This window comes from Brachyspira hampsonii 30446 (assembly GCF_000316195.1).
GTDB lineage: Bacteria > Spirochaetota > Brachyspiria > Brachyspirales > Brachyspiraceae > Brachyspira > Brachyspira hampsonii_C.
This window is the reverse complement of the sequence record NZ_JH994110.1, coordinates 530,438-645,780: the sequence shown is the minus strand read 5'-3', so window position 1 is coordinate 645,780 and position 115,343 is coordinate 530,438. Positions and strand designations below refer to the sequence as shown.

The 115,343-nt window shown below is 28.2% G+C and carries 100 protein-coding genes, 1 tRNA gene and 1 rRNA gene (1 of these 102 cut by a window edge); 50 read left to right on the top strand and 52 right to left on the bottom strand.

Annotated elements, in window-relative coordinates; genetic code table 11:
- Both A966_RS02885 and A966_RS02880 read right to left on the bottom strand, forming a co-directional pair.
- Positions 1 to 916, bottom strand: partial view of an N-acetylmuramoyl-L-alanine amidase family protein gene (locus A966_RS02885; RefSeq protein ID WP_008722346.1) — the 5' portion only. It extends 29 nt beyond the left edge of the window; the window shows 916 of its 945 coding nt (coding positions 1-916); its start codon is at positions 914 to 916; the stop codon falls past the left edge of the window.
- Between the two features lie 101 nt (positions 917 to 1,017).
- On the bottom strand, positions 1,018 to 1,707 hold the full coding sequence (locus tag A966_RS02880; RefSeq protein WP_008722345.1) for an ankyrin repeat domain-containing protein: 690 nt from the start codon (positions 1,705 to 1,707) through the stop codon (positions 1,018 to 1,020).
- Between the two features lie 172 nt (positions 1,708 to 1,879).
- Here A966_RS02880 and A966_RS02875 point away from each other — a divergent pair, with 172 nt between their 5' ends.
- On the top strand, positions 1,880 to 3,487 hold the full coding sequence (locus A966_RS02875; RefSeq protein ID WP_039955439.1) for a peptide ABC transporter substrate-binding protein: 1,608 nt from the start codon (positions 1,880 to 1,882) through the stop codon (positions 3,485 to 3,487).
- Between the two features lie 263 nt (positions 3,488 to 3,750).
- Here the strand turns inward: A966_RS02875 and tlyC are convergent, their stop codons facing one another.
- The 4 genes from tlyC to A966_RS02855 all read right to left on the bottom strand — a co-directional run bounded on the left by tlyC (position 3,751) and on the right by A966_RS02855 (position 8,201).
- The gene (gene tlyC, locus A966_RS02870) at positions 3,751 to 4,578 is read right to left on the bottom strand and encodes a hemolysin C (protein WP_008722341.1); all 828 of its coding nucleotides are present in this window, start codon (positions 4,576 to 4,578) and stop codon (positions 3,751 to 3,753) included.
- 21 nt (positions 4,579 to 4,599) lie between these two features.
- A complete protein-coding gene (gene ybeY, locus A966_RS02865; RefSeq protein ID WP_008722339.1) occupies positions 4,600 to 5,025 on the bottom strand; it encodes an rRNA maturation RNase YbeY in 426 nt (141 codons plus the stop codon).
- Between the two features lie 128 nt (positions 5,026 to 5,153).
- A complete protein-coding gene (locus tag A966_RS02860; protein WP_008722337.1) occupies positions 5,154 to 7,508 on the bottom strand; it encodes an HD family phosphohydrolase in 2,355 nt (784 codons plus the stop codon).
- 33 nt (positions 7,509 to 7,541) lie between these two features.
- Positions 7,542 to 8,201 carry a PhoH family protein gene (locus A966_RS02855; protein ID WP_008722335.1) on the bottom strand — a complete coding sequence of 220 codons (660 nt, stop codon included), beginning with the start codon at positions 8,199 to 8,201 and terminating at the stop codon, positions 7,542 to 7,544.
- 752 nt (positions 8,202 to 8,953) lie between these two features.
- On the opposite strand from A966_RS02855, the gene coaBC reads away from it, so the two are divergent.
- The 6 genes from coaBC to A966_RS02825 all read left to right on the top strand — a co-directional run bounded on the left by coaBC (position 8,954) and on the right by A966_RS02825 (position 15,993).
- The gene (coaBC, locus tag A966_RS02850) at positions 8,954 to 10,165 is read left to right on the top strand and encodes a bifunctional phosphopantothenoylcysteine decarboxylase/phosphopantothenate--cysteine ligase CoaBC (RefSeq protein WP_008722331.1); all 1,212 of its coding nucleotides are present in this window, start codon (positions 8,954 to 8,956) and stop codon (positions 10,163 to 10,165) included.
- On the top strand, positions 10,165 to 10,872 hold the full coding sequence (locus A966_RS02845; protein ID WP_008722329.1) for an ABC transporter ATP-binding protein: 708 nt from the start codon (positions 10,165 to 10,167) through the stop codon (positions 10,870 to 10,872). Before coaBC ends, A966_RS02845 begins: the two co-directional genes overlap by 1 nt.
- Before the next feature lie 6 nt (positions 10,873 to 10,878).
- Complete coding sequence (locus tag A966_RS02840; RefSeq protein ID WP_008722327.1) at positions 10,879 to 13,200, top strand: ABC transporter permease; 2,322 nt, start codon at positions 10,879 to 10,881, stop codon at positions 13,198 to 13,200.
- Between the two features lie 75 nt (positions 13,201 to 13,275).
- Positions 13,276 to 13,348: transfer RNA gene (locus A966_RS02835), tRNA-Thr, on the top strand.
- Between the two features lie 121 nt (positions 13,349 to 13,469).
- Positions 13,470 to 14,504, top strand: coding sequence for an N-acetylneuraminate synthase family protein (locus A966_RS02830; protein ID WP_008722326.1), 1,035 nt, complete (start codon positions 13,470 to 13,472; stop codon positions 14,502 to 14,504).
- Between the two features lie 295 nt (positions 14,505 to 14,799).
- Entirely contained in the window at positions 14,800 to 15,993 is a 1,194-nt protein-coding gene (locus A966_RS02825) for a cation:proton antiporter domain-containing protein (RefSeq protein ID WP_008722324.1), read from the top strand.
- Between the two features lie 107 nt (positions 15,994 to 16,100).
- On the opposite strand, the gene A966_RS02820 is transcribed toward A966_RS02825, so the two are convergent.
- Together A966_RS02820 and A966_RS02815 are read right to left on the bottom strand one after the other, a co-directional pair.
- The gene (locus A966_RS02820) at positions 16,101 to 19,253 is read right to left on the bottom strand and encodes an efflux RND transporter permease subunit (RefSeq protein ID WP_008722322.1); all 3,153 of its coding nucleotides are present in this window, start codon (positions 19,251 to 19,253) and stop codon (positions 16,101 to 16,103) included.
- A 113-nt stretch (positions 19,254 to 19,366) separates the two neighbouring features.
- Positions 19,367 to 20,446 carry a hypothetical protein gene (locus tag A966_RS02815; RefSeq protein WP_008722320.1) on the bottom strand — a complete coding sequence of 360 codons (1,080 nt, stop codon included), beginning with the start codon at positions 20,444 to 20,446 and terminating at the stop codon, positions 19,367 to 19,369.
- A gap of 148 nt (positions 20,447 to 20,594) precedes the next feature.
- Here A966_RS02815 and A966_RS02810 point away from each other — a divergent pair, with 148 nt between their 5' ends.
- From A966_RS02810 to A966_RS02795, 4 genes are all read left to right on the top strand, one after another.
- Positions 20,595 to 20,993 carry a hypothetical protein gene (locus A966_RS02810; protein ID WP_039955510.1) on the top strand — a complete coding sequence of 133 codons (399 nt, stop codon included), beginning with the start codon at positions 20,595 to 20,597 and terminating at the stop codon, positions 20,991 to 20,993.
- Positions 20,994 to 21,075: 82 nt separating this feature from the next.
- The gene (locus A966_RS02805; RefSeq protein WP_008722316.1) at positions 21,076 to 21,528 is read left to right on the top strand and encodes a Spy/CpxP family protein refolding chaperone; all 453 of its coding nucleotides are present in this window, start codon (positions 21,076 to 21,078) and stop codon (positions 21,526 to 21,528) included.
- A gap of 21 nt (positions 21,529 to 21,549) precedes the next feature.
- Complete coding sequence (locus A966_RS02800; RefSeq protein WP_008722314.1) at positions 21,550 to 22,095, top strand: RNA polymerase sigma factor; 546 nt, start codon at positions 21,550 to 21,552, stop codon at positions 22,093 to 22,095.
- Positions 22,092 to 22,607 carry a zf-HC2 domain-containing protein gene (locus A966_RS02795; RefSeq protein WP_008722312.1) on the top strand — a complete coding sequence of 172 codons (516 nt, stop codon included), beginning with the start codon at positions 22,092 to 22,094 and terminating at the stop codon, positions 22,605 to 22,607. Before A966_RS02800 ends, A966_RS02795 begins: the two co-directional genes overlap by 4 nt.
- Positions 22,608 to 22,824: 217 nt before the next feature.
- Here the strand turns inward: A966_RS02795 and purN are convergent, their stop codons facing one another.
- The 8 genes from purN to A966_RS02755 form a co-directional block, all read right to left on the bottom strand.
- Positions 22,825 to 23,385, bottom strand: a complete 561-nt coding sequence (purN, locus tag A966_RS02790) for a phosphoribosylglycinamide formyltransferase (RefSeq protein WP_039955436.1) — start codon at positions 23,383 to 23,385, stop codon at positions 22,825 to 22,827.
- A complete protein-coding gene (gene purM / locus A966_RS02785; RefSeq protein ID WP_008722308.1) occupies positions 23,373 to 24,386 on the bottom strand; it encodes a phosphoribosylformylglycinamidine cyclo-ligase in 1,014 nt (337 codons plus the stop codon). Before purM ends, purN begins: the two co-directional genes overlap by 13 nt.
- A gap of 108 nt (positions 24,387 to 24,494) precedes the next feature.
- Positions 24,495 to 25,160, bottom strand: a complete 666-nt coding sequence (locus A966_RS02780; protein ID WP_008722306.1) for a hypothetical protein — start codon at positions 25,158 to 25,160, stop codon at positions 24,495 to 24,497.
- Between the two features lie 13 nt (positions 25,161 to 25,173).
- Positions 25,174 to 26,085: a hypothetical protein gene (locus tag A966_RS02775; RefSeq protein ID WP_008722304.1), complete on the bottom strand. Its 912-nt coding sequence runs from the start codon at positions 26,083 to 26,085 to the stop codon at positions 25,174 to 25,176.
- A 20-nt stretch (positions 26,086 to 26,105) separates the two neighbouring features.
- Entirely contained in the window at positions 26,106 to 26,642 is a 537-nt protein-coding gene (locus A966_RS02770) for a hypothetical protein (protein WP_008722303.1), read from the bottom strand.
- 83 nt (positions 26,643 to 26,725) lie between these two features.
- Positions 26,726 to 29,041, bottom strand: coding sequence for a translation initiation factor IF-2 (infB, locus tag A966_RS02765; RefSeq protein ID WP_008722301.1), 2,316 nt, complete (start codon positions 29,039 to 29,041; stop codon positions 26,726 to 26,728).
- Between the two features lie 28 nt (positions 29,042 to 29,069).
- Positions 29,070 to 29,810, bottom strand: a complete 741-nt coding sequence (locus A966_RS02760; protein WP_008722300.1) for a hypothetical protein — start codon at positions 29,808 to 29,810, stop codon at positions 29,070 to 29,072.
- Between the two features lie 139 nt (positions 29,811 to 29,949).
- On the bottom strand, positions 29,950 to 31,443 hold the full coding sequence (locus A966_RS02755) for a hypothetical protein (RefSeq protein ID WP_008722297.1): 1,494 nt from the start codon (positions 31,441 to 31,443) through the stop codon (positions 29,950 to 29,952).
- Positions 31,444 to 31,595: 152 nt separating this feature from the next.
- Between A966_RS02755 and A966_RS02750 the strand changes: the two genes are divergently transcribed.
- Positions 31,596 to 32,090: a tRNA (cytidine(34)-2'-O)-methyltransferase gene (locus tag A966_RS02750; RefSeq protein WP_008722295.1), complete on the top strand. Its 495-nt coding sequence runs from the start codon at positions 31,596 to 31,598 to the stop codon at positions 32,088 to 32,090.
- Positions 32,091 to 32,538: 448 nt separating this feature from the next.
- Here the strand turns inward: A966_RS02750 and A966_RS02745 are convergent, their stop codons facing one another.
- Complete coding sequence (locus A966_RS02745; RefSeq protein WP_008722293.1) at positions 32,539 to 33,375, bottom strand: flagellin N-terminal helical domain-containing protein; 837 nt, start codon at positions 33,373 to 33,375, stop codon at positions 32,539 to 32,541.
- Between the two features lie 291 nt (positions 33,376 to 33,666).
- Here A966_RS02745 and A966_RS02740 point away from each other — a divergent pair, with 291 nt between their 5' ends.
- The 4 genes from A966_RS02740 to A966_RS02725 all read left to right on the top strand — a co-directional run bounded on the left by A966_RS02740 (position 33,667) and on the right by A966_RS02725 (position 38,307).
- On the top strand, positions 33,667 to 34,641 hold the full coding sequence (locus A966_RS02740; protein WP_008722291.1) for a M28 family peptidase: 975 nt from the start codon (positions 33,667 to 33,669) through the stop codon (positions 34,639 to 34,641).
- A 196-nt stretch (positions 34,642 to 34,837) separates the two neighbouring features.
- Complete coding sequence (locus A966_RS02735) at positions 34,838 to 35,548, top strand: zinc metallopeptidase (protein ID WP_008722289.1); 711 nt, start codon at positions 34,838 to 34,840, stop codon at positions 35,546 to 35,548.
- A gap of 411 nt (positions 35,549 to 35,959) precedes the next feature.
- Positions 35,960 to 37,375, top strand: a complete 1,416-nt coding sequence (locus tag A966_RS02730) for an AAA family ATPase (RefSeq protein ID WP_008722287.1) — start codon at positions 35,960 to 35,962, stop codon at positions 37,373 to 37,375.
- A 35-nt stretch (positions 37,376 to 37,410) separates the two neighbouring features.
- Positions 37,411 to 38,307 (top strand): hypothetical protein, encoded by an 897-nt coding sequence (locus A966_RS02725; RefSeq protein WP_008722285.1) that lies wholly within the window; start codon positions 37,411 to 37,413, stop codon positions 38,305 to 38,307.
- A gap of 86 nt (positions 38,308 to 38,393) precedes the next feature.
- On the opposite strand, the gene A966_RS13360 is transcribed toward A966_RS02725, so the two are convergent.
- The 4 genes from A966_RS13360 to A966_RS02710 form a co-directional block, all read right to left on the bottom strand.
- The gene (locus tag A966_RS13360; RefSeq protein WP_008722283.1) at positions 38,394 to 38,489 is read right to left on the bottom strand and encodes a MetS family NSS transporter small subunit; all 96 of its coding nucleotides are present in this window, start codon (positions 38,487 to 38,489) and stop codon (positions 38,394 to 38,396) included.
- Positions 38,490 to 38,514: 25 nt separating this feature from the next.
- Positions 38,515 to 40,011, bottom strand: a complete 1,497-nt coding sequence (locus tag A966_RS02720; protein WP_008722280.1) for a sodium-dependent transporter — start codon at positions 40,009 to 40,011, stop codon at positions 38,515 to 38,517.
- Between the two features lie 217 nt (positions 40,012 to 40,228).
- Positions 40,229 to 41,365, bottom strand: coding sequence for a CdaR family transcriptional regulator (locus A966_RS02715; protein ID WP_008722277.1), 1,137 nt, complete (start codon positions 41,363 to 41,365; stop codon positions 40,229 to 40,231).
- A gap of 252 nt (positions 41,366 to 41,617) precedes the next feature.
- Positions 41,618 to 42,985, bottom strand: a complete 1,368-nt coding sequence (locus A966_RS02710; protein ID WP_008722276.1) for a GntP family permease — start codon at positions 42,983 to 42,985, stop codon at positions 41,618 to 41,620.
- A 192-nt stretch (positions 42,986 to 43,177) separates the two neighbouring features.
- Here A966_RS02710 and A966_RS02705 point away from each other — a divergent pair, with 192 nt between their 5' ends.
- Positions 43,178 to 44,305 carry a glycerate kinase family protein gene (locus tag A966_RS02705; RefSeq protein ID WP_039955507.1) on the top strand — a complete coding sequence of 376 codons (1,128 nt, stop codon included), beginning with the start codon at positions 43,178 to 43,180 and terminating at the stop codon, positions 44,303 to 44,305.
- 74 nt (positions 44,306 to 44,379) lie between these two features.
- Here the strand turns inward: A966_RS02705 and A966_RS02700 are convergent, their stop codons facing one another.
- On the bottom strand, positions 44,380 to 44,832 hold the full coding sequence (locus A966_RS02700; protein WP_008722272.1) for a hypothetical protein: 453 nt from the start codon (positions 44,830 to 44,832) through the stop codon (positions 44,380 to 44,382).
- A 109-nt stretch (positions 44,833 to 44,941) separates the two neighbouring features.
- Here A966_RS02700 and hisB point away from each other — a divergent pair, with 109 nt between their 5' ends.
- A complete protein-coding gene (gene hisB, locus A966_RS02695) occupies positions 44,942 to 45,547 on the top strand; it encodes an imidazoleglycerol-phosphate dehydratase HisB (RefSeq protein ID WP_008722270.1) in 606 nt (201 codons plus the stop codon).
- An 80-nt stretch (positions 45,548 to 45,627) separates the two neighbouring features.
- Positions 45,628 to 46,257: an imidazole glycerol phosphate synthase subunit HisH gene (gene hisH / locus A966_RS02690; protein WP_008722268.1), complete on the top strand. Its 630-nt coding sequence runs from the start codon at positions 45,628 to 45,630 to the stop codon at positions 46,255 to 46,257.
- Between the two features lies 1 nt (position 46,258).
- Here hisH and A966_RS02685 read toward each other — a convergent pair whose 3' ends face one another.
- From A966_RS02685 to A966_RS02665, 5 genes are all read right to left on the bottom strand, one after another.
- A complete protein-coding gene (locus A966_RS02685; RefSeq protein WP_008722266.1) occupies positions 46,259 to 47,812 on the bottom strand; it encodes an FAD-dependent oxidoreductase in 1,554 nt (517 codons plus the stop codon).
- A 106-nt stretch (positions 47,813 to 47,918) separates the two neighbouring features.
- On the bottom strand, positions 47,919 to 49,325 hold the full coding sequence (locus A966_RS02680) for a 2Fe-2S iron-sulfur cluster-binding protein (protein WP_008722264.1): 1,407 nt from the start codon (positions 49,323 to 49,325) through the stop codon (positions 47,919 to 47,921).
- 35 nt (positions 49,326 to 49,360) lie between these two features.
- On the bottom strand, positions 49,361 to 50,524 hold the full coding sequence (locus A966_RS02675; protein ID WP_008722262.1) for an NADH-ubiquinone oxidoreductase-F iron-sulfur binding region domain-containing protein: 1,164 nt from the start codon (positions 50,522 to 50,524) through the stop codon (positions 49,361 to 49,363).
- Positions 50,521 to 50,790 (bottom strand): NAD(P)H-dependent oxidoreductase subunit E, encoded by a 270-nt coding sequence (locus tag A966_RS02670; RefSeq protein ID WP_008722260.1) that lies wholly within the window; start codon positions 50,788 to 50,790, stop codon positions 50,521 to 50,523. The genes A966_RS02675 and A966_RS02670 overlap by 4 nt, the downstream gene beginning before the upstream one ends.
- A gap of 386 nt (positions 50,791 to 51,176) precedes the next feature.
- Positions 51,177 to 52,652 carry a leucyl aminopeptidase family protein gene (locus A966_RS02665; protein ID WP_008722255.1) on the bottom strand — a complete coding sequence of 492 codons (1,476 nt, stop codon included), beginning with the start codon at positions 52,650 to 52,652 and terminating at the stop codon, positions 51,177 to 51,179.
- Between the two features lie 171 nt (positions 52,653 to 52,823).
- On the opposite strand from A966_RS02665, the gene A966_RS02660 reads away from it, so the two are divergent.
- The 10 genes from A966_RS02660 (at position 52,824) to A966_RS02615 (ending at position 64,239) form a co-directional block, all read left to right on the top strand.
- Positions 52,824 to 53,321, top strand: a complete 498-nt coding sequence (locus A966_RS02660; protein WP_008722254.1) for a hypothetical protein — start codon at positions 52,824 to 52,826, stop codon at positions 53,319 to 53,321.
- Between the two features lie 198 nt (positions 53,322 to 53,519).
- Complete coding sequence (locus tag A966_RS02655; protein ID WP_008722252.1) at positions 53,520 to 54,020, top strand: hypothetical protein; 501 nt, start codon at positions 53,520 to 53,522, stop codon at positions 54,018 to 54,020.
- Positions 54,021 to 54,092: 72 nt separating this feature from the next.
- Positions 54,093 to 54,872: an SDR family NAD(P)-dependent oxidoreductase gene (locus tag A966_RS02650; RefSeq protein ID WP_008722250.1), complete on the top strand. Its 780-nt coding sequence runs from the start codon at positions 54,093 to 54,095 to the stop codon at positions 54,870 to 54,872.
- Positions 54,873 to 54,906: 34 nt separating this feature from the next.
- Positions 54,907 to 56,922 (top strand): hypothetical protein, encoded by a 2,016-nt coding sequence (locus A966_RS02645; protein WP_008722247.1) that lies wholly within the window; start codon positions 54,907 to 54,909, stop codon positions 56,920 to 56,922.
- 24 nt (positions 56,923 to 56,946) lie between these two features.
- The gene (locus A966_RS02640; RefSeq protein ID WP_008722244.1) at positions 56,947 to 57,879 is read left to right on the top strand and encodes a lysophospholipid acyltransferase family protein; all 933 of its coding nucleotides are present in this window, start codon (positions 56,947 to 56,949) and stop codon (positions 57,877 to 57,879) included.
- A gap of 254 nt (positions 57,880 to 58,133) precedes the next feature.
- On the top strand, positions 58,134 to 59,645 hold the full coding sequence (locus tag A966_RS02635) for a Do family serine endopeptidase (protein WP_008722242.1): 1,512 nt from the start codon (positions 58,134 to 58,136) through the stop codon (positions 59,643 to 59,645).
- Positions 59,646 to 59,861: 216 nt separating this feature from the next.
- Positions 59,862 to 62,465, top strand: coding sequence for an alanine--tRNA ligase (alaS, locus tag A966_RS02630; protein ID WP_008722239.1), 2,604 nt, complete (start codon positions 59,862 to 59,864; stop codon positions 62,463 to 62,465).
- An 8-nt stretch (positions 62,466 to 62,473) separates the two neighbouring features.
- Entirely contained in the window at positions 62,474 to 63,139 is a 666-nt protein-coding gene (locus A966_RS02625; RefSeq protein WP_039955504.1) for a HEAT repeat domain-containing protein, read from the top strand.
- Positions 63,140 to 63,166: 27 nt separating this feature from the next.
- Entirely contained in the window at positions 63,167 to 63,949 is a 783-nt protein-coding gene (locus A966_RS02620) for a hypothetical protein (RefSeq protein ID WP_008722235.1), read from the top strand.
- On the top strand, positions 63,949 to 64,239 hold the full coding sequence (locus tag A966_RS02615; RefSeq protein ID WP_008722233.1) for a hypothetical protein: 291 nt from the start codon (positions 63,949 to 63,951) through the stop codon (positions 64,237 to 64,239). The genes A966_RS02620 and A966_RS02615 overlap by 1 nt, the downstream gene beginning before the upstream one ends.
- A gap of 62 nt (positions 64,240 to 64,301) precedes the next feature.
- On the opposite strand, the gene A966_RS02610 is transcribed toward A966_RS02615, so the two are convergent.
- Genes A966_RS02610 through A966_RS02600 form a run of 3 tightly spaced genes read right to left on the bottom strand, consistent with a single transcriptional unit; the run spans position 64,302 to position 66,383 of the window.
- Positions 64,302 to 64,721, bottom strand: a complete 420-nt coding sequence (locus A966_RS02610; protein ID WP_008722227.1) for a C-GCAxxG-C-C family (seleno)protein — start codon at positions 64,719 to 64,721, stop codon at positions 64,302 to 64,304.
- A 14-nt stretch (positions 64,722 to 64,735) separates the two neighbouring features.
- Positions 64,736 to 65,713 (bottom strand): beta-ketoacyl-ACP synthase III, encoded by a 978-nt coding sequence (locus tag A966_RS02605; protein ID WP_008722225.1) that lies wholly within the window; start codon positions 65,711 to 65,713, stop codon positions 64,736 to 64,738.
- A 40-nt stretch (positions 65,714 to 65,753) separates the two neighbouring features.
- On the bottom strand, positions 65,754 to 66,383 hold the full coding sequence (locus A966_RS02600) for a queuosine precursor transporter (protein WP_008722223.1): 630 nt from the start codon (positions 66,381 to 66,383) through the stop codon (positions 65,754 to 65,756).
- A gap of 319 nt (positions 66,384 to 66,702) precedes the next feature.
- Here A966_RS02600 and A966_RS02595 point away from each other — a divergent pair, with 319 nt between their 5' ends.
- Positions 66,703 to 68,337, top strand: a complete 1,635-nt coding sequence (locus tag A966_RS02595) for a restriction endonuclease (protein WP_008722221.1) — start codon at positions 66,703 to 66,705, stop codon at positions 68,335 to 68,337.
- Between the two features lie 67 nt (positions 68,338 to 68,404).
- Here the strand turns inward: A966_RS02595 and A966_RS02590 are convergent, their stop codons facing one another.
- From A966_RS02590 to A966_RS02580, 3 genes are all read right to left on the bottom strand, one after another.
- Complete coding sequence (locus A966_RS02590; RefSeq protein WP_008722219.1) at positions 68,405 to 69,337, bottom strand: tetratricopeptide repeat protein; 933 nt, start codon at positions 69,335 to 69,337, stop codon at positions 68,405 to 68,407.
- Between the two features lie 79 nt (positions 69,338 to 69,416).
- Positions 69,417 to 70,364: an EFR1 family ferrodoxin gene (locus A966_RS02585; RefSeq protein ID WP_008722217.1), complete on the bottom strand. Its 948-nt coding sequence runs from the start codon at positions 70,362 to 70,364 to the stop codon at positions 69,417 to 69,419.
- Positions 70,365 to 70,519: 155 nt separating this feature from the next.
- On the bottom strand, positions 70,520 to 72,079 hold the full coding sequence (locus A966_RS02580) for an NAD-dependent epimerase/dehydratase family protein (RefSeq protein WP_008722215.1): 1,560 nt from the start codon (positions 72,077 to 72,079) through the stop codon (positions 70,520 to 70,522).
- A 199-nt stretch (positions 72,080 to 72,278) separates the two neighbouring features.
- On the opposite strand from A966_RS02580, the gene A966_RS02575 reads away from it, so the two are divergent.
- The 3 genes from A966_RS02575 to A966_RS13705 all read left to right on the top strand — a co-directional run bounded on the left by A966_RS02575 (position 72,279) and on the right by A966_RS13705 (position 74,439).
- The gene (locus tag A966_RS02575; protein ID WP_008722212.1) at positions 72,279 to 73,106 is read left to right on the top strand and encodes a CAP domain-containing protein; all 828 of its coding nucleotides are present in this window, start codon (positions 72,279 to 72,281) and stop codon (positions 73,104 to 73,106) included.
- A gap of 436 nt (positions 73,107 to 73,542) precedes the next feature.
- Positions 73,543 to 73,770, top strand: a complete 228-nt coding sequence (locus tag A966_RS13710; protein WP_232817732.1) for a winged helix-turn-helix domain-containing protein — start codon at positions 73,543 to 73,545, stop codon at positions 73,768 to 73,770.
- A 93-nt stretch (positions 73,771 to 73,863) separates the two neighbouring features.
- Positions 73,864 to 74,439 (top strand): restriction endonuclease, encoded by a 576-nt coding sequence (locus tag A966_RS13705; protein ID WP_232817731.1) that lies wholly within the window; start codon positions 73,864 to 73,866, stop codon positions 74,437 to 74,439.
- Positions 74,440 to 74,795: 356 nt separating this feature from the next.
- Here the strand turns inward: A966_RS13705 and A966_RS02565 are convergent, their stop codons facing one another.
- From A966_RS02565 to A966_RS02550, 4 genes are all read right to left on the bottom strand, one after another.
- On the bottom strand, positions 74,796 to 75,470 hold the full coding sequence (locus tag A966_RS02565; RefSeq protein WP_008722211.1) for an SAM-dependent methyltransferase: 675 nt from the start codon (positions 75,468 to 75,470) through the stop codon (positions 74,796 to 74,798).
- A gap of 10 nt (positions 75,471 to 75,480) precedes the next feature.
- The gene (locus tag A966_RS02560; protein WP_008722208.1) at positions 75,481 to 76,509 is read right to left on the bottom strand and encodes an N-acetylmuramoyl-L-alanine amidase; all 1,029 of its coding nucleotides are present in this window, start codon (positions 76,507 to 76,509) and stop codon (positions 75,481 to 75,483) included.
- Positions 76,502 to 77,827, bottom strand: a complete 1,326-nt coding sequence (locus A966_RS02555; RefSeq protein WP_008722206.1) for a CHAT domain-containing protein — start codon at positions 77,825 to 77,827, stop codon at positions 76,502 to 76,504. Before A966_RS02555 ends, A966_RS02560 begins: the two co-directional genes overlap by 8 nt.
- Before the next feature lie 128 nt (positions 77,828 to 77,955).
- Positions 77,956 to 78,552: a hypothetical protein gene (locus A966_RS02550; protein WP_039955432.1), complete on the bottom strand. Its 597-nt coding sequence runs from the start codon at positions 78,550 to 78,552 to the stop codon at positions 77,956 to 77,958.
- A gap of 200 nt (positions 78,553 to 78,752) precedes the next feature.
- On the opposite strand from A966_RS02550, the gene rseP reads away from it, so the two are divergent.
- From rseP to A966_RS02510, 8 genes are all read left to right on the top strand, one after another.
- The gene (rseP, locus tag A966_RS02545; RefSeq protein WP_008722202.1) at positions 78,753 to 80,117 is read left to right on the top strand and encodes an RIP metalloprotease RseP; all 1,365 of its coding nucleotides are present in this window, start codon (positions 78,753 to 78,755) and stop codon (positions 80,115 to 80,117) included.
- Between the two features lie 170 nt (positions 80,118 to 80,287).
- Complete coding sequence (locus A966_RS02540) at positions 80,288 to 81,592, top strand: AAA family ATPase (RefSeq protein ID WP_008722200.1); 1,305 nt, start codon at positions 80,288 to 80,290, stop codon at positions 81,590 to 81,592.
- Entirely contained in the window at positions 81,589 to 81,885 is a 297-nt protein-coding gene (locus tag A966_RS02535) for a hypothetical protein (protein WP_008722199.1), read from the top strand. Before A966_RS02540 ends, A966_RS02535 begins: the two co-directional genes overlap by 4 nt.
- Positions 81,882 to 82,196 (top strand): hypothetical protein, encoded by a 315-nt coding sequence (locus A966_RS02530; protein ID WP_008722197.1) that lies wholly within the window; start codon positions 81,882 to 81,884, stop codon positions 82,194 to 82,196. Before A966_RS02535 ends, A966_RS02530 begins: the two co-directional genes overlap by 4 nt.
- A 74-nt stretch (positions 82,197 to 82,270) precedes the next feature.
- Positions 82,271 to 84,682: a TIGR03960 family B12-binding radical SAM protein gene (locus A966_RS02525; RefSeq protein ID WP_008722195.1), complete on the top strand. Its 2,412-nt coding sequence runs from the start codon at positions 82,271 to 82,273 to the stop codon at positions 84,680 to 84,682.
- A 560-nt stretch (positions 84,683 to 85,242) separates the two neighbouring features.
- Positions 85,243 to 85,659, top strand: a complete 417-nt coding sequence (locus A966_RS02520) for a secondary thiamine-phosphate synthase enzyme YjbQ (protein WP_008722193.1) — start codon at positions 85,243 to 85,245, stop codon at positions 85,657 to 85,659.
- Between the two features lie 9 nt (positions 85,660 to 85,668).
- Positions 85,669 to 86,625, top strand: coding sequence for a S66 peptidase family protein (locus tag A966_RS02515; RefSeq protein ID WP_008722191.1), 957 nt, complete (start codon positions 85,669 to 85,671; stop codon positions 86,623 to 86,625).
- A 41-nt stretch (positions 86,626 to 86,666) separates the two neighbouring features.
- Entirely contained in the window at positions 86,667 to 87,431 is a 765-nt protein-coding gene (locus A966_RS02510; RefSeq protein WP_008722188.1) for an HAD family hydrolase, read from the top strand.
- A gap of 197 nt (positions 87,432 to 87,628) precedes the next feature.
- Here A966_RS02510 and A966_RS02505 read toward each other — a convergent pair whose 3' ends face one another.
- The 3 genes from A966_RS02505 to prmC form a co-directional block, all read right to left on the bottom strand.
- Entirely contained in the window at positions 87,629 to 89,344 is a 1,716-nt protein-coding gene (locus A966_RS02505; RefSeq protein ID WP_008722186.1) for an amidohydrolase, read from the bottom strand.
- A 202-nt stretch (positions 89,345 to 89,546) separates the two neighbouring features.
- A complete protein-coding gene (locus A966_RS02500) occupies positions 89,547 to 89,957 on the bottom strand; it encodes a hypothetical protein (RefSeq protein ID WP_008722183.1) in 411 nt (136 codons plus the stop codon).
- 25 nt (positions 89,958 to 89,982) lie between these two features.
- On the bottom strand, positions 89,983 to 90,855 hold the full coding sequence (gene prmC / locus A966_RS02495; protein ID WP_039955503.1) for a peptide chain release factor N(5)-glutamine methyltransferase: 873 nt from the start codon (positions 90,853 to 90,855) through the stop codon (positions 89,983 to 89,985).
- Positions 90,856 to 91,177: 322 nt separating this feature from the next.
- On the opposite strand from prmC, the gene A966_RS02490 reads away from it, so the two are divergent.
- Positions 91,178 to 92,704: a YifB family Mg chelatase-like AAA ATPase gene (locus A966_RS02490; RefSeq protein WP_008722179.1), complete on the top strand. Its 1,527-nt coding sequence runs from the start codon at positions 91,178 to 91,180 to the stop codon at positions 92,702 to 92,704.
- 90 nt (positions 92,705 to 92,794) lie between these two features.
- Here A966_RS02490 and trxB read toward each other — a convergent pair whose 3' ends face one another.
- From trxB to A966_RS02470, 4 genes are all read right to left on the bottom strand, one after another.
- Entirely contained in the window at positions 92,795 to 93,727 is a 933-nt protein-coding gene (trxB, locus tag A966_RS02485; RefSeq protein WP_008722177.1) for a thioredoxin-disulfide reductase, read from the bottom strand.
- Between the two features lie 171 nt (positions 93,728 to 93,898).
- Positions 93,899 to 95,362 (bottom strand): AlbA family DNA-binding domain-containing protein, encoded by a 1,464-nt coding sequence (locus tag A966_RS02480; protein WP_008722175.1) that lies wholly within the window; start codon positions 95,360 to 95,362, stop codon positions 93,899 to 93,901.
- A gap of 123 nt (positions 95,363 to 95,485) precedes the next feature.
- Positions 95,486 to 96,466 carry an acetylxylan esterase gene (locus A966_RS02475; protein WP_008722174.1) on the bottom strand — a complete coding sequence of 327 codons (981 nt, stop codon included), beginning with the start codon at positions 96,464 to 96,466 and terminating at the stop codon, positions 95,486 to 95,488.
- A 76-nt stretch (positions 96,467 to 96,542) separates the two neighbouring features.
- Positions 96,543 to 97,544, bottom strand: a complete 1,002-nt coding sequence (locus tag A966_RS02470; protein WP_008722172.1) for an FAD:protein FMN transferase — start codon at positions 97,542 to 97,544, stop codon at positions 96,543 to 96,545.
- A 289-nt stretch (positions 97,545 to 97,833) separates the two neighbouring features.
- Between A966_RS02470 and A966_RS02465 the strand changes: the two genes are divergently transcribed.
- A complete protein-coding gene (locus A966_RS02465) occupies positions 97,834 to 98,265 on the top strand; it encodes a PepSY-like domain-containing protein (RefSeq protein ID WP_008722170.1) in 432 nt (143 codons plus the stop codon).
- Positions 98,266 to 98,338: 73 nt separating this feature from the next.
- Here the strand turns inward: A966_RS02465 and rsmD are convergent, their stop codons facing one another.
- From rsmD to A966_RS02450, 3 genes are all read right to left on the bottom strand, one after another.
- Positions 98,339 to 98,902 (bottom strand): 16S rRNA (guanine(966)-N(2))-methyltransferase RsmD, encoded by a 564-nt coding sequence (gene rsmD / locus A966_RS02460; RefSeq protein ID WP_008722168.1) that lies wholly within the window; start codon positions 98,900 to 98,902, stop codon positions 98,339 to 98,341.
- Positions 98,903 to 98,931: 29 nt separating this feature from the next.
- Entirely contained in the window at positions 98,932 to 99,606 is a 675-nt protein-coding gene (locus A966_RS02455; RefSeq protein WP_008722166.1) for a hypothetical protein, read from the bottom strand.
- 374 nt (positions 99,607 to 99,980) lie between these two features.
- Positions 99,981 to 101,495: ribosomal RNA gene (locus A966_RS02450) — 16S ribosomal RNA — on the bottom strand.
- Between the two features lie 917 nt (positions 101,496 to 102,412).
- Between A966_RS02450 and A966_RS02445 the strand changes: the two genes are divergently transcribed.
- Together A966_RS02445 and A966_RS02440 are read left to right on the top strand one after the other, a co-directional pair.
- Positions 102,413 to 103,153: a hypothetical protein gene (locus A966_RS02445; protein WP_008722164.1), complete on the top strand. Its 741-nt coding sequence runs from the start codon at positions 102,413 to 102,415 to the stop codon at positions 103,151 to 103,153.
- 4 nt (positions 103,154 to 103,157) lie between these two features.
- Complete coding sequence (locus tag A966_RS02440) at positions 103,158 to 103,460, top strand: hypothetical protein (protein ID WP_008722162.1); 303 nt, start codon at positions 103,158 to 103,160, stop codon at positions 103,458 to 103,460.
- Here A966_RS02440 and A966_RS02435 read toward each other — a convergent pair.
- Complete coding sequence (locus A966_RS02435) at positions 103,444 to 103,797, bottom strand: hypothetical protein (RefSeq protein ID WP_008722160.1); 354 nt, start codon at positions 103,795 to 103,797, stop codon at positions 103,444 to 103,446. The genes A966_RS02440 and A966_RS02435 overlap by 17 nt on opposite strands.
- A 1,528-nt stretch (positions 103,798 to 105,325) precedes the next feature.
- Here A966_RS02435 and A966_RS13700 point away from each other — a divergent pair.
- The 3 genes from A966_RS13700 (at position 105,326) to A966_RS02420 (ending at position 107,495) form a co-directional block, all read left to right on the top strand.
- Entirely contained in the window at positions 105,326 to 105,547 is a 222-nt protein-coding gene (locus tag A966_RS13700) for a hypothetical protein (RefSeq protein ID WP_008722158.1), read from the top strand.
- A gap of 23 nt (positions 105,548 to 105,570) precedes the next feature.
- Positions 105,571 to 105,957 (top strand): YkgJ family cysteine cluster protein, encoded by a 387-nt coding sequence (locus A966_RS02425; protein ID WP_008722156.1) that lies wholly within the window; start codon positions 105,571 to 105,573, stop codon positions 105,955 to 105,957.
- A gap of 86 nt (positions 105,958 to 106,043) precedes the next feature.
- On the top strand, positions 106,044 to 107,495 hold the full coding sequence (locus A966_RS02420) for an HD-GYP domain-containing protein (RefSeq protein WP_008722154.1): 1,452 nt from the start codon (positions 106,044 to 106,046) through the stop codon (positions 107,493 to 107,495).
- 40 nt (positions 107,496 to 107,535) lie between these two features.
- Here the strand turns inward: A966_RS02420 and A966_RS02415 are convergent, their stop codons facing one another.
- On the bottom strand, positions 107,536 to 108,150 hold the full coding sequence (locus A966_RS02415; RefSeq protein ID WP_008722152.1) for a hypothetical protein: 615 nt from the start codon (positions 108,148 to 108,150) through the stop codon (positions 107,536 to 107,538).
- Positions 108,151 to 108,310: 160 nt separating this feature from the next.
- On the opposite strand from A966_RS02415, the gene A966_RS02410 reads away from it, so the two are divergent.
- The gene (locus tag A966_RS02410) at positions 108,311 to 108,679 is read left to right on the top strand and encodes a heavy-metal-associated domain-containing protein (protein ID WP_008722150.1); all 369 of its coding nucleotides are present in this window, start codon (positions 108,311 to 108,313) and stop codon (positions 108,677 to 108,679) included.
- Between the two features lie 262 nt (positions 108,680 to 108,941).
- Here A966_RS02410 and A966_RS02405 read toward each other — a convergent pair whose 3' ends face one another.
- Both A966_RS02405 and xerD read right to left on the bottom strand, forming a co-directional pair.
- The gene (locus A966_RS02405; protein ID WP_008722148.1) at positions 108,942 to 111,215 is read right to left on the bottom strand and encodes a hypothetical protein; all 2,274 of its coding nucleotides are present in this window, start codon (positions 111,213 to 111,215) and stop codon (positions 108,942 to 108,944) included.
- 28 nt (positions 111,216 to 111,243) lie between these two features.
- Positions 111,244 to 112,176 carry a site-specific tyrosine recombinase XerD gene (xerD, locus tag A966_RS02400; protein WP_008722146.1) on the bottom strand — a complete coding sequence of 311 codons (933 nt, stop codon included), beginning with the start codon at positions 112,174 to 112,176 and terminating at the stop codon, positions 111,244 to 111,246.
- Between the two features lie 655 nt (positions 112,177 to 112,831).
- Here xerD and A966_RS02395 point away from each other — a divergent pair.
- Positions 112,832 to 113,818, top strand: coding sequence for an aminotransferase class I/II-fold pyridoxal phosphate-dependent enzyme (locus A966_RS02395; protein WP_008722144.1), 987 nt, complete (start codon positions 112,832 to 112,834; stop codon positions 113,816 to 113,818).
- Between the two features lie 6 nt (positions 113,819 to 113,824).
- Here A966_RS02395 and A966_RS02390 read toward each other — a convergent pair whose 3' ends face one another.
- Positions 113,825 to 114,781: a D-2-hydroxyacid dehydrogenase gene (locus tag A966_RS02390; protein WP_008722142.1), complete on the bottom strand. Its 957-nt coding sequence runs from the start codon at positions 114,779 to 114,781 to the stop codon at positions 113,825 to 113,827.
- Positions 114,782 to 115,343: the final 562 nt, after the last annotated feature.

Sequence of the window (115,343 nt, the reverse complement as noted above, 5' to 3'; positions counted from 1 at the left end):
CTAAGTACATTTGATTAGCTAATTCTTTTACAGCTTTGTTGCTTCCAAATTGCCATTCATGTATAAAAGCAGATTCTATGAGTACAGAAGGAACATCTTTTTTTATTTCCTGTTTATTATAAGCATTTTCAAAAGCATCTCCTATAACTACTAACCCTCTTAATGATATGGCATTATTTATAAGCTCTTCTTTATCATAAAATTTCCATACAGTATTAGGAAGCACTCTGTCATGTCCTATTATAGGGGAAATTTTGTATTTCTCCTGCATTCTCTCAGACAATTTATAAGCCACCTGCATAGAAGCTGGGAATTCTCTATTGTAAGGACTAACTATAACATGAAAACCTGAAGTCTTAGATCTTCTGCTTATATAAGGCATATAATCAAAATGTATACTTAAAAGCAAATCAAAATTATTATCTATAGCATAGTGTCTAATAGCATATAACTCTAAAGTCTGATATCTAGTTAATCTTCCGGTTCTCTCTTCACCTTTTACTTTTGTATTATATATACCTAAAAGTTCCTGATAATTATTAGTCATATATTCTTTTATTGGTCTGCTGTAATATGCACCTTCTCTGCTTAAAAAATATTCAAATCTATTATCCTCTGAAAGTATTTTTGCTAATTCTCTAGCCACCCTTAAATTCATATAATATTCATAACCCAAATAACCCAAAGCACCTTTAGTAGCCGCATTATGTCCCGGATCTATAAGTATTCTTACTTTTCTATTTTCTATTATATCATTAAATTTTCTGCTAGGACTTTCAGCATTATTTAATTCGCTTTCTCGTACTATAGTTTCAGATACTCTCATATTTGCAGTAACTATAAGAGATGAAAAAGAAACTATTATCAGAACAATAATTACTGTAGAAAATATAATAAAACGGTTCTTGTTATCCATAATAGTATAATTATCGTAAATAATTTTATTAAATTAATATGCATATACAAAAATAGGGCTTTTATAAGCCCCATTATTTAGTAATTTCATTATTATTGCTATTATTGACAAGAAGCCTTTCCTGTTCTTACATTTATTCCGCCGGCATCTGATATCATCTTAATAATATTCTGATTTCTTGATTCGCATGCATAAGTGTATGCTGATTTATTTAACTGTTTGCTTACTATATTTACATCAACTCCTTTATCCAACAAGAATTTTACAGCATCTTCTCTTGAGTTTCCAGCAGCAACCATAAGCATTGTTTCACCGTCTCTTTTATCCTGCTCATTAAGATCTAATTTTCCATTGTATAAAGGATATAAATACTCTATAATTTTTATATTTCCGCCAAGTATAGCAGATTTAAAAGCACTTGTAACATCAGCAGTATCGCCTGCATAGAGATTAGCACCTTTAGATACTAAATACTCAACAACATCTAAATATCCTATGAAAGCAGCCCAGCCTAAAGCAGTCTGTTTCAAACTGTATGTATCCTGAACTTCTATATCCTGACCTGCCTCAACCATTTTTTTTATCTCATCAAGATTTCCTTCTTTTACCGCATCAAACCATTTGGCATTAGGCCCCTGAGAAGATTTTGTATAAAATATTCTATGTGAAAGTCTTCTAGGATTTGCAAGATTGGTTAACTGTTCTGGAGTAAGTCTTTTAAATCTTGCAGTCTGAGAATAAAGCGGAATGGATAAAATTAAAATAAATAAAATACTAACTATATTCTTCATAATATAATATCTCCAATTTAATTTTTGATTTTAAAACAAAAATTACTATATTTAGTAAAATACTTTTTAATATTTTAATCATAAATAAATTACTATTATTAGTAAAAAATAATTGCATTATATAAATTATTATAGTATTATGATAACTAATACTATATTTAAGGAAAATACTATGTTTAGAAAAATACTGATTATCTCAATCACCTTTATCATGATATTTGCACTATCATGCTCATCATCTAAAAGCAGAAACAGTAAAGAATTATTTATTAATGCAGGGGAAGAGCCTAAAACAATAGACCCTACATTATCCGGAAATGATTTCGTATATCCAAGGCATGTATTTGAAACTTTAATCACAAAAGATAAAGCAGGCAATTTACAAGCAGGAGCCTGTGAAAGCTGGAATATCTCTGATGACGGACTTGTATATACTTTTAATTTAAGAACAAATGCCAAATGGTCTGACGGTAAAAAAAATGTAGTTGCTGATGATTTTGTATATGCATTGCAAAGAGCAGCAAACCCTCTAAGTGCAGCTGAATATACTTCTTTTATAGAATATATAAAAAATGCAGTTAAAATATTATCAAGCGAACTTCCTGTTGAAGAGCTTGGCGTAAAGGCTATTGATGATTATACTTTAGAAATAACTTTAGAAGCTCCTACAGGTTATTTCTTGGATATATTAACTTATCCTATATTTGCCCCTGTAAGAAAAGATATAATAGAACAGTACGGAGATCAATGGTCATTAAATCCTGAAAGCTATATAGGAAATGGTGCTTTTGTTATGACTGAAAGAAGCCCTGATGAAAAAATAGTTGTTGTAAAAAATACCAACTATTGGAATAAAGATAATATAGTACCTGAAAAAATTACTTTTGTTATGATGAAAGATGCTACTTTAGCATTGGCCGGAATTAAAGACGGTTCATTAGATTTTTCTGTTTATATAATAGAACAAGATTTAGAAAAATTAAAATCTGAAGGAATAGTTAATATTGCTCCTTATTTTTCTACTATTGCATTCGGTATTAATGCAGCTGATGAAGTATTGAAAGATACAAGAATAAGAAAAGCATTATCATTGGCAATAGACAGAAACTATATAGTAGAAAATATTGTTCCTACAGCTAAATCTCCTACAAGTGCTTGGGTTCCTGTGGGTGCTTATGATGTTCAGGGAGATTTCAGAGAAAATGGAGGAGAATATATAGATTTATCAAAAGATGCTTACTCTAATAATGTAGAAATGGCTAAACAATTAATGGCTGAAGCAGGATACCCTAATGGAGAGGGTTTTCCTGTACTTGAGTATAAAACCACTGCAGATTTAGTATATATACAAGTTGCAGAGGCAATTCAGCAGATGTGGAAAGAAAATTTGGGTGTTGATTTGCAAATATCATCTATGGAATGGGCAGCTTATCAGCAGATGAGAAGCGAAAAAAATTATCAGCTTATAAGAACTTTATGGATTGGCGATTACAGCGATCCTATGACTTTCTTAGAAAATTATTTAAGCTACAGATCCCAAAATAGTTCAGGATACAGCAATAAACAATTTGATAATTATATTGAAGCTGCAAGAAATTCTGCTAATCAGGAAATAAGAATGAAAGCTATGCATGAAGCTGAAAGACTTCTTATAGCAGAAGATAATTTGCTAATACCTATATACAATCCATCAAATCCTACTTTAGTAAGTAAAAGATTGAAAGATTATGTATTAACACCATTAATGGAATACCAATTCCATTACGCTTATTTAGAATAAAATATAAAAATTGCGAGTGCCTGTCATTCGTAAGAATGGCAGGGATTTTTTTTACGAGCAATTTTTATTAGCAATAATAAAAATCAATTCAACTATGCTTATTTAGAATAAAATATAAAAATTGCGAGTGCCTGTCATTCGTGAGAATGGCAGGGATTTTTTTACGAGCAATTTTTATTAGAAATAAAATAAATAAAGCCTCATCTAAATAAGATGGGGCTTTTTATAATATACATTACTCTAAATATTATTAGATAACAAAATCAATCTTTATTTTCTTCCGATTTATTTTCATTCTTATCTTTATTATCTTTCTTTGATTTTTCTATTCGGATTTTAGTAACAATATTTCCGCTTTTACCTACAACAGTAAATGAATATCCATTATATTCTATATCCTCATTTCTTTTTGGAAGCCTTCCTAAATATGAAAATAAAAATCCTCCCACAGTATCTGCCTCATCATCTGGTATAGGAGGAAGTATATCATATTTATTGAAATCATCTATTCTAGTTCTTGCATCAACTAAATATGTTCCATCATCATTACTCTTTATCTCTTCATCTTCCTCATCATATTCATCTCTTATATCCCCTATAATCTGCTCAAGTACATCTTCCATAGAAACAATTCCAGAAAATCCGCCGTACTCATCAACAACCATAGCTATATGAATCTGTTTTTCTCTGAAATTTTTTAATAATTCCATTAATGAAATTGATATTGGAACAAATAGAGGCTTATGAAGAATTTTTTTAAGCGAGAAAGTTTTTTCTTCTGCATCAATCAAATCCTTAACATACAAGACTCCAACTATATCATCTATTCCGTCTTTGTATACAGGAATTCTAGAATTTCTATCCTTATTAAAAGCCTTTATCACCCTATCATAAGATGATTCTATAGGTATCATAACTACATCAACCCTAGGAACCATTATTTCTCTCACACTTTTTGTTTTTAATTCAATAGTATTTGTTATAATTTCTCTTTCTGCTTCTGTTAATGATGATAAATTTACATAATTATTTTTATCAGTATTATTATCTTTTTTCTTTAATATTTTAGATATTAATTTATGTATTGGCATTTTTATATGTATCCTTAAAATTTATGATCTATTTTCCTTTATAGTTTTAATAACCCTTTCATATAATTCTTTCATCTTCTCATTATTTTCCATCAATGATTTTCTGCTGTAATTATGATGCACTCCTTTTAAATGAAGTATTGAATGAATAATCAATTTTAATATAGTTTTTTTTATCCTTTCTTCACTGTATCTGGCCGCTACCCATTCATAAGAAATAACTATATCTCCTCCTTCATGTATATCCCCCATAGGAAATGTAAGTACATCAGTAGCTTTATCCTTATTTCTAAATTCTTTATTAAGATTTTTTATATATTCATTATCACAAAAAAGTAAATTAACCTCTCCATCAATATCAGCAGTCTTTAGAGAATAATACAAAAAATACTTATAATACTTTATATTTATATCATAATTAGTTTCATTGAAAACATTAACTTTCATAATATACTATTTTTTTACCGACTCTTTATTTTCCTTGCTCTCTTTAATTTCCTTATTATTATATTTCAATTCCTTTGCATCCTTTTCCCCTTTATGCTTTAAAGGTAATTTTTTGGCTATTTTTTCTTTTATATTTTCTTTAATATTTTCAACATTATTTTTATTTTTTTATCATTTTCTTTTGTATATTTAACTATTTGTTTTTTAGAATCTTTTTCTTCTTTTTTGTTATCATCTTCATTTTCTTTATTTTTATCATTTTTATCATTTTTATCATTTTCATCATTAAGTTCAGGATATTTAATCCTCTCATGCAATGATGCTATAATCTGCTGGAATGATATCTTTTTAATTATTTCTATATCTTTTAAAGTAAGTCCGCTGTCATTTAACTCACCAATAGACATTTTATCATTTACAATATGATCTATAAGCATTTCCAAATCCTCTCTCTTAGGAGAATCCAAAGATCTGCTTGCTGCTTCTATAGAATCTAATATCATCAATATAGCAGTAATTTTTGACTGCGGTCTAGGTCCGGGATATCTAAATAGATTTATATCCACATCAGGATTTTCTTTTAAAGCTTCGACATAGAAATATTTTATTAATGTTGTTCCATGATGTTCTTTAATTGCTGCGATAACCTCTTTAGGAAGTCTGTATTTTTTGGCCATTTCAACACCTAGTCGAATATGTGCTTTTACTATTGAAGCAGAAAGAGTAGGTTTTAATTTATTATGTCTATTTTCTGTTTTATTAGTATTTTCTATATAATAAAGCGGATTCTCCATTTTACCTATATCATGATAATATGCGGATACACATGCAAGTCTTGCATCTTCACCTATTTCCTCAGCTATAGTTTCTACTAAATTTGCCATACTTATAGAATGATGGTAAGTACCAGGAGCATTCATTTGAAGTTTTCTAAGAAGAGGATTATTTAAATCTGATAATTCCTGAAGTCTGAATATAGTAGCTGTTTCAAGTACATATTCAATAATAGGTAAAAATATCATAACAAGTATAGACTGTGCAAAACCGCTTGTAAAAGCAAATACAATAGTTAAATAATTTATTTTTATATTGTCATTTAATAATACATCTATTAAACACATTATACTTAAATATGCCCCTATAAGCAAACCTATTAAAAGAATAGAATATCTATTATGTATTTTTTTTGACAAAATGGAGGTAAATACAGATATTACAAATAATGCTGATATTTCAAATAAACTAGCCTGTGCTACATTTGCCGCAAGCAAAGTTATAGATAATGTTATTATAGAAGATATTCCTCTTTTAGCTCCAAGCAAAGAGTTTATTATGCTGAACATAGGAATGAATGTATATACATAAAAAGGAATATAAATATTTAATGAATTATAAGAAACATGATTATAAAAAAGATAAGTTACAGAAACTATTACGGTATACTCTATAGCAAACAATATGAAATTTTTGAAATTTATATAGAAAGGTATCTTATATTTAAAAATGATAAATCCAATAAATGAAAAAAGAATCAGAATAAATAAAGCCTGTCCCATAAATACAGCTACACTATATCCTCCAAAACTATTTCCGAATAAATTTCTAATCAATTCAGCTTTTTCTTCTGTTACTCTTTCTCCAACTGTTAAAATAGGGAAACCTTTTTTTATCAAATTATAAACAGGCTCCAAGCTAGATTTAACATCATTTATCTTCTCTTTTGTTTTAGAAGAATTATATATTAAGTTATCTTTCAGAAATGCATTTACAATAGCGGATATAGAATTTATATGATTAATATTAAGATTTCTATATTTTGTACCTATGATTGAAGGAAGTTCTACCCTTAAATCTTCCAAAAAGAAAACCCTATTTCTAGGAAGCAGTCTTTCCTCTATTATATAATTATCATAGCTATATACAAATATGCCATTATTTAATATCAAACTTAATGTATCAGAACTCAAATTTCCTCTTGAAAGAATTCCAACTCCAAATAACTCTTTAATTGTTTCTATTATTTTTGCCTCATAACCTATATTAAGATCGTTTAATACAGCATTAGAGAATACAGACTTGTTTATAGGCTCATCATATATAAGAAGAAATTGATTATATATTTCATCAATAGGAATATTATTATCATGAGATATTCTAATAAAAGAAAACATATTGCTTATTTTAGATAGAGCTTCATACTCTATATTTTTAGGCATGTCAAATATCGGAGCTATAGTTGCTTCTGTATAGTATGTAAGTTTTTCAGTTTCTGCTTTATTTTCGTACTTAACATTCTTTTTTACTATAAAAGGCTCTGTAACTATATCGCCTACATTAGGTATATCAACTTTTTGAATATAAGTTGGAAAAACCAAAAATAAAGTAAATAGATATAATAATACAGCTATAATTAATTGAAAAAATCTTTCTATATTCGGTGTTTTACTTAAAACAGATTTTGCTATTTTTTTATTTGTATTCATAAATAATAATACCTTCTAAAAATAAAATTTTTATTAATAATCAGCACCATCATAGGCTTCTAATATTTTAGAAACCAGATGATGCCTTATCACATCTTTTTTTTCAAAATGGTGAAAACTAATACCATTTATATTGCTTAATATCTTTAAAGCATGTTCCAAACCTGACTGAGCATTTTTCGGCAAATCGCTTTGAGATATATCACCTGTAACTACAACTTTGGACTTCTCCCCTATCCTGCTTAAAAACATTTTCATCTGAGATATTGTTGTATTCTGTGCCTCATCAAGTATAATGAAAGCTCTGCTTAAAGTTCTTCCCCTCATATAAGCAAGAGGAGCTACTTCTATTTTGCCTTCTTCTGTATATCTTGATATCATATCGGCAGATATAATGCTGTATAAAGCATCATAAACAGGACGCATATAAGGAGATATTTTTTCTTTAAAATCACCGGGCAGATAACCTAAACTCTCTCCTGCCTCTACAACAGGTCTTGTTATAATTATACGCTCTATTTTTCCATCTGAAAGTAAATTTATAGCATAAGCGACAGAAAGAAAAGTTTTTCCCGTACCAGCAGCCCCTGTAGAAAATATTATATCGCTTTTTTGCATCTTATAAAGATATTCGCCTTGAGATACAGTTTTCATTTCAATATTTCTACCCAAATAAGGCAGTTTGATTTTCATGGATATAAATTTATTATCTTTATTATTCCAAATATTGTCTGCTATATTAATTACTTTTTGTTCAGTTATTTCTGATGATGAATTATATAAATCTTTTAAAATATATAAAACCTTTACGGTATCTTCTATTCTTACCAGATCACCTTTTATTGTTAATTCATTTCCTTTCGGATATATGGAAACATTAAATTTATTTTCTAGTATTTCAAGATGCCTATCTTCTATTCCGCATATAGATATAAAAGAATCAGCATCTTTGAATTTTACCTTATTATCTAAAATTTTATTATTAATTATACAAGTCCTTTATATTTAAAATTGCTTACTTAATAATATACTAAAATCATATCTATTGTCAATATTAACTAAAAAAAATATAATTTTTTTTACAATAATTATTTACAGTATACAAGTATGATAAAGTAATTGGATTGGTTTAAATAAATTTAGAATTGATTGTAAAAAATAGATTTAGTATACTCTAATTTTTTGCAGTATTTGTTAATATTATTTCACATATATATTTATATATATCATATTATATATATAATAATATTATTTTATTCATATAATTTTATTAATAATTACTAAAAAACAAAATAATTTTAAATATATAGTATATTATTACTTAAAATAAAAATAAAAAATTAATAAAAATATATAGACTATTTTTTTTATTTATAGTAGTATATAATTGTTTAATAATATATTTTAATTATAGGGTTATAAAGTTATAATACTTTGATTTGATTATGAGAATTTTATTAGCAATAACAAGCTCAATATCCGCATACAAAACTCCATTTCTTGTAAGCCATCTAAAAAAACAAGGACATAATGTCATATGTGCCGTTACAAAAAATGCACAAAATATGGTCGGTGCTAAAGCATTGGAAACTATGAGCGGAAATAAAGTAATAACGGATCTATGGCAGGAAGATGATATACTTAGACATATTCATATAAATGAAGAAACGGATATATTATTAATAGCTCCTGCTGATGTAAACATTATAGGAAAAATAGCAAATGGTATATGCGATGATGCTATAAGTACAATAGCATGTGCATATACAAAAAAGAAATACTTTGCACCTGCTATGAATCCTAATATGTGGGCTAATAAAGCAAATCAAAGAAATGTAAAATATTTAATAGAAGAATTAAACTATGAACTGATATCACCTGAAAGCGGAGAAATGGCATGCAATGACACAGGAGTAGGAAGACTTGCAGATATAGATACTATAATACAAAAAGTAACTTCATATAATAAATCATTAAAGTATAATAACATAAGATTCACAATTACATCAGGTGCTACAATAGAATGGATAGATCCAATAAGATATATAACTAATAATTCAAGCGGTAAAATGGGAGCTTCTATATATGAGGAAATATCTTCAAATGGAGGAATATCCGCATATATAGAAGGTAAAGTTAATGAACCTTTAAGTGTAAAAAACAATGATAAGAAAATAAAAGTCAATACCACTAAAGAACTTCAGGATAATGTATTAAATGAACTTGATAATACAGATATACTTATTATGGCTGCTGCTCCTTTAGATTTCAGACCGGCACAAGTATTTGATAAAAAAGTAAAAAAACATAATATAAATACTATAGAATTAATCGAAAATGATGATATACTTCTATCTGCAAAAAATAAAAAGAAAAATCAAACAGTAATAGTGTCTTTTGCTGCGGAAACTGCTGAAAATGATGAGGAACTTAAAAATTATGCTTTAGATAAAATGAATAGAAAAGATGCTGATATGATAGTAGCTAATAAAATAAAAGATGCTATAGGAAAAGATACAAATAAAATTACAATATTTTTCAAAGACGGAAGATTTAAATCTTTTCCTGTTTTAAATAAAAAAGAATGCGCCAAAGAAATAGTTTCTGAGGCTGTTTCAGAATGGAATAAAAAAAATAATATTACGGGATTGAAATAATGAGTTATCTTTATGAAATAAAAGAAATTAGTAAGATATACGGTCATGGAGGAGGTGCCACACAGGCATTAAAGTCTGTTAACCTTACTATAGAAGAAGGAAAACTTACTGCTATATTAGGTCCTAGCGGTTCAGGAAAAAGTACATTACTTAACATATTAGGAGCTTTAGATAAGCCTACAAGCGGTCAGGTATTATTTTTAGGTGAGGATATATCTCATTACAGTAATAAAAGATTGGCAAAATTTAGAAGAGAAAATATAGGCTTTGTATTTCAAAGTTATAATTTGCTTCCTAATCTTACCGCTATAGAAAATGTTGAATTTTCTACTGAAATTACAGGTCTTTCAAGAACTAATGCAGAGGAAGCTTTAAAATTACTAGGACTTGAAAATAGAATAAAACATTATCCTACAGAATTATCAGGAGGAGAACAGCAGAGGGTAAGTATAGCCCGTGCAATAGCCAAAAAGCCTAAAGTGGTATTATGCGATGAACCTACAGGGGCATTAGATAATAAAACAGGTGTTATGGCTTTAAAAATACTTAGAGACCTCAATAGAAATTTAGGAACAAGCATCATACTTATAACTCATAGTAAGGAAATAGCTAAAATGGCTGATACTGTTGTAAAAATTTTGAGCGGCGAAGTATTAGATAAATATGATGTAGAAAATCCTTTGAATCCTGAAGATATAGAGTGGTAAAAAATAATGATAAATATAAAAACAAAACTATTATTTAGAAAAATAAATAAACAGCTTGCTATATTTATGTCTGCTGTATTCATAGTAACATTAGCTGTACTTTTTTTCGTTGCTGTAAAAACAGTATATAGAGATTTTAAACTTTCAGCAGAAAACTACTTTGAAGAAAACACATTAGATGATTTAGCATTATTCGGTATGTTTGATACCAATGATATAGAAAAACTTGAAGATATGAAAGGAGTTGACAGAGTCGTTGCTAAACATAGATTTCAAGGTAAAATAGAAAATATTGATGCTATAATTTACGGCACTGATAATTCAGAAGACAGGATAAATAAACCTTATGTATATGAAGGAAAAACAGAATTAAAAACTAATGAAATAGCAATCAATAAAAATTTTGCGAAAGCTAATTCTCTAAAATTAGGCGATACTGTAGAAGTGGTATTTAATGATAAAACTAATTCATTTGTCATAGCGGCTTTAGTATCTTATCCTAATTATGTGTTTCTTTTTAAAGACGGAGCAAGCACCGCATCAGAAGCTAAAGATTTTGCAGTTATAGAAGTTAATGAAGATCATTTTAATTATATACCTTATAACTCAATATATATAAAATATACTGATGATGCTAATAAAAAAAATGTTGAAAATCTAATAAAATTAAAATTAAAACAAAAAATATTCTTATCTACAGACAGAGAACAATCGGTAAACTATGTGAATTATGAACAAACATTACTTCAAATAGACTCTTTCTCATATATATGTCCTTCTATACTTCTTCTTATGGCAATACTTTTACTTTACATTATACAAAGAAGAAATGTAGCTGTAGAAAGAAAACAAATAGGAATAATGAAAGCTATAGGACTTACAGATTTTTCTATAATGTTTATGTATATAAAATATTCATTTTTAGTATCATTTTTCGGAATACTTTTAGCTTTTATAGCAAGCAATTTTCTTTTACCTCCTATATTCAATGCACTCGGAAATATATTCGATATGCCTAATTTCAATCATAATACTTATATAGATTTATGGGTAATATCAGCAGTAATTATATTATTTGTATGCATATTCTCAAATCTTTTAGCTGCTGTATCAATATTAAAATTAAATCCTGCTCAGTCTATGAGAGGAGAGCCTCCTAAAGGATCTGGAAAAATATTTATAGAGAAATTACCTATTTGGAATAAATTTTCTTTTAATACAAGATATGCTATAAAAAATGCCTCAAGAAGCAAAACAAGATATTTAGCTTCTCTTTGGGGAATGTTTGCTGCTATAAGTATGACTATATTTGCTCAGGGATTTAATAATTCCTTTGATTATTTCTTATATAACTTATATGAAAAATTTGCTTTATATGATGTTGTTGTTAATGTAAACTCTACAAAATGGGAAGATAATTCTGATATACTAACTAATGACGGAATTAAATATTATGACAAAGCAGCAATTTATCAGGCAAGATTATATCCGGCATTTAAAGATGATGCAGAAAGTTTATATATACCCGCTTTAATATATAAAGATAGTTTCTCATCTATGGATATACCAAATAATAATGAAAAAGAAGATTCTGTAATGATTCCTAAATATTTGGCTGAAAAACTAAATATTAAAGAAAATGATTATATAGGAATAGAATTATACAGCTTAGGAAACAGTATTTCAAGAAGAGTGAAAGTGAGTAAATTTGTTGATCAGCAAGGTATGTTTTATATCTATATAGATAAAACATTTGCTGAAGAGACATTTGAAATACAAGATGTTTATAACAGCATATTCATATCTACTAAAGATAATGTTACTAAAGAAGATATGAAAGATATATTAGATAAAAGCAAAGAAGTTTCATATTATAGTTTCAGAAATGATGAGTATGAAGCCTATAAAAATCAGATAGCTACTATATATCTTTTAGTACAAATACTTATATTCATAGCATTTTTACTAGGTGCTACTTCGCTTTATGGTGTAGGAGTTATCACTCTTGCAACTAGAAGATATGAATTTACTCTCCTAAAAGTTATGGGTTATACTACAAAAGAAATTATGATAGCGTCTTTAAAAGAAACTATTACTCAGATAATAATTGCCATACCTCTTGGAATAGCGGCAGGATATGGAATATTATATTTAGTAAAAAAACCTTTCTCAAGCAAACTATTCTCATTCGTTCCGCATGTATATGAATCAAGTTATATACTTGCCGTAGCATTGCTTGTAACTGTAATATTCCTTGTATCTATAATGAGTGCATATTATATAAACAGATTGGATATGGTTGAAGGATTGAAAGACAGAGAAGAATAATTAAATAAAAATAATATAAATTTATATAAAAATACTTGACATTTTTTTTAATTATTGTATAATGATAATCACTTCGCTGGTGTAGCTCAATTGGTAGAGCAGCTGATTTGTAATCAGCCGGTTGCGGGTTCGAGTCCCATCACCAGCTCATTTTTTACTCCCCACCCACTTATTTTTTCCAATATAACTTTCAATACTAAAAATATTTAATAATTAATCAATACTATATTTCGATAATATATTGCAAATAATATTTAGGATATGTATATATGCTGAAATTAAAAGATATTATAAATAAAAAAGGATATTTCATAATAGCTGAAGCCGGATGTAACCATGAAGGCGATTTAAATACTGCAATTAAACTCATTAAAGAAGCAGCTAAATCAGGTGCTGATGCCGTAAAATTTCAAAGCTTCACTCAAAAAACTTTGTTTGCTGCTAGAGAATATACTAAGGCACTAAAATTAAAAGATGATGCTTTAGAAGGAGTTGATAATATTATATTAAAAAAAGAATGGTATGAGCCTTTAATAAAAGAAGCTAAAAAAAACAAAATCATGTTTATAACTACTCCTTTTTCTGTGGATTCTATAAATGATATTGTTTCTTATGATATACCTATAATAAAAATAGCTTCATGCGATATAGATAATATACCTTTGCTTGAGGCCGCTGCTAAAACACAAAAACCGGTTATACTTTCAACAGGACTTGCTTTAAATAAAGATATAAAAGAAGCATTAAAAATATTGAGAAAAAATGAAGTAGCATTACTGCATTGCTCTGTAGAATACCCTACTCCTTTGCAAAATGCCAGACTCAATAGAATATCTGTTATGAAAAATCTGTTTAAAAATAATATAATAGGATATTCAGATCATACTATAGGCATTGAAGCTCCTATCATTGCTGTTTCTTTGGGTGCTAAAATAATAGAAAAACATTTCACTGTAACACCTGAAAAGGAAACGGGAGATCATATTATAAGTTTAGAAACAAATGGTATGTCTGAAATGATAAAATCTATTGATAAAACATTAACTATGCTTGGAGGGGATGCGGCAAGAAAAAAAGAGCATATATTAAGCAAGCAGGAAAAAAAAGAACTTGTATATGCTAAAAGAGGAATTTATTTAAGTCATGCTATGCTTAAAGGAGAGATGATTACAGAAAAAGATTTAATTGCTTTAAGACCATGCGTAGGAATACCTGCTAAGTATTATAAAAAAGTTTTAGGTATGAAATTAAAAGTTGATAAAAAATCTAATACTGCTTTAAGTTTTAAGGATTTAAAAAAATAACTTGAAATAAAAAATGTTTTATGATAAAGTTTAATAAATAAGGAATGAGGTCTCCTTAAATTATTTAATTAATATATATTTTTATTAAATAATTAAACCGCTTATATTTATTTTTTATATAAAAGCTGATGACTTCTGCAAATTTTAATGATTTTTTATGATTATTAAAGAATAAATAAAATCTTTAATAATTAATATATGAATTTGCAGATTCAGTTTTTATATCTTTTTAGATAATCTAATAATTCACATACTCATAAAAAATCAAATACTAATAAAAAAGGATTATATATTTATGCTTCTCAGTTTAGCTTTGATATTTTTATGCGGAATGATGCTTGGAAAAATATTCTCACTTTTAAAACTTCCTTCTCTTTTGGGGCTTATAATCACAGGAATAATATTAGGTCCATACTGCTTTAATTTGCTTGATAATTCAATACTTTCAATATCAGCAGATTTGAGAGAACTAGCACTCATTATAATATTGACAAGAGCAGGGCTTAATCTTGATATAGAAGATTTAAAAAAGGTAGGAAGACCTGCTGTTCTTATGTGCTTTGTACCTGCATCTTTTGAAATAATAGGAATGATTATAATAGCTCCTAAACTTTTTGATATTAGCTTATTAGATGCTGCTTTAATGGGGGCTGTTGTTGCTGCTGTTTCTCCGGCGGTGCTTGTTCCTAAAATGCTTAAACTTATAGATGAAAGATACGGCACTAATAAAAGCATACCACAATTATTAATGGCAGGTGCTTCTGTTGATGATATATTTGTAATAGTATTATTTACATCCTTCACTTCGCTTGTAAAAGGAGGAAGTATATCTTATCTTGATTTTATAAAAATACCTACTTCAATAATATTCGGACTTTTATTAGGTGTTATTATAGGTTTTATACTATCAAAATTCTTTACTAGATTTCATATAAGAGACAGTGCTAAAGTAATTATCATACTAAGTATATCTTTTATACTTGTGAGCATAGAAAATTCTATATCAAATTTATTAGGAGGTATAGCAGGAATATCTGGGCTTTTGGCAGTTATGAGTATCGGAGCATATATAAAAAAATCAAAAGAAGAATTGTCAAAAAGGCTTTCATTAAAATACTCTAAACTTTGGGTAGCTGCTGAAATTATGCTTTTCGTACTTGTAGGTGCTGCTGTCAATATTAATTATGCTTTTAAAACAGGTTTTTTAGGAATTATATTAATATTTGCAGCTTTGATATTTAGAATGTTCGGAGTGCTTGTATCATTAATAAAAACTAAACTAAATAAAAAAGAGAGAATATTTAGTATGATTGCATACTGTCCTAAAGCAACTGTTCAGGCTGCAATAGGTTCAATTCCTTTATCATTAGGTTTTGCATCAGGAGAGATCATACTTGTTATAGCGGTTCTTGCCATATTAATAACCGCACCATTAGGAGCTTTTGCTATAGATGCTTCTTACAAAAGATTATTAGAGCATGACAAATAGTTTTTAATTTGTTTACAATAATTGAAAATAATATTAGATGATTAAGGATTTGTTTTTTATATAAACAAAGCCTTAATCATAAAAAATAAAGAAAATATATGAAAAAATTATTTACCTGTAACATTTATAGTATCATAACTATTGAAATCATTTTTACTCTCTAAATCTTTTTTCTCATAATCTTTAAGAGGTATTTTATTTCTTATAGCAGCATAAACTGTAGGCACTATAACAAGTGTAAATGCTGTTGATAATAAAAGACCTCCGAGTATAGCTAGAGATAAAGGCTGATACATTTCATTTCCGCTTCCGCCTGATAATGCCATAGGTAAAAGCCCAAGTATAGTAGTGAGTGTTGTCATAAGTACAGGTCTTAATCTTCTAGGACCTGATTCTAATGCTGCTTCATCACCATTTATATGTTTTTCATGCATAAGCTGATTCATATAGTCTATAAGTACAATACCATTATTTACTACAATACCAATGAGTACAATAAATCCTATACCGCTATATACGCTTAAAGTTTGACGGCCTATAAATAATGCTATTAAAGAACCTGCAAATCCAAAAGGAATTGCAAGTGCTATAACAAATGGTGCTATAAAAGATTCAAACTGACTAGCCATTATGGCATAAACCAATACCAATGCCAATACCAATGCCTGAAGAAGCTGCAAAAAAGCATCATTCATATCTTCAAAATCACCTGTATAATTTATGCTAAAACCAGAAGGAATAAATACTTCCTGTTTTATTTTTTCCTGTACATCTGCCATTATTTCACTTAAAGCTCTATTATATCCTGATGCTTTTACAGTGGTTATTCTGGTGCTGTCTTTTCGCTCTATCTCCGTAGGTCCGTAGCTTTTTTCAACAGTAGCTATAGAAGATATAGGTACTATTCCTGAAGTTGTAGGTATCATAAGTCTTGATATATCATCTATATTTAATCTGTCTGGCTCTCCTAACTGAACATTAACATCTATATCTGTAACATCAGAATTGGCAGGAGTCATAGTTGTAGCTGTAGTACCTGCAAAACTTGTTTTAACAATATTTGCTATAGTGTTTACATTAAGCCCCATTTTAGCCGCTATTTCTCTATTAACATATATTTTAAGTTCTGGATTTGAGTCATCTCTGCTTAATCTCGGCTCTCTTATACCTTCTATATCTGATATTGCACTTATTATATTATTAGCTATTTCAGTAGCTTTATCTAAATCATCGCCTACAAGTTCTATTTCTATCTCCTGTCCTCCTGTTCCGCCATTTCTTCCGCCGCCTCCTATAGCTGAAGTTGTTATAGCTGCTATATTAATCTGAGCAGGATAAGAAACCAATGCATTTCTAGTAAGCTCTATATATTCATCTACAGATTTTTTTCTTCCTTCGCTTTTATCCCTTAACTGTACTCTTATTTCTGCTTTATTTTCATCAGAACCAGATTGTACTCTTGACTGCATTCTGTCAAAATCTTCGCCTATAAGATTTTCTATATCGCTTTCCATTCTAGTTACAAAACTTTGAGTCTGCTCTGATTTTGTTCCTACAGGCATTTCTACATCTATCTTAAACTGACCTTCATCTGAAGTAGGAAATCCCTCTTTGCCTATAAAAGTTACTCCTAATGCTATTACTGCAAGTACAACAGACAATGAAGAAATTAATACTTTCTTTTTATTTTTTATAGAATAGTGAAGCACTTTAGAATATAAATTATTAACCCTGTCATGAAAGTTTTTATTAACAAAATTTTCTATAGGTATTAAGAACTTAGTTTTTTTATTCGTTACAAGTCTGGCACCAAGCATAGGAACTATTGTAAGAGCTACAAATAATGAGCCTATCATAGAAACTGTAACTGTAATACATAAATCTCTGAATAATTGTCCAGTCTGACCTTCAACAAAAAGGAAAGGCAAAAATACCGCTATTGTTGTAAGCGTAGAAGCGGATATTGCTAATGCCACAGAAGAAGTACCATTTATAGCTGAAGAATATTTTCCGTATCCGTTATTCCTATAAAAAAATATATTCTCTAAAACTACAATGGAGTTATCTACCATCATACCTATACCTAAAACAAGTCCTGATAATGAAATAATATTTAAAGTAATACCCATAAAATACATTAATGTAAAAGTGATTATTATTGATATAGGAATAGAAATAGCTATTATAGAAACTGTTTTTATATTCCATAAATAAAGCATTAATATAATAACGGCAAATAATCCGCCCTGCCAAGCTGTATCAAGAACTCCGTTTATAGATTCATTTACATTGTCTGCATTATTAAAAAGTATCTCATATTCTACGCCTTCTGGAAGAGTAAGATTTGCAAGCTGTTTTTGAACGGCTTTAGATACATTAACAGTATTACCACCAGACTCTTTATTAACAGATACGGATATTGCAGGCATACCGTTAATCTTTACTATCTCAGAATCATCACTGTATCCCTGATAAACTCTTCCTAGATCTTTTAATTTTATGGGTGTATCATTTGTTTTTAATGCTACAACTGTATTTTCAATATCTTCTACTGTGGTAAACTCTCCCATAGTTCTTAAAGTGTATTTATAAACGCCTTCATAAGTATCTCCTCCTGATAGGTTTTGATTCTCACTTGAAAGAAGAGAGACTATTGTATTGATATCTATACCATAAGCATGAAGCCTATTTAAGACCAAGTCTACTTTCATTTCAGTTTGAAGTCCGCCTCTAATCTCTGCCCTTGCTACTCCTGAAGCCTGCTCTATTTTATTTAATATTTGATTATCTATTAAAGTATACAATGCCCCCAAATTGTCAGTTCCAAAAAAAGCTATTTCCATAACGGGCATCATATCGGTAGAGAATTTCAATACTGTAGGACTATCAGCATCATCAGGAAGAGAGTTTTTTACTCCATCTATCGCCTCTCTTACATCTGCTGTGGCAACTGCTAAATCAGTACCCCAATTAAATTCTATAAATACGCTTGACTCCCCCTCTTGCGAAGTAGAAGTTATTGTATTAATATCGCTTACTGTGGCAACCGCATTTTCAACTACTCTTGTAACTGATTTTTCTACCTCTTCAGGTCCTGCATTCTCATATTCTGTTCTTACTGTAATATATGGAAGCTCCATATCCGGCAAAAAGTCTACTGCCAATTTACTTAAACTTACAAAACCTAATATTAATACTGCTATCATACACATAAAAACCGCTACTGGTCTTTTTACTACTAATTCTATAAAATTCTTCATTCGCTTCAACCCGCCTTTTATATAGCATACTATATAGTTTAAATTCTCTATTTTAGACGAATAACTATAAAAAAAGTTTCAATACAAAATATTTTTTTAACAAAATAATTACTCTATTTTTCAAAAGATTCTAATTCATCGCATAATTTCATAAAGTCTTCATAATTTTTTATAGACTGCAAATATCTTAAATCAATCATATATCCAGAATCAATATGTTTAAAAAACTCAGCATCCCAAAGTTCTGTTTCTATAAATCCTTTCCTATAATCATATTTATAAGGCTCAAACTTAAATATATAAGTTCTAAAATATTTAACTTTAGCAAAACATAATTTATATATTCTAAATAATATTCCTATAGTATCATTTCTGCTTAAAAACTTATCCGTAAATATTAATGTTTTATGCGAGTTTTCTTTTTCCTGATACCAAGATCCACCCTCTTTTATTAGATCATATTTCTTTATGATGTTTTCTTTATCCGAACTATAAAGAGATGTAAAATCATAATCATATATCACCTCTTTATAAATAAACTCTATTCCATCGCATGCTATATAAAAATAACTATTCATATCATCAGCTTTAATTTTTATCATAATAGAATATTTACCATTGATTACATTTTTATATTTTTTAATAATATCTTCAATCTCATCATTAGAGCATAAATAAAATACATCATACTCATTAGGGCATGCATTAAAATATTTTGAGCATTGCACAAAAGAGGCATTCTTAAAAATTATCTCTGCAATATGACCTAAACTTAAATCATTTCCGCCTACTATATGAAGATTGTCTTCATAACTAGAAATCATAAAATCAATCCACATATTATTCTTTATTGAATTATTTATATTTTCTATCTTTTCTTTTGCAAGCGATGTATTAATTTCATCTATATAACTTTTAAACTCTCTTTCCATATATTTAAAATTTGTGAAAGCAACTTTATCATTATGCATAATCACTTTTATACATATAGCATCATTATTTGATATATAAAATAAATATTTTTTTTCATCATTGTATAATAAAAAACCTTCCTCTGTTTCCTCTATCTCTGCATTTATTTTAGACTTTATATATTTCATAAGTGAAAACATAGCATTTATATCATTGCTTTTATTATCATAAAGAAGTTTTATTATTTTTAATTTTTCATCTAAAAAAATTATTTTATACATTAGCTATCCAAATTACATAAAAATATATTAATTTTATTATAATATAAATACTTTATTTTTTAAAGTGTAAAATCATTTTTAGGAACTTTTTAATAAATTGGTTCGTCTAAAAGATAAAGCAATTAATTTAAGAGGTTTAGAGGTTTATATGAAAAAAATAATAATTATTGCTTTATTAATTTTTAATATATATAATTTATATGCCGAAGAAAATTTTATAATAGATGATACTTCTATTAAAGTATTAACTGATGCTGGAATATATATAAGCAAAGAAAAAAAATATACTATAAATTCAATCATAAAAAGCTACTTGAAAGATGTAAGAAAGATTTTAAATGAATTAAATGAAATTAATATAAAAATAAATAATGAATTAAAAAAAGAAGATATAAATTTAGATAATATAAAAAAATTAATATTTGAGAAAAAAGAAAAAGAAGCCGATTTTGATTATACTATAATGTCATGCGACTTGGATATATTGTCATTATTTACAGATAATGAGATAAAGAAAATAAAATATTATATTATTTTTAGAAAATAGCGGGAACTTTTTATATAATAATTTCGTCTAATAAGGAAAAGATAATATAATATTAAAAGTTATGGAAAGATAAGGAGAGTTTATGAGTAAAATATTTTATACTATATCTTTGATATTGTTGTTATCTTTATCAATTTTTGCACAGCCCGGTCCTAAAGGTCCTCATGGTCCAGGATATGGAAGAAATAGAAGAGGCGGAGAGTTTGATAAAAGATTAGGACATGATCCTTTACAATTTTTTAGAAAAATAGGCATCATTCTAACTGAAGAACAAGCTGATAGAATGTATGATATAGCCATTAAATTCATCACAGAAGAGGAGCCTATCAGATTAGAAATAGAAAGAATTGATAACAGTATAAGATTAGAATTAATGAAAGATAATACTGACAGAGAAGCAATTAAAAATCTGATAAGAGAGAAAAAAGAGCAGGAAGCTTTAAGAGATTATTTAAAAATAGTAAGAGATTTAGATATTATAGATGTTCTTACTCCAGAGCAGAAAGCTCAGCTAAACAGCCGTATGATGAGATAGGAAATTTTTATAAGGATAAGTATGAGCAGTGTTATGGCCTATGAAGATAATATAGATGCATTCAAAACAGGTAATGAGGAAGCTTACAAAGAGCTTATAGAAATGTATAAAAAACCATTATTCAATTTGGTTTATTCTATCATTTCTAATAAAGATGAGGCAGAAGAAATTGTGCAGGATGTTTTTGTAAGTTTTTATATAAAAAGAGAAAGCTTTGAGGGCAGAAGTAAAATATACACTTGGCTTTATAGAGTTTCCTTTAACAGAGCGGTTGATCATATAAGAAAAAAAGAAAGAGAAAAAAAATACCGCTTGAAAGAATATAGAAATTCTGAAGTACAGGAATCTGGAAATGATGACAGCATACATAGAATCATATTGGCTGAGGCATTGGAAAAATTGGAAGATGATTTTAGAATTCCGCTTATGATGGCTGAATATGAAAATTATTCTTACAATGAAATATCTGAAAAATTGGATCTGCCGGTTAATACTGTCAGAACCAGAATATTCAGAGCTAGAAAAAAACTTTTGGCTATTATGAAAAAAATGGGGGTGAGCTTATGAAAAATAACCATGAATATTATGAAATGCTTATTAGCAGATATAAGGACAATGATTTAGATGCTAATGAAATCTTTGAAATGGAGAAACATTTAGCCTCTTGTAAATCTTGTCAGAAATTCAAAGATGAAGTAAATTCTATGTCATCTATACTTTTAGGAAAATCGAATATAAAAATTGATAAAAAGCCTGTAAGTATATTTAATAAGAAGAGAGTAATAGCATCTATAAGTTCAATAGCTGCTGCTTTACTCGTATTTGGAGCTGTTAGTATAATATATAACAAGAATAATATTACAAGCAGCCCAAATGATAATTCAAAATTAATAGCTGCTGATCTCAATAATAACTCTATAACAACAACTAGTTCAGATGATTATAATACACAAGAAGATTATGCACCTCTATCAAGCTATTTTACATATAGTGATATTGATGCTGAAAATGATTCATTGGATAATAATGATTCAGAAATATCTATAATGTCTGCATACATTTATTATATGGGTAAATAACGCATGTTCAATAGACAAAAAAATATAAAAAATTTGTAATTAATAATAGCACAATATTATTAAAAACAATTATACATGCGTTTAATATAGCTTTCAATCTAATCAAAACTTGGGCGGGCATTGCTTTTTCTTAGAGAAACAAAAAAACAGTAATAACTATATTTATTATAATAGCAATAAATATAAAGGGTGGGGAATTAGAATAAATTCTAACATATCATATTTTAGAAAGTTTTTTCACAGTAGCAGGAAGCAATTTATGTTCTTCTACTAATATTCTTTTTTGTAAAATATCAGCAGTATCATCTTCTTTTACAGGTACTTTAGCCTGCATTATAATATCCCCTCCGTCTATAGTATCAGTAACATAATGAACAGTACATCCTGATTCCTTTTCATCATTTGCAATTACTGCCTCATGCACATGAATACCATACATTCCCTTTCCTCCATATTTAGGAAGAAGAGATGGGTGAATATTAATAATTTTTCCTTCCCATTTTTTTATAAAATCACTATCTACTATTGATAAAAATCCAGCTAATACAACTAAATCTATATTAGAAATCTCTTCATCTATTTTTTTAAATAAATCTTTTTTGTATATTTTTCTATCTAATAATAAAGCTTTTATTCCAGCATTTTCAGCAATATTTAATCCACCGCAATCCCTATCAGCAATAACTATATCTATTTTATAATAATCATTATCCTGAGAATCTATCAAAGATTTTAAATTACTTCCTCCGCCCGAAATTAAAACAGCTACTCTAAGCATATATCACTCTTATCCTCATTATCATTTTTAGCAATATACCCAATTTCATAAGCAGATTCATTTTGCTCTTTCAAATCATTTATAATATTATCTTTATCCTCTTTAGAAGCTATTATAACAAATCCAATCCCCATATTAAAAGTATTATACATCTCTTCTTCTTTTATATTACCTAAATACTGAATATAATTAAATATATTAGGAGTATTAAAACTATCCTTTTTAATTACAGCTTTGTATCCCTTAGCAACAGAACGAGGAACATTTTCTATTAAACCTCCCCCTGTAATATGTGCCATACCTTTAATATTATATTTTTCTAATAAAGGCAAAACTTTTTTCACATATATTTTAGTAGGAGTTAAAAGAGTTTCACCTATTTTCTCACCTTCATATACGGCATTGTAATCTCGTACAAGTTTTCTTATCAAAGAAAATCCATTACTATGAAATCCTGAAGATGCAATACCTATGATAGAATCGCCCTCGATGACTTTAGAGCCGTCAATAATTTTATCTTTCTCTACAACACCAACACAAAAACCAGCTATATCATAATCTCCGTCTTTATAAAAACCCGGCATCTCAGCAGTTTCTCCGCCTATTAAAGCAGCCCCAGCTTCATAACATCCGTCTGCTATACCTTTTACTATTAAAGCAGCTGTCTCTCCATTTAATCTTCCGCAAGCAAGATAATCTAAAAAGAAAATCGGCTTAGCACCATGACAAAGCACATCATTAACGCACATAGCAACAGCATCTATTCCAACAGTATCATACTTCTTCATAGAAAATGCTACCTCTAATTTAGTTCCCACTCCATCAGTTCCTGATACAAGTACAGGATTATTATATTTACCAAGTTCATACAAAGCACCGAAACTTCCTATATTATTAAGTACATTTGAATGCATAGTTTTGGATACAACTTCTTTCATCAGAGCTACAGCTTTATAGCCTTCTTCTCTGCTGACTCCGCTGTCTTTATAAGAAACTCCCATAAATAATTCCCTTATTTTAGAATTTAAAAATAGAAAAAATGTCTACTAAGTATACCAATATTTTATATATTTACAAGAAAATTTTTTTTATTTGCTTAAAAATCACTATTAGAATGTTATACCAATAGCCAATCTAGGAAGCGGTACAAATCTTATACCATGAGTAAATGAATACCCCAAATCTAATAAGGATATATCAATAAAAGGACGGACAGGCCAATTTGCCCCCATTTTTGTGAACATATCTATCTTAAATCCCATCTCACCGGATATATAAAAATTTACTATGGCACTTAAAGTTTCCTTATTTGCCGCATAATCTTTCCCTTTAACAGCAAATATATTCATACCAATCTTAGGAAGAAGGAAAAAACCATTATCCCTATTGCTTTTATTAAAATAAAATCTTACCCCTATAGATGCCGGTATAACAACAACATCAGCATTATATATTTTTTGATAGCTGCTTGCCCCATTAACAGTCATAGTGCCGTTATAATGGGCATTAAAACTATATATGCCTAGAAAAGCATCTATAGCCTGTTTTGGCAAATATGCATAGTTATATGTAAATGCTATACCAAATCCTCCTTTAAACAAAGGTTCAGTTGCTCCATTTTGATGCTTGAATATTAAATTTGCTATACCAGGCAAAGTAGCAGCAGAAAATATTGTAGTACCAAAATCTATACCTACAGCATGCTTAGCATTTTCATAACTTGCTGCATAAATTAAAGAATTAAATAATAATATAAATATTATAACCTTTTTCATAATCAAATATCCGTTAAAACCTTATGCTAAAACCTATTCTTGGAAATAAAGCTATTCTGAAATTAAGTAACATTTTAGACGAATCAGCCATATTAGAAACGTTTAAATCACCTGAAATTCCTCCGGCAAAAAAATACAGCAAATTTCCTGCTAAAGCATTAGCCATATTCTCTCCCCAAGGTCTTACATAATATCCTATCTCCAATAATCCTATATCAATAGTAGGCTTAACTCTCCATTCTCTTGTAGGAAATAATTCTATATTCCATCCAATTTCATAAGAAATATAAACAGCTGCATCTGCTACTGACTGCCTTGTCCTAACACCAGTGATACCATTTTCTGTTTGAATATCATAAAAAAATGCATCTATAGCTAAACGAAAATGATTGTAAAACTGCCTTTTCTTACCATAGAATTTCACTCCGAATGTAACAGGCATGATGATAAAAGAAGCATTAAATTTAGTATCACTTACAACAATACTAGATAAATCAAAATCTAATCCTTTAATATCTCGCAGTAATTTGATCGCATTATCTTTGCTAATATTAAAAGAGTATTCACTTCCGTATAATCCAATACCGGCACTAACAGATATTTGATTATGTACAAACAATGAATATTCAATAGAAGGTATATACCAGCCAAAAGCATCAAGACCAACATACTGTAAATATTCTCCGGCATTTCCTAGATCTGCTCCAAACATACCTACTGTATGCCTTCCATGTTTAAAAATTGTGTCCAAAATCATAGGAGCAAATACAGTAATACCGGGATTGAGATTGAAACTTATCATCTGTCTTCCCTTTATCCAACTGTAATCTTCCCCTGTAACTTCTGTAGATAAAGGAAGCCCCTTAGAAAATACAGTATTAATTGAACAAATAAAAATAAAAAATATTATTAAAAACTTTTTCATATTGATTATACTTTAAAAAATTATATTATAGACTCATAGTTAATAAAATCATCCTTAGATTTCGCTAACAAATCCTCTAATTTATTACGTTCAGCTTCAGATAAATTAACATCTTTAAATATTTCATCAGTTTTAGTCGTATCTATTTTACCATCATTTTGCATAGCCTGTTGTAATAAATTGCCAAAAACTTTTTTATATTCAGGGTTATCCGAATTAATAAGAAGCTGCAATAGCTCTAATCCTTCCTGTTTAACCTTAACTATATTAACTTTTCCATCTAATGGAACTACTAATAAGGTATTTCCGTTTCCATCTTTAAACATGGAAACTAAAGACAAAAAGTAATCATAAAATTGATATGTTCCATTATTATTATTTTGACTTCCTGTTATAGTTAATGTATTACCATTTAAACTTACCCCTTTAAAATTACCATATCTAATTTTATCCAAAACCAAATTAGAATCGGGATTAGTTACAACGACTCCTGTACTTTTTGTACATGAAACAATTAACATAATTAACAGCGAAAAAAGAACTGCATACAATTTCATATATGCTCCTAACATAAACTATTATTTTATATAATAAATAATAAAATATATTTCAACAATATAAAGTATACTTTAATAATATTTTATAAATCCTGAGCTATTTCTTCTATCTTGAATATCTCAAGCAAATCTCCTTTCTTAATATCATTAAAGTTTTCTATAGAGGCACCGCATTCATAACCGCTAGCAACTTCTTTAACATCATCTTTAATTCTTCTTAAGCTAGAAATTTTGCTTGTATAAATAAGTACATTATCTCTCATGACTCTTACACCAGCATTTCTTTCTATTTTTCCGCTAGTTACATAACATCCGGCAATAGTACCAACTTTAGGTACATGGAATACATCTCTCACCTCAACAGTACCAATATCAACTTCTTTTTTAATTCTTTCAAGAGAGCCTTTCATAGCATTCTGAATAGCCTCTATTGCTTCATAGATTATATCATATCTTTCTATAGGTATGCCGAGTTTTTCAGCTAACTCTTTTGCCTTTCCTGAAGGACGAACTCTGTAAGCTATAATAATAGCATTGGATGCATGGGCTAAGTTTACATCGCTTTCGGTAACGGCACCTGATGCACTATATATTGAAACGAATCTTATTTTATCACTTTGTATTTTATTTAAAGCATCTCTCAAAGCCTCAGCACTTCCCTGAACATCAGCTTTTATTATAACTTTAAACTCTTTCATAGCATCAGAAGCTATTTTCTCATAAAGGTTTTCCAAAGTAACTTTAACATTAGCCTTCAAAGCCTCTTGCTGTTTTAACTGAACCCTTTTATCGGCTATAGCCTTAGCTTCTTTTTCATCAAGCATAACATTAAATGACTCTCCAGCCTCAGGAGTCTTTTCAAATCCTAAAACCTCAACAGGAGTAGAAGGCAAAGCCTTTGTAACTCTCTGACCCAAATCATTAACCATAGCCCTAACTTTACCTACAGAAAGTCCGCATACAAAATAGTCTCCAATTTTCAAAGTACCATTTTGAACAAGTACAGTACCCACAGGTCCTCTTCCTTGGTCAAGAGATGCTTCTAAAACTATACCTATAGCCTCTCTGTTAGGATTAGCCTTTAATTCAAGCATTTCCGCCTGAAGTATAATAGCTTCTAATAATTCATTAATACCCTGTTTAGTTAAAGCACTGACACCTATATACTGAGTATCTCCTCCCCATTCTTCTGGGGTAAGTCCGTATTCAGATAATGCTGCTTTTACTTTATCCATAGTAGCATTAGGTAAATCCATTTTATTAACCGCAACTATTATAGGTACATTAGCTTCTTTAGCATGATTTAGGGCTTCTATTGTCTGCGGCATAACTCCGTCATCAGAAGCAACAACAAGTATTACTATATCTGTACTTTTTGCTCCTCTAGCTCTCATCATAGTAAATGCTGCGTGTCCGGGAGTATCAATAAACGCTATTTCACCGCTAGGTATTTTTACCTTGTAAGCACCTATATTTTGAGTTATTCCGCCGCTTTCTTTTGATGTAATATTACTATGTCTTATGGCATCAAGAAGAGAAGTTTTACCATGGTCAACATGCCCCATTATTGTAACTACTGGAGGACGAGGTTTTAAATCTTCTTCTCTATCTTCTTTTACTTCTATAGTAGCCTCTTCCTGCAAAGATATAACATTAACTTTACATCCGAAATCATCTGCTATAATTGTAGCAGTATCAGAATCAATTATATCATTAACTCTAGCCATAGTACCCATACCCATAAGTTTGGATATTATGTCTGAAGCTCTTAAATTCATCTTTTTAGCCAAATCGCCTACAGTAATTGTTTCCATTATGCTGATTTCTTTTTCAACACTTGCAAGTCTTTGTTCCTGCTGACGTTTCTTTGCCTGAAGTTTATTAAATATTTTATTTTCCTGTCTTTGAACTGCTTCTGCTTTAGAATCTTTTTGAGATGATTTCTTATCGTATTCTTTATCTTTTTTATCGTAATCTCTTTTCTTATTATCTTTTTTATTATCTTTCTTGAATGATGATACATCTTCTACAGGAACTTCTATAGCAGAAGAATCTTTATATGATTTACTTTCTTTAAAATCTTTATTATCCCTATTATGAGAATAATGTTTACCTTTTGATTCTTTATTATCTCTATTTTCTTTTGCTATATTATTTTTTTCAGGAGTATTATTATTATTATCCTGTTTCTGAGCATAAGGCTTATCAGATTTATTATGTATTATTATTTTCTTTTTTACTATAACTTTTTTTACTTTCTTAACAGCTGCTGCAGCTTGATTATCATCATTATTGTTATTAGATGCATTATTTTTTTTTATAATAACTTTAGGTTTATTATCAGCTGCAGAACTTTCCTGATTTAAATTTTTTTCATTATTCTCATTTTTTTGAGACATTCTTTTCCTTTCCCATTAATATTAAATTTTAATTATTTGTTCTTGGTAATAAATTATTAGTTTGCTGAGGCAATGCTGCTGTATTAGTATCTCCTATTTGAGGAGGAAGTATACTTGCTTCTCCTAAAACGGCAGTATTTCTTTCTATTACTGCTTTATCTTTTAGATCTTGTATATCTCTTTCTACTAATTGCTGTGCATAAGCATTTTTGTATAATTGAGCAATATAAGGAGCTGTTTCTGTATTATATGCTGTAATGCCGTACATTTGAGTTAATTGATCTTTAGCCTGTTCAAAAAAAGCCTGAGCCTGTTCAGGTGTAGGATCTGGTATATTTTTAGAAGCATCTGCCATGAGTTTTGTTACATAATATTGAAATTTTATATTTCTGATTGAAAGATTAATAAAATCTTTAGCTTCTTCTGTTTCAAAGAATTTTTCTTCTTCTGCTTTATTTAATAATAAAATAGAATTTATCAGCTGATCTGCATATAATTGTTTAGTATTAGCATCATTAGCATACATAGCTATTTGTTCAGCTGTAGCACCTTGAAGTACTAAAGAAGCTTCTAAATCTTTAGTAAAATTAGTTTGATTAACAGTAAAATCATCTACTTTTAAAACCCAATCACCTGCTCCGCCATTTAAATAAGACAAAGAATCTGATGAAGTTTTTGAACCGCTTCCTCCGCCTTGATTCTGGGAGCAAGCTATTATAGCAAATGATGATATTATCAATATTAATTTCTTCAAGTTTTTCAAACTCATAAATACTCCTTAAAATAAAAAAAACAATTTAATAATAGTATAGTGTATCATATATAAATATTTCTGCAAGTGAAAAATATATAAAATTTACATATATAAACTAATAAAAAATAATTAATTATAAAAAAATAAATAAATACTATTTTTTTCCGGAATACATATTAATTACTAAATTAGGAAGTTCTTTTTCTAATATTCCGTACCATATAGATTTTCTTCTCTTTAAAGTTTTACTGCTCATAGCAATATTCATTAATTTATTATATGTTTCATTAGCCTTCTGAACATTCTGAAATATTGATATATGATTAGCAGGGAAAATTTCAGATATATTAGCCTCTATATCTTTCTTTATAACAACATCATATATAGGCAAAACCTTTTCATATCCTGCACAAATACTCTCAGCATATTCCAAAACCATCTTATCAAAATCCGGAATAGTTTTAAGCAGCTTGATAATCAAAGCAAAAGTATCTATAGCCTCTTTATAATTTTCTTTAACTACATAAGCTCCGTTAGCTTTATCGCATAAATCGCATATAGTACCATTAGTATAACTAGATATATAATCATTAACTTTTTCATCTATCTGGAAAGGAGGCATTGATTTAGCAACTTTTGATATCAAATCTAAAATAGCTGTAAACATTCTCTGCTTCCATAAATTACCCTTAACACTTTTTACAAGTTCTTCCATTTCATTAAAAAACTTTTCTTTATATTTCTCATCAGGATTAAATATAGCTTCAACTATAGGAATATCAGTACCTTTAAATGATATCATACCATTATCATAAAATGAGATAATATTTTTTTCAAATATTTCACTTTTTACTTTGCTGTTTTCTTTTAAAAAGTTAAACTGTAAATTTTTAGTTACTATTACTTTATTTTCTTTTGGTGCTAAAGTATTTGCCCTAGCCTGCATTCTAGCAGCATTATTGATTAAAAAACCAGATAAATCTCCATCCTCTGTGATAATCAAAGAACTATTAGTATTACCGCCGGATATTCCAGCACTTATTTTAAACTCTGGAAGTCCGCTGGTATCTACACCCGGATATTCAGTCAATAATCTTTTTTTACTTAAAACACCGATTGTAGCTATAGTGGCACTTAAAGCATCTGTAGCTGTAGGGCATACCATAATTATTTCATCGCCCTGCTTCCTATGTGATATAACATTATAGAATCTTGTTACTTCACTTACCTTATTTTGCATTAAGTCATCTAAGGCATGCATTTTGGAAAGATTATTCTTATTTTCTTCGCAGAATTTAGTATATCCATGTATATCAAGCATTGCTATATAAATATCAGCTATTGAAAGACTTAATTTTAAATCGCCCGCAAAATTATATTTTTGATTTTCTGTAACGAACTGAGACCATAATTTAGGGTAAAGCTCCTTATCCAAATTATTAAAGAATCCCCAATAAATCTTTCGTATAAGATCAAATAAACCTTTTAAAATCTTCTTACAGTCATGTATTTTTTCAAAGTTAATATTTTTAGCATAAGTAAATATTTCGGAAAATGTTTTTATTTCACCTGATACTATTTTTTCACTTAAATGAGTATATAATTCATATTTAGAAGTGGATTGGTTAAATTCTTCTATTTTGTTCACTTTCTTCCCTTAATTTAATTTTATATAAATAACCATTTTATTACTTTAACTTATAAACAAAAAAAATCAATAGATGTTATAAAACATATTGAAAAAAATATAATCTATACTAGAATAAAACAAAAATAAATTTACAAATTTAATATTAAATTATGGCTCAAAAAAAAATAAATGATAATTTTAATATAATTATAGCATTATATCGTCCGGAAATACCCGCAAACACAGGAAACATCGGAAGATTATGCGTTGGACTTAATATAGCTTTGCATATAGTCTCAAAACCTTCTTTTATAATAAGCTCAAAAGAAGTTAAAAGAGCTGGGCTTGATTATTGGCAGCATTTAAATTTAATAAAACATGAAAATGAAAATACATTTTTAGATTACTGTAATACCAATAATAAAAGAATAGTTCCAATTACAAAGTTCGGAAAAAACAGATACGATGACTTTGAATATCAGAATAATGATATACTTCTATTCGGCAGAGAATCAACAGGACTTAGAGAATCATTATGGGAAAATGATTTAGAAAACTCTGTATATATACCAATGAGTGATAATATTCGTTCTATAAATGTATCGAATACTGCTGCTATAGTTGCTTATGAAGCATATAGGCATATTGTTTTAAGTAATAATTAATTTAACGCACGGTTAATAATTTTTTTTATATAGTCAATATTATTTTATTAATCAATTCAAAATATAAAATTTTATTCTGCGTGCGGTAATAATATTTTCATTCTAATTAAATTTAGGGTGGGTTTTGTAATTTCAGAAAAAAATTAAAAAAAATAAATTAATTATAGATACTAAAATAAGCAATAAGTATATAGGGCGGGATTGTAAATAAAACAAAAAATCAAATATTAATAAAATTCACTTTTGTATTTTATTAAATTGTTTTTTTAATTTTTCTATATAGATATTAATAAATTTAATATTATAAAGCTATCATAAAATGTGCTATACAGTCTACGCAAAGAACTTTAAAATCATGTAGTTTTTTAAAATTATTATAATAAAAGCCCATCAGTATTTCTACCAATGGGCTTTATATCTACATTTGTAATAAGTCGCTTAAATCAAATTATCCGATAATTCTCATTATAGATTGGTTTTTCATATTAGCATTAGCTAACATAGCAGCACCTGTTTGCTGTAAGATTTGTTCACGAGTATAAGCAACCATAGCTTGAGCCATATCAGCATCTCTGATAACACTTTCAGAAGCGATAGTGTTTTCAGTAGCTATCATTAAGCTTTTTACCATAGATTCCATTCTGTTTTGAACAGCACCTAATTCAGCTCTTTGAGCTACTACCATTTGTATACCTTCATCTATTCTTCCTAAAGCTTGGTTAGCAGTTTCTACAGAAGAAATAGAAATAGGAGTATCTCCTCCAACTTGTAAGTTAGCAGCAGTCATAGCACCTATATTAACAGATACTCTTTGATCCATATTAGCACCGATGTGGAAAGTCATAGGAGTTTGAGCATCAGCAGCGAAACGGCCTGTTAACATGTTCATTTTGTTGAATTCAGCTTGAGAAGCGATTCTGTCAACTTCAGCTACTAATTGGTTAACTTCTACTTGAATCAAAGCTCTGTCGCTGTCAGAATAAATACCGTTAGCAGATTGAATAGCTAATTCTCTCATTCTTTGCATAATGTTAGTAGTTTCATTTAAATAACCTTCAGTTGTTTGAATGAAAGAAATACCATTTTGAGCGTTTCTAGTAGCTTGTTGTAAACCACGGTATTGTGAACGCATTTTTTCAGATACAGCTAATCCAGAAGCGTCATCTCCTGCAGTATTGATTCTCATACCGCTAGAAAGCTGTGCTATTGTTTTAGTCATTGAATTTCCTGTTAAATTCAATTGTCTGTTTGCATTTAATGCAGAAATATTATTGTTGATAATCATAACTACCCTCCATGAATAGTGCTTAAAATATTTTTGTAATTTTTATTTTCTAAAGCTTTAAAATATTATGCCTTTATTTGCTGTTTAGTCATCCCCTACAAAACAGCAGCATAATATTAACTTCATAGTATAATATTATTATAATATCTTTTTAAAAAAAAGTAAAGACTAATTTTTTATAAAAAAATACCGATACGGCAATTTACTGCATATTAATATAATAACATTGACTTTTTAACACTATTATTTTAAAATCTAATAGCATAACATCATTTTTTGGAATGAAAAACTATGAAATTTATAACAACAGCTATCATTATAATGTTTTTTATGCTTAATTCATGCAGCAGTGCAAATGCAAATACGGATAATAAAATAAATACTAATTTCTATTTTAATGTTGAAAACGCATACAATTATATAAAAGCTCAGACTGATTTGGGTCCTAGAAACTACGGAAGCGAAGCTCATAAAAAAGTAAGAGAGTTTTTTAAACAAGAAATTTCTAATATGGGTTATGAAGTCTTTAGTCATAATTTTCAAGCTCCATATATTAAAGAAAGAAACGGAGAAAATATATACGCATTCCTTAAAGGAAAAACTGATAATTATGTAATTATAACAAGCCATTTCGACAGCCGTTCTGTTGCAGAAAAAGACCCTGTACAATTCAATAGAAAGAAGCCTATAAGCGGTGCTAATGACGGTGCAAGCAGCAGCGGAGTATTATTAGAACTTATGAAGGCTTTAAAAAATTATAATGATTTGCCTTACAGCGTATGCTTTGTACTATTTGACTTAGAAGATGATGGAAATTTATTTGATATTGAAGGAAATTCTCTAATAGAAACTGATTGGATTCAGGGAAGTATTGCATTCGTAAATGAAGTTATAGCAAGAGATAAAATAATCGATAAACAAAAAATAAAATTTGGAATTCTTCTTGATATGGTTGGAAGCAAAACAGCAAAATTCAAATATGAAAGTTTTGCTCATACATATTATTCTCCAATATATAATAAAGTTTGGCAGTATGCAAACGATTTAGGATACGGAGAATATTTTATTGATGAACACTATGGAACTATAGTAGATGATCATACACCGTTTCTAATTGATAAAATACCTTTTATTGATGTTATAGATATGGGATATCCTTTTCATCATACATCGCAGGATACTATAGATAAATTAGATAAAAAAACCTTAGAAGCAGTAGGAAAAACTATAGAATACTCTATAAAGAACGCCGATAAAATTTATTAATTTTAGCTTTTATTATTAGGTATATTATAACGATAATTAAAAGAGATTATCAAATATCTAAAATATAGTTTTGATATAAATTTATTTTACATTAAAACTATTAACATTGTTATAGAAAAATGTTATAATATATTGAAATTAATCATATATTTAAAATGAAAAATACTAATTATCAATTTTAAGGAGGTTTTTTAATATGTTTGGCGGATATTTTGAATATTATTTCGGATATATATGGATACTAATTCCAGGTATACTTTTAGGGTTCTGGGCACAGATGAAGGTAAAAAGCACTTATGCTAAATACAGCAGAATGGAAAATAAAAGAGGAATTACAGGTGCTCAAACTGCAAGATACATATTAGAAGGATATGGAATAGATATTCCTGTAGAAAGAATAGGAGGAACTTTAACAGATCATTATGATCCTTCTTCAAAAGTATTAAGACTTTCTGCTGGAGTTTATGACGGTACTGATGTTGCCGCTTTAGGAGTTGCAGCTCATGAGGTAGGACATGCTATACAGCATGATAGAGGGTATGCACCTCTTTCTATAAGAAACGGCTTCTATCCTTTATGTGCTATAGGAGATCAATTCGGTCCTTATCTAGTGCTTATAGGTATTATGATAGGAGGGGCTGGAAGTTTTTCATACTACATAATGATGGCGGGCATTGTGCTTTTTGCTTTTGCTGTATTCTTCTCACTTGTTACATTACCTGTAGAATTTGATGCTTCAAACAGAGCTATAAAAATCTTGGATAAAGGTGGATTTTTAGACCAAGAAGAACTATATGGTGCTAAGAAAGTATTATCTGCTGCTGCTTTAACTTATGTTGCTGCTGCTGTTACTGCTATACTTACACTTTTAAGACTTTTAATGTTAGCACAAAGAAGAAGAGATTAATAAGTATTAACTGATAAAAAATAAAAGGGGATTATTTCTTAATAATGCCCTTTTTTATATTTAAATATTATTTTTTATAACGCATGGTAAAATTATTCTTATAAACTATTTTATTTATATTTACGATTAATCATATATTTAAAACATCATTCTTCGTGCGGTGATTGTATAATAATATTTCTAAACAAATTCTGGGCGGGGGTTATAATTTCAAAATAAAAACAAAAAGAAAAATAATGTAAAAATAACAAATAAAAACAAAAAGCCTAAAGGGCGGGGTAAAAAATAGATAAAAAACTTATATGAAAGAATTAATAAATTACAATGATGTGTATATTTTTTTTAATAATATTTCGATATTATTATTTTTTATGATATAATTAATTAACATTATTTAAGGATAAAATATAAATGGAATTAAATATAAAAAATTTCTCAAAAATAAAAAAAGCTAATATAATAATAGAAGGTATTACTGTAATAGCTGGAGAAAATAATACAGGAAAAAGTACAATAGGAAAAATTTTATTTTCATGCTTTAACAGCACTCAAAATATATTTGATGAAATATACGAATCAAAATTTCAACCTATTATAAAAAACTTACAAGATTTTATGAAAGAATTATCTGAAAATAATGAATCAATAAAAAAATTGATGCCAAACTTTATTAATTATAATAACAAAGAAATTGGTGGTTTTGGATTATTAGCAGCTATAGCATTAACAGTCATAGGAGGTTTGCCTCTTGCTACTGCATTACTTAGCGGATTAGGCTCATTTAATTCAGGCTACAACATAAAAAATGTAAAAAAAGAAAAAACAGATGTTAAAAATATAAATGATTTAATTGTTAATATTATAATTGATTTGACAAATGAAAATGATAAAAAAAATGCATACAATGCTTTGAAAGATAATCTTAAAGAATATATAAATATAGAAGATGAAAAAAATAATAAAATTATAAACAAATATGCATCTAAAATTGATGAATATATAAATATTCCAAATGAAAAAATAGCATATAAAAAGATTGATGAATATTTTAAAGCAATTTTTAATAATCAAATAAACAGCAGAATAGATAAAGAAACTATATCAGAAATAAGTATAATGGATTTAGTATTTAAATTTCAAAATGATAAATGTATAGAATCGAAATATGATAATGACTATGATAAAAATGTTTATTTTATAGATAACCCTTTTGTATTGGATAAAAAATATGATAAAAAATACATGACTAAGTATGAATATAATTTAATAAAAAAAATATTATACAATACAGAAGAAGTTAATACAACAGAGCAAATATTAGCAGAAGAAAAACTTGAAAAAATATATAATAAATTATCAGAAGCTGTAAATGGTAAAATCATAAATAAAGACAATGACTTTTATTTAGAAGAAGAAAACTTTACAGAGCCTATATCAATACATAGCTTATCAGCAGGGTTAAAATCATTTGCTGTAATAAAGATGCTGATAGAAAAAAATGCATTGAAAGAAGAAGATATTTTAATTTTAGATGAACCTGAAATACATCTTCATCCTAAATGGCAGCTGCTATATGCTGAAATAATAGTATTATTACAAAAGATATTCAATGTTTATGTTATAGTAACAACACATAGTCCTTATTTTTTAGAGGCTATAGAAATGTACTCTAAAAAACATAATTTAAATGAAAAAACAAATTATTATCTATCAGATATAGAAAATAATTATTCTGTTTTTAATTTAGTTAATAATCATATAGAAAAAATATATTCCAAAATGGTACAGCCTATAGATGAACTTGAAGATTTAGCAAACATGTTTTAATTATGTATTAAAAATATAAAGCGGAGTATAAATATATGGATCCTAATATAATAAATAAATTACCTGATATATTAAAAAAGAATATTGAGACATTCAAAAAAACATCTGAAGATTCTTCTAATAAAGATAATATAGAATATATGACTGATTGTGAATATTCTGTTATTAACTTTGATAAAGTTACTGAAGAATATAAAAAAAATAATAAAATAAATATGGATCCAAAATCTAATGATGCACTTTATATTGATAATGAAAATTTATATTTTATAGAGTTTAAAAACGGATATTTTAGTGTTAATTTTAATGTAAACCATATAAACGGATATATTTCTAATGCAATTATAAATGTTGAAGATGATAAAACAAAAAAAAGAATAATTTGTGATGATTTTAACGAAAAAATTAAAGGAGATTTCAAAGGATATTGTAAAGGTACTATTAATACTGACATGGATAACGATATAAATTATAATTTTAATGGTTTTATCAAAGGATATTGCCGTAAATTAAACATAGAAAATGAAGATGCAAAAATAAAATATTCTATTAAAGGAAAAATTAAAGGAGATATTGAAGGTAATTTTAAAGGCTTTGTAAATGGAAATACTATATTAGACGATTTAAAAACAAAAATATATGACAGTTTATTTGTGCTATCTAATATAAAATATAGTAATGGTGATTATTATATAGAAAATATACTTGAATATTCTAGAAAAAATATAATATATATAGCAGTATATAATAGAGATAATATTCCTAAAGCCAAATCGAGTTTACATTGGAACGAAAAGGCTGGTAATGGAGAATCAACAAAAAGATACAATTTAAATAAAATATTATTATTAAAAAATTTCATATTTAAAGATGTGCATTTATACAGCAAAGAACAATTTAGAATGAATTTTATTGATAAAATTAAAATTTAATAATACATAAAATATTATTTGATAATGAAAAGGCATAGACTTAAAAAATAAGCCTATGCCATAATATTTTTAATCTAATTATAAATTTACATTTTTCTTAAAGCTATGCTAAGAAAGAAAGCAAAACCTCCCCATATAACAAGCAGGCTAAGTCCCATAAATATAGCAGAATCTAATCCCATAATTAATTCCTCCCTTTTATTTTATTTAATGAGGTATATTAGGCTGTCTGTCTTTAAATTTGGCAAATAATATACCAACTATAAATGCTATAATAGGCATAGACCAGCCCAAAGCAATTAAAGCCCAAGTAGGATAACCGCCGTAAGGTTTTTTGAAATCATTTATTAATTTCAATGATAACATCACAGCTAAGAATATAGGTGTTAAGAATTTCAAACAGAAATCCCACCAAATACCTACTCTGAATTCACTCACAGTATTGATAGTTTCTTTAAATGATCCAAGTTTATATACCCAAGCAACTAATATAATCTCTATAAGTCCGCTTACTACAATATTATAATTGTTAACAAAAGCGTCCACTATATCAAGTATAGAAAGTCCGCTTCCTGTAGCATATACCATAGATATAGCACCTTGTATTACTATAATAATAATACTTACTTTTTTTCTGTTGAAATGGAATTTATCTATAAATGAAGATATAACAACCTCAGCAAGAGATATAGCAGAAGTAAGACCTGCAAATGAAAGCACCAAGAAGAATACTAATCCGAATATTCCATTCAAACCAGGCAAAGAGTTGATAGCTTCAGGAAATACCATAAATGCTAAACCTATACCGCCGCTTCCAGCTACTTCAGCAACTTCTTTTCCTTGAGAATGAGCCATATATCCTATTATACTAAATACTGTTATACCAGCAAATAAACTAAAGCTAGTATCAGCAAAACCTGTCATAAATGCATTGTTTGCTATATCAGAATCATCAGGAAGATAGCTTGAATATGTAATCATTATACCAAAAGCAACAGACATACTATAAAATACCTGTCCGTAAGCATCTATCCAAATTTTAGGATTAGTAAGTTTAGAAAAATCAGGTTTGAACATATAATCAAGTCCTGCCAAAGCACCAGGTAAAGTTACACCCCTAACAAGAATAATTACTACTAATATGGCTAATAAAGGCATAAATATTTTATTAGCTTTTTCTATACCGTCTTTAACTCCGCCTATAACAGAAATTAATATTATCACCCAAACAATAATTAAAGGAATAGCAACACCAATATTGAAATTACCAAGTGAAAAACCATCTTGAAGTTTTAAATATTCATTAGTAAAAAATGAAGCTGTATCAGTTCCCCATTTTAAGCCCTGAATAGAAAAAAGTCCGTAAGATAATGACCAAGCAATAATAACAGAATAATAAATAACTATTGCAAAACATGTAAATACCTGTAACCAACCCAACCATTCCCAAGAAGGGTTTAATGCCTTCAAAGCACCGGGTGCACTTTTATGAGTTTTATGCCCTATAGAAAATTCTAGTATCATTATAGGTATACCAGCTGTAAGCATAGCTATAAGAAAAACTATCATAAAAGCACCGCCGCCATTGGAGGCAACCATATATGGGAAACGCCATATATTACCTAAACCAACAGCAGAACCTATAGCAGCCAATATGAAACCTGCTCTAGTTCCCCATTGTCCTCTGTGATGATGATGACTCATCTTTCTCTCCTTATTTTTATTTTTTTCATTATAAATTTTTTATAATATATGTAAAATAATAAAATATCAATACTTTGTATAGAAATTTTTAATTTATTTTTTCACATAAAATTATTTTTAAATAAGATATTTTATTTCTAATACAAATATTTTCTATAATTAATATAACAACTAAAAGAACTTAAAATATTAATCATTTCACAATATTGTATATTTATTATTTTTCTAATAAAGTTGCTACAATATAAAATTTTATTCTATCATTATGATTTTTAATAGGATCAATACATAAAATTTCCTTAATTTTTTTCATTCTATGCAAAACTGTATTTCTATGTATGCCCAATTCTTCGCAGGTTTTATTAATATTCAAATCATTTTTGCTGATAGTTATTATAGTTTCTTTAAAGATTGAATTTTTATTAATAAAATTTAATATGTTTTTTAATATCATAGAAGAAGAAAAATAACCTTCATTTAAGATAATGTATTCTAATATATAATCTTCAATAAAATAAATATCATTATTTGTACACTCTATATAATTAAATAAAAAATTAGCCTGTTCAAAACTATTATACATATCCTCTAAATTATTAACTATGCAGCCGCACATAACAGAAAACTTTATATCAATCTTTATTTCTTTTCTAAGATATTTAAAAAATAATGATATCATTTTATTTTTATCTTTACTATTATCTAAACTTTTTATTATAATAAATTGTCTGTTTCCAATATGAGAGATTATATCCTGCTTGCTGAAATATTTTATTAATTTTATTTTCTGCATTATATATTCAGATATCTTTTTTATATCATATTCATCATTTTGTTCTAATTTGATTAAGCATACCATTCTATCTATATCAAAAGAATAACCATTATTTTCAGCCCATATATTAATAGAAGGCAGATATTTATAATTTTCTTTAGATATAATTTTATATATATAATTATTCAAATTTGTCTGCTTCAATATTTTTTTATCAATATCTATTTCTCTTTCTATGAGCATTTCTGTAGTCATCTTAATAATATTTGCTATTAATTTTATTTCATTGGGATCTCCTGTAACTCCTACAACCCCTATAAGTTCATTACTCAGCATAAGAGGCATATTAACACCAGGTCTGCTGCTTTCTTTATCATTATCTATAGAATTGAAATAATCAATACTTTTAACATTTTTAATAACATCTAAAGCCCCTAAATGTATTTTTCCTATTCTGTTTTTGTCTCCGCTTGCTATAATCTCACCATATTCATTCATAATGTTAATATTTACTTCATAATCTATAACCTTCATTATTTTATCTAATAATCTTTGAGCAATTTCATTATCTATATACATAATAACCTTAAAACTTTTTAATATTTTACCTAGATTTGCTGCAAAGCATCTGTTTTAGAATTGAAAATATAAATGATATTTAGTTTATAACAGAGCTTTAACTACAAAAAGTCTGGTACAATATTATTATACTTTATATATACAAAAAAACAAAAAAATATTTATAATTTAAAATATGATATATACCTAGCCAATACTATATAAAGTAGAAGCTAGGTATATATTTATAGAAGTATAGAAAATATAAATTTATTAAAAAAACAATGAAACTATAAACACATTAATTATTCCCGCAATACCTATTACTAAAGTCATTAAAGTTTGCGTTTTATAACCATCCTCTGCTTTTATAGAACTGAAATTAGTAACAACCCAATAATAACTATCATTAGCATGGGAAACTGTCATAGCTCCGGCACCTATAGCCATAACTGTTAATGCTGATAAAATAGGCGTATCTAAACCCAATGCCCCCATTAAAGGTGCTAATATTCCAGCTGTAGTAGTTAAAGCAACTGTAGAAGAACCTTGAGCTGTTTTTAATATAGCAGATAATATAAAAGGAAAGAAAATACCTACACTTTCAAATAAAGCTGCATTATCTGTAATAAACTTAACTAAACTAGAAGAAGAGATAACTTTACCTAAAACACCGCCTGCAGCTGTTACAAAAAGTATAGGACCTACAACTTTTAAAGTATCATTTGTAATATCATAAAAACTTTCTAAATCTTTCATATTCTTCTTTTGAGAAAAATATGTAATAATAGAAAATATAAGACCCACAGCCAAAGCTATTATAGGAGTACCTAAAAATTGTATAAATATTGAAATACTGCCTTCTATTTTTGCCATAGTAAATACTGAAGATAAAGCCATTAATATAATAGGTATTAAAATAGGAGATACAGCTAAAAAACCATTCGGCAATTTACCATAGCTTGCCACAAGCTCCTCATAGCTTTTAACATTTTCATCATTTGATATTTCATCTGTTGATTTTACTTTCTTACCTATATATTTAGAAAAGAAGTATCCGGATACTAGAGGTAATATAGAACATACAACCCCCATACCTATAACCATAAGCAAATGATTTCCTATACCCAAAGAATTAGCCGCTGCTATAGGTCCCGGAGTAGGCGGTATAAATACATGCGAAATATATAAACCTGCTGAAAGTGCTATACTCATAGAAACAGAAGATGCCATTGTTCTTTTAGCCAATGCTTTTTTTATTGGGTTTAAAATAACAAATCCAGAATCGCAAAAAACAGGTATCGAAACTATCCAGCCCATGATAATCATTGCAAGTTCAGGTCTTTTTTTACCAACTACTTTGATTACCATATCTGAAAGTTTTAATGCTCCTCCTGTTTTTTCAAGCACAGTTCCTATTAAAGCCCCCAAAATAATTACTATACCTATACTAGTAAAAGTACCGCTAAAACCGCTTCCAATTATACTAGGTATTTCTTTTAATGATATCCCAGAAATAAAAGCAAAAAGAATAGATACACCCATAATTGATAAAAATGGATGTATTTTTAATTTTGATATTGCAAATATCATTAAAATTATACATACAATAAAAAATATTATTAGTAAACCGCCTTGCATAATGCCTCCTTTTATTTATATATCAAGTATATAAAAATAATATGTGTTTACATTGTATGATAAACACAATTTTTTCAATATTTATTGTATATAATAAACAAGGAAAAAGAAAATTAAAATTAATATATTATATTTAAAACATAATTTAAAACATATATTTAATATTCTGTATTTAAGGAAAAGTCTATGAATATAAAAAAAATAATAATAATACCTGATTCTTTTAAAGGAAGTGCAAGCAGTTTAGAAGTTTGCAATTACATAGAAAAGGGGGTATTAAAAGTTATTAAAGATGCTGATATAAAGAAAATACCTGTTGCAGACGGAGGAGAAGGAACTGTACAATCAATACTATATGCTGCTGGAGGACATACCAAAAAAATAAATGTTAGAAATCCCAAAGGGGAAATTATAGAAGCTCAATACGGAATAATAAATAAAGATAAAGCAGTTATAGAAATGGCTGAAGCGTCAGGACTTACTCTAATAAACGATAAAAAAAGAGAGCCTTTAAAATATTCTACTTATGGTACGGGAGAACTTATTAAAGATGCTATTAATAATAATATTAAAGAAATACTAATAGGCATAGGCGGAAGTGCTACTAATGACTGCGGAATTGGAATGGCTAATGCTTTGGGATATAGGTTCTTTGATAAAAATAATAATGAGCTTGAAGCCGTAGCTCAAAATATGATAAAAACTGCATATATAGACAACAGCAATGTTGATAAGAGAATATTTGATATAAAAATAACTGCGGCATGCGATGTAAAAAATCCTCTTTACGGAGAAAATGGGGCTACAGCAGTATATGGAAAACAAAAAGGTGTTACTAATGAAAGTTTTGATATACTAGATAATGGTCTTAAAAATATAGCAAAAATTGTAAAAGAACAATTTGGCAAAGAAATAGACTATATAGAAGGAGCAGGAGCTGCCGGAGGACTTGGAGGAGGGCTTATTGCCTTTTGTAATGCTCAGTTAAAAAGCGGTATAGATGCGGTGCTTGATATAATAGACTTTGAAAATAAAATAAAAGATGCTTCTCTTATCATAACAGGAGAAGGTGCTATTGACGGACAGACTAAAGAAGGAAAAGTTCCTGTAGGTGTGGCCAAAAGAGCCTGCAATATACCTGTAATAGCAATAGTTGGCGAAATAAGAGAGGGTGCAGAAATAGTATATGATTTGGGTATTAAATCCATAATGCCTTTATGTACAAAAGCTATGACGCTTGAGGAATCTATTGCAAATACAAGTTCTTTAGTAGAAAATGCTGCAGAAAGAGCATTAAGATTTATTAATATAGAATTTTAAATTAGTATAAAACTTTAAAATAGAGTTTATTTAGAAAATAAATAATAAAAATAATAAATAAAATATATTTATTATTAGTTTTCAAGATTGTCTCTAACTCCGTAAATATTAAAATATCTCACTTCAATATCTTCTATATCTTCATCTATATTTTTTAAGAAGAATTTAAGATTAAGTCCCATAAGATATGTTTTATTTAAAGCAATATACCTCTCTTTTTTATTATCATCTCTATTCATATAATCATATACTATCATAGTAACATCTATATGAATATCTGAAATAACATATCCTTCTTTAAATATTTCTGTAGTTATAATAGTATAATTATTTGTATATTCATAATCACAAGAAGCATTATTAGAATACATTTTTAAAATGGTAAAATCCAAATAATTTTCTACTCCATCTTTTATAGCCAATTCTATATTTTTATCTTTATAAACCTTATCTCTTACCTCTTCCTTACTCATTTTTGAAACATAATTATTAAAATCATTAATATCAAGATTCTCTAAAGTACCCATATATCATATCTCCAAAAAATTATATTAAAGAATTATATAAATATTGCAAAAAAATGAAAGTATAATTATATTATTATCAAAATAAATTTTTATTTTAGGAGATTATAAGATGAGAACATCAGAAATAGAAAGAAATACTAACGAAACAAAAATAAAAATTAAATTAAATATAGACGGCACAGGAAAATATAAAAACAATACAAAAGTAGGATTTTTGGATCATATGCTTGATCTGTTTGCAAGACATGGAAGATTCGATTTAGAAACCGTATGCGATGGAGACATTCATATTGATTATCATCATTCAGTTGAAGATGTTGGAATCGTTTTGGGAAAATGTTTTGCTAATGCACTTGGAGACATGAAAGGAATAAAAAGATACGGTAATTTCAGCATGCCTATGTGCGAGGCTTTAACTTTAACTGCTGTTGATATATGCGGAAGAAGTCATTTAATTTTTAATAGTGATTTAAAACATGAAAAAGTTGGAGATTTCGATACTGAACTAGTTAAAGAATTTTTTACTGCATTTACTAATTCTATGAATATTACTTTGCATATAAATACTTTATATGGAGAAAATACTCATCATATAATAGAATCTATTTTTAAAGGTGCAGCAAGAGCCATAGCTCAGGCCTGTGAAATAGACGAGAAATACAAAAATGAAGTTTTATCTACAAAGGGAATGCTTGAAAATAATAATAATAATTAAAGTTCAAATAATACTTTGACTTTTATATTTTATTTTAGTATAATGCTTCAAGGTATAAAAAATTTTATTAGGATATAAATATGACAGCTATAATAGATTATGAAGTTGGAAATTTATTTTCTCTTATGTCATCTCTCAAATATGTAGGAATAGATGCCAAACTTACAGATGATGAGAAAATAATAAAAAATGCTGATGCTGTAATACTTCCTGGAGTAGGAGCTTTTAGAGATGCTTTGGCAAAACTTGAAAAAAGAAATGGAGGCACTCTAAAAAAAACGATCATAGAAGAAGCCAAAAAAGGAAAATTAATTTTAGGAATATGCTTAGGAATGCAGATGCTTTTTGATAAGAGCTATGAATACGGCGAATATAATGGGCTTGGACTTATAAAAGGAAGTATATGCCCTATAGAGAAAGATTTGCAGAATAAAAATTTAAAAGTACCTCATATGGGCTGGAATAATCTTAATATAAAAAAAGAGGATAAAATATTTAAATATATTAATAATATGGAATATGTATACTTTGTGCATTCATATTACGGCAAATACTGTGATGATAGTATAATAGCCGACAGTGAATATGATGTGCAAATACCAGCCATTGTAAAAAATGACAATGTATACGGCATACAATTTCACCCTGAAAAAAGCGGAAATACAGGTCTTAATATATTAAGAGGATTTAAAGATTTGATACAAAGCTAAATTAAAATAGCCCTACTCTCGTTCTTTTAATCTCTGTTCTGTATCTTTTTATTTCCCATTCAGTTCTGATTTTATCCCATTTAAGTATATTAGCCATTTCTTCAGCTATATGCTCGGAAATTAAAGTGCCGCAGTCATTTTCTGTCAATATGAACCTAAGTCTCCTCATCATAATATCGTCTAAATGAATAGCATGTTCTATTTCTATAAAATATTTTATAAGTCCTCTATTAATTCTATAATCAAGTCCCACTTCTACTAAAAGAGATGAATCATTCTTACAAAGCTCATTTAATTTTAAAATTAGATTAACAGATCCGAAATAATCTATAAGGAATTTAACCAAATTTTCATTCAAAACTAATTCAGTATTTTTTTCAAATTTATTATTAATAACCTTCTGAGTGCTGAACCATTTATAAGGCTTGCCATACATTTTTACTAATGCTTTCATAGAAACAGAGGAAGAAGTTGTAAAATTTCCTCCTTCAACTAAAAATAATCTATACTGCGGATGAACATGTATTTTCACCTGCGAAGAATTAAGAGGCATCATTCCAGACTGCGTAGTTATTATATGATTTTTATTGACAATAGAGCTGAAGTAAGTATTATATATATCAAGCAAATATTCAGCTTCATCGCTTGTAGTATATATACAATCTAAATCATGAGTATTTTTTTTGATTGTAGGTCCTATGATCGTATTATTTTTCCAACGCATTAAAAATACATTAGGTCTTGATTTTATTTTAGGAAGAATCACCGATTTATTTATATGAATCAAATCATTGTCTATAATTAAATGACTTCCCTTAACATAAACCAGCTTATCTTCAAAATTTCCATTAGGAAGCATAGAACTTATACTATGACCCCAAGCCCCCGCAGCCACTAATATAGTTTTAGCACTTGCCGTATGAACTCTTCCTGTAACTCTATCGGTAAAAACTACATTTTCTATTTCTTTCTGATTATATTCAAAAGCCTTAACTTCAGAATAGTTTAATATATCAGCCCCAAATTCCTCTGCCTTCAAAAGAAGCTCTATGACATATCTTGAGTCATCTAACGAACCCTCATAATATTCTATAGATGCTATAACATCATTATTTATTAAATCAGGCAAGTCCTCCAAAGTTTCATTTCTGCTGAGAGATTTATGCTTTTTAGTTTTTCCAAACAAAGAAAATGCATCATATAATATTGTCTTTAGCTCTTCTCTAAAAAGACCCGTTCTGCTATGTTCATATATAGGATTTATAATACCAAAATTTGAAGCTGAAGCCTTATACATAAGGTTATTTCTTTCTCTCACCCTATGAATTGTATACATTAAATTCTTACTGCTCATATCATTATATCCGCCCGAAAGCATTTTAGAAGTTCTGGAAGAAGAACCAAAAGCAAAATCATGCTTTTCAAGCAATAAAACGGCAAGCCCTACCCTGGAAGCCTTTAATGCTATAGTAGCCCCCATAACTCCGCCGCCTACAATGATAATATCATATTTTTTATTACTATTTTGGAGTATCTCATCTCTTGTTTTTGCCATAAATACCTCTCCTTTTTTATACATAGGAAATAATAACTTTTATTAGCAATAATAAAAAATAATAATTAATATATAAACTCTATATATTTTAGTATATACAAAATCATTATAAATACAAATATTTTAACAAATCTCTTAAACTCATACGATTTTTATTCTTTTCTAAAAATGAATTCATCTCTTTTACCTTACCATGATTATCTATATAATGCCCTTCAAACTCTCCAAGATAGGATATAGGAAAACTTAAATAAGCATTGTAAGCCAAAACAGAAAAATTCGGGCTGAATACTATATAATTTCCCTTATTCTTCTTAGAAAAATCAATCATATTATCATTGTCATCTAATGAATCGCCTACTATAATAAATTTTTTAAATTTGCCATTATATATAATATTATCGTCAAATATAGAATGCTTTAAATTTACATTTAAAGCTCTAATCTCTTTTATGGAAAAATCATTAATATTTGTATAATTATCCCTTATATTTTTTGAATTTGTAGCCATTATATTCTTTTTAAAGACTAGATTTTCTATTCCCAAAGAATCAATAAATTCATTAAAAGCCCTAATGTCTTCAATAGGATACATACTTGAATTTACAGCCAATACATCTTCTGCTTCAATATCATTAATAAATTTATGATAAAGCTCCTTAGCCTCATTGAATTCGCATTGCATTCCATTATAAAAAGGCTTTTCTAATGTATTATTTGAATAATAATCCAATTTCCTGCCGTAATCACATAATCCGTATTTTTTACCCTTAGGGGATGATATATCTTTTATGCTGTGTCTTATATAGCTGTACTTGGCATCGCATAGATAATTGCATCCTATACAAAAACTCTCTATAGTTTTTACTGTACTTATATCATCATCGATTTTATTATCTATATTCCTCTGAACATCAAATACATGAGTAGGACATAAATCTGTTATCATAGAATTATATCCGTCTATAACTTTATAATCCTCGCATATACCGCAGTTAATACATCTTTCAAAATTTGCTTTTATAAAATCTGGAAGATTCATTTTTTCTACGATATTCTTTAATTCTATTAGATTAATATCATTTTTATTAAAAGCATTTGGAGAAGCCTCTATAGAAACATTATAAATATCTAAATACTTTTTTAAATTGCAAACATAATCAGCTTTACAGCTTTCACATACAGGCTCATGCATATAAAGTATAGCCTTTAATAAAGAAGTTCTATAATTTATAATATCATCATCTTTTTCATTTAAAACACTCATTCCGTTTTCCACTATTTCATCGCAGGCATATCTATAAGAATAATTATTTTCATTTTTCTTCTTTACTTTAACCAAGCATAATTTACATCTTAGAATATTATTTTTCTTGCCAAAAGTATTTGTAGTATTTATTTTATAAGAGCATAAATGAGGTATATCTATATTGATGTAGGACAGTGCCTGAAGTATGGTATATCCTTTCTGAGATGATACAGTCTTTCCATCAACATTAAATTTTATTATCATTCAATAAAACCTCTAATATAAAATTATAAAAATCTTTAACTTTTTACAAAACTATATAATGTTATTTTATTTTCTATCAAATAAATAAACTCATCTTTAAACATTTCCATAACAGCTAATATACAGTCAGCTATACTTCTTATATATAAACATGAAGCCCCTATTTTAATCATTTCAGCAGCCGATTTTAGATTGGAATAATCATCAAAACTAGAATATCCCAAAAGCATTCTATTAATATAATACTCGCATAAATCAAATCCGTAATGACAAGGAGAACATTTTCGGCATGATACACTTTTAGCAAACTGAATTATTTTTACAGCAACCCTTATCATACATCTGTCCTCTTGTATAAAACATAATCCCCCATTTCCAAGCTTCATATTATAACTTCCGAAACATTCATAATCTAAAGTCATTTTCTGAAAAGTATCAAAATCTATAGGAGGATTCAAAAAACCATTTGTAAATACACATTTTATACTATACTCCTTAACTGTTCCACCTGATGCTTTGAGAATATTTTTTAAAGGAGTATGCATTTCAAATTCATACAAATTCGGACTTATAATATCACCTGTAACTGAAACTATAAAACTACCCTTATAATCTCCGTTTCCATAATTTTTAAAAGTAAATCCTCCGATATGTGCCAAGTATGCAATTTGAGATACAGTTTCTAAATCAAATACATATTTTTTATTTTCTAAAAAAGAAGGTGTAAGTCTGATATTATATTTATTATAATAAGCATATTCATCGTATATATTTATTTCTATATCATTGACAAAATTAGAATCCTCTGCCTCTACTATAGCTTTTAATATAATATCTCTCTCTTCCAAATAATAATCTTTTAATATTATATCTATTCTTTTAATATTTAAAATATTAGCTATAAGAACAGAACCATCTAATATGAGATGCGGATTATTTTTTAATAGAAATTTATCTTTAAAAACTAAATAGTCAAATGAAGCAGCATTGATTAGTATAAAATCTTCTTTAATATTTCCGTCGGTTAATAATTGATATATAGAGCTTTGAGTAATATCTCTTTTAAATATAGTATATTCTTTTAAATCTTCAAAAAAAGAATTAGCTATTTTTTGAAGATTTAAATAATCTCCGAAATGATCTTTATATGACTGGATATCTGTTATATTATTTTCACTATGCAGTACAAACTTTTTCATCTTTTTCTTACATGTATAGCTTCTATATACTTAATAATACTTTTAAAAGACGATTTTGTACATTCCATACCATTAATAAGGACAGGTACGGCATTATGGCAATTATGCATACACTCCATCTCTTTAAGGAGCATACCATCAGAAGACGGCACTCCTATTTTTAAATCATAATGAGAACGAATAGCTTCCAAAAGGGCATAAGCACCTTTCATAGAGCAATGAAGTCCTACACATACTTCTATGACAGTTTTAACATTGCTTGCCATACTATTATTCCAATTAAAAACATAAATATTAAGAGATGAAAAACATTAATATGTATAATGTTATTTTATATTATTTTTTCTTATGCCTATTTTTGCGTAAACGTTTTTTGCGTTTATGCGTAGCCATCTTTTGACGAAGTCTTTTTCTTCCTGAAGGCATATACACTCCCATTTTTATCTAATTTGAATATTCATTATAACATTTTACACAAATAATTTCAAGTAGAAACTAAAAACTAATTTGATTTTTTTATATTTATTTTATAATTAATTATCATATATAATACATTGAACATAATAACAATATTATAAAAAAATAATCATAGCATTTTATAAAAACACTATGATTATTTTATAAACAACTAATAAAAATTAATATTTAATAATTAAAACTTATCTATATCAACAAGTTTTTCTACTGTTTTAGCGAGAAGATATACACCTACTCCTGTAGCACCTTTAGATATATATTTCACATTTACATCACTCATATCAGTACCTGCTATATCTAAATGTGCCCATCTTGCTCCTTCTGTAAAATAGGATAAAAACTGTCCGGCGGTTATAGCTCCGGCATATCTTCCGCCTGAATTTTTTATATCAGCAACATCAGATTTTATATCTTCTTTATATTCTTCAAACATAGGAAATTCCCATACTCTCTCATAAGTATCGTCCCCAGCATCTTTTAAAGCAGTTGATAAAGCAGCATCATTAGACATAAGTCCTGAAGCATGTTTTCCTAAAGCTATTGAGCAGGCCCCTGTTAAAGTGGCAATATCTATCACAAAATCTGGATTATATTTTTTTATTCCATAAGCCAAAGCATCGGCAAGTATAAGTCTTCCTTCAGCATCTGTATTAACTACCTCTACAGTAACACCATTATACATTTTTAATATATCGCCTGGGTTTATAGCAGCACTTCCTGTTTTATTATCTGTTAAAGGGCATATTACTGTAACATTTGCCTCTAAATTCATATCAGATATTAAAAATAAAGCCCCGCAAACAGCAGCAGCACCAGCCATATCATCTTTCATACCAAGCATACTAGTACTAGGTTTTAAAATCATTCCGCCTGTATCAAAAGTAATACCTTTTCCTACCAATAATATATGTTTTTTGGCCTTAGCTTTTTTGTACTGGGCAACAAATACTCTAGGAGGATTTTTACTTCCGGCATTAACCCCTAATATTCCATTCATACCAAGATTTTTCAATTCTTTTTCAGTAAGAACTGAAGTACTTATTTTTCTGCTTTCAGCCTGTTTTTTAGCTCTATCTACAAATGTCAAAGAATTTATAACATTGCTAGGCTCATTAACCATATCTCTTGCCCAAAATACGCTGTTTGCTATTTGTTCAGCTTTAGATATAGCATTTTCAGTATCTTTTTTATGCTCAGAAACTAAAAGTATATTTTTAATATTGGCTAGTTCTTTTAATCTTTTATCACCTAAATAATTATCAAAACTATAAGAGGAAAGAAGTATACCCAAACAAAACTGAACATATGATTCTTCAGAAGCTATTTCAGCAAATAATTCAGCCATATCCACTTCTATATCATCTATATGCAAATCTTTCATTATCTTAACTAATGAAGCACCGGCATTCTTCCAAGTTTCATACATATAATTTTTTACTTCTTTATATGTTATATAAATTACTCTGGTATTGCTGGCAAAAGCAAAAGCAAAAGGAGTAGAAGTATTATAATATTTATCTTTTACCAAATCATTAAATAACTTTATATACTCTTCATTAAATGAACATACTTTAAGCTGCTCTTTCTCTACTTTTACAAATACAGCTACAGTATGTTTTTTAATGAAATTGATGGTATGTTTTAATTTCATTTTTTGTTCCTCTATGATTTTAAAATAACTTTCGATTAATAATTATATATAATGTTTATTTTATGTCAATTATAATATAAAAAAATATTATAAAAGATATTGCAATATACTTCTAAAGGTATATAATCGCATATAAATTTGAATATCATTACTTTAGGAGGTTTATAATATATGATAAGAAAAATATTTAGCTTTATTATTTCTATTTCTCTAGTATTATTTATAATATCATGCGGAAGCGGTGTAAGCAAAAGCCACCCAGAAGGCTGGATTAACGATGACACATTTAGAGTGATGGGTATGGGATCTCCATCAGATGATATAGATGATAAATTCAGAAGAGAAGTAGTAGCAAAACAAGCAGCTGAATTGGATGCTAAAAATAAAATCGCTGCTAAAATTGTAGGTTCTTATATAGAATCTTTAAGCTCTACTGAAAAAGGCATGATAGATGAGTATGTTATACAGGAAAGAGTTGCAGGAAGAATAAGAGGTACTTCTGTTGTAGAAACTCAATGGGATTCTAAGCAAAATTGTACTGTGGTTATGGAATTATATTCAAAAAATCTAAAAAAACAAATGGATAATTTAGTAACTCAATACCTTAATGAAGTAGGAATGCAATATACAGCTCAGGATGTTGCTGGAATGGTAAGAACTTATGAATAATAATAATAAATAAGATACAGTGAGGGCTCCTTAATGGGAGCCTTTATTATTTTTTTAGTTAAAAATGTTGATAGATAATTATTAAAACAGCTATTTTTATTATATTTATATTGCATGGTAATAAAAATTATTTTTTATGCTATTGCAATATAGTATTCAAAATATATAATACTAAAATAAAATTAGGAAGGATTAAATATGAAATTTATAAAATTATTTATTATTGTATTAATGTTTTCACTGCTAGTTATTTCATGCGGAAGCGGTGTAAGCAAGACAAGACCGGAAGGTTGGATTAATGACGATACATTCAGGGTAATGGGAATGGGTTCTCCTGCAAAAGATATAGATTCAGATGATAAATTCAGGAGAGAACTTACTTCCAAACAAGCAGCTGAATTGGATGCTAAAAATAAAATTGTATCAAGAATTGTTGGTTCTTATATAGAATCTTTAAGCTCTACTGAAAAAGGCATGATAGATGAGTATGTTATACAAGAAAGAGTTGCCGGAAGAATAAGAGGAGCTTCTGTTGTAGAAACTCAATGGGATTCTCAGCAAAATTGTACTGTGGTTATGGAGCTTTATTCTAAAGGTTTAAAAAAACAGGTAGATGCCTTAATCACAAAATATCTTAATGAGGTTGGTATGCAGTATACTGCCCAAGATGTTGCCGGAATGGTAGAAACTCATAATTAATAATGATTTTACATATAATTGCAGACATAATCTGCAAATAATTTTTATTATCAATGACAAAAGGAATGAATTATGTATATAGAAAATATTAAAGGAAGAATTGCATTTGTATCAGGTGCAAGTGCAGGTATTGGGGAAGCTGTAGCTAAAATGCTTGCTTCTAATGGGGTTAATCTTATATTGGCTGCAAGAAGAATAGAAAAACTTGAGGCTTTAAAAAATGAATTAGAAAAAAATCATAATGTAAAAGTAAAAGTAATAAAATTAGATTTCTCCAAACCTGAAGATATAGTAAAAGCTGTAGATTCTCTTAAAGATGAAGAGAAAAAAATAGATATACTTATAAATAATGCTGGTTTAGCTCTAGGTAAAGACTTATATTATAATAATCCCATAGAAGATTCGCTTCAAATGATTAGAGTTAATTGCGAGGGCTTAATAGTATTAACAAGACTTTTGCTTCCATACATATTAGAAAGTAAACATGGCCATATAGTAAATCTTTCATCTACTGCTGCTGATGAGGCTTATAGCGGAGGTGCTATATACTGTGCAACTAAATCTTTCGTTGAAATGTTCGGAGATAGCTTGAGAGTAGAATTAATTGACAAGCCTGTGAAAATAACAAATATAAAGCCTGGTGCCGTTAATACAGAGTTTTCTACTGTAAGATTTAAAGGCGATAAAGAAAAAGCGGATAATGTATACAAAGGATTTAATCCTTTATATGCTGAAGATATAGCCGATAATATAGAGTATGTATTAACTAGAAAAAGTCATGTACAAATTTCAAGCATGACTATAATGGCAGAAAATCAAGGAAGTGCTACTATAATACATAAAAGCAAATAATATACTTATAATATATACTTAGGGAGTTTTATTTATGGGCGATATAGATAACACTAGAGACAGACTAAAGTTAGATGAACTTAATAAAGATGCCAGAAAAGATTTATTTAATAAATTTGTAGATGCAGGCGGTGAGGTAGTAGCAGATAAAAAAAGAGATAATATACTTGTCGGATCATCAAAAAAAAGCCAAAATACATTGGTAGGAGGAAATAATAATAAAAATTCCAAAGGTTCAAACAATTATAGTACCAAAAGCGACAGTAAAGATAAAAATTCTAAAACTTCTTCTGCTGTAGGAACTGCTCAAAATAAAAAAAATAACGGATTATTTTTTAATATTAAATTATGGTTTAATGCCTTAAGTTCCGGTGTAATCACATTAATGGGCGGAAATGTTAATCCTAAATTCTTAAACTTCATAGATAAAAATGTTATATCTGCACTTTTAGAAATGGATACTTTAATATTTAATGCTTTAAACCCTAGTGAAGCTTCTGATATAGATGCTAAAGCTAAACATGAAAAAGTAATCTCTCAATTTGCTAAAACTTTAGATGATTTGGAATTACTAGAAAGAATAAAAGATCAGTATAATGAAAATGTATATAAAAACTTTTTAAGACCATATAAAGAATTAAACAGCACTGTTATAGCTGAAAGTTATGTAAAAGAAATAAAAGCTATGTTCAGACCGCTTTATATACTTCATACTTATTCTTCAAGAATAAAATTAGCCGGAGAAAAAGCTATGTTTGCTTATGCTATGGTTGATAATATAAGCAAAGGAATTGTAAACTCAAGAATATCCGCTTTTAAAAGAGCAGTAGATTTGATATATAGTAAATATTATCCTAAACTATTGTCCCTTTTACAGTATGCTTCTAAAGAATCATTAGAAAATATAAATGATTTTAATCGTTATCTAAATATTACAGAGGAAGATATATTAGGATATTATACAAAATTAAGAAAAGAAAAAGAGAAACTGCAGGCTACTAAAATTGAAGAAGCTAAAGAAAATATTGGAAAGAAAAAAGATAATGAAGAAGAAAAATTGGGTAAAGTAGAGGCTATAGGAGTAAAACTAATAGAAAAATGCGTATCATTCAAAAAATCTGACAACAATATAGAATATGAAGCAGATCCGTTTTTCGTTGTACCTGTAAAAGATAAAATATATAGAATAAAAGTATTAATAGACTTTTTAGACAGGGAATATTCTGCCGTTTTTGTTTCTAATAAGGTTAAATACAATTTAGTTTATGATAATCAGGTAAGAACAGATTATAAAAATGATTTTAATAATATATTTTTATCATTATCAGATACAAATTCAAGATTAAATGAATACAGCGAACTTTGCAGAACAATAAATAAAGTAGAAGAAGATAAAACTATGCGTTTTGAACAGAGAGTTTCAATGCTTTCAGATAAAAACGGTCAGCGTTCTTATTTAGCTAAAAACTTGAGAAACACATTTATATCAATAATATCACCTTTCAAAAAGAAGTTAGATAAATTATTATTAGATAAAGAAGAGAGAGAAAGAATAATAGAAAACCCTAATGATATACTAACCTTCTCTGCAGAAATTGGAAAGTCCAAAAAAAGAATACAGGGATATAATGTAATGAAAGCATTGACAGAAGCATATTATTTTATATCCGGATTTAATTACTTAATAACACAGGGAGAATTATCAGGATCAGGTATTCTAATAGAAGGCGATGATGATGAATCAGATACAATCAATGCAGAAAAACAGGTAAATACTGAATCTGCAAAAGACACTAATGATAAAGCAGAGAGTGTTAATAATGTTGAAGCTGCTGTATCTAGTGCAGAAAATGACAATAATGAAAATAATAGTATAGAAAATAATGATGAAAATCAGGCTTCTGAAGATGAAAAGTCAAATTCTAATACTGAAAATGAGTCTGAAAATGTATCAGAATCAAATGAAATAAAATTAGAAAATGACGAATTTGATGAATCTTTAGAAGATGAAGATTTGTTTGAAGATAAAGAAAAAGAAAATAAAGATTAAAAATATTAAATATAAGAGGTTATTTTGGCTTATAAATCCCCAAAAGTTGTAATGCTTGAATATATTCCACTTCGTATATTGATGGAAATAATAGCATTTACACCGTACATTATAGTAATATTATTTGCTAAGGTTATAGGAAGTTTAATGTACTATTTTGCACCAGGTGTGAGAAAAACTGCCTTAATTAATTTAAAACAGGCATTTCCAAATAAAAGTTTTCATGAAAGAAAAATAATTGCAAAACGTTCTATGAAATCTATGATAATGACTTTTGCCGAGTTTATTAAATCATCAAGAATGTCAGATGAGCAAATATTAAAAAGAATAAAAATAGAAGGTCAGGACAAATTTGATGAAGCTATGAATGAGAAAAAAAGAGGTATTGTAGCTATTACAGGACATATAGGAAATTGGGAGTATATAGCTTTTTATTTTGCTATCAAAGGATATAATCCCGGAGTAATATTCCGTCCTCTTGATAATCCGAAATTAGATGCTTATATGCGTTCTTGGAGAGAGAAAAGAGGTATGAAATGTATATCAAGATGGGGCGATTTGAGGGAAATATTTCATGTATTAAATAATAATTCGCCTGTTGCTTTTTTATGCGATCAAAATTATTTAGACGGTATTTTTGTAGATTTCTTTGGATATCCGGCTGCCACAGCAGTAGGTCCTGTTGCTATAGCTATGAAAACAGGTTCGCCAATGGCTATACTTTATAGTTTGCCTGACAGATATGGTCATCATAAAATAATAGTTTATGACATAATGTACATAGAACAAAAAGAAACTAAAGAAGAAACTATAAAACATAATGTTCAAAGATACACAAAAAAATTGGAGGAAATAATCTCAAAACACCCTGAAAATTGGCTTTGGGTTCATCCAAGATGGAATACAAGACCTAATGGAGAGCCTGAAATTTTTTATAAAAACAATAATTATAAATAGTTTTTTACTTTGTTTTTTTTCATAGGTTTATATTATATATTAAATGTACTAAAACGATAATAATTGTCAGAATAAAATTATATAAGTTTCTTAATTTTACAAATAATGAGGTAATAATCTTCATATAAAATTTTCGATTTTATTTTTTTAAGTTTTTTATTTAAAAATTAATATTTTTTTACTATAATAAAGTTGTGGCAAATTATTGAAATTTTAGTCTATAAAAAATACATTAAATCGGAGGTTATGAGTACATGGAGCAAAAAAAACGTTCATTTATGTTCTTTTTAAATCTTGGGCTTACATTTACTTTAGTTGGCATAATTATTTCTTTTTTCATATTTTCTTATGAGAAAAATTATAAAAAAGATGAGTTTTTAGTTCATGCTCAGGCAGCACCTGAAAAGACAGACTTTGAAGATTCATTAGACGGAGCCTTAGCTGTAGAAAATGCTATAAGAGATGTAGTTGATAAGAACATGCCTGCTGTAGTTAATATATCTACAGAAATAGAAGCAGGTAATACTCAAGAAGACAGATATGCAGATGAATTCTTTAGATTTTTCTTCGGTGATCAAGTACCTAGACAAAGAAGAAGCCAAAAATCTTTAGGAAGCGGTTTTATAATTAATGAAGAAGGATATGTACTTTCTAATTACCATGTTGTAAAAGGTGCTACTAAAATTATGATTACTCTATATGGAGAGGATGGAGAACTTCCTGCCAAGTTAATAGGTTATGATGAGGCTTATGATTTAGCATTATTAAAAATAGAAGATGAAAACAGAACTTTCCCTTATGTTGCTTTAGGCGATAGTGATGCTATAGAGCCGGGTGAGTTTGCCATTGCTATAGGAAACCCTTACGGACTTAATAATACTGTTACTTTTGGTATAGTAAGTGCTAAAGGAAGAAGCGATGTCGGTGCTAATAAGTATCAAAGATATATACAAACTGATGTTGCTATAAATCCGGGTAACTCAGGCGGTCCTTTATTTAATATCCATGGTCAGGTTATAGGAATAAACACATTAATATACTCTACTTCAGGCGGAAGCATTGGTATAGGATTTGCTACTCCTATTAATCTTGCTACTTCAGTAATGACTGACTTAAAAGAAAATGGCAGAGTTACAAGAGGATATTTAGGTATATATTTACAAGATATTGATGAAAATCTTTCAAGAGGTTTGAATGTTAAGCAAAACAGCGGTGTTTATGTAAGCGAAGTTATACCTGATTCACCTGCTGCAAAAGGAGGCTTGCAGGACGGCGATATTATAATAGAGTACGATGGTGAAAGAATGACTAAATCAGGAGATTTATTCAATAAAGTAGCTACTACTAAGGTAGGAAAAGAGGTTAATGTTAAATATTTAAGAAATGGAAGAGAAAGAAGCACTAAAATTACTATAGAAGCTAGAGTTGAAGATGATGAAGTTGTACCTACAAGACAGTCTCAGAATAATTCGCAAGGCAGCACTCGTTCTTGGATGGGTTTAGATGTTTCTAATATCACTCCTGAAATATCTCAAAGACTTCAGATAAGAAGCAATGAGAGAGGGGTTGTAGTTCTTAATATGACTCAGAACTCTAAAGCCTATCAATACGGACTTAGACCGGGAGATGTTATCAAAGCTATTAATGGTATAACAATATCAAATACTGATGATTACGATAACTTCGTAAAATCTTATGGTAATGATAAGTCCTTTACAATAACTATAAAACGAGCTAGAATGACTTATGTTATAATTATAGAATAGTGCTTTAATAAAAGTTAATAAAAAGGAATTGCAGGTAAATATCTGCAATTCTTTTTTTTTATGTTAAATACATTATATTAATTATGTTAACTATTTTTGTATTTTGTACTTGCATTCATAATTGATTTAATATATTATTAATGGAATATATTATTTGACAATAAAAATTTAAATTTTCATATATATAAATGTTCTTAAAAATAGGAGTAGCTAATCATGACACATTTAGAATTGAGAGAAAAATTTAAAGAGTTTTTTAAAAGCAAAAAGCATGCTATAGAGAAATCATCATCTCTTATACCAATAGACGATCCCAGCCTATTATTTACAACAGCCGGAATGCTTCAATTTAAACCTTATTATGCCGGAATAAAAAAAGCCCCATATTCAAGAGTGGCAACTATACAAAAATGCTTCAGACTTTCTGATTTAGAAAATATAGGAAAAACAGCAAGACACCATACATTTTTTGAGATGTTTGGTAATTTCTGCTTTATGGGCGATTATTTCAAAAAAGAGGCTATTGAATTTGCTTGGGAATTTTCTACTCAGGTTATTAAACTTCCTATTGAAAGAATATATGTTTCTATTTATGAAAAAGATGACGATGCTTTTAAAATTTGGAATGAGCATATAGGGGTACCTAAAGAAAAAATTGTAAGACTTGGAAAAAAAGACAATTTCTGGGGACCTGCTGGAGATTCCGGAGCTTGCGGACCTTGCAGTGAGCTTTATATTGATATGGGAGAAGAAAAGGGATGCGATAATCCTAATTGTTTTGTGGGATGCGATTGCGAGAGATATTTAGAGTTCTGGAACTTAGTATTCAATGAGTTTTTTCAGGATACTGACGGCAACTTATCTCCTCTTCCGAATGTAGGTATAGATACAGGAATGGGACTTGAAAGACTTTGCTATATTACTCAGGGAGTAGAAAGCAATTATCAAACTGATGTAATGAAGCCAATAGTTGATGCAATAGCTAAAAAACTAAATGTTAAATATGATGATAAGAATAAAACCAAAATAAATCTTATAGCAGATCATTTAAGAGCATTGGTATTTGTAATATCCGAAGGCTGTACTCCTTCTAATGAAGGCAGGGGGTATGTACTTAGGAGACTTTTAAGAAGGGCTTTGAAAACTGCAAGCGATTTAGGTCATAAGGGAGCTTTCCTAAATGAGATTACATCTTCAGTGGTTAATGTATATAAAGAAATATATGATTATCTTCCTAAAGAAGAAGAAAATGTAAAAAGAATATTAAAGGAAGAAGAAAATAAATTCATAAATACAATATCAGCCGGTATGAATAAGCTTTATGCTGTAATGGAAGAAAATAAAGATAGTAAAGTAATATCAGGCAAAGATGCATTTATGCTATTTGATACTTACGGACTTCCTATAGATATAACAGAAGAAGAAGCATCAGATCATGGATTTACAGTTGATAAGGCTGGATTTGAAGAAGCTATGGAAGAGCAGAAGAAAAGGAGCAGAGGTACTGGAGAAGATAAAAGGTCTAAATTCGGATATGTTGAAAATTATGAAACTAAATATGTCGGAGAGGAAACTGATAATCTTATAAACGGAGTAAATGCAAAAATAGTTGCTGTATATGAAGATAATACCAAAAAAGATAAAACATCATCTTCAAATGCTGTCATTATTACAGATGTTTCGCCTTTCTATGGAGAGATGGGAGGACAGATTGGAGATAACGGATATATAGAAAACGGCAAAAAAGAAATAATAAAGATAATAGATACTCAAAAGAAAGAAAATACTATAATACATATAGCAGACTGCAGCGGTAATTCTTTAAGTGTAGGAGAAGAAATAAAGTTATTTGTTAATTTTGACAGAAGAAGTGCTATAAGAAAAAATCATACCGCTACACATATACTTCAAAAAGTATTAGAACTTACACTTGGAAATCATGTTAATCAGGCTGGAAGTTTTGTAAGCGATGAATACTTGAGATTCGATTTTACACACCCAGATTCAATTTCAGAAGATACATTAATAAGTATAGAAAATCAGGTTAATGAAGTAGTATTTAAATCAATGCCCGCGGTTATAAAATATATGCCTAAAGAAGAGGCTATTTCCTGCGGTGCTAAGGCTTTATTTGGAGAAAAATATCCTGATACTGTAAGAATACTCGATATAGGAAATGGTTTTTCTGTAGAGCTTTGCGGAGGAAGCCATTTGACAAATACATCTGAAGTTGGTTATTTCCATATAGTTAGTGAAGGTTCTGTGGCTAGCGGAGTTAGAAGAATAGAGGCTATCACAGGATTAAAGGCTGCTAATGAAGCTAGTAAATTATTCAGCAAAGTAAAGAATTTAGCTCATATACTTAATGCTTCAAAAACTGATGAGCTTACTGTAAGAGCAGAAAGTTTGCAAAATGAAGTAAAAAAACTGCAAAAAGAAATTAAGCAGCTTAAAACTTCAGGTGCTTCTGCTGTTTCATTTATGGATAATTTTGAAGATTTAAAAGGTATTAGATTCTATAATTTGGAGTTTAATGAAGATATAAAAGAAGTAAGGCTTTATGCTGATACTATAAAAGAAAGAGTAAAAGATAGTATTTCTGTGATGATAAGTAAAACCGATTCTTCCAACTCTATACTTGTTCAGATTACAGGAAATGCTTTAAAAGACAAAAAATTATCAGCAAATAATATTATAAAAGATATTATTGCTGCTGCAGGAGGACGCGGAGGCGGAAAAGATACTTTCGCTCAAGGTTCTATAGAAAATATAGAAAAAGCTAAAGAAGAAATTAACAAATTAAAAAGTAAATGGTTGTAAATCTTAATATGAAGAAAAATATTGCTGTTTTTATATTTGCGGTAAGTTCTATGCTTATTCTTTCATGCTCTGCTAAAGATGTTACTTTGAGAAGAATTGAAGATGTACATAAAGCAGAACAAAAACTTGCTAAGAATCCTGATGATGAAGAAACTGTATTAGAAGTTCTTAATGCAGCTCAAAACGGCGGAAGAGAAGTTCGTGCTGAAGCTATATGGGTGCTTGGAAAAATAGAAGCCGATATTGCTTACAGTGATTTTCTCCGTGCTAGTGTTGAAGACCCTGATTTTAATGTGAGATGTTTGGCTGTTTTAGGACTTGGAAGATTAGATGCTAATAATCCTGAAGCTATTGACAGAATAAAAAGAGCAATATCAGATACAGATTTACAGGTTCAAATAGAAGGACTAAAAGTAGCGGGTAGAATGAATGCTAAAGAGCTTTTAAATTCTATACTAGATAGTTTATCAAGTAAAAATAAATGGGTTAGAATGGCTGCTGTAGAAGCTTTAAAAGATTATGATGATGCTAGAGTTGACAGATCTTTAAATTTGCTGGTTTCTACAGATAAAGATTATGCTGTGAGATCTACTATCAATCAGGTAATAGAATACAGAAAAAATAAAAAAACTGAAGTTAAAGAAGAAATAGAAGAAACAGCATCAGCAAAATAATAATATAATAGAGGAAAATATATTATAATGAACAATAAAATTAATTTTCTTTTTATATTGATAATATTATCTTTTATTATTGTGTCATGTGCATCAAAATACTCTTATGTAAGAGTAGATGATATAATAGATAAAAATAGAACTATTGCAGTTGCTTCTTTTACTTTTCCAAAAAGTATGACCAATGAATATTGGGACAGATTAAAATATTTAAATACAGAAATATACACTGATTTTGTATTAAATAGCTTCATTAGTAATTTTAATTCACAAAATGAAATGGTTAAGCTAGTAACTTTGCAGGAGGCTTTAGGAAATAAAGAATTTGCTGAATTACCAAATCATTCTATATTAGGAGCTAACTATGTTGCTGCTACAGGCACTCTTGCCACTAATAGACTTTCTGAAGAAACATTAGCTTTACTTGCTGATAAAGTAGACGGAGTAATGTATGCTGAATCTGCTATGTCTTTTTGGTCTCAAAAGGTGAAAATAGATTTTGAGATTTATGATATAGAAGGAAACTATTTATGGATAGATACTTTAAATGGAGCTTCTTATTATATAATAGGAGATACAGGAGCACCTACAAGACAAACTGCTTATGAAATAGTTATAGCTGATGTTATGAAATATCAAAAAAGGCATGCTGAAGAATTATATATAGTTATAGATCAGGCTATATCAAATGGGGTAAGCGGTTTGAAAGGTAAAGTACCTTATGCATTCAATACCAATGATATTATATTCACACAAAAAACATTTAGTTTAACTAATGAAGATTATGCAAAAAAGGCGGGTATATATTAATGGCACAAAAACAAAAAATAGAATTAAACTTTAATGATGTAGATGATTTCCATTTCAAAAAAACATTAAAAGGTTATATGATAAAAATAGCAGAGGATCATTATGTTATAGGCAATGAAGATTTAGCTATTAGAGCAACAGGAAAAACACCTAAAGAGGCAGCTGAAATGCTTAAAGAACAATTTATAGTTCTTGCTAATGATATAATGTACAAATCCAAATATGCACCTTTAAGCGAAAGAGAAAGAAAAAAAGTAAATATTATCAATTCTATATGTGATATTATTTAAAATATTAATTAAAGTCTTAAATAGTGAGTATTATTATGTACTCACTATTTAAAACTTAAAAATTAATTCTTTCTATAATCTTTATATTTTTCCATTAATTCATCAAATATTTTAGCTGCTTCAAATATTAAATAATCGCATCCGTTTTCAGGGTGTCTATAATTTTCAACTAAATAATCGCAATTAATGCTATTCATTTTATCATTAAATTTATTTATATATTCTGCTTCTATTTCTTTTAAAAGAGTACCTTCATGTCCTCTATCTGCTATAAAAGCCTTAGCAAAAGCCATTATTCCGCCTGTTAATATACCGCAGGTTATACCAACAGCCATACCACCTCCGAAACCAGCCGCCAATTTTAAATCATCTCTATTTATGCCAAGCTCATAAACTTTATCAGCTCCGTAAAGCATTTTCTCAGCACAATTCAAATCTTCTGCCTTACCAAATCCTGAAGATAAATATTCATATAATGTCATAAAAAACCTCTTAATTAAAATTTAATTAAAGTAGAGCCCCAAGTAAGCCCTGCCCCAAAAGCAGTAAGAAGAACATAATCGCCCTCCTTTATAGCACCAGATTCAAAAGCCTCTGTAAAAGCTATACCAACACTAGCGGCAGATGTATTTCCATATTTCTGTATATTAATATAAAATTTATCATCGCCTAAACCTAAAGTTTTTGCAACCGCATTCATTATTCTAGTATTAGCCTGATGAGTTATTATAAGAGACAGATCTTTTAAATCTAAATCAGCATTTTTTACCGTTTTATTGATAGTTTCATCAAAAGTTGTAACAGCCTTTTTAAATACTTCAGTACCCGCCATAGTTATAGTATTTGTATTATCTTCAACATTATTCTCTGTAATAGGATTAACACTTCCGCCGCCTTTTACTATAAGTATTTCATCATTAGGCTCAGAGCCTATATCCGTTGATATAATGCCTTTAGAATCATCTTCAGAAGCCTCAAGCAAAGCACTGCTTACACCATCTCCGAATAATATAGCAGTAGATCGGTCCTCCCAATTAAGTATATCCGAACATTTTTCAGCAGCAACTATTAAAACCTTTTTACATTCTCCGCTTTCTATAAGCGAAGCAGCAGTATTTAAAGCATATATATATCCTGAGCAGGCAGCAGATATATCAAAAGCAAGACATGAATTCTTTATATTAAATGCCTTTTGAATAAGTCCCGCAGTAGATGGAAAAGTATATGATTTTGTAGAAGTAGCAACTATTACAGCATCAGCATCTTCTATTACAGCTCCCTTATCTTTTAATTTTGTCAAAGACTTTATTGCCATATCTCCTGTACTTTCTTTTTTATCTGCTATTCTTCTTTCTTCTATTCCTGTCCTTGAAACTATCCAATCATTATTAGTATCCAATTTTTTCTCTAAATCATAATTAGTTATTACATTTTCAGGTAAATATGAGGATAAATATTTAATAATAGCTTTCATAAATTTAAACTCCTCTTTTTATTTTATTAATTTTCTTAAATCAATTCTTCTCTTTTACTAAATATATCATAGGAACACTTATAACTGTAACTGCATATTTTACTATAAAATTAAATATAAATATGCCTACCAAAGCATCGAAAGGTAATGCCCCCCAGAATGCTATAACAACAAATACTAAATTATCCACAGGTATGCTGAAAGCATTGCTTATTAATACCCTAAGCCATTGATATTTCTTTGTTATCTTAGTTACAAAAAGATGATATATTTCTGTATCAACAAGCTCAGACAAAGTGGAACCTAGTATAGATGCAATAGATATTCTTAGAACAGGGCTTAAAGTCAGCTGAAAAGCCTCATTAAACTCCCAGCTTGCATCTGCAGGTATTTGAGATATTATATAAAAATAAATAGGTGAGAAAATATTGATAATTGCTGAAATTATTATAAGTTTCTGAGTATTTTTCTTTCCTATAGTTTTATGTGCCATATCTCTTATTGTAAAAGCTAAAGGATATAAAAATGTTCCTCCGTCAACAGCTAAAGTTAAAACATTAGCTATCTTTACACTTGCTATATTTGATATCATTTGACAGGCTATATAAGAACAAATAACAAGTATAGCAACAAATGAAATTTTATATTCTTCCTCTCTAATATTATCCATATTCTTAATCCATTAAAATAAGATGATATATGATATATTAAAAAAAGATTTTAGTCTATAGTTTTTTAATAATAAAAAAATCAATTTTATGTAAAAAAATTATATATTATTTGTATATTTTTATTATATTTGTTATATCAGACTTGTTTTAAAATACTTGATAAGGTTAAATGTAAAAATATTTAATCTCAAAAATTATAAAACACAATGTTTTATATGCTGCATAGCTTATTATTTTGGTATACAAACACATTGATATATGTTTACACAATTAATAAATATACAAGTCTAATGATAAGTTGTTAGGAAGGTTTTTTAAATGGTTTATATTATATTATCAGCAATAGTATTATTAGTTTTAATTATCTTAATAATAAGAAAAATTATTAGTAAGAAAAAATCACCTTCTCTTAAATATATAAAAAAACAAATAGAAGAATTAACTAATAAAATTAATGAAGATGAAAAAGATTATGTGTCGCTATATCAATTAGCAAAACTTAAAGAGCAAATAGAAGAAACAGAATCAGCTTTAAAAATGTATGAAAAATTGATGCAGGTTTCTTTCTTTAAAGAAAAAGAAGAATTGGAAATATGTAAAAAATTTGAATTGTACTATGAGAATCTGGGTAAAAATCAGGAGGCTTTTAAATATACTTTAAAAATTGCCAAATTAGATCCAAATAATATGTCTTATAATATCAAAACAGGAACCATTCTTTGTAATGAAGGATATTATATACTTGCATGCGATTACTTTAATAAGGCTATATTAAATAAAAATGAATTTAATACTGATAATCTTAAAGCTGCTGCTTTTAGTTTTTTTAAGAATAAGGACTATAAAAAATGTATTGTCTTTTTAGAAGAACTGCAAAAAATATTAATAAAAGAAAAGGATAAAGATATAGATACTGTTAATAAAACTTTAATATCAATGTATATGCTTTCTGATGAATTAAATATAGCTAGAAATTTTATAGAACAGATTATAGCTAATAAACACATTAATAATCAAGAGTATATTGATAGGATCTATTTACATGTATTATATAAAGTTCTTGATAATGAAAAGTTTGAAGAATTGTATAAAAATTTATATAAAAAATATAATATAGCAAATCCGGATAAAAAAACACATGATCTAATATTAGACTATTCATTCTATTCATATTTTTTAAGGGATATAGCTTTATCTAAAAGATTATTTGAAATTATAAAGAATTTAAATTTACCTGAATTAAATATTTATAATTTTGATATCATAATAAAATATTTATCAGATATAAATAAAGCTACAGAACAGCTTAATAAATTAAGAAATATGATGAAATTAGATAATTCTAAAAATGATAATTATGAAAAGTATGTAGCGAAAGAAGATATTGAAAATTGGGAGAGAGCTGTTGATTTATGGGAAGGTTCTTTTATAGATATAGATTATTTAAGTTCTCTTATAGAAATACAAAATAATATCAATGTAAAAAAAATATTAGATGAATTAAAAATAGATGATGATAACAATAATAATGAAGTGAGCTTGAAAATAGTTCAGAAAGTAGATAAAATTTACAATATGAATATTATAGATTTCAAAAAATTATGTCAAAATCTAATTCGTACAAAATTATCGCATTCTATAATACAGGAATATACTGACAATACTTCTAATAATGATTATGGAGATGAGGTTAATTACATAACATATAATATCAAAGGAAATAAAAAAGATACTACATTAATATCTTTCAAAAGATGGAAAAAAATCGAAGTCGGAGAATTGATTATAAGAGATTTTTTAATGATGGTTGCTGAATCCGGAGCTAAAAATGGTATATTAATACTTCCTGTGAAATTAAGCAATAGTGCTAAAAGCTATGCTTCTCATAATGATAAAGTTACCGTATATTCAAGAAATCAATTTAACAATCTTCTTAAAGAAGAAAAACTATAAAAATAAAAAAGTGATAGTCTATTTTTATAGAAACTATCACTTTTTAAAAATTAAAACTAAGTGAAATTTATTTTAACATTTCTCTGTCTACCAAATCATTAGCAGGTACATAATCATTTACTACTTGTGAGAAAACTAAAGTATCAACGAAACCTCCTCTTTTTATAGAAAGGAAAAGATCATTATATTCATTTTCAGGCATTCCTAATTTTTTCATAGTTACCGCCTTATAGAATACAGCATCATTAGCAAATCTAGTTCTAGGATATTCAGTAATTACTCTGTCAAACAAAGCTATAGCTTCCTCAAGTTCATTTTTATCATTTGAGTAAGTCTGATAAAGCATACCATTCCATAATAATGAAAGAGGCTTAAATTTTTCTATTTTTGTAAGTCCTTCTACTTTCTTAAAACATTCATCAGCTAAATCAATATTACCTCTAGCTACAATATTATTTGATTTAGAACCGCCTTTAGAAAGGAAATAATAAACTATACCTTTAAACTGATATAGCTGACCAACATCCACATCAGCAGGTAAATTATTAAAATCTAATTTATTTATATAGTTTAGAGCCTGAGTATATTCTTTATTTGCTATCATAACTCTTATCTCTCTAATTATCAAAGGATCATTTTGAGAAGTCCAAGGACTATAAAAGTTATATATAGTAGCTTTTAAAGGTCTTTTTTTGGCAGGTGCTGCAGATGCTACTGCTGTATTATCTGTCATATTAACATTTTGATTAGAATTATTATTTACAGCCTGATTATAATCAATATTATTATCCATTGCAGATGACATATCATTCGATGTATTTCCTATATCATCGGAAACTCCGCTATTAGTTTCTGCAACAACATCATTGCTTGATGAATTTTGATATTCCTTTTCTATTTCATTGATATAATCATCTTCTATATTACCTTCAGGTTTTTTACATGATATTGTAAAAACTAACAATAAACCTATTAATATTGCTAAATACTTCTTTATCATTTTCCGCTCCAAACTTATTTTTATATTGTTTTTTACATTTTCGGAAATTATAAAAAAAGCGTTAGAACAATATTTATTGTTATGATATATAATTTTCTATATTCTTATAGTATGTTTTTTGTTTATATTCTTCTTTTGAATTAAGCGAATAATCATGTATCTTTTTATCAGCATCGGCAAAATATCTATCATAAGCCTTTTTGCAGTAATTATCATGTTTAGTTTTTATACCTGTAGGCGGATTTTCAAATTTATAAACTCCATTAACTCTCCAGCCATTAAGTATGCCTATAGTTATAGCATCAACAGGACATCTGAAAGCACAGCTTGTGCACATTACACATTTATTTTTAAACTTTATATCGCCCTTTTCATCATTATAAATATTATTAACAGGACATTTCTTAACGCATAAATTACAATGAGTGCAAATCTTTTTAACTTTAAATAAATGCCCATTAACTTTCATGGCAGGGTGTTCTATCCTAAATAAAAATGCTATAAATCTGCCGAAAGGAAATTTCTTTAAAAAACTTTCTCTGCCGTCCAAAACTTCATTAGCCTCTATTACGCATAAAGCCTTAGCAGTCTTCCACATCTTAGCAGCAAACTCATCAGTATGCCTGAACATTATATTATAAGGCATTATATAATGATACTCATTAGTAAGTATATAGCCTTTATTTTTAAGCCTTGCCATCAAAGGCTCTGAAGATATATTATTAATAGTGAGAGGCTCTCCGGAAGTTTTTATAATAAATATTTTTTTCTTTTCATTATCAAATTTAGGAAAGAGTTTTATCAAATCAAAAATAGGATAAGGAGCATTGAATCCATGTATAGGATAGGCAATACCTGCATAATCATAATCTTTAATATTAGGTATATTATCAAAATTATCGCTTACACTATAAAGCAAAGTTTCAACTCCGTTTTCTTCAAATATTTTTTTATACTCTCTTGCAACCTTTTCTGTATTTCCAGTACCAGAAAAACAATATATTACAGCCTTTTTATTTTCAGACATATTTACAACCTTTTTTATATAAATTATTATTTTTTATTATTGCTAATAAAAATTGTTCGCTAAAATGTATAGCAAATTACGCTGTCCGCCTTTGGCGAATTTGCTATATGCTAACAATTTTTATATTTAGCTTTCTAATATTTAAAAAATTATTATTAATCAATTTTTTTGTAATGAGCCTTAAAATCCTCGTCAAAATAATAAAGCATATTCTCATCTTTTTCATGAGAATCATACCAAACCTGAGCAAAGAAAGGATTTTTCTTAGATAAAATATCAAAGTTCCAAGTATAGTCCGGCATGCATTCCATACACCAATGCCCTGCTTTTATAATAGTAAATGGAGAAGCCTCAAATTCATGCCCTTCAGCACAAGCCCATCTTAATTTTGTATGCAAATCTCCTTTGGTCATACTAGTGCTTAAAAGTTTACCCCCTCTAAACTCTGCAGCTTTTTTCAAATCTTCCAAATCTATTTCACTGTCTTTTTTATTTTCATCATAACCATGATTAAGAAGTTCGGCATTTTTTATATTGAGTAAAGCCTTATAGTCTATATAATTGCCTTTAGAATCTTTATTTTCAAAAAGCAGATTAAAATCCTCCCATTTTTTAGGCAAATTATCAAAAGCTTCTTCACTTCCGAATGTTGCTATAACCTTACCTTTTTCTCCGTTTTTTCTCCAATATGCAGGCGAATTAGGGTGTGATAAAAGTCTTTGTATAGCAAAAAACGATATTATAGAAGGAGGTACAAGTTTACCAAAAGCATAATACCAATGTGTTTTTCCTATTTCATTCCAATAATCTGTAACGGACTCTTTCTGATAAGAAAATAATTCTTCTAATTTGTACCCGTCATAATACCAAAGCCCATGAAAATTTCTTGTAGCATTCCAATTAGGCTTCATGTATTTTTTTGTAGAGCCTCCGATGAGTTTGAAGCCGTCATTAAAAGTGTCATATCCCAAAAGCCTATTTTCTGCCTTGCTTCCCAAATTGAAACAGCCTTTCCAAAAATAATCGTCTAATTTTCCTTTAATATCCTCTTCAATAATTCTCTTCATTAAAAGTCCGCTGTCTCTTGCAGTAGCCCACTCAAGAGGAGCATTATAACAAGTATGAAACATAAGCCCATCGCTCATATTGTCAGTAAGCATTCTATTATGAAGCATAGCAGTTTGTCTTATTATGGCCCTATTTTCTAATGATGAATCAAGAACATATCTTTCGCCTTTTAATTTTGAAAAAGAATATGCATCATAAGGACTTATCAATAAAGGATCCCCAACTCTCCCCCAAGGGTGCTTTTCATTGCGGTTGCCGTAAAGAGCTACTGTTGATATATGAACAAGTTTTGGGCGTTTTTCTTTAGGCATTTCTTCTAATATATCTACAATATGCTTAATGCCTACAAAATTAGTCAGATGTGCAAGTTTTGGGTATTTGTCAGAATTTGGAGGTATAACTGCCGCAAGATTAAGTACATAATCACAGTCTTTTAATAATTTCACACAGTCGTCTCTCTCGTATAAATATCCTATAATAATTTCAACTCTATCCCCATACTGCCTTTTAAACTTATCAGCCATTTTTTTGCTTTCTTTTCTTATAAGCACCTTTACTAATTTTATATCATCTATCTCAAATAATTGTCTTAATGTTTCAAGTCCCATATTTCCAGTAGCACCGGTTAAGGCTATTGTATATTTCATCTTATTATCCTTTTTTTATTATACTTTATTAACATAAATAAACTTCAAATACTTAAATATCAATTAAAAATTTAAAGTTTAACACTTTTTAATTAATTATTTATTATTTTTACATAAACATACATAAATAGTTTTTTACTTTACATATTATATATTGAAAAAAAATTTTGTAAATAAAGTGTTTGGAGGTATCAAAAAAATGAAGTCATTAAAAATATTATCTTTATTATTATTTAGTTTTATTATTTATGCTCAAACATCTTTTTCACAAAATAATGATGAAGCATCTCAATTATTTCAATTAATAAACAGCGAAAGAAAAAAGTCATCTCTTAATGAATACAAAACAGAAAAACAATTACAAAATGCAGCAAACCAAAGGGCAAAAGAAATATCAGAAGGTATAAGAAAATCAATAGCTTTACAAGACAATAATATACAATTTGCCTCATACTCTGAAGGCTCTATTATTGCTGATATGAATGCTGAAGAAATATTTAATCAGATAATGAAAAGCCAAAAGAATCTGGTATTAAATAAAACATTTACCCATGCTGCTGTGGGAGTTTATGAAAAAGGAGACAAAAAATATTGGGTTATGCTTTATGTCTCTTCAAGAAATGGAGATATAATAAAAAGAGAATTAAATATACAAAAAGAGAGAGAAAGAGTAGCTGAATTATGCAATGAAGTGAGAAAACAAAATAATATATCTGTTGCCTTAGTGCTTGACAGTAAATTAAGCGAGGCAGCACAAAAAAGAGCAGAAGAGTTAAAGACTTTATTTTCTCATACAAGACCTAATAAAAAAGCATTTTCTACCATATTAAAAGAATATAATATAACTTACAAAACAGCTGGAGAGAATATAGCAAATGGTCAGGTAGATGCAGATGATGTTATGAACTCTTGGCTTAACTCAAAAGGACACAGAGCAAATATACTTAATAAAAGTTTCGGAAAAATAGGTGTTGGTGTATTTGAATATAATAACAGACTTTATTGGGTTCAGGTATTTACTGATTAATAATTTTTTATTTAATTAGAATATAATTAAAGAAAATTTCCTTTTTCATTTTATTTAAAAACCCTCCCTTTAAGATTTAAAGCATTAATTTAAATTAAAATTTTATTCATATTAAAAAGCATGCCCGCCCAAGTGTTAATTAGATTTAAAATCTATTTAACGCACGGTAAATGCATTTTCATAATAAATTTGAATTGTATCAATAATGAAACTTATATTTTTAATATTACTATGCGTGCGGTGAAAAAACAGCAAATTTAAACAAAGCTTGGGTGGGTGCTGTAATTTATAATAAAGCAGAAAAGAAAATAAAAATAAAATCATCTGTTTAGGCAGCATAGAATAAAGGGCGGGATTTAGAATAAAATAAAAAACATTGTAAAAAAATAATTATTGAAGTATCATTTTTAAATGAAGTAATAGGAGTTTTTTAATTATGGCACTTTTAACATATAGAGATTATGATAAATATGTATTAAAATTTTTTTATGATATAAATAAACCAGCACATAGAAAGGATACATACAGCAAATTAAAAGAGTATACCAATACATCCGATGAAGACTTTAATTTAATAACAAAAAATGGATATAATAAATTTAATTCTAGAATTCATTGGTCTTTAGTTGTTTTAAAAAAAGCTCAGTTAATAGAAAACACATAAAGATAAGTATATCAAATAACTGATTTCGGTAAAAAATTCTATGAAGAAAATCCTAACTTTGACTTCAAAACTTTAAAAGAAAAAACGCCTTATTTGGAAAACAGCAAAAATAATTCAAATTATGATATTGATGAAATAGAAGAATCAGAAGAAGATGAAAATAGAAACGAGATAGAAAAAAGCATCGAAGAGTATTATGAAAGCGTAGAGAAAGATATACTTGACAGACTTCAGTATATGGGTGAAAGTTCTGTTGATAAAGGTACTAAATTTGAAAATATATGTTTAGAACTGCTTGAGAAAATGGGTTATGGTAAAAAATACAGAACAGGAGGAAGCGGAGACAGAGGAATAGACGGTACTCTTACTATGGATAAATTTGGTTTTGACATTATAGGTGTACAATGCAAATGCTATAAAGAAAATAATAAAGTTAATGATACGGAAATTACAAAGTTTGCTCATGGGCTTAAAAATGTTAATGGCATAAACAGAGGAATTTTTATAACTACTTCAGATTATACTCCACAGGCTAAGAAGGTTGTAGAAGAATCAAAAGATATAAAAATAATACTTATAAACGGATATAGGCTCGCTAAATATATGCGTGAATATGAAGTCGGAGTAAAAGTTCTTGAAACTAGAAATATTTACGATGTGATAATATAGTATCACGAATTTAAATAATACTTTAGTTTGTACTTAAATTTCTAACGAAGTTATATCTAAATTAAATAATAAATTTTTATAATTTCTGTTTTTATTTTAATAAAAAAGCAAGCTTGATAAATTATTTTTTAATTTTAAATCTATCCTAATTCCCCGCCCTATAGGCTTGTTATTTAAATTTGCATTATAATGTTATTTTCTCTTTTTGTTTATACTAATTCATTAGCACCCACCCAAGTTGTTTTTAAATTTAAAAATTTCATTAAACGCACGGTGAATGAAGTTTGATATATAATTTAAATTGAATTGATAATTATATTTATATACTTAATTTTACTCTGCGTGCGTGTAAGAAATTAGCTTATAACAATAACAAATTCTCTTTTTTTACTGTCCTTATATTTATTATATATGTCTGATACTCTATCTATAATGATTTCTTCTCTGTCAGTTGTAATATCTAAACATAATGCTATTTCTTTATCTTTGGAATATACTTTTCTGATTGCATTAAGAACTTTACCCAATCTATATGGAGTATCTAATATAATAATAGGTACATTCAATTTTTTTAAATATAATAATTTTTTTTCACGATCTCTGTCATCACGCGGCAAAAGCCCTGCATAATAAAATTCTTTGAAATTAAAAGGCAAACACATAATAGCCGCTGTAACACTGCTTACCCCTGCTATAGGTCGAACCTTTATATTATGAGAATAACAATACTCAAGCAAAAGCCTCCCAGGATCTTCTAATATCGGAGTGCCGCAATCACTTATAAGAGTAACCGTTTTACAGTTTATAATCTTTGTCATTATTTCATCAATGTCTTTAGATTTTTTTGTATGCTCACTAAACTCTATTAAACATTCTCTGTTTTTATCTATATTAAGTAATTTGAAAAGTGTAGTGGCTTCTCTAAAACTTTCAACTAAAATAATATCACTTTCAATTAAAACTTCCTTCAATCTTTCAGTATTATCTTTATAATTACCTATATCTCTTGCAGCAATGTAAACAGTAAGCATATATATAATCCTATTTCCTCAATGAAGTATTTGTATCATAAGTCCAATTTGTACTTATTATGTTATTACTTATAAATATATTGGTAAAGAATGTATTAGTAAGGAAATTATTAGCTTTAGAACGCTCTTCCATTTCATTAATCTTCTTAACTTTAAGATTTAAAGCTCTAATAACCGCATAAGTTTCATTATCAATATTCCCATCTATTTTTTCGGGTCTGAAATGACATTGAAAAGCATAAAGCACCTTTCTGGAATCAAAATCCCAAACATTATTTGTAGGCATACTTGTATATCCGTATTTTATAAACTCTTCTTTTATATCCATTACTTTTGCTTTTCTATATTCATTATCATTTAAGAAATTGCTGTAATCATATTCATCATACCATATACCTAAATTATATTCATCATGAAGTCTTTTCCATGGGAATTTAGGTCCTGGGTCTTTTTTTCTGTATGGAGCTATATCAGAATGCCCCAATATATTATAAGGCTTTATTCCATATTTCTCTATTAACTCTTTAAGTAAATACGCTACCTTTTCTATCTGGCTATCCTCAAATTCTATGTACTCATCATAAGGAATAAAAAATAAATCTTCCCTTTGTTTTTTTGTCATTCTTCTTAAATCTTCATAAGTATTTGTAACCTTTCTTAAAAATCCTAAATTTACTATTTCTATACCAATAGAAGTATCATTCATAGTAAGTCTGTTATCAAACATAGTAACCCCCGCATGCCAAGCTCTATCATTATCATCAACAAGTTTATATATAGGTTCATCTTTTTTTGTAGTTATAAGATAATGTGCCGATACGCCAGGATCAGTTAATACTTTAAAAGATAAATCATCATTTAAAGCAGTATAATGAAGTATAATATATTTTATTCTTAAATTATAAGCAGGAGATTTAAAAGCACTTGACACCTTAGGAGCTATTTTCCTAGTTCTTATGGGGGTTATATTCTCATCATTACAAGATGTAAATGCTATTATTATTACTAATAAATAAATAAATCTAATATATTTAAACATATACAGGAACTCCGTTAAATCTATATCGTATAAACCCTTTATAGAATTCTTTAACTTCTACATAAGCAAAATAATATGCCTGTGCTGTATTTATTCTGGCATGCCTATGAAGTAAATTGCTGTAAAAACTGTAAATAAAATCTAAATACATACCATCAGCTAAAGAACCAATGCCTGAAATTACAGTGCTTACACCAGAAGAAAGAAGTGATTTTGTCAGCTTATTATCAGCTTCTTCCATATTGCATGCATTAATAAAAATAAGCGAAGGAGGATTTTGTAATGCAGTTACTGAATTTAGTATGTAATCCTCACTCAATTTTATTCCGTCTCTATATCCATGCGTTATAATATGAACTATATCATAACTTTCCAATATTTTAACAAACTCAAAATAATTATGCTCTTTTTTATATAAATCTATTTCTATATTTTTTATATTATTTTGCAATGACAAAATAGAATCTATCTCTCGTTTATCATATAAAATATCTTTATTTGGTATTGAAATAATAGCCATCTTTAATTTTTTATTGTCAATTTTCTTATTATGCAAAACATTAGATGCATTATTATATGAAAAGATTATATTTTCAGATAAAAATTTACCGTCAAAAGATAGTATCTCCCAAGGAATAGTGTATGTTTTATCGTCAAGATGAAGATAAACTATTCTAAATCCATCAAGCAAATGTTCTCTGAAGTCTTTTTCTGGAATTAGCATATTCATCAAATAACTTCCAAGTTCTATATATCTGTCTATACTTTTATTTTCACTATTTGTATATTTTAATAGACGAAGATATTCATTGTATATACTTTCATAAGCCTTGTTATCAAAAGGCTTTTCGTATTCTGCCACATAAAGAGAAGGATATGTTTCTATAGATTGATATTTGAAAATATTATCATTTATAGAACATGAAAAAAAGGTCTGTGATATATTATCATTTAAAAGTATTAATCTATCTTTTAATTTGGAAAATGTTTTATCATCTATTTCATATATTGCAAAATCTGAATACTTATCTTCTAATTTATAATATATTCCTCTTCTTCTTTTATAATTGTCAGTTATATAAATATTAGTATAGTCTTTGTTTGATGTTTCATTATTTTTATTATTTAAATCAATTTCATAATAACCGTATAATTTATTTTTTTCATTATCATACAAAAATATATTTATACAACTTTCATCTTTTTTGATACTCTTTAAAATTTTTTTTACAGATGCATTTTTTAAAGAAATATATTCTATACGATGAGATAAAAAGTATTCTCTATTTTGAGTTACAATATATGATTTACATGTCATTTAATAAACATCTTCTTTTTAAGTACAAACAATAATTATTTATTATACAGTAATTTTTTATATAATCAAATAAAATGTTTGTAAATAATTATAATCGGATAATATAAGAAGACATAAACAAAAATAAATTATTTTGTCTCAAATCCATCAAGAGTAAAAGTGTATGTATCACTGTCTGGAAGCAGTTTCAATGTAATTAAAGCTGTATTATTATATTTTTCTTCATCAAAATTATTTAAAGGTATTTCTATGATTATATCTTTTCTTAATATCAAATTAGAAAATTGTGCTCCTATCCATAAATAAAAATCAAGATTAAACTTTTCACTGCCTTCATTATATTCAAAGTACATATTGTCAAGTTTTATGTATTTTCCAGTGGTCATGGTCCTTCCCCAATCATTATTATTACACATATAATATCCGCCGTTAAGATCAGCATTATATGTACAGGTTTTATTGTTGAGGTTTATTTCAATTATGCTTGCATACATAGTTCCATTTTTTACGAAATATTTTGAACTAGAAGAGCCTTCTACTTTTAATTTGAAATTCATAGTTTTTTTAACTATTTGAGTATTATTATTTTCTCCGATGCCAGAAGTTTCATCTGAATTTTCAGTATTTTCATTTGAAGTATCTGTACTTACAGGATTCAATGCTTTATAATTGCAGCCGTATATAAAAAGACATACTGACAATAATATAATTAATGACTTCTTCATATAAAAAATTTAACAAATTGATTATATTTTGTCAATAGTTTTTGTTATATTTAAAGAATACATAATGTAAATCTATTGTAAATTCTTAAATTATAATATATTATGTTAATAATTTTGCGAAAACATATTGAAATAAATTTACATTGAATATATACTTATTAGTAATTATTCTTAATAAAATAATTTTTAGGAGGTTCAATTTGAGTTGGATAGGTGCTATTATACTATTAAGCGTGCTTGTATTTGTTCATGAAATGGGACATTTACTTGCAGGATTAGCAGTTGGAATAAAGGCTGAGGCTTTCTCTATAGGTTTCGGTCCTATACTTTTCAAAAAAGAAATTAAAGGAATAGATTTCAGATTTTCAATCATTCCTTTCGGAGGATACTGTAAGTTCAAAGGAGAGATTTCTGAAGACGGTAATGTAGAAGAGGGTGATTTTTTAAATATGTCTCCTCTTAAAAGAATAATAGTTTATTTTGCAGGTCCTTTCTTCAACTATTTATTTGCATTTTTGCTTCTTACAATATTGGTGTCTCTTCCTTCAAAAATAGATCTGTATTCTCCTACAGTATCAGTATTTAAAGACGGAAGATATATGCATTCTAAATCAGGCATAACATTAGCCTATGAATACGGTTTGCAAAGCGGAGATACTATTACAGCTATAAATGGAGTAAAAGTAGAATCTGACAATGATATACTAAAAACTATAAATGATGAGGCAATACAGAAGGCAGCTGAAGAGATAATTTTTAGTGTAAACAGAAACGGTGAGGCTATTAATATAACTATACCATCTGTTGAAATGCTTAAAGCACTAAGCGGAGAAAGAGCTTTAGGATTATATTTCGGAGATGACCTTGTAATAAAAAATGTAATTGCTGATTCTGCTGCTTCTGAGGCTGGGCTTATGGCAGGCGATAAAATAATATCTATTAATGGAATGAATGCAAGAAATATAGCTGATTTCAGACCAATAGTTATGGATAATGCTTCTCAGAAAATTAATATCACTGTAATAAGAAATGGTGAGGAGATTACAAGAGAGGCTATACCAAGACCTGTAACTTCAAAAACTATAGGTACTTACGGAAGTTTGGGAGTAGAGTTTGAAAGCACTCCTATGAGAGTTGAAAAAGTTGAGGGAATACCTTTTCCTAAATCAATACCTGAAGCTTTTAAAGAAACAGGTAATTATATAGTATCATATCTTAATGGTTTAAAATTATTATTTACAGGAAAATTATCAGTTCGTGAAAATTTAGGAGGACCTGTAAGAATAATACAGATTTCATCACAGGTTATTTCTGTTGATATAGAATACAGACTTAGAACAATACTTTCATTTACTGCTACTATAAGTTTAATACTTTTCCTAATGAATCTTCTTCCTCTTCCAGTAGTAGACGGCGGTATGATAGTATTTTCATTTATAGAGCTTATAATGAGGCGTCCTATAGACAGAAAAGTTTTAACTAAAATACAGGCTGTAGGCGCTGCTTTCTTAATAACTTTAGCTATATTTATAACTATTAATGATATAACACAGCTGTTTAGATGATGATTTATAAAATATTTTCATTATAAAATATTTTTAGAAAATAAATAATTAAGAGGTTTGTTTTTTAGCAGACCTCTTAATTGTATTAAACATTTAATTAATTTGAAATAAAGTATTAAGAAAAATAACCGAATTAAAATATATCAATTTTTAGAGAATACTATAAAAATATGAAACTTTCAATAAAGAATTTAGCAAAAATAAAAGAAGCCGACATTGAAATAGACGGAATTACAGTTATATGCGGAAATAATAATACAGGAAAAAGCACTGTAGGCAAGGCTTTATTTACTATTTTTGAATCTACACTAAATATAGATTATAGAATTAGGAAAGAAATATCTTCAAAAATTATTGATGTATTTATGAAAAGTGGAGTATATATACGTAATTCTTTTGTTCATAATAAAGCATATAATGGTTTCCGATTTGATATAGATAATTTAATTGATAAAATGTATTCAAATGATTATAATGATATTGATTCATTAATTAATGATTTTGTAAAAAAAAATATTGGTGATAATCAGGAAATTAGATTGATAAATGGAAATCGTATATATAGAGATTTTTCTTCTTCTTATTATATAGATATTTCTGATGAAATAAAAAAAATTATAACAACTCCAATTGATAGTATAAAAAAAGAATTAATTTCAAGATATTTCAGATCTATTTTTAATGAACAGATAAATAACATAGATAAAATCAATATTGCTTCTTTAGATTTAATTATTAAAGGAAAAACGAATCAAATAATATTTAATCAAAATCAATGTGAAAACTTTAATGAAGAAATAATTATAGGGAATAATATTTATTATATAGATAATCCTTTTATTATCGATAAAATTAGTACTAGAACTAACGGATATACTCTTATAGAAAAAAAACTTATTAATACACTCAAAAAAGATTACACTAATAATATGCTTGAAAATATTATAGATTCTGTACAAAATAAAGAAATTTTAGACAAAATAAAGAAATTATTTGATGATGCAGTAAATGGAAAAATTAATTCTATAGGCGGATTTTATTATTTAGATAAATTAAGATTTGAAAACCTATCTGCTGGAATAAAATCTTTTATTATAATTAGAATGTTATTAGAAAACGGTTCTTTAAAAGAAAAGGATTTACTAGTATTAGATGAGCCTGAAATACATCTTCATCCTGAGTGGCAGCTTTTATATGCAGAAACTATAGTATTATTACAAAAATATTTAAATTTAACAATTACAATAACAACTCATAGCCCTTATTTTTTGGAAGCTATTAATGGATATTCAAAACTGCACAAAATTCATAACAGAGTAAATTTTTATTTTGCTGAAGCTGATGATAATAATAATGTAGCTATAAATAATGTTAATGATAATATAAACTTAATATTTAAAAAAATGGCAGATCCTTTAAAAAAATTGAGAAATATGAGAATAGAAGAATTTGATAATTCAAAAAGCGAAGAATGAAAGATAAAGTTTTAAAAGAAATTCATGATTATATAGTACCTATTTTATTTAAAAATAGAGAATATGATTTAATAAAAACATTAAAAGAATCTTCTTACTCAGAAGCAAATAATCAGTATATGACAGAATCAAATTCTCTAGTAATAAAATGCGAAAACTTAAGAGATGCATATTGTTCATATAATAAATATAGCCAGCAAGTAAAATCTGTAGATGCCGTATATAAATTTGAAAATAAAAAAATATATTTAATAGAGTTTAAAAGCGGTGCTGTTAAAGGTAAAATATATTGAAAAAAGGTGAATCTGTATTTAATATACTTAAAGATTTAAAATTTTTTGATGATAAAAAATATCTGTCATATATAGTTGTTTATAATCCTAAAGATATACCTAGAGAAAGTTCTGAATTAGAAGATATTACAGATATTATACTTGATTTTTCTATAGATACTAAATGTATGAATGAAATTAAAGATTATAAAAATAAAGAACTTCATGATATATATTCATTAGAAGAAAATTTTTTTTATGAAGCATATTTCTGCACTAAAGATGATTTCAATAATTATATTGTCAAAGAATTTGAAGAAGAAGAAATATAAATAATAATTTGTATAATAACAAACTTTACTATATAATACTAATTCAAAAAAATAATCAGGGTAATTATAATAAAATGAGCGAAAATTTAAAAAATGAAATACTAGAACTTGTAAAAAGTGAGGATATAATAAAACCAACCAGATATTTGGGAGGCGAGATAAATGCTATAATAAAACCAGATATGCCTTTTAAATTTGTTATGTGCTTTGCGGATATGTATGAAATAGCCATAAGCAATTTGGGGCTTTCTATACTTTATGAGGTTATCAATTCTATTGAGTATGCATCATGTGAGAGGGTATATGCTGTTGCTGAAGACTTTGAAAAACTTTTGAGAGAGAAAAATATACCTCTTTACACTTTAGAGACTTTCAGAAGAGTAAAAGACGCTGATGTATTGGGTTTTACTTTGCAGTATGAGCTTATATATACAAATATACTTCAGGTACTAGAATTAAGCCAAATACCTATACATAGAGATGAAAGAGGAGAAGATGTACCTATAATAGCTGCAGGAGGACCTAGCGTATTTAATCCTTTTCCTTTGTCTGATTTTATTGATGTTTTTTTATTCGGCGAGTTTGATATTGAGATGAAGAACTTTGTTGATATAATTTATAATCTCAAAAAAAACGGGGCAAAAAGAGATGATATATTAAAAGAGCTTTCAAAACTTGAGTATGCCTATGTGCCTAAATATCCAAGAGAGAATGTTAAGAGAATATTCGTTGAAAACATTAATGATATGCCTTATGTTAAAAAGCCTTTAGTTCCTCTTGTAGAGGGCATACAGAACAGAATATCCGTTGAAATAGCTAGAGGCTGTACTCATAGCTGCAGATTCTGTTTAGCTGGTATTACTTACCGCCCTGTAAGAAACCGCACTATAGAAAAAATTGTTGATATATCAATGGAATCATTAGAGGCAACTGGAGCTAGTACGCTTAATTTATTTTCACTTTCAGCTGATGATTATCCGCATATTGCTGATTTGATAGAATATTTGCAGACACTTGGAGAGCATAAAGGATTTTCTTTATCTCTTCCTTCCCTTAGAATAGACTCATTCGATAAAGACACCGCTAATAGAATAGCACAGTTTAGAAAAACAGGGCTTACATTTGCATTAGAAGTAGGAAGCCATGAATTAAGAGAAAAAATTAATAAAGAAATGGATGAAAACGCCATATACAATATACTTGCCGATGTTCAGAAAATGGGCTGGAAAATAGTAAAGATATATTTTATGATAGGCTTTACGGATAACCCAGACAAAGAAGCCGATGAAATAATAGAAGCTCTTGAAAAAATGATTAAAGTATCAAAAAACAAAGTAAAAATCAATGCCGCTATTAATGTATTTATACCAAAGCCTCATACTCCTTTAGAAAATAATAATCAGCTTACAGATGAGGAGGCTATTCATTATATAGGAAAAATACGGGATCATTTCAAAGGAACTAAAGTAGCTATAAAATATCACCCTCCAAGAATGGCAGAGATTGAGGGAATAATATCAAGAGGTGATGAAAAAATAGGTAATATTATTTACAAAGCATACAAAAAAGGTGTAAGATTCGATGCTTGGGTAGAACATTTTAATTATGATGCTTGGAAAGAAGTAATAGAAGAAAGCGGATATACTATAAAAGAATTATTAAGCAAACAAATAAATATGCCTTGGAAATGTATTGATACTCTTGTAAGTCAGAAGTTCTTTGATAAAGAATACGAAAGATTTCAAAATGGTAAGTTTACAGACTACTGCTTTACAGGTAATTGTCAAAACTGCGGTATAGACTATAAAAAATACTGCCACAAATACAAAAAAGAAGTTTTAAATACCAATTTTACTCAAATGGTTGAAGAATTAAAAACATTAAAAAAACGAGATATATTTGCTGTAAATCATAAAGTGTTTATGAAATTCAAAAAAGAGGGTATATCTTCATTATTAGGAATGCATGATTTATCTCGTGTGATGATATGTGCTTTAAAAATCGCAGGGGCTAGTATATCATTAAGCAAAGGTTTTCACCCATTGGAAAAAGTGGTATTTACTCCTCCAACTCCTTTCGCTTGCGAGAGTGAAGCTGAGTACATGGAAGTGAGTTTAACTGACTCTATAGATATAGAATTATTAAAAAACAAAATTAATAATCTTCTTTCACATATAGGCATAGAAATAGTGAGTGCAGTTTCTACTCCTACAAATGCTAAAAATATACAGTCTCTTCCAAAGAACACTATTTATAAAATTAAAACAAGCGATGATAAAAAATCTTTTAATATACTCTCAAATAAAGAAGATTTAAAAGCTAGCGAAGAGCGAAAAGGTGATTATTTAATTATAAATAAAGATAATAATTTACTTATAACACTTTTAGAGAGCAGCGAAAAAGCTATAAGGGTACGAGATATAAAAAGCTATCTCTCAAAAAATGATATTAATATAAAAAATATCAGGAAATTAGAGATAGTTTAATATATGATTTAATACTATAAAAAACAGCGAAGCAGCAGTTTGTATGAGCTAAATAAAGTCATAAATTTAAAAAAATTGGGCGGGCAGCTAAAATAACTGTTTTAATCTATAAAGAAAAATAGTACAGAAATTACATAAGAAATTTCAAAGATAGAGGGTGGGCAAATGTAATTAATTTTTTAAACTTTTATTACATACCCCGCCCTTTATTATTTATTACTACTTCTGAATTTTAATATTAATTAGCTCTATAGCCTAATTAGAATCTTTAGCACCCACCCAAGATTTATTTAAACTTATAATGCATATACCGCACGGTGAATGCATTTTTATATATAATTCAAATTGAATTGATAATTAAATTTATATTTTTAGCTTTGCTCACCGTGCGTGAAAATAATGCCCAAAAATTAAAATAAAAAAACAAGAGTATCATTTTAAATATGAACTATTTTTTATAGTTATATTAAATATTTTTATTATGCATAATGTTTCACTTGTTAATATCAAAGTTTTATTATATTATAGTATAAATATTAACCTAATGGAGAAATATCATTATGAAATCATACAGAAAAGTTTTAGAAATAAATTATCCAAAAAGAAGAGGCTACATGAATATTACCCCAGAAGTTCAGAAATGCCTAAATGAAAGCGGTATTAAAGAAGGACTTGTTTTATGCAATGCTATGAATATAACAGCAAGCGTATTTATCAATGATGATGAAAGCGGACTTCATCAGGATTTTGAAGTATGGCTTGAAAAATTGGCTCCAGAAAAACCTCATAGTCAATACAATCATAACGGCTATGAAGATAATGCAGATGCTCATATGAAAAGACAATTAATGGGAAGAGAAGTTGTAGTAGCTGTTACAGACGGTAAACTTGATTTCGGAACTTGGGAGCAGATTTTCTACGGAGAATATGACGGAAAAAGAGTGAAAAGAGTATTGATAAAAATTATAGGAGAATAAATTAACTTTATGATAAAGCCCAAAAAATTAGAAAAAGGAAATACTATAGGAATAATAACACCATCAAGTGCATGTCCGAAAGATAAACTGTATGAAGGAATAGAATATTTAGAAAGCAGAGGATACAAGATAAAATTATCAAAACATATATTTGATAATTATAATGGATACGGCGGAAATGATGAGGCAAGGGCTGAAGACTTAAATAATTTTTTTAAAGACGATAAAGTTGATGCAATAATATGTTCAAGAGGCGGATACGGTGCGGTTAGAATACTTAATAAGTTAAATTACGATATCATAAAAAGCAATAATAAAATATTTGCAGGCTACAGCGATATCACTTCTTTTCATTTGGCTTTTTATGAAAAAACAAAACTCATTACTTTTCATGCACCAATGGTAAGCATAGATATGATAAAAGGAAAATCATTTGATGAAGCCTCATTGAATAATATGTTTGATGTTTTAGAAAGTAAAGAAAAAATAATTTATAAAAATCCTGACGGATCAGAGTTTGAAAGCATATCCTATGGAAATGATGGAAAAGCAGAAGGCATATTGATAGGCGGAAACTTCATTGTAATGATGTCTAGTTTCGGCACAGAATATTTTCCGAAATTAGATAAAGATTATATATTATATATAGAAGAAGTAGATGAAAAACCTTATAAGATTGATAGGATTATCTCTGCTATATTTAATTCAAAAGAAATAGGCAAATCTATAAAAGGAATTGTAGTTGGTGATTTTGAAAACTGCGATTTGCTTGAAGGAGAAAAAGAAACAGGATTTAGAACTGCCAAAGAAACAATAATAGAAAGATTCAGCAATTTAAATATACCTGTACTTACGAATGTAAAATGCGGACATGGTAAAACTAAACTTACTATTGCACATGGTGCTATGGTAAAGATTGATGCTGAAAATAAAAGTTTTGAAACATTAGAAAATGTACTGATTTAAAAAAAACAATAAAAAATTCAAATAGAAATAAGAGAGTTATTATGAAATTGTTTTTTAGTGATTATGATATGACTATTTATATTTATGAAAAAATTGATGAAAGTGTTTTTGATGCCATAAAAAAATGGAGAGAAGCTGGCAACATATTTACTATTGCAACAGGAAGAAATAAATTTTCTATATTTGAACATATTGAAAGACATGGATTGGAATTTGATTATTTGATAGCCAATAACGGAGCTTTAGTATTCAATAATAAAAGAGAAATGATATTTAAAGATGCTTTTGATGATGAAATGGCATACAAGGTTATAAGATTTCTGCATGAAAAATTCGGCGGTACAGTAGAAATAGCAAATGATAATTATTTAATATCTGTAAAATCAAAAGATGGAAATGATATACTTCCTTTTAGAGTTGATAAAAAGATAGATATAGAACAAATAGAAACAGTTAAAAATATTATACAAATAAATAAAATGACTCCTAATGCTGAAAATACTGAAATGACAGCAAACATTATTAATAAAGAGTTTGAAGAAGTAACAGCTTATGCTAATATTAGAACTATTGATATAGTAAAAAATACAGTTAATAAAGCGAATGGGGTTGATTTTGTATATAGGCTTTTAAATAAAAATAATAATAATGTAGAAAAAATAATAACTGCAGGCGATTCCAATAACGATATAGAAATGATAAAAAAATATGATGGCTATATACAGATGAATGCTAATAAAAAAATAAAATCTATAACAAATAAATATTTTAATTTTATTTCTGATATTATTTATAAAGAGTTATAAGATATTGACTTTAATACCTTATTAGGGTATAATTAAATAAAGAATATAAGGAGCATCTATGTGAGGAATATTTTGTATAATCGGTCTGATTATAGCAGGTATAGTAAGTTTATTTGATAAATTAAGAGGAAAAAAAGAATAACCCCGAATTATTTTAATAAATAAAACGGGGCTTTTTTTATTGAATTAAAAATATATTATTCTGCTTGATAAACTAATTTTCCATCTGCATAAGTTTTCAATACTTTAGTTTTTGTAATATCTGTAGGCACTATCTCAAGTATGTTTTGATCCAATATTATAAAATCTGCTTTCTTTCCTACTTTTATAGAACCCAAAGTATCTTCAGTAAAATTCTGATAAGCACCATTTATTGTGGCAGAGTCCATCATCTGTTCAACACTTACTATTTGATCTTCCCCAAGTAATGATTCAGGCTCACCTTCTAAATTCATTCTTGTAGCACCAATCTGTATAGCATCTAAAGGTTTTGGAGATATTGTTACCGGATAATCGCTTGCAAGTGATACTACACATCCAGCATCAAATAAATCTTTCATAGGATATTCTTTACTAGCTCTTTCTTCTCCTAAATAAGGAACTTCCAATTCATAATAATATCCATCTTCTTTAAAAAACCAATAAGGATTTGTAACAGCAACTATATTTAATTCTCCCATTCTTTTTATATCATCTTTACTGACTAACTGTAAATGTGTTATAGCATGTCTTTTATTAGTTTGTCCTGTGGTATCTTTTAAATACTCAAATGCATCTATAACTTGTTTTGCAGCTGCATCTCCTATAGAATGAACATGTATTTGAAGACCTAATTCTTGAGCATTAAGATATACATCATTTAAAGAATCTTGCTCCCAAAGTTTATAACCTTTAAATCCGCTGTCTGAAGCATAATCATCAAGTAAATAAGCAGTTTTACCCTCTATTACTCCGTCTGCAAATATTTTCAAAGTTGTCATTTTGAATTTATTTCCATTTACATCTTTTCTAAGCTGAGATATTTTATCAAATTTTTCTTTATAGTTATCTGTATTATATAAACTGTAAGCAACAAAGAAATTTAATTTTAATTCATTATTTTTATCAAGTTCATTTAAAGCTATGAAAAAGTTATCAGAAGGTCCAACTGTATTAATACCCGGTTCAAAAACAGATGTAATTCCATAAGCCAATACTTCATCTTGATATGATAGTATTGCATTTTTATATTCATCTACTCCAAAATCTGGAATTTTTTGAGTAATTAAATCTGCTGCTTTTTCTCTGAATGTTCCTGTAGGTTCTTTAGTAACAGGATCTCTCTCTATCACTCCGCCTTCAACATCTGGAGTATTAGCATCTACTCCGGCAATTTCCATAGCCTTTGAATTAACCCATACAGCATGACCATCTTCTGAAGTCATCACTATAGGTATCTCTGTTGTTATACTATCAAGAACATCTTTTGTAGGACCATTCATAGGAACATATCCATTATTCCATCCCCTTCCTCTCAAAACTGTTACATTCTTATTTTTTTCATAGAAATCCATAATATTATTAGCATAATCATCTACAGATTTGCCAGAATATAACTGTACCTGATATAATCTTAAAAGTCCGCCTTTAGCTGTGTGAGCATGAGCTTCAAAAAAACTAGGCATTGCCATACCGCTTTCTAAATTAATAACTTCGGTATTATCACCTATAAACTCTTTTACTCCTTCTTCATCTCCAACATATTGGTATATACCATCTTTAATAGCGACAGCATTTACTATTTTCTGATTAGTTTCAGATGTGTATATTGTACCGGTTATTACAGTATCAGCATATTTACTGCCGCCATTACAACCGATTACAATAAAAGATAAAATCAGTAAAATGATTGGTAATAATGTTTTTTTGTTCACTTTTTGTAAACTCCTTTAAATAAAATTTTTAAAATGAGTCATAATTTTATATTAATTGAATACTATATACAATAAGGATACATGTAATTTTTTTGAATTTTTATTAAAAAAATTTAATTTTTATATAGTTTTGTAGAAAATGAAAAATAATTAAACAAATTCAGAATTATTTTTTTAGATAAAATGAAATATATATTTAATATTAATTTGAATATTTTTCTAATAATTCATCTATTAATTTCATTTTTTCTTTATTTTTTATATGATAGAACTTACCTATTGTAGTTGGAAAATAATCTTCTTCTTTTAATTTATATATTTTAACTTTAGCAGCTATTACCCAATCAGAAATATTAACTCTCTCAATTTCATTTTTATTAAATTTAATATTAAAATTATCAAGAGAATCAGAATCAGTTAAAGCCTCAGCAACGGCAACAGCAGTTAAACCATCGGCTATCATTATCTTAGTACCTTTTAAAAACTTTTTCTCTCTTACTTTTTCTGCCCCAGCTTTCACTTCGGCAAATACAATATTATGTCTATAGAATATATCCAAAAGCTTAATATCTCCATGCTCACCTCTCCTGCTTCCAAATTTAACATACTGCATATATTATCCTCCTTAAAACTTAAAATTAAGAGTTCTTTATATTATAACAAACCAGAAATCTATCTTTTCCGTTTAAATCTTTTTTTACCAATACATTTTTTATATTAAAGAAATGACATATATCAGCCAATGCCTTACCCTGATTACAGCCTATTTCAAAAAAGAAAGCCCCATCATCTTTTAAATATCTTTCTATAATACTTAAAAAACTTTTGTAAAAATCAAGTCCGTCATATCCGGAGTATAAAGCATTTTGAGGCTCAAACTCCAAATCTTTTTGAAGTGAATCTTTATCTTTTAAAGCTACATAAGGAGCATTCGAAACTATTATATCAAATTTTCTCTTAGGTATAAACTCTAAAGCATCTGCATTTATTATATCTATTAATTTTTCATCTCCTAATATATTTAAAGCATTTTTCTTTATAACTTCAAAAGCACCATTACTTATTTCAATAGATGTAATATCAATATTTTTACTTTGCTCTAAAAATAATTTTTTTAATGTTATAGGTATATTTCCGCTTCCTGAACCAATATCGCATATTGAAATATTATCTTTATCATTTGTATAATCTAATATCAAGTCGATAAGCTCTTCAGTTTCCGGTCTTGGTATAAGCACATTATTATCAACATAAAAACAAAAACCATAAAACTCTTTTTTATTTGTAATGTATGATAAAGGCTCATAATTTAATCTTCTTTTTATAAAACTATCTATTATATTTATTTCCTCTTCAGTTAATTCTCTAAGTCCTTCGGATATTAACTTTATTTTACTCATATTTAAAGAATGCATTATGATAGTCTGTGCCTCAATATAAGACACTTTATAATCATAATTGATTTTTTCTAATTGTTTAGCATAATTTATTATTGCTTGATTTATATTCAAATTAATCATAAAAAAAATAATCTCTCTTATGTGTATCTAATTTGGCATAAGCATTCAAACCATAAGCTCATGATGTATGGTTTTATATTACTATTTTTTATATTGTACACTATTGTACAAGTCTGCTCACAATACTAGTAGATATTATATTCAAAAAAAGAGTATTGTCAATTTTCTCAATTATTTATATTAAATAAATTTTAATCTATTTATTATAAGAGAATAATAAAATTATAGTAAAATATTTTGTTTTATAGGCTTAAATATTAAAAAAAATTTGTTTAACTATATGCATATAAGAATTAATACAATGGAGTTTTATATGCATACAAAAATATATTCAGAAGCTCTTTACGGCATAGAAGGAATACCTATTGTAATAGAAGTTAATATATCTGAGGGTTTGCCTAAATTCGATGTTGTAGGATTACCGGATCAGGCAGTAAATGAAGCAAAAGAGAGAGTAATTGCTGCTATAAACAACAGCGACAGATTTTTCCCTCCTAAAAGGATAACTATAAATTTAGCCCCTGCTGATTTAAAGAAAACAGGAAGTATGTATGATTTGGCATTTGCTTTGGGAATACTATCCTCAAGTGCTCAGATATTTTTTTCTGACTTTATGGATAAAACTATAATACTTGGGGAATTGGCTCTTGACGGAAGTGTAAGGGAAGTTAAAGGAATATTCTCAATGCTTTTAAATGCTAAGGAATTAGGTATAAAAAATGCTGTTATACCATTTAATAATATAGAAGAAGCTAATATCATTGAAGGACTTAATCTATACCCTGTAAAAACTTTAAAAGAGGCAATAGATGCAATAGAGGGAAAAAAAGCCCCTATCATATCAGAAGGTAAATTTAATTTTAATAGCGAAGAAAATGAAAATATAGATTTTTCAGATGTTAAAGGTCAGGAATATGCTAAAAGAGCAGCAATGATAGCAGCAGCCGGCGGACATAATTTTATAATGATAGGATCTCCCGGATGCGGTAAAACTTTGATAGCAAAAAGAATACCTACAATACTTCCTCCTCTCACCTTTGAAGAAGCCCTTGAAGTTACTAAAATTTATTCTTCTTACGGACTATTATCTAAAAACATGCCCATAGTAAAAAAACGTCCGTTTAGAATACCCCATCATACTTCTTCTTATGTAAGTTTAGTAGGCGGAGGCAGAAATATAAAGGCTGGAGAAATAACATTGGCACATAATGGAGTTTTATTTCTTGATGAATTTGTAGAGTTTCAAAGCTCAGCACTTCAGACATTAAGAGAACCTATGGAAGAAAAAACTATAACAATAAGCAGAGCAAATGGAAGTATTTCTTTTCCTGCTAATTTTACTTTAATTGCAGCTATGAACCCTTGTCCTTGCGGTTATTATGGAGATGAAAAACATACCTGCAGATGCTCTGATATAGCTAGAAAAAAATATATAGCTAAACTTTCAGGTCCTATACTCGATAGAATAGATATATCAATAGAAGTTCGTGCCGTTGAGTATGCTAAAATGACTTCAAAAGCAGACGGCGAGAGTTCTGCTTCTATGCGTAAAACAGTTATTGAGGCTAGAAAAAAACAGGAGAAAAGATTCAAAGATAATGGACTTAAAATATTCTCTAATTCATCTATGGGGATAAAAGATACTGAAAAGTTCTGCATATTAGATGATAAAGCTAAAAATTTACTTAATATGGCTATGGAAAGATTTTCAATGAGTGCTAGAAGCTATAATAAAATATTGAAAGTATCAAGAACTATAGCCGACTTAGATGACAAAGATATTATAGGAGTAGAACATATAACAGAGGCTTTGCAGTACAGATTTAATTTTAATAACTAAAATTTTAAAATATTAAATCATATTTATATAAAAAAGAGCTTAACTTATTAAAGCTAAACTCTTTTTTATTAAAAATTGTCAAATAAAAAATCAAGCCTTGCTTAAATAATGAGTTACGCTCATAGCAGCAACAGCACCTTCTCCAACAGCATTAGCAACCTGACGAACAGGTTTTAATATAGAATCTCCGCAGGCAAATACTCCAGGAATATTAGTTTCCATTGTAGACATGTCAGTAACTATATGTCCTGTATCATTTAATTCTAACCCTGTGTCTTTTAAGAAATGAGTTGCAGGCTCCTGACCTACGAAAACAAATACACCGTCTACAGCCTGATCATGTATAGAACCGTCTACTACATTTTTTATTTTTATATTATTAACTTTACCGTCTCCACAAATCTCATCTATCACAGAATCAAGTACATATTCTACTTTTCCAGTGTCTGTTAAATGCTTAACATTTATAGGTTCAGCTCTGAATTCTTTTCTTCTATGAACTAAATATATTTTATTAACAAATCTTGTAAGGAAATAAGCCTCATCAAAAGCACTGTTTCCTCCTCCAACTACAGCAACAGTTTTATTTTTGTAAAAAGCACCGTCGCAAGTGGCACAATATGAAACCCCTCTTCCTCCAAATGTATCTTCGCCTTTTGTTCCTAATTTTTTAGCGAATCCGCCCATAGCAAGTATTATAGTCTTTGTTTCGTAAGTTTTACCATCAGCAGTAATAACTTTCTTCACTTCATCTTTAATATTTTCTACTTTTATAACTTCATCATAAACTATTCCATTTTTAGAGAATTTTTCAGCATGCTGCTGCATTCTTGCTACAAGCTCAAATGCACTCATTTCTTCAGGAAAACCTAAATAATTCTCAACAGAATCAGTACTCATCATCTGACCACCAATACCTTTCTTTTCTATCAAAATAGAATTTGTTAAAGCTCTTCCCAAATATAGCATAGCAGAAAGACCAGCTGGACCTCCGCCTATTATGATACTATCATATACAGACATATATAAACACTCCTTTTTATTATTAGTAATAATTATTATATAATATATATTTTAATAGTCAAGTTAGATATATAAAACATTTTAATTATATAAAATGTTTTTTCTAAATTAAAATCAAAACATTTTAATTACCTAAAATGTTTTTTCTAAATTAAAATCAAAACATTTTAATTACCTAAAATGTTTTTTTACATAAGCTATTATTTCGCTTGCATTTGCAATTTCCCTAGAAGAATTTCCAACTCTTATATAAAATTTTTCTTCTTTAGCACCTTGTTTATTTGTTATTTTAGTGTATACAGGTTCTCTTCCTTTTCTTATATAAACAATACATATATCTTTTCCGTTATGATCCACAAAGTCAATTCTTATTCCCTCAGCAGAAAAAGCATTGCCATAATATGTTTCTATAAGTGTTCTTAAATGAAGCTCAAAAAAATCTCTATTAGGCTGCCTCAATGTAGAATAATCATGTTCAAGTCCTATTATTTGCCCATCATTAGCAATTCCTATAAATAATCTTCCGCCTTCAGTATTGCTGAATGCCGCAATAGATTTCATAATCACTTCTTCTAAAGCTTTATTTATTTTTTCTGTATTACTGTCATATCTTAATGTGGATTTAAACTCTACATTAGTATTTTCACCCTCTTCTATTATTTTTGTTATATTCATATGATTTCTTTTTAATTCTTCTATAATCCTGATATAATGTATTGCAAGCATCACTATTATAACTACAGTAATAATTATAAATACAACCAAGAATAATATTATAGGTATTTGTATTTTACTGATTAAAGCCTTTTCCGGAATGATTATGCCTATTTCTATATTATTATCAGCAACTGAGAAAGTACCTTTATATCCCCAATAATTATTATCCCTATATGAAACTTTTATCATATCTTCATTGGTTCCATTAAATTCATCAGTCATAATATCAGCTATTGTATTATAATCCAAATTATCTTTCATCTCATTTGTAGCAGAATATGATATAGGAAAAGTAATTTTGCTGTTGCCTGTTATGAGATAAGCATACATGTCATTAATATCTCTAAGCTCTACATCATTAAAATTTACATTAAACTGAGAAATATATTCAAAAGCTATATTTTCATTAGCTATATATATTAAATGTATATATGGCTTACCGTCTTTTATATAGAAAGAATCAATACTAAGCTGTTCAAAAGGAACAGATGAATATTGATTGCTGCTGCTGTTCGTTACAATATGCCCGACAACTTTATATCCGTTTCCTTCTTTGGTAATAGACATATAATTGTTTCCTACCTGCATTGCTGCTTTTTCTATAAAAGTATGCTTTGGAAAGAAATTAGTTATTAAGATTTTATATGCCTCAGGAGCCTGATTAACTATATCAAATATAGGCGTCATCTGCATAGAAAAATAGTATGTAGGATAAAATATTTTAGAATATTCTTCTACTATTGAAGTTTTTACATCTTGAAAAAGTGATTTAAAAATAAATTTTATAGGTATAGGGCTTCTAATCTGCATATAAACCAAAATGATTATAAACAAGAACAAAATGGAAATAACCACATCTCTCAATATTCTATTTCTTAGTTCAGATTTAGAAAAAAATCTGCCAGATACAATCTTCATACCATATCCATCAATACCTATTATTATATATAATAATATAACATATATACAAATATTATCAACATATTTTATTTACATAAATAATAGCAGATAATATATGTATAATATGTAATAATTATAAAACTATAAATTTAATGAATTCAAAAATTCTAATTTTCTTTCACTCTGCTCATTATCCCCGCCCTCATGTCCATTAAAAGTATAAACATTAATAGACTTTTCTCCTGCATAATTATTATAAGCAGCAAACACAGTAGAAGGAGGACATAAAATATCCATAAGACCAACTGAAAATAAAGCCTTCACTTTAGACCTTTTAGCAAAGAAACTTCCGTCAAAATATGATAAAGTTTCAAAAGCAGTTTTTTCATGCATTCTATTAGTTTTGCAGAATCTTGCTATTTCATTATAAGGCAAAGTATCTGTAATTGTACATGCTCTTTTATAATCGCATAAGAAAGGAACATCTATCATAGCAGCTTCAATTTTTTCTTTTTTAAGTGCTGAAAGTCCTAAAAGAGCAAGTGATATACCTCCGCCCTGACTAGTACCATTTAAAGCAATTTTACCTGTAAGAGAATGCTCTTTTGCAGCCTCAATGGATTTAAAAGCATCTATAAAAACTCTTTTATAAAAATAATCTTTTTTGTCTAATATTCCCATAGTGAGAAATCCGTCAGCATGAGGGGTTGAACCCACAGGATCAGGAGTTGATGCTCCGTTTCCGCCTTCTGCACCTTGTCCTCTTACCTCCATTACGAATACGCTGTATCCTGCTGAAGGAAAAAGTAAATGTTTATTAGGATAATCTCTTCCGCCGCCGTATCCCGGATAGCACATTATACAAGTTAATTTCTCATTATTCTCTCTTGCATATTTAGGTGCTATATACCAACCATTTATTTTATGAGATGCATAACCTTTGAATGATACATTCCATACATCAAACAATTTTAAATGCGTATCTATTAAAGTATATTCAGTCTCTGTTTTATGATTATTTTCATTTAAAGTATCAAGCCAAAATTCATCGAAATCTTTAGGCTCTTCGCCGCTTCCCTTATACTTATAAAGTTCTTCTAAACTTAAATCAAAAAAAGCCATATAAAACCTCTATAATCAAATTAAATATATATGCTCTATAGTATATATATATTTTTTGTAATTTAAAGTATATATATTAAAAATTATCATTAGTTACTATAAATAATTCACCCTGAGGAGTTACAATATAAGCCTCTTTATATTTAAAAGCCTCATTTGTAAAGAAGTTAGTACCCATCAAAAATGCTGTTGTTGATAGTGCATCAGCTTCTTCAGCATTTGTATGAACTATAGTAGCAGATATTGTATTATAAGTAGGATATCCTATTTCTGCATCTATTATATGATGATAATTAGTGCCGTCCTGAGTAAAGTACCTCTCATAATCTCCGCTTGTTACTATTGTAGAATTTGTGGTTTCTAAAAGCCCTAAATATCCGTCAGCATCATTTCTTGGATTTCTAATTGCTATTACCCAAGGCTTGCCTCTGCTATTAACTCCTTTTGCATAGGTATCTCCGCCATAATCTATTAAATAATTCTTTATATTATATTCTGCAAATATATTTTTTAATTTCTCTATTATATAACCTTTACCATAAGATCCAAAATCAAATGTTAACGGCTTTGATAATTTTAATATGCTCTTATTTTCATCATTTGTTATTATACTCACAGCTGAATAATCTATATCAGATAAAGCATTATCTATATCCTCTTTTAACGGTACTGTCTGATTTTCTTTTACTCCAAATCCCCATAATTCTATCAAAGGTCTTACACTTATATCAAAAGATGGGTTTAATTTTGAATATCTTAATCCTGTTGTAAATATATGTGCCATTTCATCTGAAATTTCTATTTCAGTTTTTCCTGATAAACTTTCTTTGTTTATTATTCCTATTTCGCTTGAAGTATTATATGAATTTATCATATTATCAAGCCTATTTATTTCATTTGTAATACTTTCTATAAGTTTATCCATATTCTTATCAGAAGTCTCTGCTGTTATATTAAGTATAGTATCGCTTATTACTACAGTAGCTGTTATATATTTACTTCTTGACATATAAAATGAAATCGATATTATTAATGCTACTACTATTATTGGTATAGAAAAACAAATCTTTTTTTTCATATTTTAATCTCTCAAAATCAAATTATACATATTTATTTATTTTATAAACCATTAATAAAAAATAATAGTAAAAGTAAATAATATTTACTATCATTTAATTTATCTTTATATAATTATATACTAAGTATTATATGTTTTATAAATATATTAATTTTACTATATTTTGTAAAAAAAATGTAAAACTAGAGTAAATTCCATTGACATAAATCCTTTTTCTGATATACTTATAATTGTAAAGATAATTTACAGGAGATTATTGAAAAATACAACTAAATTAAGGAGATTCATTATGACAAAAAAATTATTAGCTTTATTAATATCATTAACTATTATATCAACTTCAAGCCTTTTTGCTGATTGGGTAGTACCAGCTTCATCATTACCTCAAAAAGCAAGAACATTCATAAGAAGAGTTTATCCTAATGCTCAGATATGGAAAGTTGAAAGAGATGACGGTAAATTTGAAGTTAAGCTGTCAAATGGAGCTTCTATAGATTTTATGCCTAATGGTAATTGGCTTAATATAGATGGAGAATATAACGGAGTACCTATGAGCGTATTGCCTCAGGCTGTAGCTAATACTCTTAGAAGAACTTATCCTCAGGCTAGAATGATAGATGTTGAAAAAGAATGGGGTAACTACAAAATAAAACTTAATAATATGATGGAATTATATATAGCTGCTAATGGTCAATTAATGGGTCAGCAATGGGACGATTAAACATAAATTAAGGTTTATGAAAATTTTAGAGAGATGCTGTTTAAGGTATCTCTCTTTTTTTATACTTAAAATTTCATATATACTTAAATATTATTAATACACTCTCTCCATAGGTTTTTATATCATACTTCATAATACCCGATATCATGTTTTTTAAATCTTCATTGTCTAAGAACTTTTTATAATAATCCGCCCCAAACTCTGCAGCTAAAACTCCATTATCATGTAACATATTTCTTTTTATTATATTATTTATAACATCAAAATATATTTTTGAATGATAAGGCGGATCCAAATATATAACATCAAATTTATCATCAGTTTTTTTAACATAATCTTCAGCTGATACTCTTTTTATTTTATAGAGATTTTCATCATTATCGAATATAGTTTTAGCATTGGAAAATATAGTTTTTACAGCCTCTCTGTCTATCTCTATAAAAGTTACAAACCTAGCATTTCTGCTTAAAGCCTCAAACCCCATAGCACCGCTTCCAGAGCATAAATCCAAAAAAGTTTTATTTTCTATATCAATAATATTAAAAAAAGCCTCTTTAACCTTACCCTGTGTAGGTCTAAAATCCCTTTTGGGAGTTGTTATTTTTCTTCCCTTTTTATTTCCTGATATTATATGCATAAATTAATTACTGCCTGACAATAATATATTCATTTATAAAGAACCCTTATTTGTGCAAATGCTGAACTAACATTTAAATAAAGTATTTTATCAGAGTTTCCCATAATAAAATTAGTCTCTCCAAAACTTACACTGTCACCTGTAGGAAGTGAAACAGATCCGAAAGCACTTGATGCCTTTATATGAACCTGCACTTTATCACTTATTAAAACAACAGTATCAGAAAAAAATGTATTAATATCTATAGTTCTGTTTCTATCTATTTCTAATTCAGATAAATCTATACTATCTGTTTTAAAATATACATCATATTTAGTTTTATTATTTTTAGGTATGCTGTCTCTTAAATAATGCATTCCAAACAATATATAAACACCCAAAAATATTATTATCATACCTATAATCATTCTAAATATTGGCGTATATAATATAAAAGGCATATTAATATTAAAACAGTATCTTATAAGTATATATATTCCAGCACATATAACAAAAAGTCCCAAAAGTATTTTAGATGCATAGAAACCTCTGCCAACAAGTATAGCACAGCCCCAAACCATTATTAAAATAGATACTATTATAGTAAATACCGGAGTATATGCAAGTGCAGGAATATAGATATGAAAAACATACTGAAGTAGAATATAAGCTCCTATCAGTATTACAATACTTCCTATAAAAAATCTGGAAAATATAAATTTCATAAGTTAAAACCTAAAATATTTTTATTTATATAGTAACTAATATTAATAAAAAAACAAGTGTTTTATAAAAATATTTAATATTATATTAAAGTAATCATATCTAATATTATAGCTGTTTATAAAGGATCTTAAAATATTTATAAGAAATTTACTAAATTATCAATAATTTTATAGTAATAAATTAATTAGAAAAAGTCTAGCTATAATATTATTCATAATTACTATATATCTAAAAAAAATAGATTTTTTTAGATAAAAAGCACAAAAAAACCAGCCTAGATGGCTAGTTTATTAACGAGGTATAAAAAATATAATATGGAAAAATTCTTTCAAATATGAATAGCAGTAAGATTTAAGTCGGACAATCTCCGAATAAAGGAGGTGATCCAGCCACACCTTCCGGTACGGCTGCCTTGTTACGACTTCACCCTCATCATCAGTCCCACCTTCGGCGCCGCCCCCCTTGCGGTTAGGCTAACGACTTCAGGTAAAACCAACTCCGATGGCGTGACGGGCGGTGTGTACAATCCCCGGGAACGTATTCACCGTAGCGTTCTGATCTACGATTACTAGTGATTCCAACTTCATGGAGTCGAGTTTCAGACTCCAATCCGAACTGAGGCAACTTTTTTGAGTTTTGCTCCACCTCGCGGTCTCGCTTCTCTTTGTACTTGCCATTGTAGCACGTGTGTAGCCCTGGACATAAGGGCCATGAGGACTTGACATCATCCCCACCTTCCTCCTACTTGAACGTAGGCAGTCCCCTAAGAGTGCCCGACATTACTCGGTAGCAACAAAGGGTGAGGGTTGCGCTCGTTGCGGGACTTAACCCAACATCTCACGACACGAGCTGACGACAGCCATGCAGCACCTATGTAAAATCTCCTTGCGGTCTGACTTATCTCTAAATCATTAATCTTACAATTCAAACCCAGGTAAGGTTTTTCGCGTATCATCGAATTAAACCACATGCTCCACCACTTGTGCGGGGACCCGTCAATTTCTTTGAGTTTCACCCTTGCGGGCATACTCCTCAGGCGGTACACTTAAGACGTTAGCTACGGCACTCCTATTTAAATAGAAGCACCTAGTGTACAACGTTTACGGCTAGGACTACCAGGGTATCTAAGCCTGTTTGCTCCCCTAGCTTTCGTGATTCAGCGTCGATAAATGCCCAGATGACTGCCTTCGCTATAGGTGTTCCTCTCGATATCTGCGCATTCCACCGCTACACCGAGAATTCCATCATCCCCTACAATATCCAAGACTCACAGTATCCGAGGCGTTTCCGAAGTTGAGCTTCGGTCTTTCACCTTAGACTTATAAGTCCGCCTACTCACCCTTTACGCCCAGTAAATCCGAGCAACGTTTGCCTCCTACGTATTACCGCGGCTGCTGGCACGTAGTTAGCCGAGGCTTACATTATCTACTGTCACTCATTCTTCGATAATTTCCGAGGTTTACAACCCGAAGGCCTTCATCCCTCACGCGATGTCGCTCCATCAGACTTTCGTCCATTGTGGAAGATTCTCAGCTGCTGCCTCCCGTAGGAGTCTGGGCCGTATCTCAGTCCCAATGTGGCCGGTCACCCTCTCAGGTCGGCTACCTATCGTAGCTTTGGTAGGCCGTTACCCCACCAACAGGCTAATAGGCCGCAGGCTCATCGTAAAGCGGATTGCTCCTTTCCTCTACTCTACTTGTGTAGTAAGAGTATATGCGGTATTAGTCCATGTTTCCATGGGTTATCCCCCACTCTACGGCAGATTACCTACGTGTTACTCACCAGTTCGCCGCTAACTTATCCAGTTGCCCGAATAAGTCCGCTCGACTTGCATGCTTAAGACGCATCGCCAACGTTCGCTCTGAGCCAGAATCAAACTCTCCATACTCACTTTTTGTGAATCTGAAATGATTCTTTATTTTACTATTCTACTGAATAGAAGATTTACTTACTTAAAGAAATGTTACAAATTGTAACTATTGGGTCATAGAACTTATTTAAGTTCTTTACACCAGTTGTGTTTTTCTTAAATTGCTTCTGCTATCCATATTTCAAAGAACTTTTATTTTGTTTGTGTCAGCTGATGTTTTGTTTTTTGTTTCTCATCAACTGTTTTATTATTATAGCATACAGCTAAAAAAACACAATACTAAACAAAGCCGTTTTTTGTATTTTTTCAATTTTTTTTAGTAAAATAAAGATTTTATCATACATATAATACTTGTTTCATGCTAATTAAAATATGTTTTTACTTTTTTAGAAAAAATGATACTCAAAAAAGGTTAAAAAACTTCAAATTTGGGGAATTTTTAGTCTATTTTTGGAAAACTTATCCTAAAAAAATCAAAATTCGGTGAATTTCAAAAATATTATTTAAAAAAATAATGAAATCTTAAAAATTCATAGATTTTTTTACACACTTTTGAAAATCATTATATTTATTTAAAAACTAATTTTTAATTATGGAGGCTAGACCTACAAAGTACAAGTCAGTCAATATTATGCATAACTAAAAAAACAGCCTATCGAAGAGTATAAATGCATATCTATATGTTAAAATAACAAATTATACAACATATAAAACATTACTTCTGTAATTTATAAAAAATTGTTATACAATCTTATAAACTACTTTTGAAAAAACTCTATTATAAAAAACATAAAAATAAAATTAATAAAAACAAATCCGATAAAAAAATCCCAAATTATAGAAAACAATGTTAAAAAAATAGATAAACAAAATATTTTTTAAAACTTGATTTTATATTCATTTAGATATATTATATAGAATATTGGAGTAGAATTTTGGAAAACATTTTAGATATAATCAATAAAGCACAATTAAAAACAATAGATAAAGACACATTTTTATCAATAGCATCAATGTGTTCTTTTATTCCAAAATCTATAACAGAAAACAATACTTGGAAGAAATTACCATTATCAGCTAAAGAAGTATATAGAACTTTAGTTGCTAATTATGATTATGAACTTGGTATAGCTAAAACTACTCATTCCCAAATATTAAATGAAGCAGGTATAGGAGGAAATGCCACTATAGTTAAATCATTAGATGTTTTGGAAGAAAAGGGATTTATTACTAGAGTAGAATCTAAGGCAAAAAGTCATCATTATCTTATGCCTTATCAAGAAAAATTTTATGCTACTGTATGTAATTTTGAAGCTAGAGATTTTTCTATACTCTATACTATAAATAAAAAAGTTAAAAAAGATACTCAAATTAAACAGGTTACTAATAAACTTTTCTTTAAAGTTTGTTATAATTTAAGTTGTTTGGGTATTGATGAACCTCAGAAATTAATAGATAAATATTCTTCTGATGGAAATCGGCTTAGAATAATTCTATCTATGTGTAATTATATTTATATAGCTAAAGAAAAGAACCTTAATAAAGATATAAATTTAAATAAATATCTTATAGATTCATTAAAGCGAGGAAATATAACTGAAAACATATTTGATGAGAAAACAATGAATACTATAAAAAACATATTAATAAATAGAAAACAAAATATAACAGAGTGAAAATATGGCAACAAGAAAAACTACAACAAACAAAAAAGAAGAAGAAGTTAAGGAAGTAAAAAAGACCTCAGCTAAAAAGACTTCTAACAAGAAAGAAGATACTGTAAAGAAAACTGCAGCCAAAAAAACTGCTGAAAAAGCTGAAAAGAAGGAAGATACTGTAAAGAAAACTGTAGCCAAAAAAACTGCTGAAAAAGCTGAAAAGAAGGAAGATACCGTAAAGAAAACTGTAGCTAAAAAAACTGCTGAAAAAGCTGAAAAGAAAGAAGATACTGTAAAGAAAACTGCAGCTAAAAAAAACTGCTGAAAAAGCTGAAAAAAAAAATATCTGAAACTGAAAAATCAGAAGAAATAAAAGAAAATAAGCCTGAAATAAAAGCTTCCGATTCTATTCTTAAAAAAAATAATGATGATGAAAAAAAAGATTTTAAAGATATAATCAAAGAAGCAACATCTGAAATAAAAACTGCCGAAAGAAAAATAGTTCTTAAAACTTCAACTCCTGTTAGAAAAATAGAATCAATCAAAACCGAAAATACTGAAAATAAAACAGAAAGAGAATCAATAACTCTTCTTAAAGAGGCTATAAAAGCAAAATCTAAAAATGTATCAAGACCTGTTAGCGTAAAAAAGCGTATAGCCATAGTAGATGATGATAATTTAGATAATATTAATAAAAATGAAGAGATAAATACATCTAAACCTATTATAAGCAGTGTATTTGCAGCTCATAATATAAAAAATGAAAAAGATGAAGAGGATACTGCATCAAGCAATGAAAATATATCTTCATCAGTAGTTCATGATAATAATTCTCCTGTTTACTCATTTGAAACACTTGAAAATAACAAAGATGAGGATAAAAAAACCGAAGAGAATGAAAAAATTGAAAATAATGAAATATCTGATAATAAAGATTCTGATATTTCTGATACTAAAGAAGAAAAAGAAGAAGCAGAAAATACAGAAATTAAAGAAGAATTAATATCATCAGAAGAAGATAAAAAACTTGATGAAATTGCAGAAGAGAAAACAGAGGCCGAAACTAATGAACCTGAAAAAATAGAAAATAATGCTGATAGTGTTAAAGCAGAAGAAAAAGCAACATACAGTAAAAGCGATATATTTAAAAGACCTGTTGTTATACCTACTGAGGATGAGCATATTCAGAAATCTAAATTTAATCAGGAAGAAATTGACTCTGCTATAAAAGATGCACCTACAATAAGTGAAAACAGCTCTGTAGAAAGCTACAAAGATTATTCTTCATCAAAAATAGATGAATTAAAAGAAACAATCAATGAAAAAATTCAGGAATTAAAAGATAAAGAAATAAAAATTATAGAAACAGAAGATGAATTAAAAAGCTCTTCTCTTCCTGAAATTGAAAAAAAACCGGCAGAACCTTATGCAGCTCCGGAGCATTCTATAGAAAATAATAAAAAATCAAATAAAATTGTACCTATAATTGGGATTATAATTATAATATTAGGTTTATCATTCTTAGGTATTCAATTCTTCTCAGGAAAAAATAATGAAATTGATGATAACTTCTATGAAGAGGTTACAAATAATAATACATTAAATACAAATGATTTAGCAACAAATAATATTATATCAATCACTAATAACTCTGACACACCTAAAACTAATACATTAAGACCGCAGACTAATAACGCAGTCAATACTCAAACTAATGCAGTAAGACCACAGACTAATAACGCAGCAAATACTCAAACTAATACAGTAAGACCGCAGACTAATAACGCAGCAAATACTCAAACTAATACAGTAAGACCACAGACTAATAACGCAGTCAATACTCAAACTAATGCAGTAAGACCACAGACTAATAATACAGTAAATACTCAAACTAATGCAGTAAGACCGCAGACTAATAATACAGTAAATACTCAAACTAATGCAGTAAGACCGCAGACTAATAACACAACTCCTACCCCTCCTAAAGAGCCTGAAATAACTCCGCCTACTCCTCCAACACCTCCGCCTAATCCACCAGCTGCAAATACTAATGCATCTGCTAATAATAATCAGGCAAATAATAATACATTAGCATACCAAACAGATACCTATAAAACAAAGTGGACTGATACACTATCATCAATAGCCACCTCCGAGCTTGGGGACAGCAGACGATGGCCTTCAATAGCGGTGCTTAATCAAAATATTATAAATAATAATCCTGACAGTATAGTTTTTAATATAGATATTAGGCTCCCCTCTGGGGGTAAAAAAAAAATTGAAGATATGAATGATTCTGAGAAAAGAGCCTTATATAATGATTACATAAAAGTTTCTGAAATGTACTTAAAAATGGGTAAACAAAATCTAGCTAATACAATAAAAACTCAAGCCAATTCTATATTAAAATAATACAATACAGTAAAATCAATAAAATGAAAAAATCAAATAAATTAAACAAAAATAATAAAAATGCAATATTAACATTTTCATGTACAGGATGCGGTATATGCTGCCGTGAAAAAGGATATGTATTTTTTAATGATGATGATATAAAAAGAGCTTCTAAATTATTAGAAATATCTCCGTTAGTTTTTATTAATAAATATTTAGAATATGAAGAAGGATATGGTTATTATATAAAAGTAACAGAAGATAAACCTTGTACCTTTTTAGATGAAAATAATAGATGTACTATTAATAGTGCCAAACCTAATCAATGTTCTACTTTTCCATATTGGAAAGAATATATGGATAAAAATGGTAATTTAATAGCAGGAAAATTCAAAAGAGCTTGTCCGGGTGTTAAAATAAAAAAATAATTTTTTATATTTCTTTTTTTAAAAAAATAATATATAATATAATGTGAAAAATCTTATATAATTTTTGTTTGAGGTAGTTTTTTATAATGAATGATTTGATAGAAAAATATGATATTCTAACAGTAAAAGAAATAAAATCCATAAAAGATCAGCTGGTTGCTCATAATATACCGTTATTCAGATTAGATAAAGAAAAGAAACTTGTAGTGTTTCCTACCGAACAATTAAGTTTAATAATTGATAATGAAAAATACAGCAATATAAAAATATACATACCCAAAAATTTTTCTATGTTTATAGAAGAATTCAAATCTATTACTCAAACAAATAATTCAAATAATACTTCAAATGAGCCTGCTCCTTATGTATTTAGAACACCTAAAGAGTCAGAAAAAGAGATGGGTAAAAGAATATCTGAAATCTCTAAAATGACTTATAAAGAAAAAGTTAACACTATAAAAAATTATGATGATAAATTAAAAGAAATTTCAGTAGATAAATCAACAGGAATCAATAAAAACACAGCTCAGGAAATAGTAAATGTTGGAAATGATGTAGGGCTTATAGCTAAAGTTACTATGTTTGAAAGTATTCAAAAAATTAAAGGAGAAGAAATCACCCAGGAACAGGCTAAAATAGAAAATCAGGAAATAACTGAAACTACTACAAATTTGGTTACTACTATAGTTGATATGCTTGCTGCAAATACAGAAACACAAAAAGTATTTGATGAACTTAGAAATTACTCTGACGGCGGTGTTATGTCTCATTCTAACAGAGTATTTATATCTTATGTAAATTTTATGGTATTCTACAATAATTTAATAAACAGAAGACATTTAGTACATAAAATTAGAACTTCATATACTAATAAATATAAAAAATTTTATGAACAAGTTGAAGCTGTATTCAATAAAGAAGGAATACATAAAAACTTAGCAACTGTTGAAGATTGTATAGATAAAGGTATTAAAATTATAGAAGAAAAAGATATGAATCTTTATTCTGTCGGTGCTTTGCTTCATGATATAGGTAAAGTTAAAGATTTAGACTATTTTGAAGGAGCAAATGGAAGAGATTATGAAAGAATAAAAAAACACTTATTTAACAGCTATGCTTTAGTAAGTCAAACTTCTGAATATCCGCTTGAGGTTATACTTACAGTAGCTTTACACCATGAATATTACGGATTAGGATATGGACCTTATGAACATTTACATGCTTTAAAATTAAAAAAATATCCTAATTTCCAAATACAAAGAATAATGACTTATGATGCTAAAGCTATAGATGAATGCGAGGCTTTTGCTTATTTCCCTGCTAAAATGCTTGAAATCATAGATGTATACGATGCTTTAATAGATCCTGCCAGAAAATATAGAGGCGGAAAAACATTCACTCCTGAAGAAGCTCTAAACATAATGAGAGAAGATTTTATAGAAAAACATGTAAAATTAGATCCTATACTATATGATGTCTTTGTGGAGTTTTTAAGCAATTCTATAGAACAAGACTTAATGGCATGCAAATTAATATAATAATGAACTTATATCTGCATAACAAACTTAACTCTGTTTTTTAATAAGTATTATTAGTTCCCTGCAATTCTTCTAAAGCATCAATACCGTTTTTGAAGGCACTGAATATTTCCTGCCAATTACTTGTTGTCAATATAGATATGCCTATATCTTCATAATCTTCTTCACCAAATTGATTTATAAAATTAAATCTTATGTTTGATATAGATTTACTAGTAAAACTTTCAAATTCACTGTCTTGATTAAATTTATATCTTACTTCAACATCATAATAATTAATATCACCCATTAAATATGGATTATATATAACCTTTTGTATATTAGTTAATTGAATTGTACTTCCATCATCAAATGTGAATATAATAGGAGTGCCGTTATTAACATGTAAGCTGCTAGGATATTTATATCTGAATTCTAATGTCAAAGTTCTTCCTGCTCTTTTATAAAATCTAAATCTATTATCTCTCAAATATTTGTATGTTTCTTTCCAAGATGTGTATATATTTATTTTAGAAGTTAGTTTATCTCTTTCTGTAAAAAATAATCTGCTTTTTAAAGCATTAGTAGAATTATTATCTCTATTATTCTGAGAATAAGCTAAAGATGAACTTATTAATATAATAAAAAATGAAATTAATAATATATATCTATTCATTTTAATTTCCTTAAGTAATTTATACTATTAATAAATACGGAATTTAAAACTTAAAATTAAACATATATAAGTATTTTTTTATAAAATTTTATTGACAATAGCAGTATAATTGTTAGAATATTATAACATTTTTTATAATAATCAAACTTTGGAGATAACAATGGAAAGCATAATAATAATATCAATCATAATTATAATAGCTATAATCTCTGTAATGAACTATATAAAAAAGATTAAATCAGGCAGCTGCTGTTCATCGGAGAATACATCTCAAATTATAGAAAAAGTTAAAGTAAAAGATAAAAACAAAAAAAACTACCCATATAAAAAAATAATTAAAATAGGCGGAATGACTTGTAATCATTGTGCCAAAATAATAGAGAACAATTTTAACAAGATTGAAGATGTATATGCAAAGGTAAGTTTTGATAATGAAGAAGCTGCAATATTAACTAAAAAACAATTAGATGATAAAGTATTTGAAGAAGCTCTAAAAGAATCCGGATATAGATATTATATAAAAGATTAAAAAACAAATATGATATTGGGGCGGGTGGGCGGGCAGAATAAATCAAAAAGAAAAAATATAATATTTTTTTAAGATAGACAATAAAATATTATTTATATACAGCAATATAAATTTTTTATTTGTATATAATTTTATTTAAATTTTTAATGAATAGAAATAATACACTCAAAAACTTTTATCAATTTATAATTAAACATTTTAATATTTTTTAAATAAAAAAATAGGAAGTAATTTTTACTTCCTATTTTTAATTATATTTTCATTAATTATCTTTTACTTTTTCATCTTCTTCTTTTTTATCTTCATTACCTTTCGCTAAAGTAGCACTTTCTTCCTGCTTAGGTTTTGGTCTTAAAGAATTGAGTAAAGTATAAGCAACAGCAACATTCTCTTCACCTGAAGAAGAAGCAACTCTAAATGACATAAGCGAAGAATATCTGCTTCTGCCATAAGCATATCTGAATCCTATCTCAACAGTTTCCCCAGCTTCAATATCAACAGTTTCAGTATCAAGCACTATAGTAGATAGAGCCTGAGCCAAATCTGTTTTTATAGTTACATCATTCTGTTTCTTGGAAGTTCTATTAACTATAGTAAGCACACCTGTTCTGTTTCTCTCATCTAATTTTACAGTAACATTAAATGGGTTTTCTGAATATTTTTCTTCTATTCTTGAAACAATAGAAGCATTTATATTAGCCCATTCTCTTATACTATTTCCTGAACCTCTAAATTTAGACCATAACATTCTTGATATGTCATGGAAGAATACTCCTCTTATTCTGCTGCTTCTATTAAACTTAGCTTCAGATTCATATACTCTTCTCATATATTCAAGTTCCGGTCTTAAACTTCCGTCCTGAAGTCTATTATCTATCATATTTCCAACTAGTACATTATATTCGCCTGATAAGTATTGAGGCCAAGCAGCAAGCATACTTACATGCTGAGGACGGCTAGCTTCATATATCATAACTGCATCATAGTCTATACCAGCATCAAAGAACATATAAGGATCCTGACCATGTTCCTGACCATGATTCCAGCCCAAAGTAAATGCCCATAATTTTTTTCTTATTCCCGAATCTTTTATAGCTTTTATTATTAAAGACTCTTTATGAGCTCTGAACCATCTCCATTTCATACCTATTTCTTTTCTGCCTCTATTAACAGCAAGCCAACGCATACGAGCAGCTTTACTCATAGTAGACCAATTAGCAGGCACATAAACACCTGTAAGCTCAACCATCTCATCAACCATCTCATATCCATCAACCTCACCTGTTCTTATGAAGTCAAGACCTAAATATGATATATTAGGATTAGAATCATATCTTTTTAATATATCTATAATATCCTGAACTCTCTTAGGATCATCTAAAGATATATGTCTGCTTTCCACAAGACTCTGAGTAGCAGAATTATACCCTATAGAAACATCATAGCCGCCTTTTCTGGCACCGCCGCCTGCCGCAAAATAGCTCATAACATAAGCACCAAGCTCAACATTACCTTTAGCTTTGCTGGAAGCAAGATTCTCTATGTTTTTAATCATATCTCTAGCCCAAGGCTCTTCCGGAGTAATTCCTGAAGTCCAGCCTGTAGTCTGACCTCCTATAGCCCAGAACATATCGCATTTCATATATCTAATCCAATCATATATAGCATCATAAGTAGTAGGCTCTCCTGTTTCTACACTAGGTATTTTTTTAGTTGTTAAATCTATAGCATATTCTAATGTTGCTATCTTTTTAGTTTCTTTAGCAGGAGGAGACTGTCTTCCTTTAACTGTAAAATCTTTAGTATAACCGTAAACACCATTTTTAGTCTGAACCAATACTACAGCCTGATATTCTCCTAAAGCTCCTCCGAAAGGATGAAGATAAGTTCCTTTATACTCTGCATTTTTTACTTTAAATACATTTATAGAATATCTTTCATCTCCATTCACTCTAACTATTTTATCTTTTTTATATCTTACATATATGCTTATATTTTGTACCACATCCTCAGTATATACAGAAGCATTAATAACTACAGGCTCATATCTGAATACTGATATTTTTGATAAATCTATTGCTACTCTAGGAGCTTCTCTGCTTCTTGAATTTTGTATTGCCATATCTACAGACGCACTTAGCTTATCTGCAGCTTTATCTACATTATTAGCATTAAATGCCATAGCCGGAAGCACATTCGGATTAGGCATTTCACTGCTTAAATCTTCATCGCTAAGAAGCATATTTTGATTTAAATATTGTATATCAGAATCCGCACTGATTTCTTCTTCAGTATATATATCTTCTAAATCTACGGATAAATCATAATCATATATAGGCTTTGATGTAACAAGAGAAAGAGAATCAGGATTATACATATCTATCCTATGATTTTTTTCTGTTTCATCAAAAATATAATTAGGATCATTATCATTGTAACTGACTATTGTCATTCTTTCGCCTATACCAAAAGTCAAAGCTACCAATGATATAGATATAAGTAGTAATATTGTTGTGGCTATTATGCTTCTTTTCATTTATTATTTCCAATCCGTAATATTTTATTTATATATTAGTATTTTGTCTAGCATGTTTAGAATGCTTAGGGTGTTTTGATATTTGTTTTTTAAGATGTGCAGAATCAACATGCGTATAAATTTCTGTTGTAGTGATATCAGAATGTCCGAGCATTCTCTGTACTGCTCTTAAATCTGCACCATGCTGTATAAGATGTGTTGCAAAACTATGTCTTAAAGTATGAGGATAAATATTCTTTTCTATTTTGCTTTTTTTCATCGCCTCTTTAACTATTTTCCAAATACCTACTCTTGAAATCTTATCTCCTCTAAAGTTTAAAAATAATTCCGAAGTCTTTTTACCTTTAACCATTATGACTCTGCTGGTTTGAATATATCTTTGCAAAATATCTAAAGCTCTGTCATTAATAGGTACTATTCTCTCTCTTTTTCCCTTACCGCATATCTTTAAATACTTACCTTCAAAAAATATATCATCTATCTTTAAAGAGCAAATTTCACTAACTCTAAGTCCGGAAGAATACATAAGCTCAAATATGGCCTTATCCCTTAATCCCTTGTCAGTCTTTTCATTATGAACTGAAAGCAAATCATCTACTTCTGTTGTTGTAAGTGATTCAGGCAATACCCTTTTTAAGCGTATAACCTCTAAATTATCTGTAGGATTTTTAGAAATATAATTCTCCATAACCAAAAATTTATAAAGATTAACTATGCTTACTTTGTTTCTAGCTACAGTTCTGGATTTTGAACCTTGTTCTTTTCTTTCGCTTAAAAATTTTTCAATATCTTTTCTTGTAGCTTTTAAAATAGATTTTTTATTTCTGTTTAAAAAATCAAGATATATCACAATATCTCTTTTATAGGATTCTAAAGTATTTGATGATAATCCTTTCTCCACTGCTTCATAGTTTAAATACATTGATAATATTTCTTGATCGGAAACCTGTTTTACTGACATTGAAATCTGCCTCTTAATTTAAGATATAATATACAAAATTTTAGCTGATTTATGAATGATCAACCTAACATAATTATCGACAAGATTTGCTATTTATTTAAACATAATACATACTTAATAAAAATATTACATTAACTAAACATAAAATTAAAAAGTGTAAACTAATTTAAAAATATTAAGATAATTATCAATGATACATTTTAAATATTAGAAAGCTAAGCAAGACACATTGACATAGATTGTGAGTTAATAACTTAAGTAAATTCTTTGGGCGTAGGCGAGCATAGCAATAAAATAATCAAGCCTAAGAAGTTACCGAAGGTACACAGTGTGTGAGTTAATAACTTAAGTAAATTCTTTGGGCGTAGGCGAGCATAGCAATAAAATAATCAAGCCTGAGAAGTTACCGAAGGTACACAGTGTGTGAGTTAATTATTTAAGTAATACTTTGTGTACAGGCGAGCATAACAATAAAATAAGCGAGCCTGAGAAATTACCGAAGGTACACAGCGTGTGAATTAATTTATGAAGTAAATACTTTGTGTGCAGGCGAGCATAACAATAAAATAAGCGAGCCGAAGCAATTACCGAAGGTACACAGCGTGTGACTTAATTTATTAAGTAAATTCTTTGGGCGTAGGCGAGCATAACAATAATGAACAAAAAAATTTTTTTAGATAAAAATGAAAATCCATACAAGCCGTCAAAAAATATTATTAAAGAGCTTGAGAAATTTGATATTGAATCTCTAAGATTCTTTCCTGAGTACAGCCCGCAGAAATTAGATGAGCAAATGGCTAAATATCTTAATATAGAAAATGATAATATAATTTCTGTTAATGGTATGTATGAGGCTTTTGCATGCATTATCAACTCTTATGATAAATATAAAATATTTCTTCAGGAGCCTTACAGAGATTTATATATCATGATCTTTTCGTATTATAAAATGCATTATGATATAATTAAAGCTAGAGAAGATTATAATATTTCTCTTAAAAACAATATCAAAAATAAAAATTCAATTATAATAGCAAGCAATCCTAATGCAGAAACAGGTATGTTTATAAATATAAAAGAAATAGAAGAGTTTTTAAAAAATTATGAAGGAATATATGTTATAGATGAATCATATATCAATTTTGCCGGTGAAAGTGCTGTCAAATTAATTAATGAATATAAAAATTTAATTATAATAAGATCCATTGCACATTCTCATTCTATATCAGGACTTAATATTAACTTTATAGTATCTAATTCTCAAAATATAGAAAATATGTCAAAATTAAGACAGAAATACTCAGTAAATAAAATCTCTGAAACTATAATGACAGCAGCCTTGCAAGATGAAAAAACTTCGTATAATAATATATTCGATATAGTTTTGGAAAGAGAGAGATTGGATACAATATTGAGCAAAGAAGGTTTTATCGTAATACCTTCAAGAGCAAATTTCCTCTTAATAAAACATGTAAATAAAGAATCTGATTATATATACGAAGAACTTATAAAAAGAAATATATTCGTAAAAAAATATGATAAAGAAAACATACTATCTGATTTTCTAAGAGTTACAATATCTACTAATAAAATAAATAATATCCTTATAAATACATTAAAAGATATTTTATATAATAATTAATCAATTTTATTTAGTTAAAACATTTATAGGATTTCCTTCTAAGAATGCTTTTATATTCTCATAAACTTTATGCATAAGTCTTGTTCTAGCCTCTAGAGTATTTCCGGCAAAATGCGGAGTTATATAACAATTCTTAGCTGTAAGCAGAGGATTATCTGCTGTAGGAGGCTCTTTTGAAAGCACATCTAAAGCTGCCCCTGCTATGATATCATTATTAAGAGAATATGCTAAATCTTTTTCAACTATTACTCCTCCCCTTGAAGTATTAATTAAAAATGCTGTTTTTTTCATCTTTGAAAGCAAATCTTTATTGACAATATTTTCTGTTTCTTTATTTAAAGGTGCATTGAGCGATAAGAAATCGGATCTCTCAAAAAGCTCATCTATACTAGAAGCATTTTCAACATTTTCTTTTTTACTTCTTGAATAAACTAAAACTTTCATACCCATAGCCGAAGCCATTTTTGCAACTTCTTTTCCTATATCGCCGAAACCAAATATACCCATAGTTTTATTTTCTATTTCCATTAAAGGATAAGAACTAAAAGAATAAGCCTTGCATTTTACCCAATCGCCATTATGAACCTGATTGTTATGTTCAACTATCCTAAAAGAAAGCGATAATACAAAAGCCATTACAAGCTGAGCCACAGACTGAGGACCGTATCCCCTAACATTTGTAACAGTAATCCCCAATTCTTTGGCAGCTTCAATATCTACGCTGTCATACCCTGTTGCAAGCATTCCTACATATTTTAAATTAGGCAATGACTTCATTAATTTTCTATCAATAACAACTTTGCTGTTCAATATACCCCAAGCATCTTTAGCTACTTCAGGCACTTTATCATAATCTGTTCTATCATAAACTGTTAAATCTGATATGCTTTCAATTTCTCCCCAAGATATATCTCCTGGATTCAATATAGCTCCGTCAAGCACTACTATTTTAGGTTTATTCATAATAAATTACTCCTTATATTCGCCGGTACGCTTCTCACCGCCAAGCAGCACGGTATCGCCTAACCTTTAAGATAATACAATGTAAGTGCGGCTGATTACTCTTCATTATACAACAATAATATTAAAATAAAAAGATATAACATTCTATAATGCAAACATATAAATAAAAAGTAATCCCTAAATAATATAATAGTTCGCCGAAACCGTATTACAGCTTTATCTGGAATACATTTATAGGTTTCGGCGAACATAACAATAATAAAATTGTTTTTTTGTCTTCTTTTTTTACAAAAACTACTTGCCGTAGCGACGATCCGCACCGTATTTCTTAATATTTCAGATAGTCCACTGTAGGTGCGGCATCGTACCTTTCATTATACAATGAATTATAATAATAAAAATCTAAAAAATATTATAATGCAATCACAGAAATAAAAAGTAATCCCACCAAGATTGTAATTGTTTTTTATTTTACTTTTTTACAAAAAAGTAAATAGCCTTTTTTGGTTCTTTTTTGGCTAAGCAAAAAAGAACGAAAAAAAAGATTTTATATACTAAAAAG

What these genes read in the sequence shown, in the direction of transcription:
- A966_RS02565 (WP_008722211.1), bottom strand. Translation starts at nt 75,470, where the DNA reads ATGCTTACTGTTTACATTGCTGCAAGAGATATAGGTAATTATAAAGAT.
- A966_RS02420 (WP_008722154.1), top strand. Translation starts at nt 106,044, where the DNA reads ATGAATGATTTGATAGAAAAATATGATATTCTAACAGTAAAAGAAATA.
- A966_RS02815 (WP_008722320.1), bottom strand. Translation starts at nt 20,446, where the DNA reads ATGTATAAAATAATTTTTTTAGATGAAAAATTAAAAATAATAAAACTT.
- A966_RS02575 (WP_008722212.1), top strand. Translation starts at nt 72,279, where the DNA reads ATGAAGTCATTAAAAATATTATCTTTATTATTATTTAGTTTTATTATT.
- A966_RS02715 (WP_008722277.1), bottom strand. Translation starts at nt 41,365, where the DNA reads ATGTATATAGATAATGAAATTGCTCAAAGATTATTAGATAAAATAATG.
- A966_RS02580 (WP_008722215.1), bottom strand. Translation starts at nt 72,079, where the DNA reads ATGAAATATACAATAGCCTTAACCGGTGCTACTGGAAATATGGGACTT.
- A966_RS02880 (WP_008722345.1), bottom strand. Translation starts at nt 1,707, where the DNA reads ATGAAGAATATAGTTAGTATTTTATTTATTTTAATTTTATCCATTCCG.
- A966_RS02540 (WP_008722200.1), top strand. Translation starts at nt 80,288, where the DNA reads ATGAAACTTTCAATAAAGAATTTAGCAAAAATAAAAGAAGCCGACATT.
- A966_RS02825 (WP_008722324.1), top strand. Translation starts at nt 14,800, where the DNA reads ATGCTTCTCAGTTTAGCTTTGATATTTTTATGCGGAATGATGCTTGGA.
- A966_RS02795 (WP_008722312.1), top strand. Translation starts at nt 22,092, where the DNA reads ATGAAAAATAACCATGAATATTATGAAATGCTTATTAGCAGATATAAG.
- A966_RS02415 (WP_008722152.1), bottom strand. Translation starts at nt 108,150, where the DNA reads ATGAATAGATATATATTATTAATTTCATTTTTTATTATATTAATAAGT.
- A966_RS02710 (WP_008722276.1), bottom strand. Translation starts at nt 42,985, where the DNA reads ATGCAAGGCGGTTTACTAATAATATTTTTTATTGTATGTATAATTTTA.
- alaS (WP_008722239.1), top strand. Translation starts at nt 59,862, where the DNA reads ATGACACATTTAGAATTGAGAGAAAAATTTAAAGAGTTTTTTAAAAGC.
- A966_RS02810 (WP_039955510.1), top strand. Translation starts at nt 20,595, where the DNA reads ATGAAAAAAATAATAATTATTGCTTTATTAATTTTTAATATATATAAT.
- A966_RS02800 (WP_008722314.1), top strand. Translation starts at nt 21,550, where the DNA reads ATGAGCAGTGTTATGGCCTATGAAGATAATATAGATGCATTCAAAACA.
- A966_RS02730 (WP_008722287.1), top strand. Translation starts at nt 35,960, where the DNA reads ATGGAATTAAATATAAAAAATTTCTCAAAAATAAAAAAAGCTAATATA.
- A966_RS02645 (WP_008722247.1), top strand. Translation starts at nt 54,907, where the DNA reads ATGGGCGATATAGATAACACTAGAGACAGACTAAAGTTAGATGAACTT.
- ybeY (WP_008722339.1), bottom strand. Translation starts at nt 5,025, where the DNA reads ATGAAAGTTAATGTTTTCAATGAAACTAATTATGATATAAATATAAAG.
- purN (WP_039955436.1), bottom strand. Translation starts at nt 23,385, where the DNA reads ATGCTTAGAGTAGCTGTTTTAATTTCGGGCGGAGGAAGTAATTTAAAA.
- A966_RS02735 (WP_008722289.1), top strand. Translation starts at nt 34,838, where the DNA reads ATGTTTGGCGGATATTTTGAATATTATTTCGGATATATATGGATACTA.
- A966_RS02600 (WP_008722223.1), bottom strand. Translation starts at nt 66,383, where the DNA reads ATGGATAATATTAGAGAGGAAGAATATAAAATTTCATTTGTTGCTATA.
- A966_RS02840 (WP_008722327.1), top strand. Translation starts at nt 10,879, where the DNA reads ATGATAAATATAAAAACAAAACTATTATTTAGAAAAATAAATAAACAG.
- A966_RS02780 (WP_008722306.1), bottom strand. Translation starts at nt 25,160, where the DNA reads ATGAAAAAGGTTATAATATTTATATTATTATTTAATTCTTTAATTTAT.
- A966_RS02465 (WP_008722170.1), top strand. Translation starts at nt 97,834, where the DNA reads ATGACAAAAAAATTATTAGCTTTATTAATATCATTAACTATTATATCA.
- A966_RS02700 (WP_008722272.1), bottom strand. Translation starts at nt 44,832, where the DNA reads ATGGGTACTTTAGAGAATCTTGATATTAATGATTTTAATAATTATGTT.
- tlyC (WP_008722341.1), bottom strand. Translation starts at nt 4,578, where the DNA reads ATGCCAATACATAAATTAATATCTAAAATATTAAAGAAAAAAGATAAT.
- rsmD (WP_008722168.1), bottom strand. Translation starts at nt 98,902, where the DNA reads ATGCATATAATATCAGGAAATAAAAAGGGAAGAAAAATAACAACTCCC.
- A966_RS02750 (WP_008722295.1), top strand. Translation starts at nt 31,596, where the DNA reads ATGGCTCAAAAAAAAATAAATGATAATTTTAATATAATTATAGCATTA.
- A966_RS02590 (WP_008722219.1), bottom strand. Translation starts at nt 69,337, where the DNA reads ATGATAAAGAAGTATTTAGCAATATTAATAGGTTTATTGTTAGTTTTT.
- infB (WP_008722301.1), bottom strand. Translation starts at nt 29,041, where the DNA reads ATGTCTCAAAAAAATGAGAATAATGAAAAAAATTTAAATCAGGAAAGT.
- coaBC (WP_008722331.1), top strand. Translation starts at nt 8,954, where the DNA reads ATGAGAATTTTATTAGCAATAACAAGCTCAATATCCGCATACAAAACT.
- A966_RS02475 (WP_008722174.1), bottom strand. Translation starts at nt 96,466, where the DNA reads ATGGCTTTTTTTGATTTAAGTTTAGAAGAACTTTATAAGTATAAGGGA.
- A966_RS02560 (WP_008722208.1), bottom strand. Translation starts at nt 76,509, where the DNA reads ATGTTTAAATATATTAGATTTATTTATTTATTAGTAATAATAATAGCA.
- A966_RS02440 (WP_008722162.1), top strand. Translation starts at nt 103,158, where the DNA reads ATGGCAACAAGAAAAACTACAACAAACAAAAAAGAAGAAGAAGTTAAG.
- A966_RS02470 (WP_008722172.1), bottom strand. Translation starts at nt 97,544, where the DNA reads ATGAAAAAAAAGATTTGTTTTTCTATACCAATAATAGTAGTAGCATTA.
- A966_RS02425 (WP_008722156.1), top strand. Translation starts at nt 105,571, where the DNA reads ATGAAAAAATCAAATAAATTAAACAAAAATAATAAAAATGCAATATTA.
- A966_RS13710 (WP_232817732.1), top strand. Translation starts at nt 73,543, where the DNA reads ATGGCACTTTTAACATATAGAGATTATGATAAATATGTATTAAAATTT.
- hisB (WP_008722270.1), top strand. Translation starts at nt 44,942, where the DNA reads ATGAGAACATCAGAAATAGAAAGAAATACTAACGAAACAAAAATAAAA.
- A966_RS02625 (WP_039955504.1), top strand. Translation starts at nt 62,474, where the DNA reads ATGAAGAAAAATATTGCTGTTTTTATATTTGCGGTAAGTTCTATGCTT.
- A966_RS02685 (WP_008722266.1), bottom strand. Translation starts at nt 47,812, where the DNA reads ATGGCAAAAACAAGAGATGAGATACTCCAAAATAGTAATAAAAAATAT.
- A966_RS02585 (WP_008722217.1), bottom strand. Translation starts at nt 70,364, where the DNA reads ATGTCTGAAAATAAAAAGGCTGTAATATATTGTTTTTCTGGTACTGGA.
- A966_RS02760 (WP_008722300.1), bottom strand. Translation starts at nt 29,810, where the DNA reads ATGAGTTTGAAAAACTTGAAGAAATTAATATTGATAATATCATCATTT.
- A966_RS02665 (WP_008722255.1), bottom strand. Translation starts at nt 52,652, where the DNA reads ATGAAATTAAAACATACCATCAATTTCATTAAAAAACATACTGTAGCT.
- A966_RS02535 (WP_008722199.1), top strand. Translation starts at nt 81,589, where the DNA reads ATGAAAGATAAAGTTTTAAAAGAAATTCATGATTATATAGTACCTATT.
- A966_RS02620 (WP_008722235.1), top strand. Translation starts at nt 63,167, where the DNA reads ATGAACAATAAAATTAATTTTCTTTTTATATTGATAATATTATCTTTT.
- A966_RS02515 (WP_008722191.1), top strand. Translation starts at nt 85,669, where the DNA reads ATGATAAAGCCCAAAAAATTAGAAAAAGGAAATACTATAGGAATAATA.
- A966_RS02860 (WP_008722337.1), bottom strand. Translation starts at nt 7,508, where the DNA reads ATGAATACAAATAAAAAAATAGCAAAATCTGTTTTAAGTAAAACACCG.
- A966_RS02410 (WP_008722150.1), top strand. Translation starts at nt 108,311, where the DNA reads ATGGAAAGCATAATAATAATATCAATCATAATTATAATAGCTATAATC.
- A966_RS02805 (WP_008722316.1), top strand. Translation starts at nt 21,076, where the DNA reads ATGAGTAAAATATTTTATACTATATCTTTGATATTGTTGTTATCTTTA.
- A966_RS02875 (WP_039955439.1), top strand. Translation starts at nt 1,880, where the DNA reads ATGTTTAGAAAAATACTGATTATCTCAATCACCTTTATCATGATATTT.
- A966_RS02405 (WP_008722148.1), bottom strand. Translation starts at nt 111,215, where the DNA reads ATGAAAAGAAGCATAATAGCCACAACAATATTACTACTTATATCTATA.
- A966_RS02615 (WP_008722233.1), top strand. Translation starts at nt 63,949, where the DNA reads ATGGCACAAAAACAAAAAATAGAATTAAACTTTAATGATGTAGATGAT.
- A966_RS02490 (WP_008722179.1), top strand. Translation starts at nt 91,178, where the DNA reads ATGCATACAAAAATATATTCAGAAGCTCTTTACGGCATAGAAGGAATA.
- A966_RS02395 (WP_008722144.1), top strand. Translation starts at nt 112,832, where the DNA reads ATGAACAAAAAAATTTTTTTAGATAAAAATGAAAATCCATACAAGCCG.
- A966_RS02435 (WP_008722160.1), bottom strand. Translation starts at nt 103,797, where the DNA reads ATGGCTATACGCTTTTTTACGCTAACAGGTCTTGATACATTTTTAGAT.
- A966_RS02740 (WP_008722291.1), top strand. Translation starts at nt 33,667, where the DNA reads ATGAAATTTATAACAACAGCTATCATTATAATGTTTTTTATGCTTAAT.
- A966_RS02650 (WP_008722250.1), top strand. Translation starts at nt 54,093, where the DNA reads ATGTATATAGAAAATATTAAAGGAAGAATTGCATTTGTATCAGGTGCA.
- A966_RS13360 (WP_008722283.1), bottom strand. Translation starts at nt 38,489, where the DNA reads ATGGGATTAGATTCTGCTATATTTATGGGACTTAGCCTGCTTGTTATA.
- A966_RS02605 (WP_008722225.1), bottom strand. Translation starts at nt 65,713, where the DNA reads ATGAAAGCTATTATTAAATATTTATCCTCATATTTACCTGAAAATGTA.
- A966_RS02655 (WP_008722252.1), top strand. Translation starts at nt 53,520, where the DNA reads ATGAAATTTATAAAATTATTTATTATTGTATTAATGTTTTCACTGCTA.
- purM (WP_008722308.1), bottom strand. Translation starts at nt 24,386, where the DNA reads ATGGGAGTTTCTTATAAAGACAGCGGAGTCAGCAGAGAAGAAGGCTAT.
- A966_RS02670 (WP_008722260.1), bottom strand. Translation starts at nt 50,790, where the DNA reads ATGGCAAGCAATGTTAAAACTGTCATAGAAGTATGTGTAGGACTTCAT.
- A966_RS02680 (WP_008722264.1), bottom strand. Translation starts at nt 49,325, where the DNA reads ATGATAATAAAATTTAATGTTGATGGAAAGACTGTATCATCTCAGAAA.
- A966_RS02820 (WP_008722322.1), bottom strand. Translation starts at nt 19,253, where the DNA reads ATGAAGAATTTTATAGAATTAGTAGTAAAAAGACCAGTAGCGGTTTTT.
- A966_RS02555 (WP_008722206.1), bottom strand. Translation starts at nt 77,827, where the DNA reads ATGACATGTAAATCATATATTGTAACTCAAAATAGAGAATACTTTTTA.
- A966_RS02720 (WP_008722280.1), bottom strand. Translation starts at nt 40,011, where the DNA reads ATGAGTCATCATCATCACAGAGGACAATGGGGAACTAGAGCAGGTTTC.
- hisH (WP_008722268.1), top strand. Translation starts at nt 45,628, where the DNA reads ATGACAGCTATAATAGATTATGAAGTTGGAAATTTATTTTCTCTTATG.
- A966_RS02725 (WP_008722285.1), top strand. Translation starts at nt 37,411, where the DNA reads ATGGATCCTAATATAATAAATAAATTACCTGATATATTAAAAAAGAAT.
- A966_RS02675 (WP_008722262.1), bottom strand. Translation starts at nt 50,524, where the DNA reads ATGAAAAAGTTTGTACTGCATAGTGAAAATAATATAACAGATATCCAG.
- A966_RS02770 (WP_008722303.1), bottom strand. Translation starts at nt 26,642, where the DNA reads ATGAAATTGTATGCAGTTCTTTTTTCGCTGTTAATTATGTTAATTGTT.
- A966_RS02550 (WP_039955432.1), bottom strand. Translation starts at nt 78,552, where the DNA reads ATGAAGAAGTCATTAATTATATTATTGTCAGTATGTCTTTTTATATAC.
- A966_RS02500 (WP_008722183.1), bottom strand. Translation starts at nt 89,957, where the DNA reads ATGCAGTATGTTAAATTTGGAAGCAGGAGAGGTGAGCATGGAGATATT.
- A966_RS02520 (WP_008722193.1), top strand. Translation starts at nt 85,243, where the DNA reads ATGAAATCATACAGAAAAGTTTTAGAAATAAATTATCCAAAAAGAAGA.
- A966_RS02595 (WP_008722221.1), top strand. Translation starts at nt 66,703, where the DNA reads ATGGTTTATATTATATTATCAGCAATAGTATTATTAGTTTTAATTATC.
- A966_RS02525 (WP_008722195.1), top strand. Translation starts at nt 82,271, where the DNA reads ATGAGCGAAAATTTAAAAAATGAAATACTAGAACTTGTAAAAAGTGAG.
- A966_RS02845 (WP_008722329.1), top strand. Translation starts at nt 10,165, where the DNA reads ATGAGTTATCTTTATGAAATAAAAGAAATTAGTAAGATATACGGTCAT.
- trxB (WP_008722177.1), bottom strand. Translation starts at nt 93,727, where the DNA reads ATGTCTGTATATGATAGTATCATAATAGGCGGAGGTCCAGCTGGTCTT.
- A966_RS02855 (WP_008722335.1), bottom strand. Translation starts at nt 8,201, where the DNA reads ATGAAAATCAAACTGCCTTATTTGGGTAGAAATATTGAAATGAAAACT.
- A966_RS02455 (WP_008722166.1), bottom strand. Translation starts at nt 99,606, where the DNA reads ATGAAATTTATATTTTCCAGATTTTTTATAGGAAGTATTGTAATACTG.
- A966_RS02775 (WP_008722304.1), bottom strand. Translation starts at nt 26,085, where the DNA reads ATGAAAAAGTTTTTAATAATATTTTTTATTTTTATTTGTTCAATTAAT.
- A966_RS02390 (WP_008722142.1), bottom strand. Translation starts at nt 114,781, where the DNA reads ATGAATAAACCTAAAATAGTAGTGCTTGACGGAGCTATATTGAATCCA.
- A966_RS02830 (WP_008722326.1), top strand. Translation starts at nt 13,470, where the DNA reads ATGCTGAAATTAAAAGATATTATAAATAAAAAAGGATATTTCATAATA.
- A966_RS02610 (WP_008722227.1), bottom strand. Translation starts at nt 64,721, where the DNA reads ATGACATTATATGAATATTTATCTTCAGGATTTGGTAAGGCAGAAGAT.
- A966_RS02745 (WP_008722293.1), bottom strand. Translation starts at nt 33,375, where the DNA reads ATGATTATCAACAATAATATTTCTGCATTAAATGCAAACAGACAATTG.
- A966_RS02635 (WP_008722242.1), top strand. Translation starts at nt 58,134, where the DNA reads ATGGAGCAAAAAAAACGTTCATTTATGTTCTTTTTAAATCTTGGGCTT.
- A966_RS02510 (WP_008722188.1), top strand. Translation starts at nt 86,667, where the DNA reads ATGAAATTGTTTTTTAGTGATTATGATATGACTATTTATATTTATGAA.
- xerD (WP_008722146.1), bottom strand. Translation starts at nt 112,176, where the DNA reads ATGTCAGTAAAACAGGTTTCCGATCAAGAAATATTATCAATGTATTTA.
- A966_RS02660 (WP_008722254.1), top strand. Translation starts at nt 52,824, where the DNA reads ATGATAAGAAAAATATTTAGCTTTATTATTTCTATTTCTCTAGTATTA.
- A966_RS02480 (WP_008722175.1), bottom strand. Translation starts at nt 95,362, where the DNA reads ATGAAGATTGTATCTGGCAGATTTTTTTCTAAATCTGAACTAAGAAAT.